102 protein-coding genes and 1 riboswitch (2 of these 103 running past the window's edge) are annotated in these 115,343 nt (G+C 57.7%); of the genes, 33 read left to right on the forward strand and 69 right to left on the reverse strand.

Annotated elements, in window-relative coordinates:
• The 11 genes from ACUTQW_RS19785 to gutQ all read left to right on the forward strand — a co-directional run.
• On the forward strand, positions 1 to 703 hold the end of the coding sequence (locus tag ACUTQW_RS19785; RefSeq protein ID WP_006327240.1) for a mannitol dehydrogenase family protein. Its footprint begins 782 nt before the window's first position; the window shows 703 of its 1,485 coding nt (coding positions 783–1,485); the start codon falls outside the window, past its left edge; its stop codon occupies positions 701 to 703.
• A complete protein-coding gene (locus ACUTQW_RS19790; RefSeq protein WP_166729156.1) occupies positions 703 to 2,034 on the forward strand; it encodes an MFS transporter in 1,332 nt (443 codons plus the stop codon). Before ACUTQW_RS19785 ends, ACUTQW_RS19790 begins: the two co-directional genes overlap by 1 nt.
• A 98-nt stretch (positions 2,035 to 2,132) precedes the next feature.
• The gene (locus ACUTQW_RS19795; protein WP_006327242.1) at positions 2,133 to 2,819 is read left to right on the forward strand and encodes a GntR family transcriptional regulator; all 687 of its coding nucleotides are present in this window, start codon (positions 2,133 to 2,135) and stop codon (positions 2,817 to 2,819) included.
• Positions 2,820 to 3,070: 251 nt separating this feature from the next.
• Positions 3,071 to 4,120, forward strand: coding sequence for a class I fructose-bisphosphate aldolase (gene fbaB, locus ACUTQW_RS19800; protein WP_004951977.1), 1,050 nt, complete (start codon positions 3,071 to 3,073; stop codon positions 4,118 to 4,120).
• 234 nt (positions 4,121 to 4,354) lie between these two features.
• Positions 4,355 to 4,903, forward strand: a complete 549-nt coding sequence (gene srlA / locus ACUTQW_RS19805) for a PTS glucitol/sorbitol transporter subunit IIC (RefSeq protein WP_004941528.1) — start codon at positions 4,355 to 4,357, stop codon at positions 4,901 to 4,903.
• A gap of 15 nt (positions 4,904 to 4,918) precedes the next feature.
• The gene (gene srlE / locus ACUTQW_RS19810; RefSeq protein ID WP_006327244.1) at positions 4,919 to 5,899 is read left to right on the forward strand and encodes a PTS glucitol/sorbitol transporter subunit IIB; all 981 of its coding nucleotides are present in this window, start codon (positions 4,919 to 4,921) and stop codon (positions 5,897 to 5,899) included.
• A gap of 23 nt (positions 5,900 to 5,922) precedes the next feature.
• Positions 5,923 to 6,285, forward strand: coding sequence for a PTS glucitol/sorbitol transporter subunit IIA (gene srlB / locus ACUTQW_RS19815; protein WP_004951982.1), 363 nt, complete (start codon positions 5,923 to 5,925; stop codon positions 6,283 to 6,285).
• Positions 6,286 to 6,295: 10 nt separating this feature from the next.
• Positions 6,296 to 7,075, forward strand: coding sequence for a sorbitol-6-phosphate dehydrogenase (gene srlD, locus ACUTQW_RS19820; RefSeq protein WP_020439580.1), 780 nt, complete (start codon positions 6,296 to 6,298; stop codon positions 7,073 to 7,075).
• Positions 7,076 to 7,120: 45 nt separating this feature from the next.
• Positions 7,121 to 7,477 carry a transcriptional regulator GutM gene (gutM, locus tag ACUTQW_RS19825; protein ID WP_004951985.1) on the forward strand — a complete coding sequence of 119 codons (357 nt, stop codon included), beginning with the start codon at positions 7,121 to 7,123 and terminating at the stop codon, positions 7,475 to 7,477.
• An 83-nt stretch (positions 7,478 to 7,560) separates the two neighbouring features.
• The gene (srlR, locus tag ACUTQW_RS19830) at positions 7,561 to 8,334 is read left to right on the forward strand and encodes a glucitol operon DNA-binding transcriptional repressor SrlR (protein ID WP_445654942.1); all 774 of its coding nucleotides are present in this window, start codon (positions 7,561 to 7,563) and stop codon (positions 8,332 to 8,334) included.
• Positions 8,327 to 9,298 (forward strand): arabinose-5-phosphate isomerase GutQ, encoded by a 972-nt coding sequence (gutQ, locus tag ACUTQW_RS19835; RefSeq protein ID WP_004951990.1) that lies wholly within the window; start codon positions 8,327 to 8,329, stop codon positions 9,296 to 9,298. Before srlR ends, gutQ begins: the two co-directional genes overlap by 8 nt.
• Before the next feature lie 46 nt (positions 9,299 to 9,344).
• On the opposite strand, the gene ACUTQW_RS19840 is transcribed toward gutQ, so the two are convergent.
• The 3 genes from ACUTQW_RS19840 to thiM all read right to left on the reverse strand — a co-directional run bounded on the left by ACUTQW_RS19840 (position 9,345) and on the right by thiM (position 11,481).
• Positions 9,345 to 9,803 carry an inhibitor of vertebrate lysozyme family protein gene (locus tag ACUTQW_RS19840; RefSeq protein WP_006327252.1) on the reverse strand — a complete coding sequence of 153 codons (459 nt, stop codon included), beginning with the start codon at positions 9,801 to 9,803 and terminating at the stop codon, positions 9,345 to 9,347.
• 86 nt (positions 9,804 to 9,889) lie between these two features.
• On the reverse strand, positions 9,890 to 10,690 hold the full coding sequence (gene thiD / locus ACUTQW_RS19845; RefSeq protein ID WP_006327254.1) for a bifunctional hydroxymethylpyrimidine kinase/phosphomethylpyrimidine kinase: 801 nt from the start codon (positions 10,688 to 10,690) through the stop codon (positions 9,890 to 9,892).
• Positions 10,687 to 11,481 (reverse strand): hydroxyethylthiazole kinase, encoded by a 795-nt coding sequence (thiM, locus tag ACUTQW_RS19850; RefSeq protein WP_006327256.1) that lies wholly within the window; start codon positions 11,479 to 11,481, stop codon positions 10,687 to 10,689. The genes thiD and thiM overlap by 4 nt, the downstream gene beginning before the upstream one ends.
• Positions 11,482 to 11,517: 36 nt before the next feature.
• Positions 11,518 to 11,609, reverse strand: a riboswitch (TPP riboswitch).
• A 68-nt stretch (positions 11,610 to 11,677) separates the two neighbouring features.
• Here thiM and ACUTQW_RS19855 point away from each other — a divergent pair.
• Positions 11,678 to 12,103 (forward strand): GNAT family N-acetyltransferase, encoded by a 426-nt coding sequence (locus tag ACUTQW_RS19855; protein WP_037433499.1) that lies wholly within the window; start codon positions 11,678 to 11,680, stop codon positions 12,101 to 12,103.
• 78 nt (positions 12,104 to 12,181) lie between these two features.
• On the opposite strand, the gene ACUTQW_RS19860 is transcribed toward ACUTQW_RS19855, so the two are convergent.
• Positions 12,182 to 13,432 (reverse strand): glycoside hydrolase family 68 protein, encoded by a 1,251-nt coding sequence (locus tag ACUTQW_RS19860; RefSeq protein ID WP_037433501.1) that lies wholly within the window; start codon positions 13,430 to 13,432, stop codon positions 12,182 to 12,184.
• Positions 13,433 to 13,778: 346 nt separating this feature from the next.
• On the opposite strand from ACUTQW_RS19860, the gene ACUTQW_RS19865 reads away from it, so the two are divergent.
• Positions 13,779 to 14,459 (forward strand): class I SAM-dependent methyltransferase, encoded by a 681-nt coding sequence (locus tag ACUTQW_RS19865; RefSeq protein WP_006327258.1) that lies wholly within the window; start codon positions 13,779 to 13,781, stop codon positions 14,457 to 14,459.
• On the opposite strand, the gene ACUTQW_RS19870 is transcribed toward ACUTQW_RS19865, so the two are convergent.
• Positions 14,436 to 15,677 carry an MFS transporter gene (locus tag ACUTQW_RS19870; protein ID WP_006327259.1) on the reverse strand — a complete coding sequence of 414 codons (1,242 nt, stop codon included), beginning with the start codon at positions 15,675 to 15,677 and terminating at the stop codon, positions 14,436 to 14,438. The two genes, ACUTQW_RS19865 and ACUTQW_RS19870, sit on opposite strands and share 24 nt — an antisense overlap.
• Positions 15,678 to 15,771: 94 nt before the next feature.
• Here ACUTQW_RS19870 and ACUTQW_RS19875 point away from each other — a divergent pair, with 94 nt between their 5' ends.
• Both ACUTQW_RS19875 and rluF read left to right on the forward strand, forming a co-directional pair.
• Entirely contained in the window at positions 15,772 to 16,215 is a 444-nt protein-coding gene (locus ACUTQW_RS19875) for a winged helix-turn-helix transcriptional regulator (RefSeq protein WP_445654943.1), read from the forward strand.
• Between the two features lie 281 nt (positions 16,216 to 16,496).
• Positions 16,497 to 17,225 carry a 23S rRNA pseudouridine(2604) synthase RluF gene (gene rluF / locus ACUTQW_RS19880; RefSeq protein ID WP_064799725.1) on the forward strand — a complete coding sequence of 243 codons (729 nt, stop codon included), beginning with the start codon at positions 16,497 to 16,499 and terminating at the stop codon, positions 17,223 to 17,225.
• Between the two features lie 102 nt (positions 17,226 to 17,327).
• On the opposite strand, the gene ACUTQW_RS19885 is transcribed toward rluF, so the two are convergent.
• Positions 17,328 to 20,372 (reverse strand): autotransporter outer membrane beta-barrel domain-containing protein, encoded by a 3,045-nt coding sequence (locus ACUTQW_RS19885; protein WP_445654944.1) that lies wholly within the window; start codon positions 20,370 to 20,372, stop codon positions 17,328 to 17,330.
• Positions 20,373 to 20,602: 230 nt separating this feature from the next.
• Positions 20,603 to 20,917, reverse strand: a complete 315-nt coding sequence (locus ACUTQW_RS19890) for a lipoprotein (protein ID WP_166729151.1) — start codon at positions 20,915 to 20,917, stop codon at positions 20,603 to 20,605.
• Positions 20,918 to 21,096: 179 nt separating this feature from the next.
• Between ACUTQW_RS19890 and ACUTQW_RS19895 the strand changes: the two genes are divergently transcribed.
• Positions 21,097 to 21,729 (forward strand): response regulator transcription factor, encoded by a 633-nt coding sequence (locus ACUTQW_RS19895; protein ID WP_004952029.1) that lies wholly within the window; start codon positions 21,097 to 21,099, stop codon positions 21,727 to 21,729.
• Entirely contained in the window at positions 21,726 to 23,507 is a 1,782-nt protein-coding gene (locus ACUTQW_RS19900) for an ATP-binding protein (RefSeq protein ID WP_440834920.1), read from the forward strand. The genes ACUTQW_RS19895 and ACUTQW_RS19900 overlap by 4 nt, the downstream gene beginning before the upstream one ends.
• A 39-nt stretch (positions 23,508 to 23,546) precedes the next feature.
• Here ACUTQW_RS19900 and ACUTQW_RS19905 read toward each other — a convergent pair whose 3' ends face one another.
• Positions 23,547 to 24,380, reverse strand: a complete 834-nt coding sequence (locus ACUTQW_RS19905) for an enoyl-CoA hydratase/isomerase family protein (protein WP_445654945.1) — start codon at positions 24,378 to 24,380, stop codon at positions 23,547 to 23,549.
• Between the two features lie 124 nt (positions 24,381 to 24,504).
• On the opposite strand from ACUTQW_RS19905, the gene ACUTQW_RS19910 reads away from it, so the two are divergent.
• Positions 24,505 to 24,879 (forward strand): winged helix-turn-helix transcriptional regulator, encoded by a 375-nt coding sequence (locus ACUTQW_RS19910; protein WP_445654946.1) that lies wholly within the window; start codon positions 24,505 to 24,507, stop codon positions 24,877 to 24,879.
• A gap of 331 nt (positions 24,880 to 25,210) precedes the next feature.
• Positions 25,211 to 25,486 (forward strand): nucleotidyltransferase domain-containing protein, encoded by a 276-nt coding sequence (locus ACUTQW_RS19915; protein WP_445654947.1) that lies wholly within the window; start codon positions 25,211 to 25,213, stop codon positions 25,484 to 25,486.
• Positions 25,487 to 25,611: 125 nt separating this feature from the next.
• Here the strand turns inward: ACUTQW_RS19915 and ACUTQW_RS19920 are convergent, their stop codons facing one another.
• Together ACUTQW_RS19920 and ACUTQW_RS19925 are read right to left on the reverse strand one after the other, a co-directional pair.
• Entirely contained in the window at positions 25,612 to 26,481 is an 870-nt protein-coding gene (locus tag ACUTQW_RS19920) for an ImmA/IrrE family metallo-endopeptidase (RefSeq protein WP_445654948.1), read from the reverse strand.
• Positions 26,482 to 26,494: 13 nt separating this feature from the next.
• Entirely contained in the window at positions 26,495 to 26,866 is a 372-nt protein-coding gene (locus tag ACUTQW_RS19925; protein WP_445654949.1) for a helix-turn-helix domain-containing protein, read from the reverse strand.
• A gap of 229 nt (positions 26,867 to 27,095) precedes the next feature.
• Between ACUTQW_RS19925 and ACUTQW_RS19930 the strand changes: the two genes are divergently transcribed.
• Genes ACUTQW_RS19930 through ACUTQW_RS19940 form a run of 3 tightly spaced genes read left to right on the forward strand, consistent with a single transcriptional unit; the run spans position 27,096 to position 29,464 of the window.
• Positions 27,096 to 27,845: a multiubiquitin domain-containing protein gene (locus ACUTQW_RS19930; protein ID WP_445654950.1), complete on the forward strand. Its 750-nt coding sequence runs from the start codon at positions 27,096 to 27,098 to the stop codon at positions 27,843 to 27,845.
• A complete protein-coding gene (locus tag ACUTQW_RS19935; protein WP_445654951.1) occupies positions 27,820 to 29,016 on the forward strand; it encodes a ThiF family adenylyltransferase in 1,197 nt (398 codons plus the stop codon). Before ACUTQW_RS19930 ends, ACUTQW_RS19935 begins: the two co-directional genes overlap by 26 nt.
• Positions 29,006 to 29,464, forward strand: coding sequence for a DUF6527 family protein (locus ACUTQW_RS19940; RefSeq protein ID WP_445654952.1), 459 nt, complete (start codon positions 29,006 to 29,008; stop codon positions 29,462 to 29,464). Before ACUTQW_RS19935 ends, ACUTQW_RS19940 begins: the two co-directional genes overlap by 11 nt.
• Positions 29,465 to 29,744: 280 nt before the next feature.
• Here ACUTQW_RS19940 and ACUTQW_RS19945 read toward each other — a convergent pair whose 3' ends face one another.
• From ACUTQW_RS19945 to guaB, 3 genes are all read right to left on the reverse strand, one after another.
• Positions 29,745 to 31,106 carry an anti-phage deoxyguanosine triphosphatase gene (locus ACUTQW_RS19945; RefSeq protein WP_445654953.1) on the reverse strand — a complete coding sequence of 454 codons (1,362 nt, stop codon included), beginning with the start codon at positions 31,104 to 31,106 and terminating at the stop codon, positions 29,745 to 29,747.
• 550 nt (positions 31,107 to 31,656) lie between these two features.
• Entirely contained in the window at positions 31,657 to 33,234 is a 1,578-nt protein-coding gene (gene guaA / locus ACUTQW_RS19950) for a glutamine-hydrolyzing GMP synthase (RefSeq protein WP_006327299.1), read from the reverse strand.
• 103 nt (positions 33,235 to 33,337) lie between these two features.
• The gene (gene guaB / locus ACUTQW_RS19955) at positions 33,338 to 34,801 is read right to left on the reverse strand and encodes an IMP dehydrogenase (protein ID WP_004952045.1); all 1,464 of its coding nucleotides are present in this window, start codon (positions 34,799 to 34,801) and stop codon (positions 33,338 to 33,340) included.
• Between the two features lie 170 nt (positions 34,802 to 34,971).
• Between guaB and xseA the strand changes: the two genes are divergently transcribed.
• Complete coding sequence (gene xseA, locus ACUTQW_RS19960) at positions 34,972 to 36,357, forward strand: exodeoxyribonuclease VII large subunit (protein ID WP_073440840.1); 1,386 nt, start codon at positions 34,972 to 34,974, stop codon at positions 36,355 to 36,357.
• A 9-nt stretch (positions 36,358 to 36,366) separates the two neighbouring features.
• Here the strand turns inward: xseA and ACUTQW_RS19965 are convergent, their stop codons facing one another.
• Entirely contained in the window at positions 36,367 to 38,733 is a 2,367-nt protein-coding gene (locus ACUTQW_RS19965; RefSeq protein WP_037433516.1) for a glycoside hydrolase family 31 protein, read from the reverse strand.
• Positions 38,734 to 38,752: 19 nt separating this feature from the next.
• Entirely contained in the window at positions 38,753 to 40,051 is a 1,299-nt protein-coding gene (locus ACUTQW_RS19970) for an MFS transporter (protein ID WP_122288992.1), read from the reverse strand.
• 365 nt (positions 40,052 to 40,416) lie between these two features.
• Between ACUTQW_RS19970 and ACUTQW_RS19975 the strand changes: the two genes are divergently transcribed.
• Genes ACUTQW_RS19975 through ACUTQW_RS19985 form a run of 3 tightly spaced genes read left to right on the forward strand, consistent with a single transcriptional unit; the run spans position 40,417 to position 42,926 of the window.
• Positions 40,417 to 41,499, forward strand: coding sequence for a LacI family DNA-binding transcriptional regulator (locus tag ACUTQW_RS19975; protein WP_004952051.1), 1,083 nt, complete (start codon positions 40,417 to 40,419; stop codon positions 41,497 to 41,499).
• 60 nt (positions 41,500 to 41,559) lie between these two features.
• On the forward strand, positions 41,560 to 42,585 hold the full coding sequence (locus ACUTQW_RS19980; protein ID WP_208904338.1) for a M4 family metallopeptidase: 1,026 nt from the start codon (positions 41,560 to 41,562) through the stop codon (positions 42,583 to 42,585).
• The gene (locus ACUTQW_RS19985; protein ID WP_004952056.1) at positions 42,585 to 42,926 is read left to right on the forward strand and encodes a protealysin inhibitor emfourin; all 342 of its coding nucleotides are present in this window, start codon (positions 42,585 to 42,587) and stop codon (positions 42,924 to 42,926) included. Before ACUTQW_RS19980 ends, ACUTQW_RS19985 begins: the two co-directional genes overlap by 1 nt.
• 4 nt (positions 42,927 to 42,930) lie before the next feature.
• Here ACUTQW_RS19985 and ACUTQW_RS19990 read toward each other — a convergent pair whose 3' ends face one another.
• From ACUTQW_RS19990 to trmJ, 24 genes are all read right to left on the reverse strand, one after another.
• On the reverse strand, positions 42,931 to 43,152 hold the full coding sequence (locus ACUTQW_RS19990) for a zinc ribbon domain-containing protein (RefSeq protein ID WP_062868286.1): 222 nt from the start codon (positions 43,150 to 43,152) through the stop codon (positions 42,931 to 42,933).
• Positions 43,153 to 43,171: 19 nt separating this feature from the next.
• On the reverse strand, positions 43,172 to 44,128 hold the full coding sequence (locus tag ACUTQW_RS19995; protein ID WP_004952059.1) for an AEC family transporter: 957 nt from the start codon (positions 44,126 to 44,128) through the stop codon (positions 43,172 to 43,174).
• A 97-nt stretch (positions 44,129 to 44,225) separates the two neighbouring features.
• Positions 44,226 to 45,707 (reverse strand): ribosome biogenesis GTPase Der, encoded by a 1,482-nt coding sequence (der, locus tag ACUTQW_RS20000; protein ID WP_004952062.1) that lies wholly within the window; start codon positions 45,705 to 45,707, stop codon positions 44,226 to 44,228.
• A gap of 133 nt (positions 45,708 to 45,840) precedes the next feature.
• Positions 45,841 to 47,022: an outer membrane protein assembly factor BamB gene (gene bamB, locus ACUTQW_RS20005; protein WP_004952064.1), complete on the reverse strand. Its 1,182-nt coding sequence runs from the start codon at positions 47,020 to 47,022 to the stop codon at positions 45,841 to 45,843.
• Positions 47,023 to 47,033: 11 nt separating this feature from the next.
• On the reverse strand, positions 47,034 to 47,654 hold the full coding sequence (locus ACUTQW_RS20010) for a YfgM family protein (protein WP_325986899.1): 621 nt from the start codon (positions 47,652 to 47,654) through the stop codon (positions 47,034 to 47,036).
• Positions 47,655 to 47,667: 13 nt separating this feature from the next.
• Entirely contained in the window at positions 47,668 to 48,942 is a 1,275-nt protein-coding gene (gene hisS / locus ACUTQW_RS20015) for a histidine--tRNA ligase (protein WP_004952068.1), read from the reverse strand.
• Positions 48,943 to 49,081: 139 nt separating this feature from the next.
• Positions 49,082 to 50,203: a flavodoxin-dependent (E)-4-hydroxy-3-methylbut-2-enyl-diphosphate synthase gene (gene ispG, locus ACUTQW_RS20020; RefSeq protein WP_004952070.1), complete on the reverse strand. Its 1,122-nt coding sequence runs from the start codon at positions 50,201 to 50,203 to the stop codon at positions 49,082 to 49,084.
• 46 nt (positions 50,204 to 50,249) lie between these two features.
• On the reverse strand, positions 50,250 to 51,233 hold the full coding sequence (rodZ, locus tag ACUTQW_RS20025) for a cytoskeleton protein RodZ (protein WP_006327316.1): 984 nt from the start codon (positions 51,231 to 51,233) through the stop codon (positions 50,250 to 50,252).
• Positions 51,223 to 51,969 (reverse strand): type IV pilus biogenesis/stability protein PilW, encoded by a 747-nt coding sequence (gene pilW / locus ACUTQW_RS20030; RefSeq protein ID WP_006327320.1) that lies wholly within the window; start codon positions 51,967 to 51,969, stop codon positions 51,223 to 51,225. Before pilW ends, rodZ begins: the two co-directional genes overlap by 11 nt.
• Positions 51,970 to 52,056: 87 nt before the next feature.
• The gene (locus ACUTQW_RS20035; protein ID WP_004952075.1) at positions 52,057 to 53,253 is read right to left on the reverse strand and encodes a bifunctional tRNA (adenosine(37)-C2)-methyltransferase TrmG/ribosomal RNA large subunit methyltransferase RlmN; all 1,197 of its coding nucleotides are present in this window, start codon (positions 53,251 to 53,253) and stop codon (positions 52,057 to 52,059) included.
• 279 nt (positions 53,254 to 53,532) lie between these two features.
• The gene (gene ndk, locus ACUTQW_RS20040; RefSeq protein ID WP_004952077.1) at positions 53,533 to 53,958 is read right to left on the reverse strand and encodes a nucleoside-diphosphate kinase; all 426 of its coding nucleotides are present in this window, start codon (positions 53,956 to 53,958) and stop codon (positions 53,533 to 53,535) included.
• Between the two features lie 182 nt (positions 53,959 to 54,140).
• Positions 54,141 to 56,465 carry a peptidoglycan glycosyltransferase PbpC gene (pbpC, locus tag ACUTQW_RS20045; RefSeq protein ID WP_445654954.1) on the reverse strand — a complete coding sequence of 775 codons (2,325 nt, stop codon included), beginning with the start codon at positions 56,463 to 56,465 and terminating at the stop codon, positions 54,141 to 54,143.
• Between the two features lie 61 nt (positions 56,466 to 56,526).
• Positions 56,527 to 61,518: an alpha-2-macroglobulin family protein gene (locus ACUTQW_RS20050; RefSeq protein ID WP_445654955.1), complete on the reverse strand. Its 4,992-nt coding sequence runs from the start codon at positions 61,516 to 61,518 to the stop codon at positions 56,527 to 56,529.
• Between the two features lie 265 nt (positions 61,519 to 61,783).
• Positions 61,784 to 62,614 (reverse strand): enhanced serine sensitivity protein SseB, encoded by an 831-nt coding sequence (gene sseB, locus ACUTQW_RS20055; RefSeq protein WP_004952083.1) that lies wholly within the window; start codon positions 62,612 to 62,614, stop codon positions 61,784 to 61,786.
• Positions 62,615 to 62,703: 89 nt separating this feature from the next.
• Entirely contained in the window at positions 62,704 to 63,999 is a 1,296-nt protein-coding gene (gene pepB, locus ACUTQW_RS20060; RefSeq protein WP_062868290.1) for an aminopeptidase PepB, read from the reverse strand.
• Between the two features lie 83 nt (positions 64,000 to 64,082).
• Positions 64,083 to 64,283 (reverse strand): Fe-S cluster assembly protein IscX, encoded by a 201-nt coding sequence (iscX, locus tag ACUTQW_RS20065; RefSeq protein ID WP_006327336.1) that lies wholly within the window; start codon positions 64,281 to 64,283, stop codon positions 64,083 to 64,085.
• 32 nt (positions 64,284 to 64,315) lie between these two features.
• On the reverse strand, positions 64,316 to 64,651 hold the full coding sequence (gene fdx / locus ACUTQW_RS20070; protein WP_004952086.1) for an ISC system 2Fe-2S type ferredoxin: 336 nt from the start codon (positions 64,649 to 64,651) through the stop codon (positions 64,316 to 64,318).
• A 2-nt stretch (positions 64,652 to 64,653) separates the two neighbouring features.
• Entirely contained in the window at positions 64,654 to 66,504 is a 1,851-nt protein-coding gene (hscA, locus tag ACUTQW_RS20075) for a Fe-S protein assembly chaperone HscA (protein ID WP_064799719.1), read from the reverse strand.
• A gap of 26 nt (positions 66,505 to 66,530) precedes the next feature.
• Positions 66,531 to 67,052, reverse strand: coding sequence for a co-chaperone HscB (gene hscB, locus ACUTQW_RS20080; RefSeq protein WP_004952088.1), 522 nt, complete (start codon positions 67,050 to 67,052; stop codon positions 66,531 to 66,533).
• Positions 67,053 to 67,115: 63 nt separating this feature from the next.
• Complete coding sequence (gene iscA / locus ACUTQW_RS20085) at positions 67,116 to 67,439, reverse strand: iron-sulfur cluster assembly protein IscA (protein ID WP_004952089.1); 324 nt, start codon at positions 67,437 to 67,439, stop codon at positions 67,116 to 67,118.
• Positions 67,440 to 67,564: 125 nt separating this feature from the next.
• On the reverse strand, positions 67,565 to 67,951 hold the full coding sequence (iscU, locus tag ACUTQW_RS20090; protein WP_004952090.1) for a Fe-S cluster assembly scaffold IscU: 387 nt from the start codon (positions 67,949 to 67,951) through the stop codon (positions 67,565 to 67,567).
• Between the two features lie 24 nt (positions 67,952 to 67,975).
• Complete coding sequence (locus tag ACUTQW_RS20095; protein ID WP_004952093.1) at positions 67,976 to 69,190, reverse strand: IscS subfamily cysteine desulfurase; 1,215 nt, start codon at positions 69,188 to 69,190, stop codon at positions 67,976 to 67,978.
• Positions 69,191 to 69,244: 54 nt separating this feature from the next.
• A complete protein-coding gene (iscR, locus tag ACUTQW_RS20100) occupies positions 69,245 to 69,739 on the reverse strand; it encodes a Fe-S cluster assembly transcriptional regulator IscR (RefSeq protein ID WP_004952096.1) in 495 nt (164 codons plus the stop codon).
• A gap of 194 nt (positions 69,740 to 69,933) precedes the next feature.
• The gene (gene trmJ, locus ACUTQW_RS20105) at positions 69,934 to 70,668 is read right to left on the reverse strand and encodes a tRNA (cytosine(32)/uridine(32)-2'-O)-methyltransferase TrmJ (RefSeq protein WP_004952097.1); all 735 of its coding nucleotides are present in this window, start codon (positions 70,666 to 70,668) and stop codon (positions 69,934 to 69,936) included.
• A gap of 119 nt (positions 70,669 to 70,787) precedes the next feature.
• Between trmJ and suhB the strand changes: the two genes are divergently transcribed.
• A complete protein-coding gene (suhB, locus tag ACUTQW_RS20110) occupies positions 70,788 to 71,591 on the forward strand; it encodes an inositol-1-monophosphatase (protein ID WP_004952100.1) in 804 nt (267 codons plus the stop codon).
• Between the two features lie 68 nt (positions 71,592 to 71,659).
• Here suhB and ACUTQW_RS20115 read toward each other — a convergent pair whose 3' ends face one another.
• Both ACUTQW_RS20115 and ACUTQW_RS20120 read right to left on the reverse strand, forming a co-directional pair.
• Positions 71,660 to 72,682, reverse strand: coding sequence for a nickel/cobalt transporter (locus ACUTQW_RS20115; protein ID WP_004952103.1), 1,023 nt, complete (start codon positions 72,680 to 72,682; stop codon positions 71,660 to 71,662).
• The gene (locus ACUTQW_RS20120; protein ID WP_373282272.1) at positions 72,673 to 73,308 is read right to left on the reverse strand and encodes a DUF1007 family protein; all 636 of its coding nucleotides are present in this window, start codon (positions 73,306 to 73,308) and stop codon (positions 72,673 to 72,675) included. The genes ACUTQW_RS20115 and ACUTQW_RS20120 overlap by 10 nt, the downstream gene beginning before the upstream one ends.
• A 178-nt stretch (positions 73,309 to 73,486) precedes the next feature.
• Between ACUTQW_RS20120 and csiE the strand changes: the two genes are divergently transcribed.
• Entirely contained in the window at positions 73,487 to 74,752 is a 1,266-nt protein-coding gene (gene csiE / locus ACUTQW_RS20125; protein WP_006327343.1) for a stationary phase inducible protein CsiE, read from the forward strand.
• Here the strand turns inward: csiE and ACUTQW_RS20130 are convergent.
• A complete protein-coding gene (locus tag ACUTQW_RS20130) occupies positions 74,749 to 75,900 on the reverse strand; it encodes a 3-phenylpropionate MFS transporter (RefSeq protein WP_020439612.1) in 1,152 nt (383 codons plus the stop codon). The two genes, csiE and ACUTQW_RS20130, sit on opposite strands and share 4 nt — an antisense overlap.
• A 155-nt stretch (positions 75,901 to 76,055) precedes the next feature.
• Positions 76,056 to 77,309 (reverse strand): serine hydroxymethyltransferase, encoded by a 1,254-nt coding sequence (gene glyA / locus ACUTQW_RS20135; RefSeq protein WP_004952110.1) that lies wholly within the window; start codon positions 77,307 to 77,309, stop codon positions 76,056 to 76,058.
• 374 nt (positions 77,310 to 77,683) lie between these two features.
• Here glyA and hmpA point away from each other — a divergent pair, with 374 nt between their 5' ends.
• Positions 77,684 to 78,874 carry an NO-inducible flavohemoprotein gene (hmpA, locus tag ACUTQW_RS20140; protein WP_166729131.1) on the forward strand — a complete coding sequence of 397 codons (1,191 nt, stop codon included), beginning with the start codon at positions 77,684 to 77,686 and terminating at the stop codon, positions 78,872 to 78,874.
• Positions 78,875 to 78,915: 41 nt separating this feature from the next.
• Here hmpA and ACUTQW_RS20145 read toward each other — a convergent pair whose 3' ends face one another.
• From ACUTQW_RS20145 to purL, 15 genes are all read right to left on the reverse strand, one after another.
• Positions 78,916 to 80,103, reverse strand: a complete 1,188-nt coding sequence (locus ACUTQW_RS20145) for a c-type cytochrome (RefSeq protein ID WP_166729130.1) — start codon at positions 80,101 to 80,103, stop codon at positions 78,916 to 78,918.
• A complete protein-coding gene (locus ACUTQW_RS20150) occupies positions 80,100 to 82,010 on the reverse strand; it encodes an NAD(P)-binding protein (protein ID WP_006327348.1) in 1,911 nt (636 codons plus the stop codon). Before ACUTQW_RS20150 ends, ACUTQW_RS20145 begins: the two co-directional genes overlap by 4 nt.
• A gap of 86 nt (positions 82,011 to 82,096) precedes the next feature.
• Complete coding sequence (gene patD / locus ACUTQW_RS20155; protein WP_235195941.1) at positions 82,097 to 83,521, reverse strand: aminobutyraldehyde dehydrogenase; 1,425 nt, start codon at positions 83,519 to 83,521, stop codon at positions 82,097 to 82,099.
• Positions 83,522 to 83,556: 35 nt separating this feature from the next.
• Positions 83,557 to 84,363, reverse strand: coding sequence for an ABC transporter permease (locus tag ACUTQW_RS20160; RefSeq protein ID WP_006327351.1), 807 nt, complete (start codon positions 84,361 to 84,363; stop codon positions 83,557 to 83,559).
• Positions 84,353 to 85,291 carry an ABC transporter permease gene (locus ACUTQW_RS20165; protein ID WP_373282276.1) on the reverse strand — a complete coding sequence of 313 codons (939 nt, stop codon included), beginning with the start codon at positions 85,289 to 85,291 and terminating at the stop codon, positions 84,353 to 84,355. The genes ACUTQW_RS20160 and ACUTQW_RS20165 overlap by 11 nt, the downstream gene beginning before the upstream one ends.
• Before the next feature lie 7 nt (positions 85,292 to 85,298).
• A complete protein-coding gene (locus ACUTQW_RS20170) occupies positions 85,299 to 86,327 on the reverse strand; it encodes an ABC transporter ATP-binding protein (RefSeq protein ID WP_004952122.1) in 1,029 nt (342 codons plus the stop codon).
• Between the two features lie 54 nt (positions 86,328 to 86,381).
• Positions 86,382 to 87,536, reverse strand: coding sequence for a putative ABC transporter substrate-binding protein YdcS (gene ydcS, locus ACUTQW_RS20175; protein WP_006327353.1), 1,155 nt, complete (start codon positions 87,534 to 87,536; stop codon positions 86,382 to 86,384).
• 73 nt (positions 87,537 to 87,609) lie between these two features.
• Positions 87,610 to 89,073 carry a gamma-aminobutyraldehyde dehydrogenase gene (locus ACUTQW_RS20180; RefSeq protein WP_004952126.1) on the reverse strand — a complete coding sequence of 488 codons (1,464 nt, stop codon included), beginning with the start codon at positions 89,071 to 89,073 and terminating at the stop codon, positions 87,610 to 87,612.
• A gap of 115 nt (positions 89,074 to 89,188) precedes the next feature.
• Entirely contained in the window at positions 89,189 to 90,112 is a 924-nt protein-coding gene (locus tag ACUTQW_RS20185) for a LysR substrate-binding domain-containing protein (RefSeq protein ID WP_004952128.1), read from the reverse strand.
• Between the two features lie 323 nt (positions 90,113 to 90,435).
• A complete protein-coding gene (gene glnB / locus ACUTQW_RS20190; protein WP_004847623.1) occupies positions 90,436 to 90,774 on the reverse strand; it encodes a nitrogen regulatory protein P-II in 339 nt (112 codons plus the stop codon).
• 13 nt (positions 90,775 to 90,787) lie between these two features.
• Complete coding sequence (locus ACUTQW_RS20195) at positions 90,788 to 92,410, reverse strand: NAD+ synthase (protein ID WP_004952129.1); 1,623 nt, start codon at positions 92,408 to 92,410, stop codon at positions 90,788 to 90,790.
• Between the two features lie 129 nt (positions 92,411 to 92,539).
• Entirely contained in the window at positions 92,540 to 93,877 is a 1,338-nt protein-coding gene (glrR, locus tag ACUTQW_RS20200) for a two-component system response regulator GlrR (RefSeq protein ID WP_004952130.1), read from the reverse strand.
• Positions 93,874 to 94,746 carry a two-component system QseEF-associated lipoprotein QseG gene (gene qseG / locus ACUTQW_RS20205; RefSeq protein ID WP_020439615.1) on the reverse strand — a complete coding sequence of 291 codons (873 nt, stop codon included), beginning with the start codon at positions 94,744 to 94,746 and terminating at the stop codon, positions 93,874 to 93,876. Before qseG ends, glrR begins: the two co-directional genes overlap by 4 nt.
• Before the next feature lie 3 nt (positions 94,747 to 94,749).
• Positions 94,750 to 96,186 carry a sensor histidine kinase gene (locus tag ACUTQW_RS20210; RefSeq protein WP_013814167.1) on the reverse strand — a complete coding sequence of 479 codons (1,437 nt, stop codon included), beginning with the start codon at positions 96,184 to 96,186 and terminating at the stop codon, positions 94,750 to 94,752.
• Positions 96,187 to 97,126: 940 nt separating this feature from the next.
• Positions 97,127 to 101,020, reverse strand: coding sequence for a phosphoribosylformylglycinamidine synthase (purL, locus tag ACUTQW_RS20215; protein ID WP_193378409.1), 3,894 nt, complete (start codon positions 101,018 to 101,020; stop codon positions 97,127 to 97,129).
• 275 nt (positions 101,021 to 101,295) lie between these two features.
• On the opposite strand from purL, the gene mltF reads away from it, so the two are divergent.
• On the forward strand, positions 101,296 to 102,756 hold the full coding sequence (gene mltF / locus ACUTQW_RS20220; RefSeq protein ID WP_006327373.1) for a membrane-bound lytic murein transglycosylase MltF: 1,461 nt from the start codon (positions 101,296 to 101,298) through the stop codon (positions 102,754 to 102,756).
• Here mltF and tadA read toward each other — a convergent pair whose 3' ends face one another.
• Complete coding sequence (gene tadA / locus ACUTQW_RS20225; protein ID WP_004952136.1) at positions 102,757 to 103,263, reverse strand: tRNA adenosine(34) deaminase TadA; 507 nt, start codon at positions 103,261 to 103,263, stop codon at positions 102,757 to 102,759. It lies immediately after the preceding gene.
• 183 nt (positions 103,264 to 103,446) lie between these two features.
• Between tadA and ACUTQW_RS20230 the strand changes: the two genes are divergently transcribed.
• The gene (locus ACUTQW_RS20230) at positions 103,447 to 104,499 is read left to right on the forward strand and encodes a hypothetical protein (RefSeq protein ID WP_037433537.1); all 1,053 of its coding nucleotides are present in this window, start codon (positions 103,447 to 103,449) and stop codon (positions 104,497 to 104,499) included.
• Positions 104,500 to 104,582: 83 nt separating this feature from the next.
• On the opposite strand, the gene yfhb is transcribed toward ACUTQW_RS20230, so the two are convergent.
• Genes yfhb through murQ form a run of 3 tightly spaced genes read right to left on the reverse strand, consistent with a single transcriptional unit; the run spans position 104,583 to position 107,523 of the window.
• The gene (gene yfhb, locus ACUTQW_RS20235; protein ID WP_004952141.1) at positions 104,583 to 105,239 is read right to left on the reverse strand and encodes a phosphatidylglycerophosphatase C; all 657 of its coding nucleotides are present in this window, start codon (positions 105,237 to 105,239) and stop codon (positions 104,583 to 104,585) included.
• Positions 105,240 to 105,242: 3 nt separating this feature from the next.
• On the reverse strand, positions 105,243 to 106,610 hold the full coding sequence (locus ACUTQW_RS20240; protein WP_445654956.1) for a PTS transporter subunit EIIC: 1,368 nt from the start codon (positions 106,608 to 106,610) through the stop codon (positions 105,243 to 105,245).
• A 19-nt stretch (positions 106,611 to 106,629) separates the two neighbouring features.
• Positions 106,630 to 107,523, reverse strand: a complete 894-nt coding sequence (murQ, locus tag ACUTQW_RS20245; protein ID WP_004952145.1) for an N-acetylmuramic acid 6-phosphate etherase — start codon at positions 107,521 to 107,523, stop codon at positions 106,630 to 106,632.
• A 435-nt stretch (positions 107,524 to 107,958) separates the two neighbouring features.
• Between murQ and ACUTQW_RS20250 the strand changes: the two genes are divergently transcribed.
• Together ACUTQW_RS20250 and ACUTQW_RS20255 are read left to right on the forward strand one after the other, a co-directional pair.
• Positions 107,959 to 108,807: a MurR/RpiR family transcriptional regulator gene (locus ACUTQW_RS20250; RefSeq protein WP_006327378.1), complete on the forward strand. Its 849-nt coding sequence runs from the start codon at positions 107,959 to 107,961 to the stop codon at positions 108,805 to 108,807.
• 53 nt (positions 108,808 to 108,860) lie between these two features.
• Positions 108,861 to 109,121, forward strand: coding sequence for a YfhL family 4Fe-4S dicluster ferredoxin (locus ACUTQW_RS20255; RefSeq protein ID WP_006327379.1), 261 nt, complete (start codon positions 108,861 to 108,863; stop codon positions 109,119 to 109,121).
• A 214-nt stretch (positions 109,122 to 109,335) separates the two neighbouring features.
• On the opposite strand, the gene acpS is transcribed toward ACUTQW_RS20255, so the two are convergent.
• The 7 genes from acpS to lepA form a co-directional block, all read right to left on the reverse strand.
• Positions 109,336 to 109,716 (reverse strand): holo-ACP synthase, encoded by a 381-nt coding sequence (gene acpS / locus ACUTQW_RS20260; RefSeq protein ID WP_006318461.1) that lies wholly within the window; start codon positions 109,714 to 109,716, stop codon positions 109,336 to 109,338.
• The gene (gene pdxJ / locus ACUTQW_RS20265) at positions 109,716 to 110,447 is read right to left on the reverse strand and encodes a pyridoxine 5'-phosphate synthase (RefSeq protein ID WP_004953580.1); all 732 of its coding nucleotides are present in this window, start codon (positions 110,445 to 110,447) and stop codon (positions 109,716 to 109,718) included. The genes acpS and pdxJ overlap by 1 nt, the downstream gene beginning before the upstream one ends.
• A 72-nt stretch (positions 110,448 to 110,519) precedes the next feature.
• A complete protein-coding gene (recO, locus tag ACUTQW_RS20270; RefSeq protein ID WP_004953582.1) occupies positions 110,520 to 111,251 on the reverse strand; it encodes a DNA repair protein RecO in 732 nt (243 codons plus the stop codon).
• Between the two features lie 8 nt (positions 111,252 to 111,259).
• Complete coding sequence (gene era, locus ACUTQW_RS20275) at positions 111,260 to 112,168, reverse strand: GTPase Era (RefSeq protein ID WP_004953584.1); 909 nt, start codon at positions 112,166 to 112,168, stop codon at positions 111,260 to 111,262.
• A complete protein-coding gene (gene rnc / locus ACUTQW_RS20280; protein WP_004953587.1) occupies positions 112,165 to 112,845 on the reverse strand; it encodes a ribonuclease III in 681 nt (226 codons plus the stop codon). The genes era and rnc overlap by 4 nt, the downstream gene beginning before the upstream one ends.
• A gap of 182 nt (positions 112,846 to 113,027) precedes the next feature.
• Positions 113,028 to 114,005 carry a signal peptidase I gene (gene lepB, locus ACUTQW_RS20285; RefSeq protein ID WP_006327380.1) on the reverse strand — a complete coding sequence of 326 codons (978 nt, stop codon included), beginning with the start codon at positions 114,003 to 114,005 and terminating at the stop codon, positions 113,028 to 113,030.
• A gap of 32 nt (positions 114,006 to 114,037) precedes the next feature.
• A protein-coding gene (gene lepA, locus ACUTQW_RS20290) for a translation elongation factor 4 (protein WP_004953591.1) crosses the window boundary here: on the reverse strand, positions 114,038 to 115,343 show its 3' portion. 494 nt of this gene lie beyond the right edge of the window; the window shows 1,306 of its 1,800 coding nt (coding positions 495–1,800); its start codon lies off the right edge, out of view; its stop codon occupies positions 114,038 to 114,040.

Raw genomic sequence — 115,343 nt, forward strand, 5'->3', positions numbered from 1 at the left:
GGTGATCGAAGACGACTTCCCGCAGGGCCGGCCTGAGTGGGAGCGAGCGGGCGCCGAGCTGGTCGGCGACGTGCTGCCGTACGAGGAAATGAAGTTGCGGATGCTGAACGGCAGCCACTCGTTCCTTGCTTATCTCGGCTATCTGGCCGGTTATCCGCACGTCAGCGACTGCATGCAAGATGAGGATTTTGTCCGCGCAGCGCGCCATTTAATGTTGGCGGAGCAAGCGCCGACGCTGCAGGTAAGCGGTGTCGATTTGGCGCGTTACGCCGACTCGCTGTTGCAGCGCTACCGTAACAGCGCGTTGAAACACCGCACCGGGCAAATCGCCATGGACGGCACGCAAAAATTGCCGCAGCGCCTGCTGGATCCCATTCGCCACCATCTGGCGCACGGCAGCCGTTTTGACGCCCTGGCATTGGCCGTGGCCGGTTGGATGCGCTATGTCGGCGGCCTGGATGAGCAGGGCCAACCGATAGAAATCAGCGATCCGTTGCGTGAATCTATTGCCGATTTGGTCAGCAACAGCCGCGAAGGCCCCGAACGTGTGCGGGCTCTGCTGCAGCTCGATACGGTATTTGGCCGCGATCTCCCCGACAGCTCGCCGTTCGTCAGCGCCGTGACCGATGCCTATATGGCTCTGTTGCAACATGGCGCCAAGGCCAGCGTTGCCGGGTTGTCCAAACACACCGGAGGCTTCTGATGTCCGCAACCACGCATGATACCATCGACAAGACCAACCAACCCCTATTGCGGCGTGTCGCCAGCGCGTCCGCGATAGGAACGGCGGCCGAGTACTATGACTTTTTCGCTTACGGCACCGCTGCAGTGCTGTTCTTTGGCCAACTTTTCTTCCCCAGTGCCGATCCGCTGATCAGCACGCTGGCGGCCTTCGCCACCTATGCGGTCGGTTTCCTCGCCCGCCCGCTGGGCGGCATCGTGTTCGGCCACATCGGCGATAAAGTCGGCCGTAAAAAAGCGCTGGTGATCACCATTCTGATCGTCGGTCTCGGCACCTTCTGCATCGGCCTACTGCCCACCTATGAGAAAATCGGTATCTGGGCACCCATAGCTTTGATCCTGATCCGCGTTCTGCAAGGTTTCGGCGTCGGCGGGGAGCAAGCGGGCGCGGTGCTGATGACGGCAGAATACTCACCGCCGCAACGCCGCGGCTTCTATGCCAGTTGGGTGCAGATTGGCGCGCCGGCCGGCTTCCTGCTGCCCTCGGGGCTGTTCGCTTTGCTGACGGCCCTGCTGTCGCCGGCGCAGATGCTGGACTGGGGCTGGCGCATCCCGTTCCTGCTCAGCCTGCTGTTGGTGATAGTCGGGCTGTTTATCCGCCTGAAGATCGACGAATCGCCGGTATTTAACCAAATTCGCGCTACCAAGGCGGTTGAGAGCCGGCCGGTGGTCGAAGTGGTCCGCACCTACCCTGGCCTGATCGGTAAAGGGGTATGTGCCAAACTGATTGAAGCCTGCGCCTTCGCCATGTTCACGGTGATCGTGCTGGCCTATGGCAAGGCCAACCATCTGAATGAAACCATTCTGCTAGAGGCGATGATCGTGGCGGTGCTGCTGGAAATTTTCGCCATTCCGCTGATGGGCCATCTTTCCGATCGACTAGGGAGAAAGCCGGTGTACATCGCCGGTGCGTTGCTGCAGGTGATCTGCATAGTGCCGTTCTTTATGGCGATCAATCTCGACAGCTACTGGGTCACTCAAATCGCCATGATTCTGGTGCTCACGCTCGGCCACAGCATGTGCTATGCCCCGCAGGCTTCCTTCTTCCCAGAGCTGTTCCCGGCCCGTATTCGCTGCAGTGGCATTGCACTGATCTGGCAAATCGGCTCGTTGATCGGCAGCGGCATCCTTGGGTTGCTGGCGGTGAAGATCCTGCAGATGACCGGCGGTCATTACTATGGCCTGGCAGGATACATGATGGTCCTGGGCGTGGTGTCGGCCATCGGCTTGTGCCTGATGCCTGAAACCGCACCACTAAGGCGGCGGCAGGAATATCAGGACTGGCATCATTGAATAGTCCTGTTTGGCGGGTGGATTTATCCACCCGCCGTCAAACGATAATCTGCTAGTATGGTGGCATCCGAATCCCAGCCAGATTACTGATAGTCGCCATGTCTGAATCCTACAGCCTCACCAACACCCTTCCGGTCAACCAGCAAATTTACCGTTTCCTGCGTAAAGACATTGTCGACTGCACCATTCCGCCCGGCACGCTGCTTTCCGAGAAAGAGATTTCCACCCGTTTTAGCGTTTCGCGCCAACCGGTGCGCGAGGCTTTCATCAAGCTGGCGGAGGCCGGGTTGGTGCAGATACTGCCGCAGCGCGGCACTTTCGTGATGAAGATTTCCGCCAAGCGGGTGGCCGACGGGCGCTTTATCCGCCAGGCGGTGGAGTGCGCGATCGTCCGCCGCGTGGCGCAGCGGATCACGCCGGAACAGCTGATGACGCTGGAGCACAATTTGCATCGCCAGGAACTGGCGGCGCAAAACCAACAGACGCGCGAGTTTTTGGCGCTGGACGATGAGTTCCACCAGTTGCTGACCCAGTTCGCCGACTGCCCCTTGGCCTGGGAAACCATCGAAACCATCAAGGCCACCATGGATCGGGTGCGTTTTCTCAGCCTGAGCGAGGTGTCGCCGCCGGAAAGCCTGATCCAGCAGCATTATCGGATCTTTGCCGCGCTCAAGGCGCAGGATGCGGACGCCGCCGAACGCGCCATTCATGAGCACCTGCAGGAGATGATCTACTCTATTACGCCGATCGCCCTGCAAAACACCGAGTGGTTCGATATCGAGTAATCAGCCAGTTACCGCGCCGGGGGCGATCGCCCTCGCGTATTTGCCCCTGCAAATGGAATTTCCTCTCAATCGCATCTATTGTTTCTCCTTGCCAAAGGAAATTCAGTAGTCTCGTTCTTACAGCTTTAATCACCGCTTTCTGCTATGCCGGTGACCCAATATCCCCTATGGCTTTCAAGTTGCAGCCAGGGCTTGAAAGACGACGGGGATGGCATTGCCGGTGTATAAGGGAGCTAAATCGGGAGTCAATCATGACTGATATCGCGCAGTTGTTAGGAAAGGAAGCGGAAGACCTGTTGCAACACCGCTGTACCACCATCCCTGCTGAGAATCTGTACCTGCCGGGCGCCGACTTTGTCGACCGGATAATGATCGATAACAACCGTCCCAATACCGTCCTTCGTTCCATGCAAACCCTGCTCAACCATGGCCGCCTGGCCGGCACCGGTTACCTGTCGATTCTGCCGGTCGATCAGGGCATTGAACACTCGGCCGGCGCTTCTTTCGCCGCCAACCCCTTGTATTTCGATCCGAAAAACATCGTCGAACTGGCAATCGAAGCCGGCTGTAACTGCGTCGCCTCCACCTACGGGGTGCTGGCGTCGGTATCACGCCGCTATGCCCACAAAATTCCGTTCCTGGTCAAACTGAACCATAACGAAACTCTGAGCTACCCGACCCAATACGACCAGACGCTGTACGCCAGCGTCGAGCAGGCTTTCAATATGGGGGCGGTCGCGGTCGGCGCAACCATTTACTTCGGCTCCGAGCAATCTCGCCGCCAGATCGAGGAGATCTCCGCCGCCTTCGAACGCGCGCACGAGTTGGGCATGGTCACCGTACTCTGGGCCTATCTGCGTAACCCGGCGTTCACCAAAGACGGCGTGGATTACCATTCCAGCGCCGATCTCACCGGCCAGGCCAACCATATTGCCGCCACCATCGGCGCCGATATCGTCAAGCAAAAAATGGCGGAAAACAACGGCGGCTACCGCGCAGTAAAATTCGGCTATACCGATGACCGCGTCTACAACAAGCTGACCACCGATCACCCGATAGATCTGGTGCGTTACCAGTTGGCCAACTGCTATATGGGCCGCGCGGGCTTGATCAACTCCGGCGGCGCCGCCGGTGAAAACGACCTGCAGGAATCGGTGCGCACCGCAGTCATCAACAAGCGTGCGGGTGGCATGGGCCTGATCCTGGGGCGCAAGGCGTTCAAGAAATCGATGAAAGAAGGCGTGGCGCTGATCAACGCCGTACAGGACACCTACCTGGACAAAAACGTCACCATCGCCTGACCCCTTTTCCTGCCCCCACAGCCCGGTACGCCGGGCTTTTTTGTGCCTGTCTTCCGCCAATACCTTCGTTTCACCCTTACCTTTCTTTCATTGTTAACTTTCACAATAAAATATTTATCTTTCAAGGTGTGATCTATTTAAAACAAATGAATCCATAAAGTGATTAGTGTAAGGCCCATGGCGACAGAGCCGCTTTTCGCTCCAGGCCATATCGTCCATCACAGGAGAGCAATAATGATTGAGCTAATCACCCACGGTGCCGAGTGGTTTATCGGCCTGTTTCAGAAAGGTGGTGAAGTGTTCGTCGGCATGGTGACCGGCATTTTACCTTTGTTAATCAGCCTGTTGGTCATTATGAATGCGCTGATCAAATTTGTAGGCCAGGAACGTATCGAACGATTGGCGCAGCGCTGTGCGGGCAACCCGGTATCGCGCTATCTGCTGCTGCCGCTGATCGGTACCTTTGTTTTCTGTAACCCGATGACCCTCAGTCTCGGGCGCTTTATGCCGGAGAAATACAAGCCCAGCTACTATGCGGCGGCGTCCTACAGCTGCCACTCGATGAACGGCCTGTTTCCGCACATCAACCCCGGCGAGCTGTTCGTTTACCTCGGTATCGCCAGCGGCCTGACGACGCTCGGCCTGCCGCTTGGGCCACTGGCGGTGAGCTATTTCCTGGTCGGGTTGTTCACCAATTTCTTCCGTGGCTGGGTAACCGACCTCACCACCAGTCTGTTCGAACGCAAGATGGGCATCCGCCTGGATCGCCAGGTGCAACTTTAATCCGTGGAGTGCAGCATGAGTGCTTATATCCGTATTGAGAAAGGCGCCAGCGGCTGGGGTGGCCCGTTGGAGATTGCTGTCGAACCCGGCAAGAAAGTGGTGTACATCACCGCCGGCACCCGCCCTTCGATCGTCGATCGGCTCAGCGAGCTGACCGGCTGGCCGGCAGTCGACGGCTTTAAAGAGGGCGAACCGCCGGCGGAAGAGATTGGCGTGATGGTGATCGACTGCGGCGGCACCCTGCGCTGCGGGTTATATCCGAAGCGCCGCATCCCGACGGTCAATATCCACGCCACCGGCCAGTCCGGCCCGCTGGCGCAGTTTATCCTCGAGGACATTTACGTCTCCGGCGTACGCGACAACAACATCAGCCTGGTGGCGTCGGCAGCCGATACGGCGCAAAAGGCCCCCGCCCCGCAGCCAAAAGGGCGGGATTACGACACCAGCAAAAAAATCACCGAACAGAGCGACGGCCTGCTGGCCAAGGTCGGTATGGGCATGGGCTCGGTGGTGGCGGTGTTCTTCCAGGCCGGGCGCGACACCATCGACACGGTGCTGAAAACCATCCTGCCGTTTATGGCGTTCGTCTCGGCGTTGATCGGCATCATCATGGCCTCGGGTCTGGGTGATTTTATCGCCCACGGCCTGACGCCGCTGGCCAGCAGCCCAATCGGTCTGGTGACGCTGGCGCTGATCTGTTCCTTCCCGCTGTTGTCGCCCTTCCTCGGCCCCGGTGCGGTGATCGCCCAGGTGATTGGCGTGCTGGTCGGGGTGCAGATCGGTCTCGGGCATATTCCGCCGCAGCTGGCGCTGCCCGCGCTGTTTGCGATTAACGCGCAGGCTGCCTGCGACTTTATTCCGGTCGGCCTGTCGCTGGCGGAGGCCAAACAGGACACCGTGCGGGTCGGCGTGCCGTCGGTACTGGTCGGGCGTTTCCTGACCGGCGCGCCAACGGTGCTGATCGCCTGGGCCGCTTCGGCCTTCATCTATCAATGACACTGTTTTGCAGGGAAAAGATCATGCACACCATTTTCCACACCACCATTACGCAGATTGGCGGCAGCGCCCGCGAGGCATTGCAGGATGACATGCTGATCACCTTCCGCGAAGGCGCGCCGGCGGACATTGAAGAGTTTTGCTTTATCCATCGGCACGGCGACACCGCCGGTGAACTGCAGGTCGGCGGCTGGATGGAACTGGCGGAGCAGCGCTATCCGATCACCGCCGTCGGCAGCGTCGCGACGCAAAACCTGCGTGAGCTGGGTCATGTCACCGTACGCTTCGACGGCGTAACCCAGGCCGAGTTTCCGGGGTCGATCCACGTTTCCGGCGCCACGCCGGCCGATATCCCGTTAGGCAGCACGCTGAAATTTATTGCATAAGGAGTAGACCATGTCTGAAGTAGCGGTAGTGATTGGCGGCGGCCAAACCTTAGGTGCGTTTTTATCCCACGGCCTGGCGCAGGCGGGTTACCGGGTCGCGGTAGCCGATTTGAACGCCGACAATGCCCGGCAGGTGGCGCAACAGATTAACCATGAGTTCGGTGCGGGCCGCGCCCAGGCTTTCCAGGCCGACGCCACCGACGAGCAGAGCGTCATTGCGCTGACGGCGGCGGTGGATCAGGCGTTCGGCCAGGCCAATCTGCTGGTTTACAGCGCCGGTATCGCCAAGGCGGCGCCGATCACCGATTTCCTGCTGGGGGATTTTGACCGCTCGTTGCAGGTCAATCTTGTCGGCTATTTTTTGTGCGCCCGCGAGTTTTCCCGCCTGATGATCCGCGACGGCGTAGCCGGGCGTATCATCCAGATCAACTCCAAATCCGGCAAGGTGGGCAGCAAACACAACTCCGGCTACAGCGCGGCCAAGTTCGGCGGCGTGGGGCTGACCCAGTCGTTGGCGCTCGATCTGGCGGAATACGGCATTACCGTGCATTCACTGATGCTCGGCAACCTGCTGAAGTCGCCGATGTTCCAGTCGCTGCTGCCGCAATACGCGCAAAAGCTGGGGATCGAGCCGGATCAGGTCGAAAAATATTACACCGACAAGGTGCCGTTGAAACGCGGCTGCGACTATCAGGACGTGCTGAACACCCTGCTGTTTTACGCCAGCGACAAAGCGTCTTACTGCACCGGCCAGTCGATTAACATCACCGGCGGCCAGGTGATGTTCTGATGTGATCGCCTCCCCCTCCACCCGGAGGGGGATTAAGGAGGCATTATGACTCAAGCATTGGTTATCTTCGCCGTACTGGCCTGGCTGCTGCAAATCGGCCTGGGCGGGTGGCAAATCCGCCATTTCAACCGCGCCTTCGATCGCCTGTGCCGGCAGGGCACCGTCGGCGTCGGGCGCTCCGGCGGCCGTTTTCGACCCCGGGTCGTGCTGGCGCTGGCTTTCGACGCCGAGCGGCGAGTGTGCGGCAGCCTGATGATGCGCGGCCTGACCATCTTCGCCCGGCCGCAGCCACTCACCCATTTGCACGGCCTGCATCAACAGGATTTGCGCCCGGATGTGATCTTCCCCGAGGATCGTGCATGCCGGACTGCACTATCGTTAGCGATTGCCCCTAAATCATGATATTTTCACATTAAAAGACATTACCTTTCATATTGAATTATTCGTTGAAGGGAAATGCTCACCTCTTGTGAACGGGAATCGCGATGAAACCAAAGCAGCGGCAGGCCGCTATCCTTGAATATCTGCAGCGGCATGGCAAAACGGCAGTGGACGCCCTGGCCGAGCATTTTTCCACTACCGGCACCACCATCCGCAAGGATCTCACCCTGCTGGAAGAGGAAGGCGAGGTGATCCGCACTTACGGCGGCGTGGTGCTCAGCCGCGACGACGGCGACCAGCCGATCGACCGTAAAACCCATATCAACAGCGAAAAGAAACGCCAAATCGCTTACGCCGCCATCAAGCTGATTAACGACGGCGACTCGTTGATTTTCGACGCCGGCAGCACGGTGCTGCAAATGGTCCCGCATCTGGCGCAGTTCAATAACATCACGGTGATGACCAATAGCCTGCATATCGTCAACGCGCTGGTGGAGCTGGACAACGACCAAACCATCCTGATGCCCGGCGGCACCTACCGCAAAAAATCGGCCTCGTTCCACGGCAGCCTGGCGGAGTCGGCGTTCCAGAAGTTCAGCTTCGACAAACTGTTTATTGGCGCGGACGGGGTCGATCTCAACGCCGGCGTCACCACCTTTAACGAGGTGCACAACGTCAGCAAGGCGATGTGCGAGGCTGCCAGCCGCATTATCCTGCTGGTGGATTCGTCGAAATTCGGCCGCAAAAGCCCGAACGTGGTGTGCGACCTGAGCGCCGTGGATACGCTGATCACCGATAAAAACATCAATCCGGATTACCTCGCCGCGCTGCAAGCGAAAGGCATCAATATCATTCTGGTAGGAGATTCCGATGAGTAACGCTACTGCCCTGCTGGCCTTTGCCCGCGAAACGCTGGAAATTGAGCTGACCGAAGCGCAGCGCCTGCTGGCGCGCCTGGACGACAATTTCGTCTGCGCCTGCGAACTGCTGTTGAACTGCCGGGGCAAGGCAGTGATTTCCGGCATCGGCAAATCCGGTCATATCGGCAAAAAAATTGCCGCCTCGCTGGCCAGCACCGGCACACCGTCGTTCTTCGTCCACCCTGCGGAAGCGCTGCACGGCGATCTCGGCATGATCGGCGCCGACGACGTGGTGGTGTTTATCTCCTATTCCGGCCGCGCCAAGGAACTGGATTTGATCCTGCCGCTGCTGGCGGAAAATAACATCCCGGTGATCGCCATTACCGGCGGCAAAGAGTCGCCGCTGGCGCTGGCCGCCGCCTGCGTGCTGGACATCAGCGTCGAACGTGAAGCCTGCCCGATGGGGCTGGCGCCCACCTCCAGCGCGGTCAATACGCTGATGATGGGCGACGCGCTGGCGATGGCATTGATGCGCCAACGCGGGTTCAACGCCGAAGACTTTGCCCGCTCCCATCCGGGCGGCAGCCTGGGGGCGCGCCTGTTGAACCGGGTACACCACCTGATGCGCACCGGCGATCGCCTGCCGCAGGTCAGTGAAAACGCCAACGTGATGGAAGCGATGCTCGAACTGAGCCGCACCGGGCTGGGGTTGGTACCGGTGTGCGATGCGCAGCAAAAAGTGGTGGGGGTGTTTACCGACGGCGACCTGCGCCGCTGGCTGGTAAAAGGCCATAGCCTGCAGGATGCGTTGGGCCAGGCGATTACCCGCCCCGGCTACCGTTTGCCGGAACAGTGGCGCGCCGGAGAAGCGCTGGAGGCATTGCACGAACAGCACATCAGCGCCGCGCCGGTGGTCAATCTGGATGGCGTGCTGGTGGGCGCGATCAACCTGCACGATCTGCATCAGGCCGGCATCGGCTGAGTGCGTGGCCTCAGGGCGCAGGCAATGAACTGCGCCCCAGGTCGTTTTATTTCCAGTCGGGATTGCTCTCGAACTGTTTTTTCAGCAGCGCCTTCATGTCTTCGTTCGGCTTGCCCAGCCATTGGTACTTGGCGTATTTCTTTGGATGATCGATCGCTTCCGGTTTGTTGGCGACCTCTACCCGCACGCCCCAGGCCTGGGATTTGTCTTCTTTAAACGCCACAATCAAAAAGTTGTTGGCGCAATCGTGCGGCTTGCACAGATTACCCACCAGGTAGTTCTGCCCCTTCCAGCTCAGGCTTTGCGCCGGAGTGGAAGTGCCCATCCCCTTGCGCGCCCAGCCCGGCAGGCGAGCCTGCCCCTTCACCATGTTCTGCCAGCTGGTTTGATAACCCGGCTGCTGGATCACGTCCGAGGTGGTGACAATCTGCTGGGCAACGCTGCCCGCACTGAGGCTGAGTAACGCGCCGAAGATGGCGCAGCGAAGTGCGTTTTGTCCTGTCATGGCCTTCTCCCTTGGTTAAATCCGCTCGTACCCGGCAAACGCCGGGCATGGATCCAGTCTGACCACAACAACGGCAAAAAGTTGAATCACCACCACGCGTGAAAATGATGCACCGGCCCGATGCCGTGCCCCACTTCCAGGGTATCTGCCTGCTGCAACGCCTTTTGCAGATAGTCCTTGGCGGCGGCGACCGTGCCGGCCCAGTCTTCATGGCGCGGGCGCAGCGCAGCCAGCGCGGCGGAGAGCGTGCAGCCGGTGCCGTGCGTATGACGAGTCGCTACGCGCGGTGCAGTGAAGCGCAGTTCCTGCTCTGCGCTGAACAACCAGTCCGGGCTTTCGTTTTCGCTGAGGTGGCCGCCCTTCATCAGCACCGCCTGGCACCCCATGGCCAGCAACGCCCGGCCCTGTTCGCGCATCTGGTGCTCATTTTCCGCCGGGGCGCACGCCAACAGAGCCGCCGCCTCCGGCAGGTTCGGCGTGATGATCGACACCTGCGGCAGCAGTTCGCGGCGGATAGACTCTACCGCCTCCGGCGCCAGCAAGGGATCGCCGCTTTTCGCCAGCATCACCGTGTCCAGCACCACGAACGGCGGCCGGTAATGCCGCAGGCGTTCGGCCACCGCCTGCACGATATCGGCGTTGGCCAGCATGCCGATCTTGGCGCTGTCGATGCGCACGTCGCTGAATACCGAATCCAACTGGGCGGCGACGAACGCCGGATCGATGTTATATACCGACTGCACGCCACGGGTATTTTGCGCCACCAGCGCGGTGATCACGGAAGTGCCGTAAGCCCCCAAGGCAGAAAAGGCTTTCAGATCGGCCTGGATGCCGGCGCCGCCGCTCGGATCGGTGCCGGCGATGGTCAAAGCGTTAATCCGTTTCATTGCAGCTCCTCCGCACGCAGTTGATACAGGGCGTCGAGGAACGCCGGGGTAAAGCTGCCCGGCCCCGCAGCCCGGTGCGTGGCCCGCTCGCCGCAAAGCGACATCACCCGGCAAGCGGTCGCGACGTTGTCCAGCCGATCGCCCGGCAGGCTGCAAAATGCCGCCACCACCGCCGAAAGCGCGCAACCTGTGCCCACCACCCGCGTCATCAGCGCATCGCCACCGGCGACCGCCCAGTCGCGCCGGCCATCGGTGATGTAATCCACCACGCCGGTTACCGCCACCACCGCGCCGCTGAGCTGCGCCAGTTCTCGTGCCGCCGGCAAAGCCGCCAGCGAGTCGTCGGTGCTGTCTACGCCGCGCCCGGCGCTCTGCCGGCCGCTCAGCGCCATAATTTCAGACGCGTTGCCCCGGATCGCCGCCGGCTTCTCGCCCAGCAAACGACGGGCAAAGGCGGTGCGGTACGCCAACCCGCCTACCGCCACCGGATCCAGCGTCCAGGGCGTTCCCGCCAAATTGGCGGCTTCTACCGCCGCCAGCATGGATTCGGCGCGCGAGGCATTGAGAGTACCGATATTGATTAACAGGGCACTCGCCATCTGGCTGAACTGCGCCGCTTCGGTCGGTTCCACCACCATCGCCGGGGAAGCGCCAAGCGCCAGCAATACGTTAGCCGTCAGCTCCTGCACCACTTCGTTGGTCAGGCAGTGAATCAGCGGGGGCTGTTGTTTGAATTGGGTCAGACAGGCCGCGGCGCGGGCGCCGGGTAAAGCATCAGGTCGAGCGAACATATTCCTCCCAACCGGCGTTCAAGAAGGCAGGTACCGGTTGGGGCACCGAGACTTCCCTACGCTGGCATAATCCAGATCAGGTAATACGGGTAAAATCTCAGCCCCTTGGGGCACCCCGAGTCAAGGAGGCCATTATTGGGGTTGCTGCCGGTGAGGTCAATCGCGCTATAGTGTCAAAAAATAAAAAGGAGCTGCCATGCAAATAAGACCCTACCGAGAAGCCGATCGTCCGTTCTTGCGCACCCTTTATCTGGCTGCGCGCAAGGCGGCGTTCACCTGGCGCGATACCGAAGATTACCGGCTGGAGGATTTCGACCGCTCGACGCTGGGCGAGGATATCTGGGTGGCGGAAGATCAGGGAAAACTGCTGGGATTCGTGTCGATTTATCGCCAGGATAACTTTATTCACAACCTGTATGTCGATCCTCACTTGCCGCCACGCGGCGTCGGCACGGCCCTGCTGCAAGCGGCGGAACGAACCTTTACCGCCATCGGCTCGCTGAAATGCCTGGTGAAAAACGAGAAGGCGCTGGCGTTTTACCATAAGCATGGCTGGCAAAAGATAACCACCGGCAACGACGGCGGCGAAGAATACTACCTGCTGCACTCGCCTAAAAAATAGCCTCATCCGCTGTGAGCCAAACCTGAAAAGGCCTGACATCGTCAGGCCTCTGGAGCGGCTCAGGCTACAAGCCGCAGGTTACCCTTGCAAAACGATATCCTGCATTGCAGGGATATAACCGTAATCATAGACCTCGCGTACAAAGGAACGGTCGCCTTCCAGCACAATCCGTACCGTTGGCGCCTCAGTTCCGCCGATACGGTAATCCTCGCCGACGGTCGGCACGCTGTCGATAAACGACGTCACCAAACCATTCGGCATCACGCAATGCGAATACGTCTGGAAAGGCTGTTCCGGCGGGTTACCCAGTACCAGACCTGAGGCGTTCATCGGCGTGTAAGGCCCGGTCAGACGATCGCTGACGAAACCGTACACCCCATCCGGCCCGGTCAGACCTTCGGCATAGGTGAATTTATGGCTGATGGTGAACAGGTAATACTTGCCGTCCTGGAACACATAGTGCGGACGTTCGGTCTGATCGTTGACACCCACCGCCGTGACCAGCGGCGGCAAAATCTCCCACTCTTCACCGCTGTGATCCTTCGCCACCGCCAGGCCGATGCAGCCCACCTGGAAACGTGCGCCGCCCACCGCTTCATGGCCCGGCGGCACCAGCCCCAACTCATCCGGGCCAACCACATGCGAACCGCGATCGCCGGCTACGTTGCCTTCGAACACCATATACAGCTTGCCATCCTGCGGATCGATAAACGGGCTTGGGTCACGGAAGTTCCAGTAGGCATTCTGCGCTTCGGTCTGGTAATACACCCCATCGGCCTCGAACAACGATTTCACCTCGTTGAAGTCCTGCAGTTGCACGCCGTCATCCGACGTCACAATGCGACCGCGCACTTTGGCAATGGTGGCACCCGGCGTCACGCAGGTGTAATACAGGTCGATGTCGCCTTCGTTATTCAACAGGATCGGGGTACCGGCCCATTCACGCGTCGTCGGTGAAACCCCTTCCGCCATCACCCGGCCGCCGAAGATCCAGTCTTTGCCGGTACGGGAATACCAGTAACACATGCGTGCACGGCCGTGGCGATCTTCCCAGTCACGCTTGATGTCGTAATTGCCATTGCCATCAATATACTGCGGGTCATGCGGATGGCGATCGGCGGTCAGCGTCAAAATCACTGACCAGCCGTTGACGGAGACCACGGTGCCATCCAGGGTGCGCAGCGGCATGGTGTCCCAGATGAACACGCTGTCGCTCATTACCGGAAAATCGGCGCTCACCAAAGGTTGCGTGGTGGTCGGATCCTTTTCGTTAACTTTCAGCGCCTCTGCTCGGGTCCAAATGGTCGGTTTGTAATTTACGTTTGTCATAATGATTTCCTCTTAGCAAGTAAGCTCCCCCATGCCGGGAACGACGGCGGCAGGAGCGGTGAGCGCGGCAAAATGTGACGCGCTGCGGCTGATGAGTGGCCGTGCCGCTATATTGCTAAATCGGTTTGGCTAATGCATGCGGTTAGGTTTGTGTGAGGCGCCAGACAAACCCTAAAGGTAAGAATGGCGAAATGAGTGGGATAAGAGAAAGAGGCAACCAAGTCAGCAGCTGTGAGCCGAGAACCTTTCAGCACTGCCCTGCGCCCATGCAACAATGCGAATGGATTTCATTTGCGTTAAAGATTATCCTCCGGTTTACCTCTTACAGGCTATTCAAGGAATGGACATGCAACATCAAACGGATACCCGTTTCCCGGACGCTGCGGCGGCAGACTACGATCGCCGTATTCTGACGCTGGTACCCGGCTATCAGTTCGCCCAGTCGCTGCTGACCGCCACCCTGGCACAGGCGTTACCGCCGCAAGCCCGGCTGCTGCTGGCCGGTTGCGGCACCGGCAACGAACTGATTGCGTTGGCGGGCATCGGCCCGCAATGGCTTTTCAGCGCCGTGGAACCTTCCGCCGGCATGCTGGCGGCTGCACGCACCAAAGCGGAAATGGCAGGCTGTGAACCACGGGTCACCTTCCACCAGCAACTGTTGGATCAGGCGCCGCAAACGCTGCACGACGCCGCCGTTTGTTCGCTGGTGCTGCACTTTATTGCCGATGACGGCGCCAAGCAGGCCTTCCTGCAACAGTTGGCCGCACGGTTGTCGCCAGGTGCGCCGCTGCTGCTGTTCGACTACCAGCCGGATGGCCTGCCGGTCAGCCACTATCAGCATTGGCTGCAAAGCGCCGGGCATTCCCTCGACGGCGCACGTGAGGTGATTGAACGCACCCGCAGCAACTGGCATCCGCTAGCGGCACAGCGCGCCCGATTGCTGCTGACGGAAAGCGGTTTTACCTCACCGCAGTTGCTGTGCGACGCGCTGGGTTTCCGGCTGTCATTGCTCTACCGCCGCGCCTGAGGCCGGCATGCCACGCAGCGTCAGCCACCAGAACAGCAAGGCCACCAGGCTGACGCCCGCCCCTAACCAACACACGCCGGGCCAACCCGCCACGGCGTAGACATGGGTGCTGGCAAAGGCACCCAGCCCGCTGCCCACGGCGTAAAACAGCATATAACAGCCCACCAACCGGCTGTGGGCCTGCGGGTGCGCGCTAAAAATCATGCTCTGGTTCAGCACATGAATCGCCTGCCCGGCCAGATCGAGCAGCACAATCCCGACCACCAGCCACCCCAGGCCGTACCCCAGCATGCCGAGCGGCAGCCAAGCCAGCACCAGCAACAGCAGGCAGACACCGCTCGCCACTTGCCCCAACCCGCGATCCGCCAGATGCCCGGCACGCACCGCCGCCAGCGCACCCACCGCCCCGACCAAACCGAAGGCGCCAATCACCGAATGTGAAAAATTGAACGGCGCCTGACTGAGCGGCAGCACCAGCGCGCTCCAGAAGATACTGAACGCGCCAAACATCAGCAGTGCCAGCATGCCGCGAATTTGCAGCGTGCGATCGCGCAGCAATAAAGCCAGCATCGAGTGCAGCAAGGCCGGATAACTGAGCGACGACGGCGGCGTGCGCGGCGTTGGCAACAGGCGCGACAACACCGGCAACAGGATCAACGTCACCGCAGCCGAGAAAAAATAGACCGCCCGCCAGCCGCCGATATCCGCCAGTGAGCCGGACAAGGTGCGCGCCAACAACAGGCCCAGCACCACCCCGCCTTGCGCCGCGCCCACTACCCGCCCGCGTTCATGCGGTGCCGCCAGGGTGGCGGCAAAGGCGACCAATCCCTGAGTCATGGCGGTGCCGAGCAGCCCCACCAACAGCATGCCCGCCAGCAATAGCACGCTGCTGTGCGCCCAACCCACCATGCACAGCGCGGCCATCAACAACAGTTGCTGTACCGCCAGCAGCCGGTGGCGATTAATCAGATCCCCCAGCGGCACCACCAGCAACAGAGCCAGCGCACAGCCAAGCTGGGTGGCGGTGATCACCATCCCCACCGACGCCAGGCTGATGTTGAAATCATGAGCGATCGCATCCAGCAGCGGTTGGGCGTAATACACGTTAGCCACGCTGAAAGCGCTGGCCCCGGCCAGCAGCAGCACCAGCGAAACGGGTAGCCGGCTGAGCGCACGGCTTTGCGGCGGACAGATCGGATCCAGCGTTTTGTCACTCATCGTTCACCCTTAAAGTGGTTTCATTATTAAACCCAATGAACTTTACGCGTAGAGGTTTTATAATGCAACCAGATATCATGAAGGGAACTGAGCCATGAAACGTAAAAGCCTGGAAGATGCACAGTGTCCGGTGGCACGTACGCTGGATGTGATCGGCGATTGGTGGTCGCTGCTGATCGTGCGCGACGCCTTTGACGGCATACGCCGCTTCAGCGAGTTTCAAAAAGGGTTGGGGATGGCGAAGAACATTCTCTCCACCCGCTTGCGCACGCTGGTGGCGCACGGGGTGTTGGAGATCGTGCCTGCCTCGGACGGCAGCGCCTATCAGGAATATATTCTCACCGACAAGGGCCGCGCCCTGTTTCCGGTGATCGTCGGCCTGCGCCAGTGGGGGGAAGATCATCTGTTTGCACCGGTCGAAGCGCACTCGCATCTGGTGGAAAGCGGCAGCGGCCAACCTATCCCGCGCATGACGCCGACCGGCCACGGCGGGCAGACTCTTACGCCGCTGAATACCCGAGTGGTGAAGGTGGAATGAGCATCAGCGTCGCCATGGGCTCCCACTGTTGGGAAAACCTGCCGAGGAAGGTCATCGTTGAACCTTGTACGCCTGAAATCAGAGTATCGGCATGCATAAAAAGCCATAAAGGGTCAGATATGACACTTTATGGTTTCCGGCAGAACAACGTGAAGCCGTGCTCAGGTACGTAGCAAGGAGAATAACCTTGCTTGGCGTGACCGAGCTTAAAACGACGTGAACGTGCCCCGGCCTTGCAACGTCCCCTGCGTAAGGTATAGTCCGCGTTTTACGGGGAAACCATGCTGACTCAATCATCCATTCGCCTTAACAAATACATTAGCGACAGCGGCATCTGTTCCCGTCGCCATGCCGATCGTCACATCAAGCTGGGCAACGTTTTTATCAACGACAGGCTGGCCGCCGTGGGCGCACAGGTATTTTTAGGGGACAGGGTGAGGGTTAACGGTCAGCAAATCGCGCCACGTAACGCGGATGATCTGGTGCTTATCGCGCTCAATAAGCCGGTTGGCGTCCTCACCAGCATGGGCAAGCACGAGCGGGATAACATCGGCGATTTCGTTAACCACAGCCAACGCACCTTCCCTATCGGCCGTCTGGATAAGGCCTCACAGGGGCTGATTTTTCTGACCAATCAGGGTGAACTGGTCAACAAGATCCTCCGCGCCGGCAATAATCACGAAAAAGAGTACCTGGTCACCGTAAACAAACCGCTGACCGATGCGTTTATTCAGGGTATGGGGGCGGGTGTGCCGATATTGGGTAAAGTGACCCATCCATGCCAGGTGGAGAAAGAAACCTCGCAGGTGTTTCGCATTACGCTGGTTCAGGGGCTTAACCGCCAGATTCGCCGCATGTGCAAATATTTCGGTTATGAAGTCACCAAGCTTGAGCGCGTACGCATCATGAACGTCGATCTCACCGGGCTGGCGCTGGGCGAGTGGCGGGATTTTACCGCTGATGAACGGCTCGAATTATTTAAGCTGATAGAGCACTCTTCGTCCGAATAGCCTTGCCTTGCGGCACAAGAGCGCCGAAGCTGAGATATCGCCAGGCAACATCCCGTTGCCCAGCGACATCTCGATACCACAAAGACCTAATTCCTCAACACATCAGAATGACCATTTGATGTTGGCATTGACCGCATTAACCTGAGTATCGGAACCGTATTGCCCCTGATAACCGACGGCCAGCGTGGTGGATCGCGACAGCTTCACGCTCACCCCGACATCAGCCACCATCAGATTGTCATCAACCGCCTGGCCCTGGGTGACAAAAGCGTCACTGCCGGCAAATGCCATGCGCGATGAGGTATTTTTATCGCCGTAGGCATGCTGCCAACCCAGTGAGCCGTAAAGGCTGACGTTTTTCGGCAGCTCTTTGGTTCCACGCACGCCCAATGTCGAATAGAACGTATTCATCGTTTCATTGCGGACGCTCAGCGCGGCGGCGCCGCCCTTTTCCTGGAAGTTATCGGTGTGCAGACGGATGTAGCTCAGATTGATAAAGGGCTCGACGTTCGCGTCCGGTTGACCAAAACGATAGCTCGCTTCGGTGAACGCCAGCAGCGAGTCGGCGTCGTAGTCCGCCTTGAGCCGATCCGAGAAATTGCCGAAATCAACGTTGCGCTCATTCTCAAGCCGATGCCAGGTGTAACCCAGCGCACCGCGCAAGGAGAAGGCATCCTGCTGCCCTGCGGCATACAGACCCAGGTGGTAATTGTCGCTGTCGGACTTGGAGCGGCGGCTATCAATATCGTAATCGCCGCGGCTATACCCAAAATATCCCCCAACGCGGACACTGTGGTCGGTGAGTTTACGATCGGCACCGATCAAGAAGCCGCTGGTGTTGCCATCCAGTTTCCCCACGTTGTCGTTACCGCTGTTTCTTGTCCAGGAGCCGAAGGTCTGCCCCCATACGCCGTTATTTTCGGCATTGGCCGGCTGAACCAGCGTCATCGCCAGCGGTGGAACGGGCAATGCATCATTATCAAACGCGCGCAGCATGCGCTGATTCAGGACGCTGAACACTTGGGTGCTGCCGGCGATTAGATTTGACTGAATGGAGGGATATACTTCACCAGACAGTTGATTGAATGCGTCGCGGGCTTCCGGCGCGTTCAACAACAGCAAGGAGTTGTATAAGGCCAATGAAGGGCCGCTCTGCGCCAACGTCGACAGGGCGCCGGCGGTATTCCACTGGTTGCCGGTTTGCGCCACCGTTTGGAAAATACCGGGCTTGCTGCCGCCTTCACCTGGGTTACCGCCTTCACCTGGGTTACCGCCTTCACCTGGGTTGCCGCCCTCGCCTGGATTACCGCCTTCGCCTGGATTACCGCCTTCACCTGGGTTGCCGCCTTCGCCTGGGTTACCGCCCTCGCCTGGGTTGCCGCCCTCGCCATCTTTTTGCGCAATCGTCAGATCCACGGCATTCGTACTCTGGTTGAGCGCCACGTCCAAAAATGCAGATTTTGAGATAGCCTCGGCAAACTTGCCGTCAATCCCGCCCTCCGAGGTTAAAATGCGGTAGCTTTGTCCTGTCTTATAACTGGTTTGCGGATCCAGCGCGGTAACCTGCACTTTGGCCTGCTCGCTGATGGTGGTTTTACCCGCTACGACCAGTTTGTCGCTGCTGCCGTCACCGGCGATATCGACGTCGTAGAAAGATTCACCGAGGAAATTCAGATAGCGTTTCAGCGTGAGCGTGCCGATATTGCCGTCGCCGGGGGAAATATGGCCACCGGACTGGATCTCGGTCTGGCCCAGGGTGCCGTTGCCGCCCAGCGTACCGCCGGATTTGATCGACGCGGCGCTGCTGTAACCCAGGCCATTGCTGACGTCAGAACCGGCCGTGGCGTTGAGGATCAAGGTGCCGCCGTTCTCGGCGCTCAGCGTCTGCACGTCGAAAGGACTGTCTTCTGGCTGCGTATTGATATCGCCGGCGATGATGATTTTGCCGCCCCGCGCGGTCACATTCGCCTTGAGCTGGGTCAGATCGCCGCTCAGCGTCGTGCGCCCGGCGGTATTGATAACCTCGCCTTCCCCCATCATCTTGTTGCGGAAGTCGTAGTTGTCGGAAGTATGGTTAAAGTAGACATAGCTGCCGAACAAGCCGCCCCGCAGGTTGACCGCCGTCTGGGCATCGATGGTGCCCGCGCCACCCGCCGCGCCGAGCGTGGGTTCGGTCAACCCGGTGCCGGTATCCATATTGCCGCGGCTGCCGATGATCAGCGCGCCTCTGTTCGAGCCGGAGCCGGTATCGCCCAACCGCAGTTCGTTTGCGCCGGCGGAAAACTCGCCGCCGTCAACGACCGACAGCACGCCGTTGCCGTAATCCCCCACGCTAACATGGCTCCCGCTGGTAAAGCGCGAGCCATTGCCGGCGATGTAGAGTTCGGCGGTTTTACGCGCGCCTGAGACGCCCGCCACCTCGGTGCTGCCGACGTTGACCGCACCGCCGTTCAGCACATCAAGATCACCGTAAAGCGTGAGCGCGCGGCCGACATGCCACTGCGAATTCGCCCCCGTAACCGTGGCTTTCGGGCTTAGCTTATCGGTCTCGCCGGGCCCGGAACCGTTGCCGATGCGCGCATCGAACGTGGTGTTCAGCACCGCGCCGTCTTCAATCGACAGAGTGGATCGGGCCCCCAGATCGGTGCCGACGCTGAGAAAATTGCTGACGACTCTGGAACCGGCGCCCGCCGCGACGAGATGGCTGTCGTAGCCGCGGCTGGAGCCGACGACGATCTCTTTCGCGCTGGCCAGCGCGCCATCTTCAACCCGCAATGTGCCTAGCCCCAGATTAATGTTGCCGTGCATGACGGATTGGTCATTGATGGCGTTCAATACCGCGTTCGGCCCTTTGACAGTGACCGAACTTTCATAAATTTGACCATTGGCGCGGGTGCCGATATTGATGTTATAGGCGTTGACTTCACCATTATCGATTAACAGGTTCCCGCCTTGATTACGACCGACGTAAACATTGCCCGCGTAGCTCAAAGGTTCCGTAATACGGGAGTCGCCATCAAAAATAGCATCATCGGCGCGCGCCATATCGGCGGGCCCAATCAATATCAATGGCGCGGAAAAAAGTGCAAGGTAAACTTTGGAAAGCGGTTTTCTTACCGCTAAGTGATGCGATGTTTGATCTTTCATGTTCTCTCTCCGGCCCAATTATCTTGATGCCATCAAAGTTATTATTTATATGAAAAACTCAATGCATTAGAGGATGCGTGGCGCGTTATTCACGAACACAGAGGGCGAGCACAGAGGGATTGTCATCGAGACGCCGGCTTATTGCCCCCCAGCGCCAATGCCCCGATGCCAAAATTATTGGGACTGCGGACCAGTCCTGATTGCCAACTCCGGCTCGCGCCTGAGGCGAATTATTTATGCGTGACGACTGGAGTACAGGTCGGTGCGCTCAGTGAGGGCGCCGAACCTAAAATGCCCGGCATCATCAGCGAGGAGCAGTCGAAAATGCGGCCTTTCTCGGTGGTGGCGCGGTAAGAAAGTTTTTGCCCGCCCAGGGCATCGGGTTGAGCGCCATTGACATTGGTCACGGTTATTTCATCGGATGAACCCAGGCCCAGCATTTTAGCCGTTTCCGCCTGCAACAAGGGTATTGCCTGATCGGTTTTCAACGTTGAACAGCCGGCCAGCAGTAAAGTAACGGCTAAAGCGATAAGTGGTTTTTTCATAAATTATCCTTTGTAACCAAACAGTTCAAAATACTGATTGGCTTTATGTTTTCTCTTATCCAAATCCTCGAATAATATATTTCCCTTTCCTAAACAAAAAAACCCTCCTAAAGTAGGGAGGGTTGATAATAACAAGTCATCGGAGCCAATCTGGTACGTTTACACGAAAGGAGAGATCTTTGGAGCAGGATTATGCACTGGTTGTCGATGACCATCCGTTGGTGGCAAGCGGCATTGCCAATTACCTGAATACGCATTGTCGTTTTAAACATGCCTATGTGGTAACCAACGAAACTCATTGTTATCGCCACATTCTGGAAAATGGCGCCCCACGCTTAATGGTCATCGACTTTTGGTTGTCCGAGGGGACGGCGTTGAAGTTACTCAAAGAGCTAAAAAACCAGTATTCTAAGATTCGTTTTTTGGTGGTCAGCGGCGATGAGAACAATGAAATATGGCAAAAGGTGCGTGATGCCGGCGGGCACGGATTTGTATTTAAAAACGAACCACCTGAATTATTCGCCGAAGCCGTTTCCGCACTGATGGAAAATAAAAAATGGTTCCCTTTGGAGCATGAGGAGTGTGTAAATAACGCTCACGGCCACCTGCAAAAATTCAATTTAACCCCACGGCAAATAGATGTATTAATCATGATGATGCGCGGCTTCCCCAATAAGCGAATAGCTGCGCAGCTGTCTATTTCCGAACCCACGGTGAAAGAGCACATCAGCAACATTCTCAAAAAAATAGGCGTAAACAGCCGGGTGGAAGCCATCACCCTGCTGCATGGCAGGCAGGATCATTTGCAATGAAATTACTTCAATCATTACAAAATGATGAGATCTCCCCACGCGCGCAGATCCGCCTGCTGGACAATACCTTCATGCGGTTGGTCTTCAGCTTTACCGCCGTGCCCTTTGTCGGTATTCCTTTCGCCATTTGGCTCTATTTGTTGGGGAAAGAACTCACGCCGATTATTGTCTGGATACTGATATATTTTCTCTGCGCATTGGCCATCAGATTATGGCATCGGCGTTATCGTCATGACACCCAGGAAAATAACGCCAGCGCAGTGATTAGCCGTTGGCTGCCGCGCATTAATAACGTCGCCTTCGTGCATGGTTTGGGTATTTCATCCTTATATTTAATCGCCCCAGAAAAAAACAGTTTCGATTTTTTCCTGTTATTAAACATCAGTATCGCGGCCATCGTCGCCGCCAACGCAACCCATCTGACGCCGGTCATCAGCACCTTTACGCGCTTTTTCTTCGCCTCCTGGGGCGTGCTTAATCTTGGCATTATCTGGCGACTGGGCGATGTCATGCCGATCGTGCTGATGCTCAATTTGCTTTATGGGTTCGCCATTTACCGGCACGCATTAACCTCGCATGCCTTTTTTATTCAGCAAGCCCTGCTCGAAGAAAAAAGCTCGCGCCTTGCGGAACAATTTCGGCAGGCCAAAGAAGAGGCGGAGCAAGCCTTGCTGGATAAAAATCAATTCTTGACCACCGCCAGCCATGATTTGCGCCAGCCGGTACACGCGATGGGTTTTCTGATCGAGGCGATCATCCATAAGAATCGCGACGCCACGCTGATACCTCAGCTGTTGGATCTGCAACAAAGCGTGCGATCAGTGCACCTGATGTTCAATTCGCTGCTCGATCTCAGCAAGATTGAGTCCGGCAACGTCAGTACGGCGACTACCCATGTGGACATCGGAAAGCTACTGGATTCCGTGATTACGCTGTTCCGCGAAGAGGCCAACAGCCGGGCATTATCATTGCGCACATGGCGGCCCAAACGGCGGGTTTGCGTGATGGGCGATCAATTGCTCATCCGGCAATCGCTGATCAACCTGATACAAAATGCGCTGCGTTATACGCAAGAAGGCGGCGTATTGATAGCGATCCGCCCTCGGGGCGAGGAATGCCTGATCGAAGTGTGGGACACCGGCGTCGGCATCGCCGATGAAGAGAAAGGTAAAATCTTTTCCCCCTATTATCGGCCCGAGCTGGCGTGGAAAATCGACAGCGCCGGCCATGGATTGGGGCTGGCGGTGGTGGCGCGCTGCGCCAAATTGATGAAGGTGAAATACGGCATGCGCTCCATCGAAGGCAAAGGATCGCGTTTCTGGATGCGCTTTGCCCTGTATGCCGGCGAAGAGCACCCGCCGGAAAGCGTTAACAGTTACGCCAACACCGGCGCCCCAACCCGCTATGAGTCATTAAGTGGCGCCTGCCTGGTGGTGGATGATGATCCGCTGGTGACCTCCGCCTGGGAGAGTTTGATGAGCACCTGGGGCATTACCGTGCGCTGTGCGGCTTCCGCAGAGGAGGCTTTTGCGATTATCGACGAAGGCTTCACGCCTTTCGCCGTGCTGTGCGACCAACGGCTCCGCTCCGGCGAGAGCGGCTTCGATATCTTGAAAGCGCTGTTTGAGCGCCTGCCGGATACCAGCGGCGCCATGGTCAGCGGGGAGTTCAACTCGCCGGTTCTGCAAGAGGCCGAGCAGGAAGGTTATCTGGTATTGAGAAAGCCGCTGGAGCCGGCGAAATTGCATGCTTTGTTGAGCCAGTGGGCGAGTAGTTAGCGAACACAGACTGGCCCCCGGCCCCACCGCCAAAACACCTTAAACGCCAAGCCCGCGCAGCAGGCCCTCGAGGTTGCGCTCCCCCTCTTTAGTCTGGGCGCCTGCCTTAAGCCCACCGCGAATCAGTTGCTCCGCTGCCGGGCGGGCAAACAAACCCGCCCAGGCTTCGTGCTCGCACTGAAAGCCCGCCCGCAGGTCCGGCGCGGGCATCGCCTGCTTGGCCGCTGCGATAACCCCGGCAGGCAATGCCGCGATGTTACGCGCTAGCCGATCGACGAACTCATCAAGCTCGGCGGCGGGTAATGCGCGATTAATCCAGCCGTAACGCTCTGCGGTTACCGCGTCGATAAGATCGGCGCCAAGGACCACTTCAAGCGCGCGGCCGCGCGTCATGCGGCTCGTCAGATATTGGGTCGCGCCGCCGCCGGGCGTAATGCCCATCAGGGCTTCGCACTGGGCAAGCCCCGCCCGCCCTTCCGCGGCGAAGGCCATGTCGGCTGCCGCAACGAATTCTGCGCCGCCGCCGCGCGCCAGCCCGGCCAACTTAACGAGGGTGACCTGCGGTTGGCTGCGCATCAGTTCGCCAAAAGCCTGGAACGGATTAAGCCCCTCCGGTGCGTTGCGCGCCAGTTCATCGAAGGCGTGCGGCTCATCGATCAGGGTCATATCAACATGCGCAATGAAGAACTCGGGATCCGCACTCTGGAAAACCAGCACGCGCGTATCCGGATCGTCGCGTACCGAGAGCAATAAACGACTAATTTCCGACATCAGTGCCACATCAAGCACGTTTACCGGCGGATTATCGATAGCGATCGTCAATACGCCGTGCGCGTGAGACAGCCTGAGCTTGCTGAAATCTGTATCTTTCATATCCATGTCCTTTTTGCCTGGGGATAGCGGTGCTGGATTTTCGCGCCGTTTGTCGAATGGTATACTTTGCATACCTGGCGTCAATTACGCACCTTAAGCATCCCAGGGATGCTGGAGAATACCTATGGACAAGACTGACCCGATCTACCGCGCAGACTGCCCGAGCCGCATCGTTCTCGACCAGATCGCCGACAAATGGTCAATGATGGTGCTGGAGGTGCTGCGTGAGCCGCAGCGCTTTAACGCCATCAAGCGCCGCCTGGATGGCGTCACTCAACGCGTACTGACCCAAACGCTGCGCAAACTGGAACGCAACGGCATGGTGAAACGCAAGGTGTTGGATGGGCGGGTGCTTGGCGTAGAGTATTCACTGACGCCGCTTGGCGAATCCTTGCAGGGGCCATTCTCGATACTGTTCAACTGGACGCTGGGAAATATGGAGGCGATTCAGGACTGCCAGCGCAGGTATGATGAGCATAACAACCAGATTGAAAATTGAGGCTGGCTACTGATAAGACATACCCTGCGCTCCATTGCAGGCAAGGATCGTATTTGGGGATGGGCTGTATCTTGTACATCGGCGAAAAAAACATGCCGGAGGGTGTTATCAGTGCCCGTTTCACCCCAGAAAGTGTGCCGTTTTCGCCGTTGGCCCAGCAGCACGGTGAGCCTGTTCTGACATCCGCTTTTGCCACAAAACTGCCAGTAATGGTGTTCTTTGGCTGTTATGTGCGATAAGCAGGCTTTATGGCATAATTAATTAACCATGAGAATTTCAAGCTCAAGCAGCTTATGATCCCGGAGAATAACTTCATAAAAAAGGAAAAAGGATGGCCGTCGATCGCAATGGCTACATTATCCAGCAAAAATGTAGTGAATTGCAGCCCACATTCTCACGCCTAGTTGCACACCTAGTCACAAAGCTAAGCCTCTGCTTTCCTGAGCTGATACATAGCCTGTATGTCTATGGCAGCATAGCTGAAGGCCGTGCAAAGATAGGGAAGTCAGATCTCGATGTGTCAATCAACGGGGAGCAGGTCAGCAGGTCAAGGCAGCTAAATAAGATAACCGCTAAGCGGATCTCTTATTCAAACATATTAACGTAGTTCACAGGCTATTAATTTTCCTGAATTATTTTTTGATTGAACAAGAACGCCTGAGAATCATTAACATGAGTATGTGGGCTTTTAGTCATCAGATTCTAAATAAGATGGTCATACTGGAAACATATTTATCGATATTTGGACCAGCCAGGATATCCTGAAAGTTCCTCAAGTAAATCATCGTCTTCACTGCGCGATTGCCGCTTCGCATTTGATGAAGGTTTAACGATCTCTTCAAAGAGAACGATGGATTGGGTCTGTTTCTTAGGTGCATAGTAAGTGGCTTCTTCATAGCAAGCGAAGCGGATTGCATTCTCACTTGCACTCCAATCCAAACCATCCAGTTCAGCAGTAATCACCCGGTCAGATGCCAATCCCATCGCTTTGGCTGCAGCAGAATTTCGGGGAAGATTAATTTTCCTTGTGATCCAAATTTTGGCCTCACGAAGTCCCCTGGACGTAATGGCGTACTGAACTATTCCCTCTTCAGCCACAATGAATGCCAGGTGGTCATTTGACGCTTGTGCGAAACGAGATGCAACACATGATCTTGAAGCCTGAAAAAATTCAGACAACATGGATAGATTTTCATGTGTGAAATCGCTCTGCGTTGCAAGGGGCTGGATCAGTTGCCAGGGTACAAGACACTCTGCTGCAAAAGTATCGCAAAGAACTTCTTCTATCGGCCTGCTTTTAAAACACTCTAATTCATCGGAAGGCACACTCCCCCCATGTACAGATGGCAATTTCAGAACATGGTGAGCGATTTCGTGAAGAATGGTAAACCGCTGTCTGTGGAGTCCGTCATTTTGATTAACGAAGATGTGCTTCTGGCCTCTTCTTTCAAAAGTGTTTCCCGCTTCTCCATCAGGTAAATCCTGCCTGGAAACTTTAAAACCTAATGACAAAGCGAGAGCATCAACGTCGATTGGAGCCTGTATGACACCCCACTCTTTGAGCAGCTTTCTTGCTGCACTAATTGCTTGCATTTCATCCATATGACGGCAGCTCTTACATCATTTGAATAAGCTCTATACGTTTCAGCCAGGCTTCTTCAGTGTCGGGACGTTCGCCTCTGAAACTCATCGTAGCGACGTCTTCAAAATCTTCCCAGGGAATGTCCAGACGGGAAAGCATGAGTGAATACAGGGCATTTTCGATGTTAACAGAGTTCGACAAGAGCTTAAAAATATTGCGTTCCCTTTCATTGAGTTCGAGGGCATGGCTCAACCGGTTAACAACGTCTTCAGAAGGCGCTACCCGGTCTCCTTTCTCGAGTCTCCATATATACGCATGGTCAAGGTCGCCAGACCTTTTTTCCAAGTCCCTGAAACTTAGTTGTTTCCTTTCACGCATGGTGGCGATAAAACCTGCCAGATCCATTTTTTACCTCAACTTCTTGCAATTTTAAAAAGACCAGGAGTAGACTGTTGCCTATGCAGACAACAGTGTTCGTTTCATGATTTTATCATAAACGGGTTTGGATTTATGTCCACTGCTGTCTGGATGGACAACGACCTGATGGTCTTTTTTTAGAACCAAGATGTTGTCTGTGTAGACAACGACAACATTACTTAAGTTGATGCCACTTGATCACATTAAGGACTGCCACATGACACAATTGAATGTTTTAGAGATTGAAGATGTAAACGCTGCTGTTTCAGCTGGCCGGCCGGTAAGAGATCATGGCCCCTACCAGATACTCATAGGCAATGAGGAGCTTCGGTTCCGTCCGATTGTCATCGAGGATCCAGTCCCGACAGGGGAACAGATCCTGAAGGCTGGAGATCTGCGACCAGTCGATGATTACCTGCTTTTCCAGTACCTGAATAACGGGATGCTGGAATCACTTAATCCAGGTGAAACCACAGACCTACGCAGCGCTGGCGTTGAAAAGTTTTTAGCGTTTAAAAGCGACCGTTCGTTTCGCTTCTTCATTAATGGCCAGGCCCAGGACTGGGGGGGAACGTGTATCAGTGGATTAACACTTAAGAAGCTCGCCGGTGTCAATGCTGAGCATAATGATGTCTATCTGGTCGTTGTTGGCAGAGAGGACGAACTTATCAAGGACCGGGACCTGTTTGATCTCACCCGTCCTGGTGTAGAGCATTTCGCCACAGCTGAAATCAATATCACGGTTTACGTGAACACCGTACCCAGAGTAGTCCATGTTCATTATCTCAGCTACTGGGACGTGGTGCGGCTGGAGTACCCTGATGCTGTCAGTGGCCCAAATTCACAATACACCGTGACCTACTCTAAAGGCCACGGGGATCCTTCACTCAAAAACTTAGTTGATGGTCAATGTGTTCAAACTAAACAGGGGATGCATATCAATGTCACACCAACTGATAAATCGTAGTCCCCAGTTGCTTCGTTTACGTAACGAAGGCTATAACCTCTGTGTAAATGGAGCCTATCTCTTGATAAAAGATATTCCCTATGTCAATGAGAAACGGGAAATTCAGAGTGGGGTTCTAATTTTACAACTTGCGTTGACCGCAGACATTGCGATGGTCCCCCCCGATCACACCGCTTATTTTACCGGAGATACCCCTTGTGATTCACAAGGGCTACCGCTAGTTTCCATCATCAACAACAGTGAAAAAAAGGAGCTGATGCCCGACCTCATCGCGCATCACTACTTTTCCGCTAAGCCTCGTTCCGGGGCTTACACTGATTATTATGAGAAAGTCACTTTATACGCTGCGATGCTGAGTGGTCATGCTCAGGTGATTGACCCGAATGTGACACCTCAAACATTTGCGCCAGTGGTCACTCTCGAAGAAGAAGAAAGTTCCTTTGTTTACACCGACACCGCTTCGTCACGCGCAGGGATTGCTGCACAAACAGAGAAGTTCAGAGGGCTTAAAATAGCTCTGGTGGGCTTAGGTGGTACAGGTGCATACATACTGGATCAGATCGCTAAAATGCCAGTAAAAGAAATCCACCTTTTCGATGGGGACACACTTCACCAACATAACGCTTTCCGTTATCCCGGCGCTGTGCCTTTCGCTACGCTTCTGCGGGCGTTAAAAAAAGTGGACTATCTACACGAAACCTACAGCCAGCTTCATCGGGGGATAATCAAACACCCCTGTATGATAACTGCTGAGAACGTCGAACAACTCAAGACATTTGATTATATTTTCCTAAGCGTAGACCGGGCAGATGTTCGTGCTCTCGTGGTTAAACATTTGCTGGGAACCTCTGCATCCATTATTGATGTTGGCATGGGCGTTCATGTCGTGAATGACACGCAGAAAATCTGGGGGGTATGCCGTGTAACGGCATTAACACAGGCACACCATGATCACAGTATACGGACATTGCCGCTAACAGATAATGCGGATGCCGATGCGTATCGTACAAATATTCAGATAGCGGATCTCAATGCATTGAACGCGATGCTTGCGATAGGAATGTGGAAACGGCTGTGTGGATTTTATGCGGACAACACAGACGCATTGCACTCCACGTATGTCACACACCTCAATGAGCTGGGAAACAGCGAGGCGAGAAATGCGGGTTAAAACCTTGTCCCACATATTTGTCGATAGTTTTCCGGAACACCTAAAGGCCGGAGAACTATATCTTGCGATGGAGTTTGCTACAGCCGTACATCTGTGTGCATGCGGTTGTGGACACAAAGTAATTACACCGTTCTCTCCAACAGACTGGAAAATGGTATTTGACGGTGAAACAATTTCCTTAAAACCGTCAATCGGTAACTGGACATTTCCATGTCGATCCCACTACTGGATAAGAAGCTCGGCGATTGTCTGGGCTGGAGATATGTCAGATGAACAAATAAAAAAAGGTCGTTTGCAGGATAAGAGTGCTAAGGCCCAACGTGAGCTTAATATGAATGATAATAAGCACATCATTCCAGAAGCAACTCGTCCCACTACATCAAACGATAGCCAAGTTACAAATTCCATGAGCATATTGCAGAAATTAAGGTCTTGGCTGGGTTTCTGATAATTCAAGTAAAAGGAGAGTGCCAAAAAGCCAGTCTTAATCATCTCAGGCAGTGGAGCCTGCCTGTATCACATTGAGATCTGACCTGCTCCCCATTGATTATTAATTGCTTTGCAGAAAATGGGAGTTGTCGGGGTTACTGGTGCTTAACGCCCAGAGGAGGACGTTTGCCGATTCTGCACGAACAAATTGAGAATGGGGGTGATTGGACATCACCCCTGACAGATGCCTGGGTTGCTGTTGATACGTAAATAGAGCTCAGGGCATCATCCTCGACACATCAGAGGTGGTCAAAAATAGATCCTTTACGTGGAATAAGGATTTTCTCATAAAACTTGGTCGCATAGTCATCCGTCATCCCGGAAACATAGTCACAAATGACTCGCATACCTGCCTGCTGGCCTAAGCTAATCTGCCGCTCGTAAACGTCTCTCGTTGAGGCAGGTAAAAACCGACACGGATCGCTAGCCAGCACACTGAACAGCTCGACAATCAACTTTTGTCCTTTGAATTCAAGTAGCTGTACATTTTCATGCTTAATCACTTTGTCCTTGACCAGCATGAAAATTTTCAACCGCAGTGCTTCGACTGCTTCCGGAAGGACCGCATCATATTTGAGCATGCCGCATTCGAATTCTGCATCCTTTGCATTGAGCTCAACGCTTGTGATCATCAGATGAACCAGCATGCCGATGCACTCTTTTCGCCTGTAACTTTCACCAAACAGGCTATCCGCGACAGATTCGCATGTTCCGGAGAATGTAATGCCGTGGCAGTCAGTAAATAGGTTTACATGTCCGCTGAAATGCTCCATCCACATCGCTCGTGTCACCATTCCGAGAGAAATAGCGTCCTCCAAATCGTGTAGCGAATACGAAATTTCATCGGCAAGATCCATGATGGTGGTATCGAGCGCCTTATAAGAAGCTGTTTTATGATCGGATTCGGTTTTACCGAGATTAATGGAAGTAAACAACTTCCGATCCTGTTTAGTAAATGGTGAGAGAGCAAATTCTACGATGTCTCTCTCTGAATCTAGGTAGCATTTTGGAGGTTTAAAATCAGATGACTTAAAGAGCCAGTTCGGTCCTCCGACAGGGACCTGACTACTGGCTTTTTTAACCATTAGGGCTGAGTAATTAACCGGATATTTTAGTACGCCCAGCAGAAGTCTGCGGGTAGGATCGAGGCCGTGTTCTTGGGTGTACTTATCTAGTTTCGAGAGAATACGCAACGTCTGACCATTTCCTTCAAAGCCACCGTAATTCAGCATACAGTAGTTAAGAGCTACTTCACCGCCGTGACCAAATGGGGGATGGCCAATATCATGCGCGAGGCATACTGCCTGCATCAGATCGTTATCTGGTAAAAACTGCTCTTCCTCTTTACCTTTATATTTGATTTTCAGCTTAGCAAGAAGACCTGAACCGATTTGTGCGACTTCCATTGAGTGGGTCAGCCGTGTGCGGTAGAAGTCACTTTCTCCCAGACCAAGAACCTGCGTTTTGGATTGCAAACGTCGGAAAGGAGACGAGTGGATTAACCGGGAAAGGTCGCGCTGAGCTTCAGATCGGATCTCTTCCTCTCGAGGATCATTGGAACCTCGTCTCTCATCCCAGACGTTTATTTTATTCTGAGTCATATTATTCCTTATGTTTTTGCTTTGTGCAGTGCGGCGTTCTGACATAACACTGCCACCCGACTGGATTTGTGCCGCTTAAAAATAAAGTGAATCGGAAGATTCACCTGGCTTTGCAGAACTCATTATTTATGACAGAGGCCCCTGAGGGGGTAATCCGTTCTTTGTCATTAGTGATTAAGCTCGGGAATTTAAAGCTAAGCCAGATCAAATTCAGACCAGGCTTATTCTGTTGTCAAGATAAACAATCAAAATAACTTATATTTTTCTGATCTACTCTTCAATAATAATGCAATGTGAACTTAACAACGTCCGCTTCTAGCACTGAACTGACATCCAAACCCAATCTTTCACAGGCCAACGAGAATGTCAGTTCAAATATAAGGCAACACAATCAAAGGTAAATACTCACAGCAATTTTAGCCGCTAAAATTTTCTTCTATCGCAATAATCAGTGCCAAAACTTGCCAATCACAAAAACAAAAAAACCCGCAATTACGCGGGTTTAGCTATGTTTATTGCCTGTCAGTACCAGCTATTGCCAGTCGCAGGTTTATTCCCACTCAATGGTAGCCGGTGGCTTGCCGCTGATGTCATAAACTACGCGGGAAATGCCGTCCACTTCGTTGATGATGCGGTTGGAGACGCGGCCGAGGAAGTCGTACGGCAGGTGCGCCCAATGCGCGGTCATAAAGTCGATGGTTTCCACTGCGCGCAGTGAAACAACCCAGTCGTATTTACGGCCGTCGCCCATCACGCCGACCGAACGCACCGGCAGGAATACGGTGAATGCCTGGCTGACCTTGTTGTACAGATCGGCTTTATGCAGCTCTTCGATGAAGATGGCGTCGGCACGGCGCAGCAGATCACAGTACTCTTTCTTCACTTCGCCCAGCACGCGCACGCCCAGACCTGGCCCCGGGAACGGGTGGCGGTACAGCATGTCGTACGGCAGGCCCAGCTCCAGGCCGATTTTGCGCACTTCGTCTTTGAACAGCTCTTTCAGCGGCTCTACCAGGCCCAGCTTCATCTCTTTCGGCAGGCCACCCACGTTGTGGTGCGACTTGATCACGTGCGCTTTGCCGGTGGCGGAAGCGGCGGACTCGATCACGTCCGGGTAGATGGTGCCTTGCGCCAGCCATTTCACTTCGTCTTGCTTGCAGGCTTCTTCGTCGAACACTTCAACGAATACGCGGCCGATGATCTTGCGCTTGGCTTCCGGCTCGTCAACGCCGGCCAGTGCGTCCAAGAAGCGGTTTTCCGCCGCGACGTGCACGATGTTCAGGCCGAAGTGGTCGCCGAACATCTCCAGCACCTGGTCGGCTTCGTTCAGGCGCAGCAGGCCGTTGTCCACAAACACGCAGGTCAGGCGTTTGCCGATGGCGCGGTGCAGCAGCATGGCGGTAACGGAAGAATCCACGCCGCCGGAAAGGCCGAGGATCACGTGATCTTCGCCCACTTGCTCGCGGATACGCTCAACCGCATCTTCGATGATGGTCGCAGGCGTCCACAGGGCTTCACACTGGCAGATATCCAGCACGAAACGCTCCAGCATGCGCTGGCCCTGGCGGGTATGGGTCACTTCCGGGTGGAACTGCACGCCGTAGAAGCGTTTTTCTTCGTTGGCCATAATGGCGAACGGGCAGGTATCGGTGCTGGCGACGGTCACGAAGTCTGAAGGAATTGCGGTCACTTTGTCGCCGTGGCTCATCCATACGTCCAGCAGCGGTTTGCCAGTGGAGCTGAGGGCGTCTTCGATGCCGCGAACCAGCGCGCTGTCGGTGGTCACTTCCACCTGCGCATAGCCGAACTCACGTTCGTTGGAACCCTGTACATGGCCACCCAGCTGCATCGCCATGGTCTGCATGCCGTAGCATACGCCCAGTACCGGCACACCGGCGGTGAACACGTATTCTGGCGCACGTGGGCTGTTATGTTCGGTGGTGCTCTCCGGGCCGCCGGAAAGGATGATGCCGCTTGGATTGAATTCGCGGATTTGCTCTTCGCTAACGTCCCAGGCCCACAGCTCGCAGTAAACGCCGATTTCGCGCACGCGGCGTGCTACCAGTTGAGTGTATTGCGAACCAAAATCCAGAATAAGGATGCGATGCTTATGGATATTATTTGTCATGTGAGGCGAATTCCAGCAACAGAGAAAAAGAGCGAAAAATAAGGTTTCGGGGCGAGGAGCCAAGCCCCCCGCCCCGGCCTCTCCCGCAGGAGAGGGTCAAGCATTAACCCATGCGGTAGTTCGGTGACTCTTTGGTGATGGTCACGTCATGCACGTGGCTTTCCTGTATGCCGGCGCCGCTGATGCGCACAAATTCAGCCTTGGTGCGCAGATCGTCGATGGTGGCGCAGCCGGTCAGGCCCATGCAAGAGCGCAGACCGCCCATTTGCTGGTGCACGATCGCTTTCAGCATGCCTTTGTAAGCCACGCGGCCTTCGATACCTTCCGGCACCAGTTTGTCGGCGGCGTTATCGGTTTGGAAGTAACGGTCGGAAGAGCCTTTGGACATGGCGCCCAGCGAGCCCATACCGCGGTAGGATTTGAACGAACGGCCCTGGTACAGCTCGATTTCGCCCGGTGATTCTTCGGTGCCCGCCAGCATGGAGCCGACCATTACGCAAGATGCGCCGGCCGCGATGGCTTTGGCGATGTCGCCGGAGAAGCGGATACCGCCGTCGGCGATAACCGGGATGCCGGTGCCTTCCAGCGCTTCAACCGCGTCGGCGATAGCGGTGATCTGCGGTACGCCCACGCCGGTCACGATGCGGGTGGTACAGATGGAGCCAGGGCCGATACCCACTTTCACCGCGCTCACGCCGGCGTCAGCCAGCGCTTTGGCGCCGGAGGCCGTAGCGACGTTGCCGCCAACGATCTGCAGATCCGGGTATTTGGCGCGGGTTTCGCGAATGCGCTGCAATACGCCTTCGGAGTGGCCGTGAGAGGAGTCGATCAGGAGTACGTCAACGCCTGCAGCGACCAGCGCGTCAACGCGCTCTTCGTTGCCGGCACCGGCGCCAACCGCAGCACCAACGCGCAGGCGGCCATGCTCGTCCTTACAGGCGTTTGGCTTGCGCTCCGCCTTCTGGAAGTCTTTTACGGTGATCATGCCCAGCAGATGGAAGTTGTCGTCCACCACCAGCGCTTTCTCAACGCGTTTTTCGTGCATTCTTTGCAGCACGACTTCACGCGCTTCACCCTCTTTCACCGTGACCAGGCGCTCTTTCGGCGTCATCACGGCGGTAACAGGCTGGTTCAGATCGGTCACGAAGCGCACGTCACGGCCGGTGATGATACCGACCAGTTCGTTCTCTTCGGTCACTACCGGGTAGCCGGCAAAGCCGTTACGCGCGGTCAGTTCTTTCACTTCTTTCAGCGTGGTGGAGGGGGTTACGGCTTGCGGGTCGGTAACTACGCCGCTTTCATGTTTTTTCACGCGGCGGACTTCTTCAGCCTGACGCTCGATGGACATGTTTTTGTGAATGAAGCCCAGGCCGCCTTCCTGCGCCAGCGCAATGGCCAGGCCGGCTTCGGTTACGGTATCCATGGCTGCGGACAGCATAGGGATATTCAGGCGGATAGTTTTGGTCAATTGGGTGCCGAGCTCAGCGGTATTAGGCAGAACCGTAGAGTGAGCTGGAACCAGGAGAACGTCGTCAAACGTTAGTGCTTCTTTCGCGATACGTAGCATGGGCAATATCTCACCAGAGTGGGCTGTGAAAAAGATAAAATATTGCCGCGGCATTATACAGAGCGTAATCGGTTGCCTCCAGCACTTTCTCACAAAAACTCTTGATTACCTTTTTCAGCCCTGTAGTATCGACCAATTAAGTGGTTGTTTTGGAATTTGATCTGGGTCACATGTCGCTACCTGTCTCGCCGTCTATTTTTACCGTAAGCCGCCTGAATCAGACGGTTCGACAGCTGCTGGAAATGGAAATGGGCCAGATTTGGCTCTCCGCCGAGATCTCCAACTTCTCTCAACCGGCTTCCGGCCACTGGTATTTCACGCTGAAAGACGACCGCGCGCAGGTGCGCTGTGCGATGTTCCGCAACAGCAACCGCCGCACCACCTTCCGCCCGCAAAACGGCCAGCAAGTGTTGGTTCGCGCCAGCATCACGCTGTATGAACCGCGCGGCGACTATCAGCTGATTGCCGAAAGCATGCAACCCGCCGGCGACGGCCTGCTGCAACAGCAATTCGATCAACTGAAACAACGTCTGAGCGCCGAAGGCCTGTTCGACCAACAGTTCAAGCAACCGCTGCCCAGCCCGGCCAAACGCGTCGGGGTGATCACCTCCGCCAGCGGCGCGGCGCTGCACGATGTGCTGCAAGTGCTGCAACGGCGCGATCCTTCGCTGCCCATCGTTATCTACCCGACCTCGGTGCAGGGCGCAGAAGCGCCATTGCAGATCGTGCGCGCCATCGAAACGGCCAACCGCCGCGACGAATGCGACGTGCTGATCGTCGGCCGTGGCGGCGGCTCGCTGGAAGACCTGTGGAGTTTTAACGACGAACGCGTAGCGCGGGCGATATTCGCCAGCCGCATTCCGATCGTCAGCGCCGTCGGCCATGAAACCGACGTCACCATTGCCGACTTTGTCGCCGACCTGCGTGCGCCAACCCCTTCCGCCGCCGCCGAACTGGTCAGCCGCAATCAGCTGGAGCTGCTGCGTCAGTTGCAATCCCAGCAGCAGCGGATGGAAATGGCGATGGATTACTATCTGGCCCAGCGCCAGCAGCAGTTCACCCGCATCAACCACCGTTTGCAACAGCAGCATCCGCACCTGCGCCTGGCGCGCCAGCAGACGCTGTTGTTCAAGCTGCAACGCCGGTTGGAAGACGGTATGCAAAATCAGCTGCGCCTGTCTTCACGCCGCAGCGATCGGGCGCAACAGCGTTTGGCGCAGGTACAGCCGCAGGCACGCATTCATCGCTACCAGCAACGCGTGCAGCAACAGGAATACCGTTTGCAGCAGGCGCTGGAGCGCCAACTCAACGCTTACCGCCAGCGTTTCGGCGTGGCCTGCAGCCAGCTCGAAGCGGTCAGCCCGTTGGCGACGCTGGCGCGCGGCTACAGCGTGACGCAAACCCCGCGCGGCGAAGTGCTGAAAACCACCAAACAGGCCCAGGTCGGCGAACTGCTGAAAACCCGCCTGCAGGATGGCTGGGTGGAAAGCGAAGTGAAAACCATCACTGTGGCCAAGAAGCCGCGCAAAAAGCGCGCGGCTGACGCGGCCGAATAGCGATTCCCGTTACCTCAGCGTAAAACTCTCGCCCGGCTCACCGTTGATCCACAGTTCCCGCGTTTCTCCGGCAGGCAGGCTGACCGTCAGCGTCCGCCATGCCGGTTTGAACTGCCCTTCGGTGGTGACGTTCAGCATGACGCGCCGATTATCGCTGTGCATCTCCCAGCGCAGCCACAGCGCGTTGCCCTGCTGCCAGCCATAACTTTCCCCGTCGTCTTCGAACAACAGCCCAGAAGCGCTGCCACAGCCTTTAAACGGGTACAGCTGCAACTCGCGCCGATCGTCGGCGGCAACGTCAACGTGCGCCAAGCGAGATGACAGCGGCAACGCCGCCCCGGCGCGCACCAACAGCGGCAAACGCTCCAGCGGCGCATCCAGCACCACCGTCTGGCCACCGCTGAACCACTGGCCGCTGTGGAAGCAGTACCAGCCTTCGCCGTTATCCGGCAGATAGACCGAACGCGCACGCTGCCCCTGCTCCACCACGCTGGCCACCAGCAAATCGCGGCCAATCATAAAGTCATCGGTCTCGTTCAGCGTGCGTTCGTCATGCTCGTGATCGAGGAAGGTCGGGCGCAGCATCGGCTCGTCGTCGGCGCTGGCCTGCCACAGCAGGGTGTAGAAATACGGCATCAGGCGATAGCGCAGGTTGATCGCCTCGCGGACGGCCGGCGTGGCGGCCGGATACATCCACGGCTCGTTAACCGTCGCGTCGTCATTCCAGGAGTGAATGGTGAAACGCGGGTGCATCACGCCGTTTTGCACCCAGCGCACCAGCAGTTCGGCGTCCGGTTTGTCGCCGGAAAAACCGCCGACGTCGTGCCCCAGGTTATACAACCCCGACAGGCTCATGCCCAAGCCCATGCGGATGTTGTAGCGCAGGGTTTGCCAGTTGGTGCGGTTGTCGCCGCTCCAGGTCTGCACGTAGCGCTGCATGCCGGCACAGCCGGAACGGGAGATCAGGTACGGCCGCAGGTCGGGCGCAAAGCGCTGCTGGGCTTCCATCGACGCGCGCATCATCAGCAACGGCATTACCGGGCGGATATGCTTGATGGCGATCGGCCGGCCAAAACCCTGGCAGCGCGCCTCCGCGTCCCACACTTCGTATTCGTTGTTGTCGTTCCAGGTTGAATCTATGCCCATCTCCAGCAGTTGCTGAGTAACGCCCTGCTGCCACCAGCGTACCGTCGCCGGATTGGTGAAATCGAGGTGCGAACCTTCGTCGTCCCAAAAACTGGAACGTTCCGGCTGGTCGCTTTCCGAATCGCGGATAAACAGCCCCTGCTCCGCCGCCTGTCGATACTGCGGATGATCCTGCAACAGGCAGGGTTTGATGTTGGCCGCCAGCTTCAGCCCGGCGGCGTGGAACGCCTGGCTCAGTAGCTTCGGCTCTGGCACCTTGTCGTAATTCCAGTTGAACACGTAGCGCTTGTTGCCGATCGAGGTATAACCCGAAGACAGCTGGAACGAATCGCAGGGAATATCGTGCTGCTTGCACAAGGCAATGAACTGTTGCAACTGCTGCTGGGCGTCCGGCGCGTCGGTGTAATGCATGGTCGAACCGCTGTACCCGAGGCTCCATTTCGGCCCGAAGTGGGTCTTGCCGGTGAGGCGCACAAAGGCTTTGGTCACGTCCAGCACCTGCGGCCCCAGGAACAGGTAATAATCGAGATCCCCCGCCTCGGCCTGATAACGGCGGTAGGCCAGATGGTAGTTGTCGATCTCGTTGCCCAAATCCAGCCAACAGCTGCTCAGGTTGTCGTAAAACAGCCCGAAACTGGCCTCTGCACCGCGGGTGATGGTAAAGGGCACATGTTTGTACAGCGGATCGGTGCTGGCGGCGTTGTAGCCCATCGCATCCAGATTGCGCATTTCAAAGCGGCGGCCGCTGCGCTCCAGATCGCCGGCCTTCTCGCCCAGGCCATAATAGCGCTCGCCGGCAAAGCGGCGCTGGTAGTGCGCCACGCCGTCACCCTGCGGATTGAGCAGATAGGCGCTGGTTGGCCGGTCGGCCGCCAGCGGCCGCCATTCACCGGCAGCGCTACGGTGCTCCCACTCCAGCCACAGCGGCTGATGTACGGTAACGCGCAGCGCGGCGCTGGTCACCACCAGCCGATCCTCATGCTGTTGCAGTTGATAACCCGGCAGGCTAAAACCGGCGACGCTCAGGCGATCGCGCCCTTCCCAGGGCACGTCGGCCTGCGGCGCAATGCTCCAGGTGCGGTCCAGCGCCAGCTCGCCGTTGCGTTTGATCAGCACGCGGAACAGGTTGTCTTCCAGCACGTACAGGCAGAACAGATGACGCTCGTCGACCAACAGCTCAATGCGATCGGCATATTCGCCTGCCAGCGTCCATTTTTTTAACGTTTTCATAGGTATCCAACTTAATTATTCAGTGTTTTTTACCGCCGCGCTCGGCGATCAAGGCAATCAGGAACAGGGCGCCGATCAGATCGAAGAAGCCCATGGCGATAAACAGCGGATTGAAGCCGACGGTGTCGGAAACCGCACCGATCAGCAGCGTAAACAGGAAGCTGGCGATCCAGGCACTGGAGCCGCGCATGCCGTTGACCGTCGCCATCTGGTTTTTATCGAACGACTCCACCACCAGCGCGCTGAGCATGCAGGAGATCACCTGGTGGCCGAAACCGCCGATCGAGATCAACGCGATCGCCACATAGGGATCTTTGGTGATCGCCACGAACGCCAGCGAAACCATCATGAAGGCGCCGGTGACCGAGCTGGCGACCACCGAGTTGACGCGGCTGCAGCCGAACCATTTGCGGTACAGGGTGGTGAGATAACCGCTGGCGACGCTGCCGATATCCGCCGCCAAAAACGGCAGCCAGGCAAACATGGCGATGTGCTTTAAATCCATGCCGCGTTCGGTGGCCAGGTACAGCGGCACCCAGAAGCTGAACACCGCCCAGGCCGGTTCGGCGAGAAAGGCCGGGATGGCGATGCCGTAGAACTTTTTGTTTTTACACAAGATTGCCAATGATTTTAAAAACGGCAGCCTCGGCAAGACCGGCTCGTTATCTTCGCGGATCAGATCCAGCTCTTTTTGGCTCAGGTTCGGGTGCTTTAACGGCTCGTGGTAGAACAGCCACCACAGCACCACCCAGATCAACCCCAGCGCGCCGGAGAACAAGAAGGCGCCCTGCCAGCCAAAAGAGATGTGGGCGATGACGATGATCGGCGGAGCCAGCATGGCACCGATAGAAAAACCTACGCCCGCCCAGCCGGCGGCAATCGGCCGTTCCTTTTTCGGGAACCAGTCGGAGATCGCCTTGGCGTTGCCCGGTGTGGCCGCCGCTTCCGCCCCGCCCATAAAGAAGCGCAGAATAGCCAACTGCACCCAGGTGCCCGCTCCAGCATGCAGCATACACACCACCGCCCAGATGCTGGCGCAGATCAAAAAGCCCACCTTCAGGCCGATAACATCGATCAGCCAGCCGCAGATCGGCTGAAATACCGTATAGGCCAGTTGGAATGACGCCACCACCCAAGAATATTGCTCGGTGGTCATGTTCAGGCTGGTTTTCAGCTCCGGCGCCAGGATACCCAGCGAGTTACGGGTGATGTAGTTGACCGTAACGCCGAGCAGAAACAGCGCCAGCATCCACCAACGCAGCGATTTAAACTTGCGGCGGCCGCTGTGCGCGACCGTCTGATTAATTTCAACACTCATCTGTCTTCTCTCCACGGCGGCTGCCCGGTGAAACAGCTCGCTTTTTGGTAGGGCACGTTTTGGTATCGAAGGTATGGGTTGCTAAAATTTGCGATGGTGATCACGAAAAACCACACGTAACGCTCACAACCACATGATTTATTTTCATTTTATTTATAATTCAGCCGGTAAATTGGACTGATAAGTCTATAAAATTGGTGTACCAATGCAGACTAGCCAGCCGGGAGCGTGAGCGAAACGTGGTTTTTTGCAAAAACTTTCATAGGCAGCCTAAAAGCTCGCCATAATGGCGACCCAAGCCAGACAGTACGCTGAAAAAACGCGGTGAAAATATTTTCACCGGCAAATTTGAAGGAGATCACAGAATGAACGGAAAGCTGAAAATACAGGAAATCGCCCGCCAAACAGGGCTGTCGATCAGCACCGTTTCACGCGTACTCGCGGGCAAGTCCAACACCAGCGCCGAGGCGCGCCACAAAGTATTGGCCTGCGCCCAACAGAACGGCATCTTGCAAGGCCTGTCCAACGGCCGGCTGATGCTGAACAACGTCATGGTGTTTGCCCCGCAGCGCGCCTTCGACGTGCGCACCGACATCTTTTATCACAAGGTGATCCAGGGGATCACCGCCGCGCTGGCGGAACATGAGGTGCGCATCCGCTATTGCGGGCTCGAAGAGCAACACAGCGACGGCGCGCTGTTCCTGGAAAAAATGAGCGATCCGCAGACCGAGGCGGCGCTGATTATCGGCATCGACGACGAGCACATTCACCAGTTGGCCGCCGATCTGCACAAGCCCTGCGTGCTGATCAACTGCACCGATCGCCAGATGCGGCTGGACAGCGTCTCCCCCGATCATCAATTGATCGGCGAGTTCTCCGCCAATTATCTGATCCAACAGGGCCACAGCCATATTCTGAACCTGCAATGCCTGCGCCGACACACCATGGAGCTGCGGCTGGCGGGTATCAGGCAGGCCTATGCGCAGCACAACATCGCCTTTGACGAAGGCCGCCATCTGGTTACCACCTCCGGCTTCGGCAGCGAAGAAGCCGAGCAGGCGTTGACCACCTTTATCAATCAGGTCGGCCAGCGTTCGCAACTGCCGACGGCTATTCTCGCCGGGGGCGACTATATGGCGGTCGGTGCGGTCAAGGCATTGAACAAACTGGGGCTGAACGTACCGACGGATATCTCGGTCATGAGCACCGACGGTTTCAATCTGGCGGAAATTCATGATGTGCCGCTCACCTCGGTGCATGTGCCGCGAGACGAACTGGGGCATGAGGCGATCCAACTGTTGCAGCGCCGGATGCTGCGCGCAGACGCGCCGCCGTGCAACCTGCTGCTGCACGGAAAACTGGCGGTACGCGCCTCGGTCAAGCGCATCAGCCCGCACAAGACCAGCCCGGCGGTCAGTACCCACGATCATCGTCTTTACGATGTCTGAACTACACTTAGTGGTGGAATATTGACTTATTGAGGGTAATTTTGCCTAAGGAGAGCCACCATGCCGACCCTGACCGCACGTTCAGTCATCCCCCCTTATATGCTTCGCAGGATTATTGAACACGGCAGCGTACCGCAGCGCGACTGCGCATTGCACACCCTGAACCACGTCCAAAGCCTGCTCGGCAACAAGCCGCTGCGTGCGCCCGGCGCGCAAACCGCCAGCGGCGGCGAAGTCATCCGCGATATCTACGACGCTCAAAACGGCACTCAGCTTCCCGGCAAGCAAGTGCGCAACGAGGGCCAGGCCAGCAACCATGACGTGGCGGTGGACGAAGCCTATGACTATCTCGGCGTAACCTACGATTTCTTCTGGCAGGCGTTTGAGCGCAACTCGCTGGACAACAAAGGCCTGCCGCTGACCGGCAGCGTCCACTACGGCCACGAGTATCAGAATGCCTTCTGGAATGGCCAGCAGATGGTATTCGGCGACGGTGACGGCGAGATCTTCAACCGTTTTACCATCGCTATCGATGTCGTCGGCCATGAACTGGCGCACGGCGTAACCGAAAGCGAAGCCGGGCTGATTTACTTCCAACAGGCCGGCGCGCTGAATGAGTCTATGTCTGACGTCTTCGGTTCCTTGGTCAAGCAGTTCCACCTTAGGCAAACCGCCGATAAGGCCGACTGGTTGATAGGTGCGGGCCTGCTGGCCAAGGGCATCAACGGCAAGGGCCTGCGCTCGATGTCTGCGCCCGGCACCGCCTACGACGATCCGCTGCTGGGTAAAGATCCGCAGCCGGCCAACATGAAGGATTACATTCAGACCAAAGAGGATAACGGTGGCGTGCACCTCAACTCAGGCATCCCCAACCGTGCCTTCTATCTGGCGGCCACCGCACTCGGCGGCTTCGCCTGGGAGAAAGCCGGCTACGTCTGGTATGACACGTTGTGCGACAAAGCGCTGCCGCAGGATGCCGACTTCGCCACTTTCGCCCGTACTACGGTAAAACATGCACAGCAACGTTTTGATCGCACCGTGGCGGACAAAGTGCAGCAAGCCTGGCATCAGGTGGGGGTGGAATAATGAAACCCTTGCCGTCGCTCAATCAGGACACGGTCATTGAGCTGGCGCGTGAAGGCGGCTTCGCCTTTATTCCCAAACTGGCAGGCCAGCGGCGCATTGCGCTGGCCGATATTACGCCGGAGCAACGCCAACGCCTGAGCCAGTTATTGAATCAAACGCTGCCCTACGCGCAGGAAGAGGGAAAACCGGGTTCCCCCGGCTGCGGCGACCAGCGCTACTTTCGCGTGCAAATCAGCTATTACAGCCAGAATCTGTGCAGCGAAATCGTCTTGCTGATCCCGGAAACCAGCGCGCCGCAGGCGCTGGTGGACTTGTGGAAAACCGGTCAGGTGGATGAGTGAACGCTTACAACGGCTGATAATCAAATAGCACGCGCTTTTTGGAGATCAGCCCGTGGCCGTTCTGACACAGGTAATCCACCGCGCCGCAGGCCTTCAGCTCCTGCAACGGTTGCCCGCAGTCCGGGCAATGGGCCAATTGCCGATAATCGCGTTCGCAGGCGGCGCAATGGTAGTGACCATTCACCCACTCCATCGTTTGATCGCATTGCGGACAGTGCGCTTCCATACTGACTCCTGAACCTGAATTAGATGACGCCCCACGAGCGCAAGAAGTAGATCCCCAGCGCGGTGGTAAAAAACGAACCGACGGTGGTGATGGCAATAATATTCGCCGCCAGCGTGGCGTTGCCGCCCATGGCGCGCGTCATGACATAGCTGCCCGAGGCGGTCGGCGTGGCTGAGAACAGGAAGATAATCCCCAGCGCCGCACCGTGAAAGCCCCACAGCCAGCCGCCCAGCGTCATCAGTACAGGCACCAGAAACAGCTTGGCCGAAGATGACAACGCGGCAACGTTGGATGAACGGAACATGGCGCGCAGATCCAGGCTTGCGCCGGTGCACAGCAACGCCAGCGGCAGCGACAACCCGGAGATATAACTGCCGGTCTGCCGGATCACCTGCGGGATTGCCAGGCCGGTTTGCGCGAACAGCAGCCCGCACACCAGGCCGATAATCAGCGGATTGGTGACAATACTGCGCAGCAGCGACAAACGGCTGATCTTCTTGCCATGCCCGCCCTGCAAGCTGCGCGTCAGGGTAATCACCGACAGCACGTTAAACAGGATCACCGTGACCGTCAGGTACAGCGAACCCAGCGCCACCCCTTCGTCGCCATACGCAGTCATGGCGTACGCCAGCCCGACAATGGCGGTATTGGCGCGGAACCCGCCCTGCACGAACACGCCCCGTTCACGCGGTTCCTTAACCAGCCAGACCGCCGCCACCTCCAGCAGCAGGAAAGTGGCGATGGTGCCGATCGCCCCGTAGAGGACCAACGGCAGGTTACCCAGCAGTTGCGGATGACTGGTGGCGATGCTGAAGAACAGCAGGCAGGGCAGCGCCAGATTGAACACCAACCGTGTGGCGCCATCAATAAAACGATCGTCCATCAGCCGCCAGTGGCGCAACAATACGCCCAACAGCATCATTAACAAATTAGGTACGGTGACGCTGAACGCAAAACTCCAGGTTTCCCAAGACATGGTGTTCCTTCAACTGACGGCGACAATATGCAGATAATAGAACGACTTCGGGGCAATAAAAAAGAGCGCGGTATGGCTACCGCGCTCTTTTTGAAGATTACTTGCTTTTCTTCAGGTGGCTCATCAGGCGTTTACGTTTACGCATCTGGTTCGGCGTCAGCAAGTTGCGTTTGCCGGCGAACGGGTTGTCACCCTCTTTGAACTGGATGCGGATTGGCGTACCCATGACCTTCAGTGAACGACGGAAGTAGTTCATCAGATAGCGTTTGTAAGAGTCGGCCAGATCGCTCACCTGGTTGCCGTGGATCACCACGATCGGTGGGTTGTAACCCCCGGCGTGAGCATATTTCAGCTTCACGCGGCGGCCGCGCACCAACGGCGGCTGGTGGTCTTCGGCAGCCATCTGCATGATTTTGGTCAGCATGGAGGTGTTCACACGACGGGTCGCACACTCGTAGGCTTCCAGCACCGATACGAACAGATTGCCAACGCCGCTGCCATGCAGGGCTGAAATAAAGTGAATGCGGGCGAAATCGACAAAGCCCAGACGCAGATCGAGCATCTCTTTCACGTGCTCGCGATCTTCTTCGCTCATGCCGTCCCACTTGTTGACCACAATCACCAGTGAGCGCCCACTATTGAGGATAAAGCCGAGCAGCGAGAGATCCTGATCGGAAATGCCTTCGCGCGCGTCAACCACCAACAGCACTACGTTGGCGTCTTCAATCGCCTGCAGGGTTTTGATTACCGAGAATTTTTCTACGGTTTCCGTCACCTTGCCGCGTTTGCGCACCCCGGCGGTATCAATCAGCACGTATTCGCGCTCGTCGCGTACCATCGGGATATAGATACTGTCGCGGGTAGTGCCCGGCATGTCGTACACCACCACACGCTCCTCGCCGAGGATACGGTTAGTCAGTGTGGACTTACCTACGTTAGGGCGGCCAACGATCGCCAGCTTGATCGGCAAATCTTGCGGGTTGAAGTCGTCTTCCGGCTCTTCATCCTCCGGGATTTCGTCTTCCTGCTCAGCCCAGTAAGCGGCGTTGGCCTCTTCTTCGGTCAGCTCGACTTCTTCGGGTTTTTCACCGACAAACGGCACCAGCACGTGCTCGATCAGTTGCGCTACGCCACGGCCGTGCGAAGCGGCAATCGCATGCACGTCACCCAGGCCCAGCGAGTAGAAATCGGCGGTGGCCATGTCCGGATCCATGCCGTCGGTTTTGTTGGCGACCAGGAAGGTGGCTTTCTGACGGTTGCGCAGATGCTGGGCAATGCCCTGATCGGCCGGCATCAGGCCGGCACGCGCGTCGACCATGAACAGCACGATGTCCGCTTCTTCAATCGCCAACAGCGACTGGCCGGCCATACGCGTTTCCACGCCGTCTTCGGTACCGTCGATGCCCCCGGTATCGACGATAATAAATTCATTACCCTCAACTTCGGCACGACCATACTTGCGGTCTCGCGTTAGCCCGGGGAAATCCGCCACCAGCGCATCGCGCGTATGTGTTAAACGGTTAAACAAGGTGGATTTACCCACATTCGGGCGCCCAACCAGCGCGACGACAGGTATCATTGTGAAGCCTCATTACTTAATAATCAATGCGTTACTGCACCATGGGTAGACACCAGAAGTGCAGCTTATAAAAATACGAAACGGCCCCTGAACACTCAGGAGCCGTTTGCAAACCGTGCGATGACCGGCAGCGTTAGCGGGTGAAAGCGTAAACTTTTCCGCCTCGGGCCTGAATAACCAGCTTATCGCCAGCCACCATCGGCGCAGACAGGAAGCCGGAGCTATCCACTTCCTGCTGGGCAACAAAACGGCCGTCCGTGGTGTTGATCCAGTGCAGGTAACCTTCGGAATCACCGGTCACCAGATAACCATTATACATCACCGGCGGGGTCAGGTTGCGGTGCAGCAGATCGCTTTGCGTCCACACTGTTACGCCACCTTCGGTGCTCAGCGCTACCACGCGATCGTTCTGATCGATCAGGTAGATGCGGCCCGCGTCCACGATGAAGTCGTTCACGGAACCCAGTTCACGCTTCCACATGATCTGGCCGGAACGCAGATCCAACGCCGTCAGGTTGCCATTGTAACCTAATGCGTAGACAACGCCTTCAACAATCACCGGCGTCGTGTCCACATCGTTCAGGCGATCGATCTCGGTCGCGCCGCTCGGCTGGGAAATACGCTGTTGCCAGATCAACTGGCCCTGCTGCATCAGCACTGCGCTGACGCGGCCGTTATCACCGCCGACAATCGCCGCGCCGAAGGCAACGGCCGGAGCAGACTCACCGCGCAGTGACAGCGATGGCATGTCCAGGTTAACCGTCCACTTCACCGCGCCATCCGATTCGTTCAGCGCCTGCAGCAAACCGTTGGAGGTATGAATCAGCACCATGCCGTCGCTGATGACCGGGCGAGAAATCGCTTCGCCGGCCACCTTGGTCTGCCACGCCACTTTACCGTCTGCGGTATTCAGCGCGTAAACCACCGCCTTTTCACTGCCGACGTAAACTTTATCGCCCGCGACCGCCAGGCCGCCCGACAGCAATGCCGGCAGGTTGCTGGAGAAGAAGCCGGTTTTCTCGGAAAGATCGACCTTCCACTTTTCGTCACCGCTGTCGGCGTCCAACGCTTTCACGATACCGTGACGGTCGGCAGCATACAGTGTGCTGTCCTGGAAAGCGGGACGCAGGTGAGAATAAAACTCACCGATACCGTCACCTACCGAGGTGCTCCACGCCTTGTTCGGCGTGAACTGATTTTCAACTTTTGGCAGCGGCGACATGGTAACCACGTCTTCTTCACTGTTAAACAGCGAGCAACCACTCAGCAAGGCGACGGAAACCAGTCCGACCAAGAGTGTTTTACGCAATTGCATGGGAATTCCCCTTAGCTGGACAAGTTATTCAATTTCATGCGCAGCAAAACCTGCAGCGCCTGAGAAGCGTTGGACTCAATGCCTTTGCTGTAAGCCTCACGCGCACCTTTGGTGTCGCCTTTGGCCAGCAACGCGTCACCGCGTGCATCTTGCGCCATCGCCGCCCAACCTTCGCCTTTCACGCCATCCAGCGTTTTCAGCGCTTCATCCAGCTTTTTCTCCTGCAACTGGACACGCGCCAGACGCAGGCTAACCATCGCCAACAGGTTATCGTCTTTGGTCTGGCCCTGAGCCAGCACCAGCTGTTGCTCTGCCTTGGCAAAATCATTCTGCTCGACAAAGTGTTTCGCCAACTCCAGCGAGGCCAGTACGCCATAGCTATTGCTGTTGGTCTTGGCAAACGCCTCCGCAGCGGACACGTCGTCCGGCTTACCGGCAGCCAGACGATCGCTGGCTTCCTGGTAGGATTGGGACGCAGCCATCATGTTGGAGTTTTGGTGGTTCTGCCAGAAACGCCAGCCGACCAGGGCACCAATTCCGAGCACCACCCCCACCGCCAGCGCTTTGCCGTTTTCGGCAAAGAACCGACGCACGGCGTCGACTTGTTCGTTTTCAGTGGTATAGACTTCCACGGTGTCCTTCTCCTTAACCTAACATCGTTGCCAGACGCACTGCGACTTCGCTTTGCGCCAGCGTTTCTTGTTCACCACTGCGCAGGTCCTTAACCACCACCTGCTGTGCCGCGACTTCGTTCTCACCGAGGATCAAAGCGACGCGCGCGCCCCATTTGTCCGCACGGGTGATCTGTTTCTTAAAGTTGCCGCCGCCGTAGTTGGTCATTAATTTCAGCTGTGGTGCTGCATCGCGCACGTTTTCTGCCAACTGCATCGCCGCGCTTTGGGCGCCTGCACCGGAGGAGATAACGTACACGTCAATGGTCGCCGGGGCTTTGAAATCCGGATTAACTTCCTGAACCAGCAATACCAGACGCTCCAGGCCCATCGCGAAACCGACCGCCGGCGTCGCACGCCCGCCCAGTTGCTCGACCAAGCCATCGTAACGGCCGCCTGCACACACCGTACCCTGAGCGCCCAGACTGGTGGTCACCCATTCGAATACCGTACGGTTGTAATAGTCCAGACCGCGCACCAGGCGTTCATTGATGGTATATGGGATACCTGCCTGAGACAAAAGTTCACACAGGCCGTCGAAGTGGGCTTTGGATTCTTCATCCAGATACTCGGACAGGCGCGGTGCGTCGTTCAGCAAGGCCTGAACTTCCGGATTTTTGGAGTCCAGTACGCGCAGCGGGTTACTGTACATGCGGCGTTTGCAATCTTCGTCCAGCGTGTCTTTATGCTGTTCCAGGAACGCCACCAGGGCATCGCGGTAGTTGGCGCGCGCTTCCAGAGAACCGATTGAATTCAGCTCCAGATTCACGTGCTCGGAAATGCCCAGCGCTTTCCACCAGCGGGCGGTCAGCAGGATAAGTTCGGCGTCGATGTCCGGGCCTTGCAGGCCGAACACTTCCACACCCAGCTGATTGAACTGGCGATAGCGGCCTTTTTGCGGACGCTCATAGCGGAACATCGGGCCGATGTACCACAGACGCTGTTCCTGATTGTACAGCAGACCATGTTCGATGCCGGCGCGAACGCAGCCAGCCGTCCCTTCCGGACGCAGCGTCAGGCTTTCGCCGTTGCGATCCTCGAAGGTATACATCTCTTTTTCCACGACGTCGGTCACTTCGCCGATCGCGCGTTTGAATAACGGGGTCTGCTCTACAATCGGCAACCGGATTTCGCTGTAACCGTAGCTGCCCAGCACCTGCTTCAGTGTGCCTTCAATACGCTGCCATAATGCCGTATCTTCCGGCAGGTAGTCGTTCATGCCGCGAATGGCTTGAATGTTCTTTGCCACGTGATTTCTCTGTCCGTTGTCTATAAAAATGAACCCGATTATAGGGACTTTGCCGCCCCGTATTCAACGCGGGTGCCGCTTTCTGCCTCCCGGGTTCATAAACAAGCGGGCTAATCAGCCCGCCATGTAGCGATAACGCTTATTTTTCCAGCAGATTGACCGAGATGCGATTGCTTTCATCCATCATCGACGCCTTGGCGCGAATCTTCGCCTCCAGTTGGTCAATCATCTGCTCGTTGTCAAAACGCTCTTTCTGACGCACGCCGTCTTCGTAAAAACCGCTCTTGTTATGGCCACCGGTCACGCCCAGCGTGGAAACCAGCGCTTCGCCCGGCCCGTTGACCACACAACCGATAATCGAGATGTCCATCGGCGTGATGATGTCTTCCAGGCGTTGTTCAAGCGCGTTCACCGTACCTATCACGTCAAACTCCTGACGCGAACAGGTCGGGCAGGCGATGAAGTTAATGCCGCGCGCGCGAATGCGCAGCGATTTCAGAATATCGAAACCGACTTTCACTTCTTCCACCGGATCGGCCGCCAGCGAAATACGCAGGGTATCGCCGATGCCTTCCGACAGCAGCAACCCCAGGCCAATCGCCGATTTCACCGAACCGCTGCGCATGCCGCCGGCTTCGGTGATGCCCAAATGCAGCGGTTGATCGATACGCGCGGCCAACAGGCGATAAGATTGCACCGCCAGGAATACGTCGGAGGCTTTGACGCTGACCTTGAACTGATCGAAGTTGAGGCGATCGAGGATATCAACATGGCGCATCGCCGATTCGAGCAGCGCTTCCGGCGTAGGTTCGCCGTATTTTTCCTGAATGTCTTTTTCCAGCGAGCCGCCGTTCACCCCAATACGAATCGGGATGTTTTTATCGCGCGCGCAGTCCACGACGGAGCGGATACGCGATTCGTTGCCGATATTGCCCGGATTGATACGCAGGCAATCCACGCCGTACTCGGCAACCTGCAACGCAATGCGGTAATCGAAGTGGATATCGGCGACCAGCGGCACGTTAACCTGCTGCTTGATCAGCTTGAACGCCTCGGCGGCGTCCATGGTGGGAACTGAAACGCGGACGATATCTACGCCCACGCGCTCCAGCGCTTTGATCTGATTAACCGTTGCTTCAACATCGGTGGTACGGGTGTTGGTCATCGACTGCACGGCAATCGGCGCGCCATCACCAATAGGCACCTTGCCGACGTAAATTCGCGTTGATTTTCGACGGTTGATGGGCGCTTGGTTATGCATTACTTACTCTCCATTGTTGCTCTGGCTTCAGACAATGGCCGCGCAATTACTGCGCGGCAACGGTCAGACGAGCAACACGGTTTGATTTAACAAACCGGCTTAAATCCACCGGCTTACCTTGATATTGAATCTGTACTGCGGCCGGTGCGCCAATAGTCAGTTTATACGGCGCGGTGCCTGCCAGGTTCAGCTTGCCGCCGCTCTTTTGGGTGCCGCTGAACAACGTCTTGCCGCTGGCGTCGCTTACCTGCAACCAACAGTCGGAGGAGAAGTTCATCACCAGCGCGTTAGGATCTTCGGCCGGTGCAGCCAGGCCCGCTTCGCCGGTCGGCAGCGGGGCTTGCGCCGTCGGAGCCGCAGGCGTGGTCTCTGGGAGCGGAGCTTGGCTTGGCGAAACCACCGCAGGTTGCTGCGCGGTTTCACTGCCGGTTGCGGCCGGAGCCGGTGCTGCCTGTTGCGCAGGCGCAACGCCGGTATCTACCGGCGTTGAACCATTGTCAGCCAAAGGCGCGCTGTTGTCGGCATTGCTGTCGGTCAACGGCACGGATTGGCCTTCATTGTTTTGCGAAAGCTGGGCGGAAGATTGATCGGCCATGGTGGCGATCTCATCCTGCTGCGCCTTGTGGTTTTGCCACCACCAGGCGCCGGTCAGACCGACTACCACGAAAACAATCAGCCAGGTGAAGCTCATCAGCCAGCCGTCGCGTTTTTTGCGACGCTTGCCTAACGAGAAGCTCTGCATGGGCGCGACTTTTGCCACCTTCAGCGGAGCCTGCTTGGCCAACATCGGCAGCAGCTCATCTTCCGGCAAACGCACCAGCTTGGCGTAGGAACGGATATAACCACGCACGAAGGTCGAAGCAAGGTCTGCGGAGAGATTGTCTTCTTCTATGTCGCGCACGGTAGACATTTTGAGGCACAGGCGTTCTGCAACGGCCTGTTGACTCAACCCGAGTTCTTCACGGGCTTGACGCAGACGTTGGCCTGTCGTCATGGATACGGTTTTATCTTGGGAGGCTTCAGTATTCATTAGCTAAGAACTGCTGGTACTGTTTGGATTGTGGAAAACTTCGCGCTAGCTGCTTGCCATAACGTTGAACGCTATCCTGGCGGCCTGCTAACGCGGCGAAACGAATCTGTAACCATAAGCTGTCGGCACTGGCCGGCAGAACATGTTGATAACTATCCAATAAAAGTTGCGACTGAGCGCGCTTCCCTTCTCCAAATTGCTTTTCTGCCTCCACCAAAAGTGGAGTGCCTTTGTCCGGATCGACCTTCAGGGCGCGCGTTAACAAGGTGCGCGCTTCATCGTTCTGTCCGGCCTTGAGAAAACAGTAACCTGCGTTTTCCAGGCTGTCGGCAACCTGACCATAATCCGGTGCCAGTGCCGCGGCGCTAAACTGCTGTTGTGCCGGTACATACTGCCCTAAACTGCAGAGAAACGCACCGTAATTATTCAGCACGGTGCCATTGTTTGGCGCAAGTTTGAGCGCCTGCTGATAACGTTGTTCAGCCGCGCCATTTTCGCCAATCCGCTGCTCGTAAAGCGCCATGCCCAATTGGGTACGGTAATCCTGTGGGGCAGCGTCCGCCGCTTTTTCCAGATTCTGCCGCGCGGCGTTCAAATCGCCCTGCTTGAGATATTCCAGCCCCAGTTGCAAACGCGTCTGGCCCGCTTCAGGTTGCGCGTCTTTTTCCGGTGACGAACCGGAACAGCCGGCCAGTAAACCGGCCGCCAGCACCATGCCCCACAGATTCAGCTTCATGCCCGCATTCATTTCCTTATCTGATGTCATCTTGGTGTCTATTCACATAACAGACTGTTAGATAACAAAAAAATCATGCTATAGGATTCAGACCGCACGCACGTTGATAGGTTCCCCGGCCATTTTCTTTTTCAGGGTACGCTTGGTACGGTCGATCACTTCACCTGCCAATTGCCCGCAGGCGGCATCGATATCATCACCACGGGTTTTACGAACAATAGTCGTAAAGCCGTATTCCATCAACACTTTGGAAAAACGATCCACGCGGCTGTTGGAGCTGCGGCCATACGGCGCCCCCGGGAACGGGTTCCATGGGATCAGGTTGATCTTGCATGGCGTGTCTTTCAGAACCTCCGCCAGCTGGTGCGCATCGTCGGTACTGTCGTTGATATGATCCAGCATCACGTACTCAACCGTAACCCGGCCCTGATTGGCGTTGGATTTCTCCAGGTAGCGGCGTACCGCAGCCAGGAAGGTCTCGATATTGTATTTGCGGTTGATCGGCACGATTTCATCGCGGATCTTGTCGTTCGGCGCGTGCAGCGAGATCGCCAGCGCAACGTCAATCATATCGCCCAATTTGTCCAGCGCAGGCACAACGCCGGAAGTAGACAGGGTAACGCGGCGTTTGGACAAGCCGAAGCCGAAGTCGTCCAGCATGATTTCCATCGCCGGCACGACGTTGTTCAGGTTGAGCAGCGGCTCCCCCATGCCCATCATCACCACGTTGGTGATCGGGCGTTCGCCGGTGACTTTCAGTGCGCCGATGATTTTCGCCGCGCGCCACACCTGGCCGATGATTTCCGACACGCGCAGGTTGCGGTTAAAGCCCTGCTGAGCGGTCGAACAGAATTTGCACTCCAGCGCACAACCCACCTGGGATGACACGCACAGGGTCGCGCGATCGCCGTCCGGAATGAACACGGTTTCGACCTGCTGATCGCCTACTGTGATCGCCCATTTAATGGTGCCGTCGGCTGAACGCTGTTCTTCTGCCACTTCCGGCGCGCGAATTTCGGCGACGCTCTGCAGTTTGTTGCGCAGCACCTTGTTGATATCGGTCATCTGCTCAAAATCATCGCAGCAATAGTGGTATATCCACTTCATGACCTGATCGGCGCGGAAAGGTTTTTCGCCCATTTTGGCGAAGAACTCACGCATTTGCTGACGGTTCAAATCCAGCAGGTTAATTTTGGCCGCAGCCGGGGTTTCCGCGTTAACGGATTGAGTAGTCAGCGAATTATTTTCAGACACGATGTGCTCGGACGTGATGGGTTCTAACATGATGATCTCTGGCCTCGTTGTTACACGTTATGGCGCTAAAGAATGGAAAGTAAGTGTGCGTTTAAATCGCACTGAAAAACGCGCCCCTGACAAGACGACTCATCAGGGGCGCGGCATTGTACAAATTTTAGTAGCGGGTTGCCACGACTGAAAGGCATTCAGGGCATTTTTATTGTTTCAGCCGGTGAATGCTCATCGAGCCTCTGCAACCCACAACACAGAATACCTTATGGATTTCAAGTTGCAGCCAACATGCTGCGGCTTGAAAGACAGCCGGTATTAGCGTGGGCAGATTTCGCTTTCGTTGAAGAAGTAAGCGATTTCGCGCTGGGCAGATTCTACTGCGTCAGAACCGTGCACGGCGTTGGCCGTGAAGCTGTCAGCGTAGTCTGCACGCAGGGTGCCTGCCAGTGCGTTGTCCGGGTTGGTTGCGCCCATGATGTCACGGTTGCGCTGTACTGCGTTTTCAGCTTCCAGAACCTGAACCACGATTGGGCCTGAAGTCATGAACTCAACCAGACCGTCGAAGAATGGGCGGCCTTTGTGCTCAGCGTAGAAGCCTTCGGCTTGTTCGCGAGTCAGACGCAGCATTTTGGATGCGATGATTTTGAAACCGGCACGCTCGAAACGAGCGTAGATTGCGCCGATGTCGTTATTGGCTACAGCATTTGGTTTGATAATGGAAAAGGTACGTTCTACGGTCATGATGGCCTCTATATGGCTTCCAAAACTGACCGGTCTGCAATTAAACGCGTGCCGGCCTTCTTAAGTGGCGCAGATTATATGTGCGCCGTTAACGCTTGCCTACGGGAAAATCAACATTTCATTAAAAATTATTATCTTCATTCTTCACTGTGCGCCCTGCGGGCCGAAGGTGAAAAACCGGCTTAATCGAGGCTAAAACCGCGTAGCGCCACCTGACCACTCTCATCCAGCAGGCTGAGCTGGTAGCGGCCCGGCTGCGTCAGCGTCTGCAACAGCGACTCCCCTTCCCCCACCAACTGGCCGTTCAGGAACCACCAGCGCTGCCCGCTGCCTCCCTGGGCGCTAACCCGCAAATCAAGCGCATTTTTACCCGGCAAGCGACGCAGTATCGCGCCGTCGCGTACGCCCAGCATCAGCAGCGGCGGCGCCTCCTGTTGTTGCAAGGGCGGGCACAGCGGATCGACGGCCGGCAAACGTTGGGTGCGGCGTTCCGCCGGCGGCAACCACGGTTCCAGCGGCGTTGGCCACAGCGCCAAACGATGCGCCACCGCCCCCGGGCAATCCGCCGCCACGCGCAGCCCGCGAGCGTTCAGCCACACCAGGGGTTGGCTACCCAACGCGCTTTCCTGGCCCGGTGCAGACAGCGTCGGCGGCAGGGTTCCGTCGAGGATCCAGCTCAGGCGCCGCTGGCGACAGTTACTGTCCCCGGCGGCAAGCGGCTGCCCACCGGGCCAGCAGATCTCCGCGCGGCTGACGCTCGCCGGGCGCGGATCGGTCGGGATCCCTTGCCCGCGCTGGCGCAAAGAAGTCAGCAGCAAATTATTGACCTGGTTTAGCAACGGTACCGCCGTGGCGAAACCGAACTGCCCGGCCACCGGCGTGCCGTCCGGTCGCCCAACCCATATGCCCAGCGTGTAACGGGCGTTAACGCCAATCGCCCAGGCGTCGCGGTAGCCGTAACTGGTGCCGGTTTTCCACGCCAGCGGTACGCTGGCAGGCAGCACGTCATCCGGTAACGGGCGCGCTTCTCCCGCCAATATGCGCCGCACAATCCAGGCTGCGCCCGGCGACAGCAACTGGCGATCGTAAAGCCCTTGCCGAGGCGTAAAACGCAGCGGTGCCACTTTGCCTTGCCGGGCCAATGCGCTGAACCCGGCGACCAACTGATCCAAGCGCGCGCCGGCTCCGCCCAGAATCAACGCCAGGCTCGGTTCGGCGTGGGCCGGCAGCCGCAGCTCCACGCCTACGTTGCGTAAATTCGCGGCAAAACGTTTTGGACCGTAAGCCTCCAGCAACTGCACCGCCGGCAGATTGAGCGAGCGCGCCAGTGCCTCGCTGGCGCTGACCGGACCGTGAAAGCCGGTATCAAAATTGCCGGGCCGGTAATCGCCGAAGCGACGCGGCACATCCTGCAACAGCGATTCAGCGTGGATTAGCCCATCGTCCAGCGCCAGCCCATACAAAAAGGGTTTGAGCGTCGATCCCGGCGAACGCCATGCCGCCACCATATCAACATGACCAAAACGGCCGTTGTCATTAAAATCCAACGAACCCAGGTAGGCGCGCACCTTCATGTTGGTGTGATCGACCACCAGCACGCCAACCGAGGTTTTTTCCGGCAGCTGGCTCTTCCAGCCGCGCGCCAGTTCTTCAAGCCGTCGCTGTAACGTGGCGTCCAGCGTGGTCGTTACGACCTGGCTGCGGTTACCCTGCGTCATGCGCCGTGCCAGCAACGGCGCTAGCTGCGGCACCTGACGCGGCGCCAGCCACAAGGCTTCCTGACGAATTTCATTCACCTGCCGCGCCGGCCAAACGCGGTAATGCGCCAGCCGCTCCAGCACCTTGTCCCGTGCGGCCTGCGCCCGTTCCGGATAACGATCCGGCCGCAAACGGCTTGGCGCTTGCGGCAATACCGCCAGCAAGGCCGCTTCTCCACGCGTGAGTGCCGAAGGCGGTTTGCCCAGATAGGTCCAGCTTGCCGCGCCAATCCCCTGCAACGTGCCGCCATAGGGCGCCCGGTTAAGGTAGATTTCGAGGATTTGATCCTTAGATAAATGCCATTCCAGCTGTGCGGTACGCCACACCTGCCGTAATTTGCCGGCCAGCGTGCGCGGATGGGGATCGATAAGGCGCGCCACCTGCATCGACAGCGTACTGCCGCCGGAAACAATCTGCCCATTGCGCAGGTCCTGCCAGGCGGCGCGAGCCAGCGACAACGGGTTGATACCGGGGTGCCGATAAAACCAGCGGTCCTCATAGGTCAGCAACGCTTGCAGATAATAGGGCGACACCTGCTGCAACGTCACCGGATAACGCCACACGCCGTCGCCGTCGGCATAGCGCCACAGCGGCGTGCCGTCTTCCGCCACCACCACTCGGGCCATCTCGGCATCTTTCAGCGGCAACGGCCACAGCCGGTCCGCCAGCCACAGCAAAGCGGGCGGCAGTAAAATCACCAGCAGCCAAATTAACCCGCGGCGACGCAAATGGGCGAGGAAGAGAGTCATAAGGAAAACATCGCTCCCTTGCCCCGCCACCGGCTAAACCTCCGGGGCGGGACAGGGTAGGTCATCGGGCAATCTCAAGTCGCGGCGGCGTAGCGCCCAACGCACGCCAGGCAGGCACATACATCGACTCAACCTGCGGCGCCGGCACCAGATAGGCGCCCGGCGTCACCGCCCGCGCCAGATACAGCAGCGTGGTATGACGGTAGCCGTCGATATTCACCGCCGCCACGTAGCGATCGTCGCGGAACTCCTGGTGCTTGATATCGGCCTGCTGCATGTCCTGCAACAGTTCGGTCACGCTGCTGGCGCTTTCGCCCAGGCTGGCGCTGCTGTCCCCCAGATTCTGGTTTTCCAGCTCCAGACCGGCCGGCAGCAGATCGACGACCAGCGCGTCCGGCACCGCGTTATCGGCCCAGACATCCAGATGCACCAGAATCAGCTGTCCGCTTTTCAACTGGGTCAGATCCACAGGTTTGCCGTCCAATCCCAGGAATTCACGGCGAATGTTCAGCACGTTGCTCTGCGGCTGCGGCGCCTGTTCAGGGTAACCGACCAGATCGGCGCGGCTGTACAGCGTACCGCTGCCGGTATTGGTGAATTGCAGCCCCGCGACCACCTGCTCGGCGGACAAGCTTTGCGTCAGAGCCTGGCTGCCGGACAGCGTCTTGCCCTGTGCCATTTGCGCCTGCCACGGCGTTTCGGCACTGCCGATCAGGTTACGCGCCGCCAGGAACAGGGCATTGCTCTCCTGCGTGGACAGATAACGCTCGCCGTTAAGCCGCTCGGACAGCGACAGCAAGCGCTGGTCGCGTACCGCCGGCAGCAGATTATTTTCGGTCAGCAGCGCCAGGATCATCGCATCGTCACGCAGCGGGCTGCCGTAATCTTCCAGCCAATAATCCTTGGCGTTGCGTTGTGTCGCCAACCCTTGTTCGATCGCCTGATTGGCGCGCGGCATATCCCCCATCAGCTTCAGCGCGACGCCAAGCTGCACCAGCGGCAAGCCTGAGCGAGCGTCGGCACGGCGTTCATACAGCTGCCGCAGTGCGCCAAGCGGCGCCTGCTGTTGACGCGCCAGCACCAATCCGGCATAGGCCTGCACCGCAAAGCGGGTGTGATCAGGGAACGGGGTATAGGCGACGTCGATCTGGTTGCGGTCCTGTAAATAGCGCTGCAGGCGGTTATTGGCCGCGGTCAATGCATCGGCCGGAACGCTGTAATTCTGCTCGCTGGCGCGGAACAGGAAGTCTGTGGCGTAGGCGGTCAACCAGAACTCTTCCTGGCTGTCGCGGTTCCACAGGCCAAAGCCGCCGTTAAAGCGCTGCATGCTGAGCAAGTGCTCAATGCCGGCATCGATGCTGCTGCGGCGGTTTTCATCACTGCCGGTTTTGATGCCCAATGCGCTCAGTTGCGCCCGGTTGGTATACAGCGACGGATAAAGCCCGCTGGTCGTTTGTTCCAGGCAACCGTACGGATAGGCGTAAAGCTCGCTGATATAACGCGCCAGATTAATCGGCGGTCTGCTGGTTAACAGCCATTGCCCCTCCAGGGTTGTCGGCACCAGGCCGGCGGCGGCATCGGCCGGCAGGCTCCAGCTTTCACCGGCGCGGATCACGCTGGCGAACTGGCGGGTCTGCGCCGGGTAAGCCGGCCGCACGCCAATCTTCCAAGTATGCTGATAATCTTTCAACGTTTCACCCGGCAGCGTCAGGCCGCTGACACTCAGCGCCACCTCACCCTGGCCAAAGCCTACCAGCGCCTGCACCGGTATCTGCAGCGTAGTGCGTTCGCCGTTTGCCAGGCTGACCTGTTGTTCGCCCGCACCTTGCAGCGCCACCAATCCGCTGGCGGCCAATTTCACCGTCAGCGTCTGCGGCTGGCCGGACAGATTGCTGACGTCCAATGCCAACTGGGTGCTGTCGCCCCCGGCCAGGAAACGCGGCGTCGCCAGCTCTGCCACCACCGGTGCGGCGACCAGGGTTTTGGCCTCCGCCTTGCCGAAGTCTTCGTCGCTCCACGCTTGCGCCATCAGCCGCAGTTCGCCGTTGAAATCCGGAATGGCGATCTGGATCTCGCCCTCGCCCTTGGCGTCCAGCTTAACCGGCTGCGCCTGTTGGGCCACGATGGTCACCGTGGTAATAGGTTTTTTACCGCCGCGCGACAACGCATCTTCTTCGTCGCCGTCACCGCCGTAACGCAGGTTGGCCAGGCGCCCTTTCCCCTCAATCAACTGACCGTAGACATCGTACTGATCGGCGCTGTAGCGCTTGCGGCCAAAGAATGCCTGATACGGGTCCGGCGTCGCGTAGTCGGTTATATTGAGAATGCCGCTGTCCACGGCGGAGAGCAGTACGTTGATTTGCTGCGGCGGTTTGCCCTCGCTATGGGCCGCCTTGACCTTCACCGTCAGCGTCTGATTCGGTCGCATGCGCTGCGGCGCCTCCAGCGTTAACGCCAGCTTGCGCCCTTCATCCACCAGCGGCAGATGCAACAGACCCACCGCCCGCTTCGGCGTCGATTGCTGCTGTTTGTCACCAGGGCGGATCACCAGCGCGCTGAGATACAGATCGTGGCGCTTCCACTCCTGGTTAATCGGCACCTCGACATCGGCACCACCGGCCGGCACCTCCAGTTCCTGCCACCACAACGGGCCATCGCTGGATTCCACCAGCAAATACCCCTTGCCGGCGGCCGGCGCTTCAATATGCAGTTTTACTTTTTCGCCCGGCTTATAGGCCGGCTTGTCCAGCTTCAGCTTCACCTGGTCCGGCCGCACCGCGCCGCTGCCGTTGGTGTTGTCTTGCCAGCTGTAACCTGCCCAGAATCGCAGGCTGGTGATCAGGTTGCTCTGCGGATCCACCACTTCAATGCGATACGCGCCCCATTCCACCGGGAAACTCACCTTGGCGCTGCCGTTGGCGGCAATATCCAAAGTCTGTTCCGCCAGCGGCAGATCTTTCTTGTCATACAGCGACTGCCAGCCTTCCCCTTCCGACCATTGCCAGTAATAGTCGCGGCGCTCACGCACCAGCCGGGCCTTCAGCCCGCTGGCCGCCAGCTTCTCCCCGGCGGCATTGGCGTAAACGATATCAAAGCCGGCCTGGGTGTTTTCATCCACGACCGGTTGAGCCTGATAGCTGTCGCTGCGGTAGTCATAAATCTGTTGTTTGTTGAACAGCGGCCGAATGCCGGGCAGCGCATCGGCAGGCCAGATCGCCTGTTCGGCGCGACGCGTTACCGGGCGGCCGCCGGACTCCAGCAGGCTGGCCTGCAGGATCGCTTTCAACGGGGATTTCACCTCGGCCCAACTGCTGTCTACCGCCACCTGCGCCTTGCCCGCACTGTCCAGCGCCTGATCGAACTCGTCCATATTGCGCGACAGGCTTTCTTCCGTCACCGAGCCAAATTCATAACCCGGCAGGCTGCTGACCGCCTCACGCTGGGGCCGCAGGAACACCTGTCCTTGCAGGCGATTGCCGGAAGCCGGCGCACCGTACAGATAGCGGCCAGTGACGTCAAACACCAGTTGCGCGTCGGGTTGCAGCGGGGTTTTCTGTGCGGTGATGTCGAGCGCCATGCGCTCCGGCAGGAAATCCTCAACCTTGAAGCCGTAAAGCCGCGGCTGGTTGTCCCCCAGATTAAAGCGCAGCGACCAGTTGCCGGTCGGCCCGCCCTCGGGGATTTGATATTGGTATTGATACAAGCCGTCCTGCGGCTGCCAGACAAAGCTACGTGCCACCTGATCGTCCGGCTTGACGATATCCACCTTCACCGGTTGGGCCGGCAGCGGCTTGCCGTCGGCATCGCGCAGCAAAGCGTTGACGATCAGCGTTTCACCCGGCCGGTACAGATCGCGCGGGCCAAAGGCGAAGAACTGTTTGCTGTAGCCTTCCGGCCCAGCGATATCAAACTCGGCCAGATCCAGCGCCGGCGTCGAGAGATCTATCATGCTGGTTTGGCCCTGTTGGGTAGCCAGCAACAAGCGCGCCTTGCTGTTTTTCGCCAGTTGAGCGTGCCCTTGCTTATCGGTCGTGCCCTGGGCCAGGGTTTGGCCTTTTTCATCCAGCAGGCGCAGCTCAACCGCGCTTAGCGCCGCGCCGCCTTCCAACCCCTGGGTAAAGATATCCAGACGATCGTGGTAGCTGTGCAGCGAAACGCCGATATCGCTGAGAGTGAACAAGGTCGCCGGATTGGTGTAACCGTAATGACCGGCCTGCTGCATCACCGCCAAATAAACGCCGGGCTGCTGCAATGCCTCTATGCCGTTCAGTGGCAACAGCAGGCGTTCGCGGGTATTGCGTTGCGGGTTGAGATCGAAACGGCCGCTGTAGACCAGGTCGGCCATTTTCAACAGCTCCTCCGACTCCCAGCTGGAAAGCGCGTTGCGATATTCCCAGTTGGCCAGGAACGCCGGTAAGGCATCGGCCTTCACCCGAAAGAAGTTAACGTCCACGTTGTCGACGTTCAGCGCCATCACCGGTAACCCCTGCGCCAATTTGGTCGGCAGCAGCGAGCCTTTGCCGGCAAAGCCGACGCTGGGTTTGATATCGCGGGTGGCGAGGGTTTGTTGCTGTTGTTGGCCCAGTTCGGCGCCGTTGACCGCTTTCAGGCCGCCTTCAACGGTCAGCACCAGCTTGCGGTTGGGTTGCAGATGACGCAGCCGCAGCTCCATCAGGTTATCCGACAGCTCCCAGGCACCGTCGATTTTACCGCTGACGCTGTCGACCAGGTGCACCCGCGCGGCGAAATCCTGATTCGGATCCAGCGGCAAAGAAAACGTCAGCACCATAGCGCTGGCGCCATCGAGTTGCAGTTCGGAAGCATCCAGCAACGCCAGCGGCTTGCCTGCGTCGCGTTTCGCCAGCACCGCCAGTGCGGCGGCATCCGGCCGTTTCGCCTGGGTGGCGCTGCTCGTCGCCCCATCGGCTTGCGCCACGGCTGTTTTTTGACCGCCATCATCACAGGCGGCCAGCAGCAGCAAGCCCCCCGCCAATGCGATCCCCTGACAAAATTTCTTGCCTGACGCGAATGCCCCTGAACGGCATGGTTTCATCGTTTAACTCCCTGGCAGCCTTTGCGCGGCTCGTCGGCGCAATATCCGGATATGGATGAATAATAGCAGCGCTGCTCCCCAAGCCGTGAAACATTTCAATCTGTGTCGAGCGTAATGGCGAAGCGCTATGCAAAGAACTGTTACGCCGATCACACTGCGTAACGTTACTGGTCACCATTAGCATTATTTGTTTTTAAAACAACATGATAGATAGAAAACCGAGCGCTACCGGCGGGCTGCGCGCCGCACGGTAGCAAAAGAAGGGTTACTGCGTTTTGTCAGTGGAAGGAATGATGTTACGCAACCAGCTGCCCCAGCGGCGCTGATAGAAAGGTTGAGTATGGGTGATCAGATAATGGCTGACCCCACGCTCTTTTTCCGACACCAGACAAAAATCCACCGGTTCGTCGTTGGGTGCCGTTTCGCTGGCCACGCTGCCGGCTTCGTTGATCAAGGCTTCGATATCGCCTTGATCGCCATCCACTTCCAGCCCCACCAGCAGGTTAGGCTTTTCATCCACCGCCTGATCATGCATCAGCGCCAGAAACGCGCGGCGTACCGGTTTGCGCTGGCTGAACAGCGTGGTCAACGCATCCACCATCGCCGACGGATATTCCTCCGGCTGGCCCAGCAGGATCTGGGTATCCTTGTCGACATAGCGTTCCGCAGGCTTGGCTACACCGCCGGTAGCCAGCAGCATCGCGACTTCCTCGGGGTAGAACTCTTTGCCGTACTCGGCTTTCGGATTAAGGAACAGATCCGCGCCTTCGGTAATCTCGAACAATACCCGCGCCGGCATGGCGATAAACGGCTGTTCATCTTCGACGGCTTTCTGCAACGCCTCCAGCGAGGAGAAGAACGGAATGATGCTGCCGCCGTCCTGTTTTTCCCAGTGCTGGATATTCACCGGAGTATCGGCATTCAGCGTAATGTCGCCGTCCTGCTGCACCTGATCGCTGTCGCCGAGAATCAATACCGTGGCATCGAGCAACTCGCGGAAAAACGCCGGGCGATGGGCCGGCTCCGTCACCGCCAGCTTCAGCAGACGTTCAAGCTCGTTCTCGCCCGGGGCGGCATCGTGATGATGGGAACTCATGGCAAACTCCAGCAATTAAATAACGGGGCCCAGCATGCTGGGCCCCGAGGATAAACCATATTCTACCGCCCGCCGCTGCGGGCTTTCAATTATTTGGCTTTGCTCAGCAGCAGATTGGCCAGAGTCCGCACGCCCAGACCGGTCGCGCCGGCAGACCACTGATCGACCGCGCCTTTGCGGTAGGTCGCGGAACAGTCGATGTGCAACCAGCCTTGCTGATAGTTTTTCACGAAATGCGACAGGAAGGCGGCCGCGGTGCTGGCGCCGGCGGTGTAAGCCGGGCCGGCCACGTTGTTCAGCTCGGCAAAATTGGACGGCAATTGGCTGCGGTGGAACTCGGCCAGCGGCAGGCGCCAGAAAGGTTCTTGCTCCGCAGCCGCGCTGGTCAACAGTTCCTGCGCCAGCGCATCGTCAAAGCTGAACAGCGCATGGTAATCGTTACCTACCGCCGTTTTCGCCGCGCCGGTCAGGGTGGCGCAGTCGATAATCAGCTCGGGGTTTTGCTCGGACGCGTCAATCAGGCCATCAGCCAGCACCAAACGCCCTTCCGCATCGGTATTCATCACCTCAACGGTTTTGCCGTTGCGATAGCGAATGATGTCGCCCAGTTTGAAGGCATTGCCGCTGACCATGTTGTCGGCACAGCACAGGAACAGCTTAACGCGCTGCTTCAGGCCGCGAGCGGCAGCCAGCGCCAGTGCGCCGGTAATGGTGGCTGCACCGCCCATGTCGGACTTCATCGAGTCCATAAAGGCACTTTGTTTCAGGCTGTAGCCGCCGGTGTCAAAAGTGATGCCTTTCCCCACCAGGCAAGCGAATACCGGTGCATCCGGGTTGCCGGTCGGGTTGAAATCCAACGCCAGCAGCACAGGGGAACGGTCGGAACCGCGGCCCACGGTGTGAAGGCCGGCGTAGTTTTGCTCGCGCAGATCTTCACCCTTGGTGATGCGGTAACTGACGGCATCGCAGCCGACATCACACAGCAGATCGACGGCGCGGGTGGCCAGTTGTTCCGGCCCCAGATCTTCTGCCGGCATATTGATGGTGTCGCGTACCCAGTCAACAATCTTCAGGCGCTGTTCCAGCTCTTTACGGTCGGCTTCCGGCAGTTCTGCCCACTCGACGCTGCGTTTGCCTTTCGGCCCACGGAACCCCTGCCAGAATGCCCAGCTGTTTTCCAGATCCCAGCCTTCACCGGCCAGCTTCACTTTTTTGATGCCCTGACCGTCGATTTTACGCGCGGCGCGCTGAACGCTGCCCAGCTTGTCGTTGCCGGTCAGGTGAATGGTCATCCCTTCCGCATTGGTGCTCAGCAACGCTTTCTCGCCCCAGCGAGCGTCCGCAGGTTGGTGCGACAGCGTTACCAGCATAATTTCAGTTGTCATAGCCTTCTCACTCCGGATTATTCTTTTATTAATCTTGTCGGATACAAAATAAACGGGCCGCCCAAGGCAGCCCGTTACGCTATTTACTCCGCTTCATCTAACCAGACCAGCAGAATCGCTTCCAGTATTTTTTCGTTGGAAGCCTGAGGATCATCGTCGAACTCTTCGAGATCGCAAATCCACTGATGCATGTCGGTAAAGCGTACGGTTTTCGGATCGGTATCCGGGTATTGGTCGTACAGGGCTTCGCCGATTTCACGGCTGTCGGTCCACTTCAGTCCCATTATGATCTCCAGCTCTGCGCCGCGACTAGCAATTAATGCTCACGCGCATGGTTAACGGTATAACGCGGCATTTCTACCACCAGGTCTTCATCGGCGACCAGAGCCTGGCAGCTCAGGCGGCTTTCCGGCTCCAGACCCCAGGCCTTGTCCAGCATGTCGTCTTCCAGCTCGCTGCTCTCTTCAAGCGAATCAAAGCCTTCGCGCACGATGCAGTGGCAAGTGGTACAGGCGCAGGATTTCTCGCAGGCGTGTTCGATTTCAATCCCGTTGCGCAGGGCAACGTTAAGGATCGATTCGCCTTGCTCGGCTTCCAGTACTGCCCCCTCCGGGCACAGATCTTGATGGGGCAGGAAAACAATTTTAGGCATGATTAAACCTCATCCACAGAATGGCCAGCCAGCGCGCGGCGAATGGAAGCATCCATACGGCGCGCGGCAAAATCTTGCGTTTGTGCATCTAATGTTTTAATTGCGGCTTCAATGGCGGCAGGATCGGTGCCCTGCGTCGCCTGTTGCAGGCCTTCCACCGCAGCGGCGATCGCCGTACTTTCAGCTTCGCTCAGCAAGGCGGCATCGCTGGCCAGGGCGCCCTGCAGGCTTTCCAGCACCCGCGATGCCTCTACCCGCTGTTCCGCCAGCATGCGCGCGCCAACGTCGCTGTGCGCATTGGCCATCGAGTCTTTGATCATGTCGGCGATCTCGCCGTCGGACAGGCCATAAGACGGCTTCACCTGGATCGAAGCCTCAACGCCGGTGGATTTCTCCATCGCCGTGACGCTCAGCAGGCCGTCCGCGTCCACCTGGAAGGTGACGCGAATATGTGCGCCCCCGGCAGGCATGGGCGGTAAACCGCGCAGCGAGAAGCGCGCCAATGAGCGGCAATCCTGCACCAGCTCACGTTCACCCTGCAACACGTGGATCATCATCGCGCTCTGGCCGTCTTTAAAGGTGGTGAATTCCTGCGCGCGCGCCACCGGAATGGTGGTGTTGCGCGGGATCACTTTCTCGACCAGACCGCCCATGGTTTCCAGCCCGAGCGACAGCGGGATCACGTCCAGCAACAGCATGTCGCTGTCCGGCTTGTTACCCACCAGGATATCGGCCTGGATCGCCGCGCCGATGGCGACCACTTTGTCCGGATCGATAGACGTCAGCGGCGTACGGCCAAAAAAGGCTCCCACCTGCTCACGCACCAGCGGCACGCGAGTGGAGCCGCCCACCATCACCACTTCAAGCACCTCTTCCGCGCTGACACCGGCGTCTTTCAGCGCGCGGCGGCAGGCCATCAGGGTGCGTTTAACCAGTGGCGCTATCAGCGCATCGAACTGCGCGCGGGTCACTTCGCCTTGCCAGTTGGCCACGTCGATGCTGACGCTGTCGGCATCGCTCAACGCAATTTTGGCGGCGATAGCCGCATCCAATAACTGGCGCTGGAGGCCATGATCGCTGCGATCGGCCACGCCGGCCCGCTCGCGCAGCCAGTCGGCCAGCAGGTGGTCAAAGTCATCACCGCCCAGCGCAGAATCCCCGCCGGTGGCCAGCACTTCAAACACCCCACGGCTCAGGCGCAGAATGGAAATATCGAAGGTTCCGCCGCCCAGATCATAAACCGCAATGGTGCCTTCCTGACCAGAATCCAGGCCATAGGCAATCGCCGCGGCGGTCGGTTCGTTCAGCAGGCGCAGCACATGCAGGCCGGCCAGACGAGCAGCGTCTTTGGTGCCCTGGCGCTGTGCATCGTCAAAATAAGCGGGTACGGTGATCACGACACCGTCGAGCTCCCCTTCCAGCGCCGTTTGCGCGCGAGCGGAAAGTGCCCTGAGGATGTCGGCGGAAACGCCTACCGGATTAACCAGACCGGCTGCGGTGACAATCATCGGCAGGCCGTTATCGCTGGGCTGGAATTGGTACGGCAGGTTCGGGTAACGCTGCTGAACGTCGGCCAGCGAGCGGCCCATCATGCGTTTGATCGAGCTGATGGTATTGGCCGGATCCTGCGCCGCTTGCTGGCGCGCTTCCCAACCTACGCGCAACCCGTCAGTCTGATAGTGCACCACCGAAGGCAATAAATCGCGCCCCTGCGCGTCGGCCAGGGTTTCCGCCTGCCCACTGCGTACCGTGGCGACCAGAGAATTGGTGGTGCCTAAATCAATACCGGCAGCCAGACGGCGCTGGTGCGGTGCGGCGCTGAGGCCAGGCTCGCTAATTTGTAATAAGGCCATATTGAAGCTTCCACAATCAGAATGTATTACTCAAAACCCAGCAGTTTTTCTTCGAGTTGTTCAACCTGTTGCTGGAGTTTGTCCAAAAAGCGCAGCTTACGCACGGTGTCGGCGGCTTCGGACCACTGCTGGCTATCCAACTGCTGTACCATCAGCGCGCTGCGCTGTTTGACCGTCTCGTTCACCCGCGCGCCAAAATCGGCCAGCAGGCTTTCTGCATCCGCTTTGCGTTCAATGGCATCGAGCTCTTCACGCAGTTCCAACTGTTCCATCAGGAACGCGGTATCGCGCACAGTGTGCTGCTCATTACCCAAATCAAAACCGTGCAAAGATAGCATATACTCCGCGCGTTTTAATGGGTGCTTCAGCGTTTGGTAGGCTTCATTAATGGTCGCCGCCTGCTGCAACGCCATCAGGCGTTCGCGTTCTGGCTGGAGGGCATTGCGATCGGGATGGAATTGGCGCTGCAAATCCTGATAGCGAGAGGCAAGCAGGCCGCCGTCCACGGAATAGCGAACTGGCAGCCCGAATAAAGTAAAATAATCCATAGCGTGCTCTGGGCGTTATCGGATGGAGTTCCCCCGCAGCACGCGGGGGAGCACGATGGGCTGTCAGACGTTGAAGCTTTCGCCGCAGCCGCACTCGCTCGAGACATTGGGGTTGTTGAACTTGAAGCCTTCGTTCAGGCCTTCCTTAACGAAATCAAGCTCGGTGCCGTCAAGGTAGACCAGGCTCTTGCCGTCGATGATCACCTTGACGCCTTTGTTTTCAAAAACGATGTCGTCATCGTTCATTTCGTCAACAAATTCCAGCACATAAGCCATCCCGGAGCAGCCGGAGGTTCTTACCCCCAGACGCAAACCCAGACCTTTGCCGCGGTTATTCATAAAAGCCTGAACACGCTGCGCAGCGCTGTCGCTCATGGTAATTGACATCACAACCTCACACTCAATATCCCCAACCTCTTGCAAAACCGGTGTTGGGGAGCAAACCGGTGTAGGGGGCGAATATCTTCGCCCCGATCAACGCAGGCGCAATATACAGCGCCCCTACACAAAAACTACTTGGCGCTGTGCTTGCTCTTGTAGTCGGCGATCGCTGCTTTGATGGCATCTTCAGCCAGAATAGAGCAGTGAATTTTAACCGGCGGCAATTCCAGTTCTTCGGCGATCTGAGTGTTTTTGATCGCTTCGGCCTGATCAAGAGACTTGCCTTTCATCCATTCGGTCACCAGCGAACTGGAGGCGATGGCGGAACCGCAGCCGTAAGTCTTGAAGCGGGCGTCTTCGATGATGCCTTCATTGTTGACTTTGATCTGCAGTTTCATCACGTCGCCACAGGCCGGTGCCCCCACCATGCCGCTACCGACGGTAGGATCTTCGTTGTCAAACGAGCCCACGTTACGTGGGTTTTCATAATGATCGATTACTTTTTCGCTGTAAGCCATGACCTTGCTCCTGAATCCTGAGAATTAATGATGTGCCCATTCGATGCTGTTGATATCCACGCCCTGTTTGAACATGTCCCACAGCGGAGACAGGTCGCGCAGGCGGCCGATGGATTTACGCACCAGTTGAATGGTGTAATCGATCTCTTCTTCCGTGGTAAAACGCCCCAGAGAGAAACGGATCGAGCTATGCGCCAACTCGTCGGTCATCCCCAGCGCGCGCAGCACGTAGGAGGGTTCAAGGCTAGCGGAGGTACAGGCGGAACCTGAAGAGACGGCCAGGTCTTTCAGCGCCATGATCAGCGATTCGCCCTCAACGTAGTTGAAGCTGACGTTGAGAATGTTCGGAACGCCGTGTTCCAGATCGCCGTTCAGATACACTTCTTCCATATCTTTCACGCCGTTCCACAGACGATCGCGCAGCGTACGCAGGCGCGCCATTTCCGTCGCCATTTCTTCTTTGGCGATACGGTAGGCTTCGCCCATACCGGCGATCTGGTGCACTGGCAGGGTGCCGGAACGCATACCGCGCTCGTGACCGCCGCCGTGGACCTGGGCTTCGATGCGAATACGCGGTTTACGACGCACGTACAGCGCGCCAATGCCTTTCGGACCATAGATTTTGTGGCCGGAGAACGACATCAGATCGACTTTCAGCTTGCTCAGATCGATAGGCAATTTGCCCACGCTCTGGGTAGCGTCAACGTGGTAAATGATACCGCGCGCACGGCACATTTCGCCGATAGCTTCGATATCCTGCACCACGCCGATTTCATTGTTCACGTGCATGATCGATACCAGAATGGTGTCTTCACGCATGGCGGCTTCGAGATCCTGCAGACTGATAATTCCGTTGCTCTGCGGCGCCAGGTAGGTCACTTCAAACCCTTCACGCTCGAGCTGACGACAGGTGTCCAGCACGGCTTTGTGTTCGGTTTTGCTGGTGATGATGTGCTTGCCTTTCTTTTGATAGAAATTGGCCGCACCTTTAATCGCCAGGTTGTCGGATTCGGTCGCTCCGGAAGTGAACACGATTTCACGCGGGTCAGCGCCAACCAGTTCAGCAATTTGGTTACGGGCGATATCTACCGCCTCTTCCGCCTGCCACCCAAAGCGGTGGGAACGGGAAGCCGGGTTACCGAAAGTCCCGTCCAGGGTCAAAAACTGCATCATTTTCTCGGCAACGCGCGGGTCAACCGGCGTCGTTGCTGAGTAATCGAGATAAATCGGTAATTTCATTGCTCTTGTGCTCCGTACATCACTTCCAAAAACTAAAAAAATATCGCCAGCTGCTTATGCGCGCAGATTAACGTTGATAGTTTCTTGCGGACGACCGTTGGCCGTGCGACGGGTATCGTTGTTCTGACGGTCCGCCACCACCAGCACTTCCTGGTTGTTCACCAGTTCTGCCAGCGTAATGTTGTTCAGGAACCCGCTGATGCGCTCGCTCAGATCGCGCCACAGGGTATGAGTCAGACAGCGATCGCCACCCTGACAGCCTTCTTTACCCTGGCAACGGGTTGCATCTACCGATTCATCGACGGCAGTGATGACAGCGCCAACGGCGATCTCACTTGCCTCTTTCCCCAGCAGATAACCACCGCCCGGCCCACGCACGCTGGCCACCAGGCCATTTTTACGCAGACGGGAGAATAGTTGTTCCAGATAAGAGAGCGAAATCCCTTGGCGCTCAGAAATATCCGCCAGAGGAACGGGCCCTTCCTGGGAGTGCAATGCCACGTCAAGCATAGCGGTTACGGCATAACGGCCTTTGGATGTCAGTCTCATAGCTAAATGGTTACCTGTTGGTGAAACATGGCCGAAATTCTGACATTCCCGAGTAAATCAGTCAACTATTTAACCTAGTAATTTACTCAAGTATTAGCACATTTCGTCCTGAGCTATATCAAATGCATATAAAATACATGTTATAACCATTGGATAACTAATACTATTATTACCGGCCGTTACGCCACATCAAATTAATTACCTTGATGTTTATCCTGTTTCTCTATCGACGTCAGCATGCCACGCAAGATATTCAGCTCCTGAGCTTCCGGCCGCGCTCGGGTGAATAAACGGCGCAATCTGCTCATTACCTGCCCCGGATGTGCCGGGCGGATAAAGCCGCTGTGCTGCAGCGTTTGTTCCAGGTGCTGATAGAAACGTTCGAGATCGTCCACCAGAGGATAAGGCGTTTCTTCCAACTGCGGCACCCCCACTTGCTGGCGATCGAGATAAGCCACGCGCACTTCATAAGCCAGGATTTGCACCGCCATCGCCAGGTTCAACGAGCTGTAATCCGGGTTGGCGGGAATGGCGACGTGATAATGGCACTTTTGCAGTTCATCGTTGGTCAGGCCAACGCGTTCGCGACCGAACACCAGCGCAACCGGCGCGTGCTCGCCTTCGTGCACGGCACGTACGCCGCATTCGCGCGGTTCCAGCATCGGCCACGGCAAAGTGCGCGAACGCGCGCTGGTACCGACCACCAGGCTACAGCCGGCGATAGCGTCATCAAGGGTGTCAACGATAGTGGCGTTGCCGATCACGTCGCTGGCGCCTGCGGCCAGGGCAATCGCCTGCGAATCGGGTTTTATCAGCGGGTTAACCAGATAAAGGTTGGTTAACCCCATGGTTTTCATGGCTCGTGCGGTCGAGCCCATGTTACCGGTATGGGAGGTTTCTACCAGAACAATGCGGATGTTGTGCAGCATACAAACTCTGAGCGTAGCGGAAAATCACAGCATCTTAACACAGCCGTAGGCATTTTGCCGAACAGCTGCTATACTTCGCGCCGTTTCCTGTTCTTTAACATCCTAGTTGGAAGATACCCATGCATCCGATGCTGACTATCGCCGTGCGCGCTGCGCGCAAGGCCGGTAACCTGATTGCCAAAAACTACGAAACCCCGGACGCTGTAGAAGCGAGCCAGAAAGGGACCAATGACTTTGTCACTAACGTCGATCGCGATGCAGAGCATCTGATCATCGACGTGATCCGCAAGTCTTATCCGCAACATACTATTGTTACCGAAGAACGCGGTGAGCTGGTCGGCGAAGATCAGGATGTACAATGGGTGATCGATCCACTGGATGGCACCTCAAACTTCATTAAACGTTTCCCACACTTCTCCGTTTCCATCGCCGTACGCATCAAAGGCCGTACAGAAGTGGCTGTGGTTTACGATCCAATGCGCAACGAACTCTTTACCGCTACCCGCGGCCAAGGCGCACAGCTCAACGGCTACCGCCTGCGCGGCACCAATGCCAAAGATCTGGATGGCACCATCCTGGCGACCGGCTTCCCGTTCAAGGTTAAACAGCACGCAACCCCTTACATCAACGTGGTTGGCAAACTGTTCACTCAGTGTGCAGACTTCCGTCGCACCGGCTCCGCCGCGCTGGACCTGGCCTATGTGGCCGCCGGCCGCGTTGACGGTTTCTTCGAGATTGGCCTGAAGCCGTGGGACTTTGCTGCCGGCGAACTGCTGGTGCGCGAGTCTGGTGGCCTGGTGACCGACTTTGTTGGCGGCCATAACCACTTCAGCTCCGGCAACGTGGTTGCAGGCAACCCGCGCGTAGTGAAAGCCATGCTTTCTACCATGCGTGAAGAACTGAGCGAAGCGCTGAAGCGTTAATATCGCGAAGTGAGTGAATGAATAAAGAAAAAGCGCTGCAATTTATTGCAGCGCTTTTTTTATGCCGGTCAGCGGGAGAAAGGCCGGATACCACCACCGAACTCCGGCTGAGCGCTGGCATACAGCAGCAATCCGGCGAACAGCAGAATCAAGCCACCGGCCAATGCCAGCGATCCCCAGGCAACGGCGCTCCAGGCGGCCGGCGCGCGCGAACGGCTGAGGCGCACCGCCAACCGGCGGCTGTAATGCACCAGCAAGGCCAACAATGAAATGGTCAGCGACGTGCCAAACGCCATCGCCAACGCCGAAACCACGCCCCAGGCGAATACGCCAATCACCTTGGAAAACAGCAGCACCAGTATCGCCCCCGAGCAGGGGCGCATGCCCATCGCCAGCACGATGGCGGTTTGCGTGCGCCAGTCACTGCCCGCCTGCAATTCGCTGTCGCTCGGCAAATGGCGATGCCCGCAACCACAATGCTCGCTGTGAACGTGATCCGCCGGCAAAGGTTGCAGGCTGTTGATACGCAGCGCCGGTGACGGGCGCAGCGCTTTCACCGCGTAATACAGGCGTTTCAGCGCCCGCCAGCTCAGCAGCACGCCAAGCAGCATGACCAAAATAAAACTGCCCTTCTCCAACCAGAAACTGCTCTGATGCAGTTGGCGGGAGGATAATTGCAGTACCACCAGCATCAGCGTCACCAACGCGATAGCCACCAGCCCTTGAACCAGCGAGGCGGCAAAGGTCAGTTTCAGGCTGCTTTTCAGCCGCGCCGGGTGGGTGGCCAGATAAGTGGCAATCACCACCTTGCCGTGACCGGGGCCAAGTGCATGCAGCACGCCATAGCTCAGGCTAAACAGCATCAACGCCAGCCCGGCCTGCTGGGGGGCGGCTTTTACCTGCTGCAACAGGCCGGCCAGTTGTTGATGCAGCCCCTTCTGCCACACCACGCTTTGCATCAGCAGTTGCGGCCAATAGTGCCACGCCACCTGCGCGGCCAACGCCAGCAACAGCGCAAACAGCAGCAGCGGCCACAGGCTGAAGGCCCAGTGCCGCTTACGCGCGGCGTTCTGGCTAAGGTTTATTGACATTGCAAAGTGACCCGCTGCGCGAACTGTTGCCCCAGCGCCATATCTTCGCTGGGTGCATCGTTCTTATCGAGGGACAATGCGTAAGCCTGCAAGGAGGAATCCGGCTTCGGCGTCATCAGGCTGAACTTGCATTGCGGCGCCATTTCCGGCGGCAGATGCAGCGCCGTTTGGTCTTTGTAAGTCATATCGACAAAATAGGTGGGATCGTAGGTGGAGATCTCAAACGGCTTGCCTGCCAGCGGCTGCGGCTCGGCCAGCGGCAACACAAACTCCAGCACCGCCTGGTGCCCCTGGCGCGACAAATGGTATTCGGTCGGCAGATTCAGGTATTTCACCGGCTTGCCGTCGCGATACACGTCGGTGAAATAGTGCTGACCTAGCACGTTGGCCATCACTTCCGCCGCCAGCTTTTTCCACACTTCCGAGTCGCTTTTCGCGTTCTGCGCATCGTACAGCAGATCCGCCGAGGTGATTTCATCCATTACCCAAACCATTTTCAAGCCGACCAGTTTTTGATCTTTCGCCACAAAGGTGGTGTTCATATCAATAAAGCTGTGCGGGTGTGCGACGACGCCGGCGCTGAATAACGCGAAAAAACCGGCCACAATAAAACGTAACTTCATCATCAAACGATACTCATTATTGTTATAAAGTAACATCAACCAACCTTCAACCGCCGTTAATCGGCACAATAATTGTGACGAAAGTGGTAAGCCGAAATAAAACCGGGCGCCGCAGCCCCGCCGCCGCATAGCCTTTTGCTATGCTTATTCATAATTTAAACGTTACGCACCAGAAGGTGATATGAGCCTGGACACTGACCCTGTGCCTGAGCTCTCCGGTCAACAACGGCGCTGCCATCTGTTACTGATGCTGTATGCGCCGGTGCCCGCAGTACAACTGGAGACTATCAGCCAAATCAACGGCGTCGACCACCCTACTGCCCGGCAAGATATAGCCGAGGTTGCCAGTGAAATCCAGCGTTTCCACCATCTGGAGCTCGTCGGCAATTCCGACGAAGGCTACCGGCTCAAGGGAAGCGCGCTCAACCAACGCCTCTGCCTGCTCCACTGGTTGCGCAGAGCCCTGCGCTGCAGCCCGGAGTTTGTCGACCAGCATTTTGCCCCCTGGCTGCACCAGGCGTTGGCGGTAAACGCCGATCCGTCGCCGCAGTTGGAAAGTTACATCAGCAGTTGTGAACCGCTGCTCAACCAGCCCCTCGATCAGCGCGATCGCCAATTTCTGCAGTATTATCTGTGTTACTGCGCCTGGGAAACCCAGCGCCAGCGGCACCCGCTATTCACCGCCACCCAGCGCACCTGGCTGCATCAGAAACCAGAGCATCAGGCGGCCAGCTTGCTTCATCAATCGCTGAATCAGCTTTTCGCCCTGCAACCCGAGACCAGCGAAAGCGATTTTCTGGTGCTGATGTTCACCATGCTGAAAAACCATAGCTACCACAGCAACGACTCGGAGGAAGATCTGCGCTTAATGAGAGCGATTGAAAACATGGTCGAGCGCTTCCAGCAGATTTCCGGCATGACCTTCAGCAGTAAAGAGGATTTGATCAGCCAGCTGTTCGCCCATCTGGCGCCTGCGGTCGAGCGCTGTCATTTTGACATCGGCATTGACAATATGCTGCTCGAGGAAGTGTTACGCATGTACCCGCGCCTGATGCGCACCACCAAGGAAGCGCTGGCACCGCTCGAACAGGAATATGAAATTCGTTTTTCCAGCGAGGAAGCGGGGTTGGTGGCCATCAGTTTCGGCGCCTGGCTGATGCAGGGTAATGCGCTGCAGGAAAAACAGGTGTTGTTATTGACGCTGGACAACCCGCAGTTGGAAGAGGAAGTGGAATATCAGATCCGCGAATTAACGCTGTTGCCATTAAATATCAAGTATCTGCCGCTGCGCGATTACCTGCGCTCCGGCGCGCCGCAGGGTATCACGCTGGTGATCAGCCCTTATGCGGCGGTACACAGTGAACCGCAACCGCCGCTGATTTATACCGAATTGCCGTTAGAACGCCAGCAGCGCAAAGCCATCCGCGCGCTGCTGGAAACGACTTAACGGTTGCCGCTGACCGCAACGGCCGGCGGGCGGATAAACAGCGCCGGCAACGCCACCGCCGCCATCACCCAGAATACCCCGCCCTGCAGATGTTCAAACAGGAAGCCGGCAATCACCGTCATAATCGCAATGCCGCCCCCCATCGCCAGCGCCGAGTAAATCGCCTGCAACCGGATCACCTCCGGCCCTTTGCGTGCAGCGATAAAACGCATCGCCGCCAGATGGCAAACGGTAAAGGTGCCGCAATGCAGGATCTGGATCACCAGCAGCCAACCCAGTTCGGTGCTGTAAGCCATCAGGCTCCAGCGCAGCACCCCGCAGCAGGCGGAAAGCAACAGCAGATTGCGCGCATTCCAGCGGCGGAACAGGACATTGCTGCTGGCGAAAATAATGACTTCCGCCACCACGCCCAGCGACCACAGATAACCAATCGTCGAAGCCGAGTAGCCGGCTTCCTGCCAGTAGATAGAGCCAAAGCTGTAATAGCCGGCATGCGCACCCTGCAACAACGTGACGCACAACAGGAAACGCCAGACCGGCCCTTCCTTGAGCATTTCGCGCAGTGAGCGGTCTGGCCCGCTTTGGGTACGCGTCTCCCCTTGCGGCATCACGCTCGGTTTCAGCATCATGCCCAGCAGCATCGCCAGCACGCTGGCGATCAGGCTATAGAGAATGGCGGTATGGCCCCAAACCGACACCATTTGCCCAGTCAGCGCAGAACCGATCACGAACGCCAGCGAGCCCCACAGCCTGACTCGACCGTAGTCCATGGTGATTTGTTTTTGCCAGGTGGCGGCCAACGCGTCGGTCAGCGGTACCAACGGCGAGAAGAACAGGTTGAAGCCGGCAATCACCAGCATCAGCCAACCCCAGCCGTTGCCGAAACAAAAACCGACGGCGAAGGCCAACGTCAGCAACGCCAGCAGGCGAAGTGCCGTCACCAGATGGGAAGGATCTTTAACCCGGGGAGCAATCAGCAAACTGCCGAGGAAACGCGCCACCAAACCGGCACCGAGCAACAGACCTATGGTTTCAGGCGCTATGCCTTCGCCTTTCAGCCAAACGCCCCAAAACGGTAAGAAGATGCCATAAGAAAAGAAGTAGGTGAAATAACTGAGAGCGAGCCAACGCGTTGATTGCAGAACCATGATCCCTCCGGTGTGTAGGCGATACTTTGACAGAGCTCACACTCACGAGCAACATTCATCCACGATCAAGGGGATAGAGTGCCAAGCAGTTCACAGTTTGCCGGTAACAGGCATAAAAAAACCCGCCGAAGCGGGTTTTTAAAGAGAAAGCAGAATTATGCGTAGACCGGCAGGCGGGCGCAGATATCCAGCACTTTCTTCTTGGTGCGTTCGATGGTGGCTTCATCGTTGATGTTGTCCAGCACGTCGCAGATCCAACCGGCCAACTCAGTCACTTCAGCGGTTTTGAAGCCGCGACGGGTCACAGCCGGCGTACCGATACGAATGCCAGAGGTAACGAACGGGCTCTTAGGATCGTTTGGCACGCTGTTTTTGTTCACGGTGATGTTGGCGCGGCCCAGGGCGGCGTCAGCTTCTTTACCGGTCAGGTTTTTGTCAACCAGGTCCAGCAGGAACAGGTGGTTATGAGTACCGCCGGAAACCACTTTGTAGCCGCGCTCCAGGAACACCTTCACCATCGCTTTGGCGTTATCGGCAACTTGCTGCTGGTAAACCTTGAATTCAGGCTCCATCGCTTCTTTCAGCGCCACCGCTTTACCGGCGATCACGTGCATCAGCGGGCCGCCCTGGCCGCCAGGGAATACGGCGGAGTTCAGCTTCTTGTACAGATCTTCATCACCGCCCTTCGCCAGGATCAGGCCGCCACGCGGGCCCGCCAGGGTTTTGTGGGTGGTGGTGGTAACGATGTGCGCGTGCGGAACCGGGTTCGGATAAACGCCGGCGGCGATCAGGCCCGCAACGTGCGCCATATCAACGAACAGGTAAGCGCCGATGCTGTCGGCGATTTCACGCATTTTTGCCCAGTCAACCAGACCGGAGAAGGCCGAGAAGCCGCCGATGATCATTTTTGGTTTGTGGGTCTGCGCTTGCTTGGCCAGATCGTCGTAGTCGATTTCGCCTTTGTCGTTGATGCCGTAAGGCACCACGTTGTACAGCTTGCCGGACAGGTTGACCGGCGAACCGTGGGTCAGGTGGCCACCGTGCGCCAGGTTCATGCCCAGAATGGTGTCGCCCGGCTGCAGCAGCGCGGTGTAGACGGCGAAGTTAGCCTGGGAGCCGGAGTGCGGCTGAACGTTGGCATAATCTGCGCCAAACAGCTCTTTAGCACGATCGATGGCCAGTTGCTCAACGATATCCACATATTCGCAGCCGCCGTAATAACGCTTGCCCGGATAGCCTTCAGCGTATTTGTTGGTCAACTGGGAACCCTGAGCCTGCATTACGCGCGGGCTGGTGTAGTTCTCAGACGCAATCAGTTCAATGTGCTCTTCCTGACGCACGACTTCTTGCTCCATTGCACGCCACAGTTCGGCATCGTAATCAGCAATGTTCATTTCACGCTTTAACATCCGGCATCTCCTGACTTAAATCGGCTAACTAAAAAATCACCAAATAACTACCCGGTTGGGTTCTGGGCAACAGTGTAAACTGTTTTCCCCTACTGAGGATAGGTCTTGACAGAGGTTTTTACGCAAACGATTGGCATAAGGCGCTGCAAGGCTTTGATCCTATATATCACGCCATCCGGCAACGGACTTTTACTCATGCTGAGGATGCGGTTTTTTCATGTTCTGTGAGCGAGATCGACGCTTAACAACGCCGCAACAAAAATAAGGGTATTTACAGCCCCGGCGGAAATCGCTAGTATTTGCGCAAACATAAAGATGCATTTAATATGCAACTTTTTAAATATACCAATAATTGAAGCCAAAGGAGCGCTACCATGCTGGATAGCCAAACCATCGCCACCGTAAAATCCACAATCCCCTTGCTGGCCGCGACCGGGCCTAAACTGACCGCCCATTTCTACGATCGCATGTTCGAACACAATCCTGAGTTGAAAGATGTTTTCAACATGAATAACCAGCGCAACGGCGATCAACGCCAGGCGTTGTTCGATGCGATCTGCGCCTATGCCGCCAATATCGAAAATCTGGCGGCGTTGCTGCCGGCGGTAGAGCGTATTGCCCAAAAGCACACCAGCCTGAATATCCAGCCAGAGCAGTATCAAATTGTCGGCGGCCACCTGTTGGCGACGCTGGACGAAATGTTCAGCCCAGGCCAGGAAGTGCTGGATGCCTGGGGCAAGGCCTACGGCGTATTGGCGAACGTATTCATCCAGCGTGAAGGCCAGATTTATCAGGAAAGTGAAGACGCGAATGGCGGCTGGCGCGAACGGCGCGCTTTCCGCATTGTCAAAAAGCAGCCGCAAAGCGACGTGATTTGCAGCTTCGTGCTGGCGCCGGTGGACGGTGGCCGCGTGATTGACTTCAAGCCGGGGCAATATCTGGCGGTCTATATCAATCACGACAGCATGGAAAATCAGGAAATCCGCCAATACTCACTGACCACTGCGCCTAACGGCGAATACTACCGCATCGCGGTGAAGCGTGAAGATCAAGGTAAGGTCTCGAATTTCCTGCATCAGCAGGCCAAAGAGGGCGATGTACTTTATCTGGCGCCGCCGCACGGGGATTTCTTCCTTGACGTGCAGCCAACCACCCCGGTAGCCCTGATCTCCGCCGGCGTAGGCCAAACGCCCATGCTCGGTATGCTCAATACCCTGCACGACAGCCAACATCAGGCGAACGTGCACTGGTTGCACGCAGCGGAAAACGGCAGCGTTCACGCCTTCGCAGATGAAGTGGCGGATATCGCCGGCCGCATGCCAAACCTGAGCAGTCACGTCTGGTACCGCGAGCCGGGCACCGACGACGTGGAAGGCCGCGATTATCAGAGCCGCGGGTTGATGAACCTCAGCGCACTGCGCGAAACGCTCGGCGAGCCACAGATGCATTACTACTTCTGCGGCCCGGTGCCGTTTATGCAGCATGTCGGCAAACAACTGCTGGAAATGGGCGTGAACGCCGAGAACATCCATTACGAATGCTTCGGCCCGCATAAGGTACTGTAATCAAACGGGGCGCGGTCTGTGAACAGCACCGCGCCCCGCCGTTATTTCTCCGCCAGCTTACGCGCCTCCTGCACCTGCTGCGCCGTTACCACCCCAGCCTGATTGCCCCAACTTCCGCGTAAGTAACTCATCAGATCGGCTGCCTGCCGGTCATTCAATGCCCAGCCGTAACCTGGCATGGCGATCGCGGTAGCCTGTTGAGTGATCGGCGTTTGCGCCCCTTCCAACAAGACTCGCAGCGCCGTCAGCGGATTGTCCGCCGTCACCGTCGCGTTGCCCGCCAATGCCGGAATGGTGTTGTCACTGCCCTCGCCTTTATTGCCGTGGCAGGTTGAACAGTACATTGCATAGGTGCGCTGCCCGGCCTGTTGACTGCCGGCCACCGGGGCAACGGCTTTCTCGGCCGGAGGTTTTTCCGCCGCCAGGCTGTGCAGATAAGTGGCAATGGCGTTCAGATCGCCATCGGTAAGATATTGCGTACTGTGGGTGACCACCTCGCTCATCGGCCCGGCCACCGCAGCATGTCGGCTGCGGCCGGTTTTCAACAGTGCCGCCACCTCTTCCTGCGACATACCGCGCAGGTTAGACGCGTACCAACCGTCCAGCTCGGCCCCGCTCAGGAAAGCCGGTTCCTTGCTGTCCAGCCCCTTTTCCTGCATTGCCCAGCCGCGCGGCGTATGGCAACTGCCGCAGTGGCCCGCGCCCTGCACCAGATAAGCGCCACGGTTCCACTCGGCGCTCTGCCCGCTGTCCGGCCGATATTGGGCATCGTCATGGAACAGCTGATTCCAAACCGCCAGCGGCCAACGCATCGACAACGGCCAACTGATATCGCTGGCGCGGTTGGCGGCGTTCTGCGCCGGCACTTCCTGCATCAGATAATCGTACAGCGCGCGCATATCCGCCGCATTCATCTTGGCGTAAGAGGTATAGGGCATCGCCGGATACAGGCGATGGCCATCTTTGGCGATGCCCTGGCGCATGGCGCGGTCAAACTCGTCAAAAGAATAGGCGCCGATGCCGTGCTGCTTATCCGGCGTGATATTGGTGGCGTAAATAGCGCCCAGCGGCGTCGGGAACTTCATGCCGCCGGCCAGCAAGGCGCCGCCCGGCGCGGTATGGCAGGCGGTGCAGTCACCGGCCTTGGCCACGTATTCCCCGGCCGACATCGCCTGAGCCGAACCGCCCGCCGCCAGCAAGGTCAGCAGATACCATGAACGTAGACTCATGCTCCCTCCTTGACGGCCGCCTGGCCGAAGGCCAGTTCATTGACCGCGCGCCATGCCTGATCGATTGCCGAGTTGGCGTACGGGCTCCAGTCCGAATCCGAGTTGGCTATGACAATCTTGCCTATCGGCTTACGCGCCGTCTCAATGATTTTTTTCGCCTCCTCTTCATCATCAAACAGCCCATTGAGGAAGTAGGAATAGCCGTGCGACCAGCGGTTAACGGTGATCGCCTGAATATCGCGCTGATGGTCGAAACCGGCGGAACCCAGCATGCCCTGCAACTGTTCGCGGATCATCTGCTCATGCACCTCAAACGGTGTGCCCAGCAGCAAGGCGCGGCCTTTGCGCGACTGTTCGCGGGGGCTAAGCCCGCTGCCCGCCAGCGTCGGCACATACACCATATGCAGGCCAATCGGCTGATTCGGGTCGCGAGGATGTTCATAACCGCCCATGCTCACCGGATAATCCAGCTTCACGCGGCAATAAGGCGCGGTCGGCGAATACACTTCATGCACACCCAGCTTGATAAACGGCTGCCAGTTGCGGATCACCACTTTGCTGTACACCAGCGGTGATTTCACGTTCTGCTTCAGCGCCTCTTGCTGCTCATGCGACATTTCCGGCACCAGATACGGGATCATCATGTTGTAACCGGCCATCACCACCTGCCCGGCGCGCACCTTGGTCATTTTCTCGCCGGTCATATAGGTCACTTCAACCTTGTCGCCGACGTTCGCCGCGTGCAAGCCGGTACTGTTCAGGCGCAGTTTTACCGGCGATTCCGGCCGATCGAGCCGACTGTAGTCGAACTTCGCCAGCACGATGTCGTTCATATCCTTGCCGCCCGGCGCCACCGCCGGGATCAGATGACGCACCATCAGGCGCGCCAGCGTGGCGTTGCCATCCGGGAAGTGGAACACGTAAGGATCGTCGAGATCCGCCTGCGACTCCTCATCCAGCGGCGGCAAATTCATGCCGTTCAGGCCGGGCAGATCGCAGATGCGCGCATCGCTGCACGAAGTGGCGTCGATACCCACCGCCTGGAAATCGCTGGTGGTCTGCTGGAAATAACGGATAGCCATTTCGCTCAGACCGACCTTTTCACGCAGGAACTGGGTATAACTGTGCTTGTCGAGCCATTCGCTCTTTTGTTCCTGAGTCAGGTCAGGCAGATAATCCTTGTCCACCGTGTGCAGCACGATCAGCGCCTGTCGGTCACTTTCCGGCAGTGGGAAATCGCCGATAAAGGCTTCGTAGGAGCGGCCATTAAGCCGATCACGCGGAATATCATCCGCCACCATACGCCCCGGATCGCCATTCACCACTTTGTCGACGCCGAAGTTTTTACGATCGAAATAGACGCCGCGGCTCAGGTTCAGATCCGGGTAGAAGGTTTTATCGAACGCCTTTTCCAGGTTGTCGATGCTGACGCCGAGTTTTTGCAGCAGCCCCATCGCCACCGGGCTGAAGTTCGAGCGTGGTGATTGCAGCGACTCACTGCCGCCATAGCCGAGAATAGTGCCGTTTTCGCTGCTGAATTCATTACGCTTGGCGTGGCCGCCAAAGTCATCGTGGTTGTCGATCAGCAAAATACGCTGCTGTGTGCCCTTCATCTGCTGCCAGAAGCAGGCGGCGGCCAGCCCGCTGATGCCCGCACCGACCACGATCAGGTCAAACTCTTCCGTAGCGGGTACGCTGCCGAAATCGAATGCCTTACCGTCGCGCCCCAGTTGGTGCGCGTGCTCGAACGAGCCCGGATGGTTACCGCGCAGCCCGGTCAGCGCTGGCGGATAATACAGGGTTTGATTGGCGGTTTGCGGGGACGCGCGCAGAATTTGCAGCGGCGTCAGCCCGGCGGCGATGGTGATCGCCACCCCGTTGAGAAAATCGCGTCGGGTGATTCCCATATTAGCTTCCTTTCAATTCTTATTATCAATCAGACCGGTCAACACCGGCCTGAAGGTGCGCTATTGTGCGGGTAAACACAGCAAAATCAATGTTTAAACATCACATGCCGGATCGCGGTGTAGTCCTCCAACCCGTACATCGACATATCTTTGCCGTAGCCCGACAGCTTCTGGCCGCCGTGCGGCATTTCGCTCACCAGCATGAAATGGGTATTCACCCAGGTGCAGCCGTATTGCAGGCGGGCGCTCAACCGATGCGCACGGCCCACGTCACGGGTCCACAACGACGATGCCAGCCCGTAGTTGGACTCATTGGCCCAGGCCAGCACCTGCGCCTCATCGTCAAACTCGGTGATAGTGACTACCGGGCCGAACACCTCCCGCTGCACGATTTCATCGTCCTGCCGCGTACCGGCCAGCAGCGTCGGCTGGAAATAGTAGCCGGGGCCGCTAACCCGCTCACCGCCGGTCACCACCTGCACATGCGGCAACGCCTTCGCCCGCTCGACAAACCCCGCCACCCGCTCCAGATGCTGGGCGGTGATTAGCGGGCCAAGCTCGCTGCTTTCGTTCTCCGGCGGCCCTATTTTCAGGCTGGCGACCGCCTCGCCCAGCCGCTTCACCAGTTCGGGGTAAATGCCTTTCTGGGCATAAATGCGGCAGGCGGCGGTGCAGTCCTGGCCGGCGTTGTAAAAACCAAAGCTGCGGATGCCTTCTACCACCTGTTGCAGGTCGGCATCATCAAACACCAGCACCGGCGCCTTGCCCCCCAGCTCCATATGGGTACGCTTAATGCCCGGCGCGGTATGCGCGATAATGTGTTCCCCGGTAGCAACCGAACCGGTGAGCGACACCATTCGTACCTTGTCATGGCCGGTCAGCCGATCGCCGACCCCGGCCCCCTGGCCGAACAGCACGTTAAGCACGCCCGGCGGGAACAGCCCGGCGGCCAGTTCGGCCAGCTTAAAGGTGGTCAGCGGGGTCTGTTCCGACGGTTTAATCACCACGCAATTGCCCGCCGCCAGCGCCGGGGCCAACTTCCACGCCGCCATCATCAGCGGGTAGTTCCAGGGTGCAATCGAGGCCACCACGCCCAGGGGATCGCGGCGGATCATCGAGGTATGCCCGGCCAGATACTCGCCGGCCGCCAGCCCGCTCAGGCAGCGGCTGGCACCGGCGAAGAAGCGGAATACGTCGGCCACTGCCGGCAGTTCGTCGTTCAGCACGCAGTGATAAGGTTTGCCGCAGTTGAGCGATTCCAGCCGGGCAAAGGTTTCCGCGTGGCTATCGATCAGATTCGCCAGCTTCAGCAGGCAGTCGGCACGCTCTTTCGGCGTGGTCTGCCCCCATTCGGCAAAGGCGGCGTCGGCCGCCAGCACCGCCTGATCCACCTGCTCCAGGCTGGCTTGCGCTACCTGCAAGATCACCTCTCCGGTCGCCGGGTTATACACCGGCAGCGACGTCCCCTGGCCGGTAACCAGTTGACCGTTAATCAGCAGTTGGCTTTGCATAGGGTTATCCTTTTGTAAGATGTCTGGTTAGGAAATTATTTGCCGCTGCCGGCGACGCTTTCGCCGCCTTTAGTCAGGTAATAGGCCCCCAAAATCGGGATCATGGTCAGCAACATCACCGATAACGCCACCACGTTGGTGATCGGCACGTCGCGCGGGCGGCCGAGCTGGTTTAGCAACCACAGCGGCAACGTGCGCTCATGCCCGGCGGTGAAGGTGGTGACAATGATTTCGTCAAACGACAGCGCGAACGCCAGCATGCCGCCGGCCAGCAGCGCCGACCCCAGGTTGGGTAAAATCACGTAACGGAAGGTTTGCCAACCGTCGGCGCCCAAATCCATGGACGCCTCGATCAGGCTGTAAGAGGTGCGGCGGAAACGGGCAATCACGTTATTGAACACGATCACCACGCAGAAGGTGGCATGACCGATGACGATGGTCAGCACCCCCGGCTCGATATTCAGCGCCTTGAACGCCGCCAGCAGCGCCAGACCGGTGACGATGCCCGGCAGCGCGATCGGCAACAGCAGCAGCAGCGAAATGCTGTCCTTGCCGAAGAAATCACGCCGATACAGCGCCGCTGCCGCCAGGGTGCCCAGCACCAGCGCCACGGCGGTCGCCAGCGCGGCTATTTGCGCCGAAAGCAGCATCGCATCGAGGATATCCTGCCTGCCGGCGGCTACGCTGAACCAATGCAGCGTAAACCCCTTTGGCGGGAAGCTGAACGCAGCATCCTCGGTGTTGAAGGCATAGATGGCGATAATCGCCAACGGGAAATGCAGGAAGATCAAACCGCCCCAGGCGGCCAACTTCAGCCCTAACGGCGCGCGTTCAGAGTGCATCGAAGGCCCCCAGACGTTTCACAATGGAAAGATAAATCGCGATCAGTACGATCGGCACCAGGGTAAAGGCCGCCGCCATCGGCATATTCCCGATCGCCCCCTGTTGGGCGTACACCATGCTGCCGATAAAGTAACCCGGCGGCCCCACCAGCTGCGGCACGATGAAGTCCCCCAGCGTCAGCGAGAAAGTGAATATCGACCCGGCAGCAATGCCCGGCACCGCCAGCGGCAGGATCACGTAACGGAAAGTCTGCGCCGGGCGCGCGCCCAGATCCGCCGAGGCGTGCAACAGCGAAGGCGGCAAACGCTCCAGCGCGGCCTGGATCGGCAAAATCATGAACGGCAACCAGATATACACGAACACCAGAAAACGCCCCAGCCCGGAGGTCGACAGAGTGTTGCCCCCTACGCCCGGCACGCTCAGGATTGCCGCCAGTACCGGTTCCAACCCGAGGTGTTGCAGGAACCACTGGGCTACGCCATCTTTAGCCAGCAACAGCGTCCAGGCGTAGGCCTTGACGATATAACTGGCCCACATCGGCATCATCACCGCAATGTAGAAGAACGCTTTGACGCGGCCGCTGGTGTAGCGCGCCATATAATAGGCAATCGGGAACGCCAGCACCGCGCTGGCCAGCGACACCAGCACCGCCATCGTCAGGGTGCGCAGGATGATGTCGTAGTTGGCCGGGTTGAACAGCGCCCGCAGGTTGTCGAAGGTCAGATCCGGCGTCACCGTCATGGTGAAGTCGTCGAAGGTGTAGAACCCTTGCCACAGCAGCGTCAACAGCGAACCGAGATACACCGCGCCAAACCACAGCAGCGGCGGCACCAACAGCAGCAACAGATACAGCGTCGGGCGGCGATAGAACCAGGTCGACAGAGCGCGCAGAGTACCGCGGCGCGGCGCGGGAAAGTCGATGCTCATATCCATCTCACCTTTCCTCCAGCAGCGGCACCATCGCCTCACGCGACCAGCAGGCGGTGACCGGCTGCCCGATCAAACGCTGCTGCCCGCCGGCATGCCACTGGGGATTTGCCTGGCTGACCAGCAGTTTTTCGCCGCTGCTCAGCGCGATTTCATAACGCGTTGCCGCGCCCTGATAATGGATCTCCTGCAACCTGCCCTGCACCTGGATTTCATCCGGTGCCGCACCGGCCTGATCCGCCAGGCGGATATGCTCCGGGCGAATCGAGAAGGTGGCGGTCTGGCCAAGCAACCGCTGCGCCAGTTCGCTGCGCACCACGTTGGAGGTGCCGACAAACTCGGCGACGAACGGTGTCCTCGGCCGCATATACAGCTCACGCGGCGCATCGACCTGCTCGATTCGGCCATTGTTGAACACCGCCACGCGATCGGACATCGACAGCGCTTCGCTCTGATCGTGGGTGACGAAAATAAAGGTGATGCCCAACTGGCGCTGCAACTTTTTCAGTTCGCCCTGCATCTGTTCACGCAGTTTGAGATCCAGCGCGCCGAGCGGTTCATCCAGCAACAACACCCGTGGCCGGTTGACCAAGGCTCGGGCCAACGCAACGCGCTGCCGCTGGCCACCCGAAAGGTGCGCCGGTTTGCGTTCGGCCACAAACCCCAACGCCACACTGTCCAGCGCCTCCTGCGCACGCGCCAGCCGTTCGCGTTTGGCGACGCCTTTGACCATCAACCCGTAAGCGACGTTTTCCAGCACCGACATGTGCGGGAACAGCGCGTAATCCTGGAACACGGTATTCACGTCACGCTGATAGGGCGGCAGGTTGGCGGCCTCTTGCCCGTGTATGCGGATCGAGCCGGCGCTCAGTTGCTCAAAACCGGCGATCAGCCGCAGGCAAGTGGTTTTCCCCGAGCCGGAAGGCCCGAGCATGGAGAAAAATTCTCCGTCCTGGATCTCGATAGACACCCGGTCTACGGCGCGAACATCGCCGAAGGTCCGCGAAACATCGATAAATTGCACGGCAATGGTCATGATGTACGCTCCACACTGATGCTGTTTGGGCGCAGCGAGCTGCGCCCCCGTTCGTTAGCGGCCACCCATGATGGCGATATAGTCCTGAGTCCAGCGGCTGTACGGCACGAACTTGCCGCCCTGCGCCTGCGGCGTTTTCCAGAAGGCGATCTTGTCGAACTGATTAAACCCGTTGGTTTCACAGCCCTTCTCGCCCAGCAGCGCGCTGGCCTTGCAGCCCGCCGGGGAGGCCGGCACTGAACCGAACCAGGCGGCCACGTCGCCCTGCACCTTCGGCTCCAGCGACCAGTTCATCCACTGATAGGCGCAATTCGGGTGTTTGGCGTCGGCATGCAGCATGGTGGTATCCGCCCAGCCGGTAACCCCTTCTTTAGGGAAGACCGTGGCGATCGGCTGGCCCTCGCCTTTCAGGGCGTTGGCCTGATATGGCCAGGCGCTGGAAGCAACCACGCCTTCATTTTTGAAATCGCTCATCTGTACCGAAGTATCGTGCCAGTAGCGGTGGATCAACGCGTGTTGAGTACGCAACAGCTTCAACGCCGCCTGATACTGCTCTTCATTAAGCTGATACGGATCGCTGATGCCAAGTTGCGGCTGAGTGGCCTTCAGGAACAGCGCCGCATCGGCGATATAAATCGGCCCGTCGTAAGCTTGCACCCGGCCCTGATTGGTTTTGCCGTCCGGCAGATTCTGTTGCTGGAACACCACGCCCCAGCTGTCCGGCGGCGCCGGGAAGGTTTTGGTGTTGTACATCAGCAGGTTTGGCCCCCACTGATACGGCGTGCCGTAAGTTTTGCCGTCCACTGTGTACCAGGCGCCGTTCAGCAGGCGCGGGTCGATGCTTTTCCAGTTGGGGATCAGCGCGGTATTGATCGGTTGTACCCGCTTGCCGAGGATCAATCGCAGTGAGGCGTCGCCGGACGCGGTGACCAGATCGTAACCGCCCTTGGCCATCAGGCTGACCATTTCGTCGGAGGTTGCGGCGGTTTTCACATTCACCGCGCAGCTGGTTTGTTTCTCAAACTGGGTGACCCAGTCATAGTTTTTGTCGGACTGGCCGCGCTCGATGTAACCGGGCCAGGCGATGATATCCAGCCGTCCTTCGCCTTTACCGAGCGCCTGCGGCAACTCGGCCGCCTGGGCCAAGCCGCAAAGCACGGTGATACAGAGCGCGGAGAGCGTGGTGGTGACTGCGGTAGTTTTTCCCATCGTAATTACCCCTGTGTTGCGTATCTGTGTGCGGCAGGGAACGGCTGCCGCGGTTTTTTGCTTTATGAAACCGCTAGAAGCTGGCTTTGAATTTCGCCATTACGTGTCTTACAACGCTGTAATCCTGCAGCGAATCGCTGGAAAGATCCTTACCGTAGCCGGAACGCTTCAGGCCGCCGTGCGGCATCTCGCTCGCCAGGGTGAAATGGGTGTTGATCCAGGTGCTGCCGTATTGCAGATGAGCTGCGATATGCAGCGCCTTGTCGATATTCTGCGTCCATACCGATGAGGCCAGCCCGTATTCGGAATCGTTGGCCCAGTTCACCGCCTGCTCCAGATGGTCAAAGCGGGTTACGCTCACGACCGGGCCAAACACTTCGCGCTGAACGATCTCATCGCTTTGCAGGCAACCGGCCAGCAGCGTTGGCTGGTAGTAAAACCCCGGGCCGGAGTGCGCGGCGGCACCGGTGATCAATTCGATATGCGGCTGGCTAAGCGCCCGCTCGACAAAACTGGCGACGCGATCGCGCTGACGGCTGCTGATCAGCGGGCCGATTTCGTTGTCTTCATCGCGCTTGCGGGCAAAGCGCAGGCTGGCGACAGCTTCACCCAACGCGTCCACCAGCTTCGGGTAAATCCCCGCCTGCGCGTAGATACGACAGGCGGCGGTGCAATCCTGGCCGGCGTTGTAATAGCCGTAGGTGCGGATGCTGCTGACCACTTCGTCGAGATCGGCATCGTCACAGACAATCACCGGCGCTTTACCGCCCAGTTCCAGATGCGTGCGTTTGACGCTTTTTGCCGCCGCCTGCAGAATTTTTTGCCCGGTCACGATGTCGCCGGTCACCGATACCAGCCGAACCTGCGGGTGGCCGACCAAATGGCTGCCGACGCCCTCCCCGCCGCCGTACAGAACGTTCAGCACCCCCGGCGGCAGGATCTCCTGCAATGCAGGCACCAGCGCCAAAATGCTCAACGGGGTATGTTCGGAAGGTTTGAATACCACGGTGTTGCCCGCGGCCAGCGCCGGGGCGATTTTCCATGCCGCCATCATCAGCGGATAATTCCACGGCGCAATCGAGGCCACCACGCCGATCGGATCGCGGCGGATCATTGAGGTGTGCCCTTCGATATATTCGCCGGCTAGCTGCCCCTGCTGGGTACGTACTGCGCCGGCAAAAAAGCGGAAAACGTCGATGGCTGCCGGGAGATCGTCACTGCGCGCCTGGTGCAGCGGCTTGCCGCAGTTAAGCGCTTCCAACCCGGCCAAATACTCGGCCTGCCGCTCGATGGCGTCGGCGATACGTAACAAAATAGAAGCTCGGTAAGCCGGGGTGGTACGCGACCATTGACCAAAAGCCTGTTGTGCAGCCTTGACCGCGCTGCCGACCTGCGCCGATGAAGCCTCGGTAATCGAAACCAGCGTTTCGCCATTGGCGGGATTAACGATGCACTCTTGCTGGCCTTCGCCTTCGACCGACTCACCGTTAATAAATTGCTGACAGGTCAAGCCTGTAAGGAAATGCACATCTGTCATTGCCTGCTGCCCCTGAGTGACGAAAACGTTAACCAAATGTGAATAAGTTAGTTTTAATCAGACTATGCGAGCATCAGGCAGCCAACAAATTCTAAATACTGAAGGCCGCGTTCGATTAAATCGAATGCTTCAGGCCGGCGGCATGCATATTGCCATTCTCACGCGCGATGGTAAGAAACGGCGTGACCAGTTCCGGCCGCGCGCTGCCCCGCCGCCACGCCAGGCCGATATCCAGCGGCTCCAGCAGATCCGCCAGCTTGCGCGCCTCAATCATATTGCCTTCCAGCGACCAGGCGCGATACGCCATGTCCGGCTGGATGGAAACCCCCATCCCCGCCGCCACCAGGCTGCGCACCGCTTCGGTCGAGGCGGTTTTCATGGCGATCTCCGGCTTCAGCCCGGCGCGCGCCCAGATGCGCCGCGCATGCACGTCCATTTCGTCGGCGTTAAGCTGGATCAGCGGTTGCTTTGCCACGTCTGCCAGGCTGATGCTTTCGTGCTCCAGCAACGGATGCAGCGGTGGCAACCACAGGCGATACGGTGAATGCATCAGCACTTCGGTTTGCAGCGCATCGCGGTCTTCGATATTCGACAAGATCAGCACACCGATATCGATCTCCCCGCTCACCAGCAGGTGCTCAATATAGGGACGCTCATCTTCTATCACCTGAATGGTGACGTTGGGATAGGCCGATTTAAACCGCTTCAGCAGTTCCACCAAAAAGTAGCCCGCCACCAGGCTGGTGACGCCAATGGTCAGTTTGCCGGTCAGGCTTTCGGTGCCGAGTTGCAGGCTGCGCTTGGCGTTATCCACCGTGGCAAGGATCAGGTAAGACTGGCGCAGGAACTGATGGCCCTGATGCGTCAGGTTCATGCCCTTGGCGTGGCGATCAAACAGCCGCACGCCAATGTCGGTTTCCAATTGCTGGATGGCCAGCGTCAGCGAAGACTGTGAAACGAACACCGCCTGGGCGGCGGCGGAGATCGAACCGGTTTCCGCCACGGCGATAAAGTGGCGGATTTGGCGCAGCGTCATCATCCCCATCACCTTTCAAGCCACTGCGTTGTTGTCTGCATACGCTTACAACCACTTACGTGAGAAAGATCCTAGGGAGGCGCGCCCTTGCCGCCTGGCCGCAACTTGACATTCATGGGGGATCGCCTTAATCAAGACAGTTGAGTTGAGTGTAGATCCCGTGAGGAAAGCGATCGAAAAAACTATCAAAAACGCGATAGCCTTCGCTTTTTTAGAATGCTTATGGCGGAAATGACTGAGAGATAAAGCCTTGGGACGTTTTTAGCGGGGGTAAGAAGCCGAGCACCGGCCAGGCTCAAGCCGGCGGTGCTCGGTAGAGGATCGCATTAAATCGCTTCTTCGTCCTGTTCGCCGGTACGAATACGCACCACGCGCGCCACGTCGAAGACGAAGATTTTACCGTCGCCAATTTTACCGGTTTGCGCAGTCTGCATGATGGTTTCCACGCAGGTGTCGACGATATCGTCGGCCACGACAATCTCAATTTTCACCTTCGGCAGAAAATCGACCATGTACTCCGCGCCACGGTACAGCTCGGTGTGGCCTTTCTGGCGGCCAAAGCCTTTCACTTCGGTCACGGTCATACCGGTAATGCCGACTTCGGCCAAGGCCTCGCGGACGTCATCCAGTTTGAACGGCTTGATAATCGCGTCAATTTTTTTCATCTTCTTTCCTTAATTACCAATTTTTGCGGCCAAAGCCGGATGTGATTGGGTAGCGGCGGTCTTTGCCGAAATTGCGGGCGGTAATACGCGGCCCGACGGCGGCCTGACGCCGCTTGTATTCGTTGATATCCACCAGGCGGATAACCTTGCGCACGATCGCCTCGTCGAAGCCTTCGGCCACCAGATCGGCAACCGACTTATCGCGTTCGACGTAACCTTCCAGAATCGCATCCAGAATGTCGTACGGCGGCAGGCTGTCCTGATCGACCTGATCCGGCGCCAGCTCGGCGGACGGAGGACGATCGATAACGCGCTGCGGGATCACATAAGAGACGGTATTGCGGTATTCGGACAGTTTGAACACCAGCGTTTTCGGCACGTCTTTCAGTACGTCAAAGCCACCGGCCATATCACCATACAGCGTGGCGTAGCCTACGGCCATCTCGCTTTTGTTACCGGTGGTCAGCACGATGCTGCGGCGCTTGTTGGACAATGCCATCAGCACCACGCCGCGGCAGCGCGCCTGCAGGTTTTCTTCGGTGGTATCGCGTTCGGTACCGGCAAACATCGGCGTCAGCTGGCCCATAAAGGCGTCGAACATCGGCTCGATGGAGACGATATCGAACTCGACGCCGAGAATTTCAGCTTCTTCCTTGGCGTCGGCGATGCTGATATCCGCGGTGTAGCGGAACGGCATCATCAGCGCCTGCACCTTGTCTTTACCCAGGGCATCAACGGCAATCGCCAGGGTCAGCGCCGAGTCGATACCGCCGGACAGCCCCAACACCGCGCCCTTGAAGCCGTTTTTGGTCACGTAATCGCGCACCGCCAGCACCAGCGCTTCATAAACCTGCGCCAGCTGCGGCAACTCGGCGGCCGGTGCGGTCATTGGCACCACGTCCAGCTCGTTGAACCTCAACAGCGTCACCTGCTCGGCAAACGCCGCCAGGCGGTGGGTCATGTTGCCGGCCGCGTCGAACACCTTCGAGCAACCGTCAAAAATCAATTCATCCTGCCCGCCGATCTGGTTCAGATACACCAGCGGCAGATGGGTGCGCTGGCAATGGCCGGCCATCAGCGTCTTGCGGATATACGGCTTCTCGCGATTGTACGGCGAGGCGTTGATCGACAAAATCATTTCGGCGCCGGCGGCCTTGGCGGCATCAACCGGCTCCGGGAACCACAGGTCTTCGCAAATCAGCAGGCCCAGACGGTAGCCTTTCAGGTTCACCACGCAGGTTTCGTTGCCGGCGTGGAAGTAGCGTTTCTCATCGAAGACGCCGTAGTTCGGCAGCTGTTGCTTGAAATAGCGCGCCAACAGTTGCCCTTCAGAGAACAGCGACAACGCGTTATACAGCTTGTCGCCTTCGCGCCACGGGTGGCCGACCAGGATCGCCACATCGGTGGACGCCTGCTGCAGGCGATGAAGCTGCGCGTCGCAACGTTGGTAGAAATCGTCGCGATACAGCAGGTCTTCCGGCGGGTAACCGGACAGCGCCAGCTCGGTGAACATGACCAGATCGGCTCCCGCCTTCTGCTGCTCTTGCACGGTTTGCAACATGCGTTCGGTGTTGCCTTCAATGTCACCGACCAGCAAATTCAGCTGGGCCAATGCGATGGAAAGTGATCTGCTCATTGTTTAGGATCCTGCTTAATACGTTCCATGGTTCTCTACGCCCGGTCATGCCACGACAAAGAGAACGGAGTGTAAATCATTCCGCCACGTTTGTTGAGAACCTGCGCGCGCAGGCCATGGCGGAAAATATCATTCTTTAAAATCGTTGGCGTCCAGCTCGTGGCGCGACAGCAATTTATAAAACTCGGTACGGTTGCGGCCCGCCATGCGTGCGGCCTGGGTTACGTTACCCTTGGTGATCTGCAACAGCTTGCGCAGATAGTGCAACTCAAACTGATTGCGCGCCTCGACGAAGGTCGGCAACGCGGTATTTTCCCCTTCCAGCGCCTGCTCCACCAGCGCTTCGCTGATCACCGGCGCAGACGTCAGCGCCACGCACTGCTCGATCACGTTCACCAGTTGACGCACGTTGCCCGGCCAGGTGGCGGTCATCAGGCGCTTCATGGCGTCGGAAGAGAAGCTGCGGACAAACGGCTTGTGACGCTTGGCGGATTCACGCAGCAGATGGTTGGCCAGCAGCGGGATATCTTCAGCCCGTTCATTCAGCGCAGGGATCTTCAGGTTCACCACGTTCAGGCGGTAGTAGAGATCTTCGCGGAACTCGTTTTTCGCCATCGCCTTTTGCAGGTCACGGTGGGTGGCGGAAATAATGCGCACGTCAATGTCCAGATCGCGGTTGCTGCCCAGCGGGCGCACCTTGCGCTCCTGCAGCACGCGCAGCAGTTTAACCTGCAACGACAGCGGCATATCGCCGATCTCATCGAGGAACAGCGTGCCGCCCGCCGCCGCCTGGAACAGCCCTTCACGGCTGCTGACCGCACCGGTAAACGCCCCTTTGGCGTGACCGAACAGCTCAGACTCCAGCAGTTGTTCCGGCAAGGCGCCGCAGTTAATGGCGATAAACGCCTTTTTACCGCGCGGGCTGGCACCGTGGATCGCCTGGGCCAACACTTCTTTACCGGTGCCGCTGTGGCCATTGATCAGCACGCTGACGTCGGACTGCGCCACCATTTTCGCCTGCTCCAGCAGGCGCAGCATAATCGGGCTGCGGGTGACGATATCTTCGCGCCAGCTGTCGTCACCGGCCGGCAGCGAAAGCGACAGCGCTTCATCTATGGCCTTGTACAGCGCATCGCGATCCACAGGTTTGGTGAGGAAACTGAACACGCCCTGCTGGGTGGCGGCTACCGCATCCGGGATCGAACCATGGGCGGTAAGGATGATGACCGGCATGCCAGGCTGGTGCTTTTGAATTTCGGCAAACAGCGCCATGCCGTCCATTTCGTCCATCCGCAGATCGCTGATCACCAGATCAATCTGTTCGCGCCCCAACAGGCGCAGCGCTTCCTGGCCGCTTTCGGCGGTGGTGACATGAAAACCTTCGCTGGTCAGGCGCATACCCAGCAGCTTGAGCAAGCTGGGATCGTCGTCAACCAATAACAGATTGGCCGGTTTGCGTGCTGTCATCGCGCGTGAGACTCCTTGTTAGCGGGGGGCGGCGCGTAGGTATCTTCCGGGTCCACCGGCAGGGCGGTGCCCTTTTCCGGTTCGGCTTCCGGCTCTGCGGCCTTGGCCGACGCGGCATTTTTATCTGCGGCGTCGGTTTTTTGCTGTGTCGCGCCGTTATCCGGGATTTCGCCCTGTAACTGCTTGCGCGAGGAGAGCTGACGTTCGATATCGGTCAGATTCTCCAGTTTGCGCGAAGTATCCTGTAACTGGGCCTGCAAGCGGATCTGGCCCTGGCGCAGCGCATCTATCTGGCTGTCCGAGCTTTCCTGCAGGTGCTGATAGCGCGCCTTTTCGTCGAACAAGGTGATCTGCAGAACCTGCTGCTGGCGCCACAGTTGCAGCAACGGGCGCAAGGAGCTTGGGAACGCCAGGCGGTAACTGTTCAGACGATCGACCATCTGGCGGCGTTCGCCCGACGTCGGCTCGGCGCTGCCCAACAGAATACTTTGCTTGAAAATACCGTCCCAGCTGTCGCCAGGCAGGGTTTTCGCCAGCGAGCGCGCCTGGGTCGATCCTACGCGATCGGCGCAATCCATCGCGCGCAGCCAGTAAAGTGAATTATTCAACGCGTCTTTGTCGTCGAGCTGCCACAGGGTATCGCAGGCTGCGATGCGGTAATCCACCACTTTGGTGTCCGGGATCGCTTCTTGCTGCTGCTGACTCAGGCCGCTGCTGACCGCACGATCGACGCAGCCTGCCAGCAAAAACGGCACGCAAAGAACGCTGCCTAAAAAGGAAAGACGACGCTTGCCGAGTGGCGCGCTCTGCGTGGCACGCGGTGAACGTTCGGTCTGCAATAGACGAAGGCGTTTAGACCATGTGTACATTATTTATTCATTCTCGGCGGTTAATGGCAATTCAATGCGGAAGCAGACGTCTGCGCCGGCGACTTCGACCAGCTGCAATTCACCGCGCATCCGGCGGATACAATCCTGAGCGATGCTCAACCCCAGACCGCTTCCTTTTACCGCCCCTTTTCGCTGGTGGCTACCCTGGAAAAAAGGCTCAAAAATCATGGTTTGCTCGGCCTCGGGGATTGGCGTGCCGCTGTTGGCGACATCAATCTGCACCCGTTGCCCAACCTGACGGCTGCGAATCCAAATGTTACCGGATTCCTTGCCGTAGTGCACCGCATTGGAGTAGAGATTATCCAGCACGCGCATTAAAAGCGTAGGCTCTGCCCAGCAGATTTCCGCATCCAATGTGATCTCGGTGCGGATCATTTTCGCCCTGGCCGGCAAACTGTGCGCGGCGACCACCAACTCGACCATATCGCGCAGCTCAACATTCTCATGCTCCGCCGGGCCATCGGCCAGTTTACGGTTGTAATCCAGCAACTGCTCTATCAGCAGTTGCAGGTGGCGGCTGCTGTTATCGAGAATAGTCACGACTTCTTTCTGATCGGAGGTCAGCGGGCCGGCCACTTCGTCTGCCAACAGTTCCGTCCCCTCGCGCATGCTGGCCAACGGCGTCTTCAATTCATGCGAGATATGGCGCAGGAACTCATGCCGCTGCGACTCCAGCCACGCCAGGCGCTCACTCAGCCAGATGATGCGTTGCGCCAACGAACGCAGCTCACGCGGGCCTTTAAACGACTCGGTGCTGCCCAGCGCTCGCCCCTCCCCCAGACGGTTGATCATGCGCTCCACCGCTTTCACCGGGCCGATAATCATGCGGGTGAAGAGCACCACCAGCAACACGCTGACCAGAAACAGCATCAGCGCCTGCCAGCCGAAAAACTGGCCGCGTTCGGCAATCGCCTGCTGTAACTGCTGGCCGCGCGAGAACACTACGGCGCGCGTAGCTTGCACCATCTCGGCGTTGGAACGCGAGAAAGACTCCAGCAGCGTCGATGCCTGTTTGTCCGGCCCGCTGCTCTGGCATTTAATCGCAGCGAGCTGGGTCAGCAGGCTGCGCAACGTTTGATAATAGCGTTCATCCGGCAGGATCGGCGCATGGGCGTCCAGCATCTGCGAATACTGCTTACGTTGATTTTGGTACAGCCGTTCCAGGGTGGGATCGACCAGCACGCAATACTGACGGTAGCTGCGCTCCATCTCCAGCGCCACGCTGGTCATCGCCTCGCTGCGCCGCGCATCCACCAGCGTGGTGCGGTTGATATCCGCCGCCTGCGCGCTGAGATGATCCAGGCTTTGATAAGCCTGATAAGCCAGCACCAGCAGCGGCAGCAGCACCAGCAGAAACGCCATCAGGACCAGCTGACGCAGCGAGCGGGGGAATAAACGCCATCTTTTCAACGAAATCATCTCATTGTCTCTCATCTGCTTCGATGCTAACCGAGTCACCGGTGAGAAAAAAGCCCGGCGGGCGATTATCCTGCCAAGGCAGCCTATAACGGGGGATTAAACGCAAAAAAAAGCACCGGCCATCAGGCTCGGTGCTGTCGTTAAAAGATAAAAATTCCGCTCGCCAAATACAGTACAAACCAAGGCCAATGAAACCCGCGGCAAAGCATGAGTAAAAAGATTTTTTGGGTAGCCTTGGCATTTGAGGGTATCGATGGCGATACAGGCCTGATGTCGGCGTAAGCGCTGCTTCGAGAATTGACGCTGGGGCAAAACTGCCCCATCGCAAGAAATTGTGGATGCCCTTGAATCTCGTCCCCAGGGTGATGTAGCACAAGGCTGGCATCGAACAGGACGAATAGCATCCATAAGTATCCGGGATTGATGAACACTCATCACAGTTGGATACAGGCGGTGCCTCACTCCACGTGTCGCCCGATGCTTGATAAAGCCGCTTGCGCGTCTGTTATCGGTTTGGTTGGACGATAGGCACCATTTCTTTGGCATCATTCGGAGGCTTATGAGGCAAACTTCCGTCTAAATACGGGGCCGTCATAAAAAGTTGAATGAGCAACTGGGGAGAATAATGCACTTTACGTGCCAACTTTTCAAGTTATTTATTAACACATTGAATATATTAAAAAATAAATAAAAACATAGTCTATAAGCTCAAATTAACCTGCCATAGGTCGATTAAAAAATCACCACCCTGTCGCCAAAAACCGACAGCTTAAGCCAATTAATTTTTCACCATTATAAATCAATGAGTTAAGTGTCTCTTTTTAGAGACATGAAAAAGGTTCTCTGTCGCAAAATGCAGACAACGGCAAACCGGCACCGGCGCAATAAGTAAAAAGGGACGCAATCTCTTGCGCCCCTTTCGTTACCGCGTGGTAACCGCTTAGCCCAATTGCTTGCGGGCGTTGCGGAACATGCGCATCCACGGGCTGTCTTCGCCCCACTCTTCCGGATGCCATGAGTTGCTCACGGTACGGAATACACGTTCCGGGTGCGGCATCATCACCGTCGCACGGCCGTTGCTGCTGGTCACTGCGGTGATGCCGTTTGGCGAACCGTTAGGGTTGGCTGGATAGGTTTCCGTTACCTGACCGGCATTGTCCACAAAGCGCAATGCCACCAGACCACTGCTTTCCAACGCCGCCAGATGCGCTGCATCGCGCACTTCAACGTGCCCTTCACCGTGGGATACGGCGATCGGCATGCGTGAACCGGTCATGCCTTGCATGAACAGCGACGGGCTGGCCGCCACTTCCACCAGGCTGAAACGCGCTTCAAAACGATCCGACAGGTTGCGTACGAAACGTGGCCAGTGTTCGGCACCCGGGATCAGATCGCGTAGGTTCGACATCATCTGACAACCGTTGCACACACCCAATGCCAGGGTTTGCGGACGGTGGAAGAAGGATTCGAATTCGTCACGAACGCGGTCGTTGAACAGAATCGACTTCGCCCAGCCTTCGCCGGCACCCAGTACGTCGCCGTATGAGAAACCGCCACAGGCAACCAACGTATGGAAGTCTTGCAGATCGCGACGCCCTTCCAGCAGATCGCTCATATGAACGTCTACCGCATCGAAGCCGGCGCGGTGGAAGGCTGCCGCCATCTCAACGTGGGAGTTGACGCCCTGCTCGCGCAGCACCGCCACTTTAGGGCGTGCGCCCTTGGCGATGTAAGGCGCGGCAATGTCTTCTTCCGGCGCAAAGGTCAGCTTGACGTTCAGGCCCGGGTCACGGTCGTCCTGCTTGGCCTGGTGCTCCTGATCGGCGCATTCCGGGTTATCGCGCAGGCGTTGCATCTGCCAGGTGGTTTCCGCCCACCAGGTGCGCAAGGTCGCGCGGCTTTGGCTGTACAGCGCTTTGTCGCCCTGAGTAATGACAAAGCGATCGCCGGCCTGCACGCTGCCGATGTGGTGCACATTGTCCGTCAGGCCGTGTTGAGCAAAGACCTGTTGCACCGCTTCAAGCCGGTCGGCCGTGACCTGAATCACCGCGCCCAGCTCTTCGTTGAACAACGCTGCCAGCGCATCGTCGCCCAGCCCTTTGATATCCACGTTCACGCCGCAGTGACCGGCAAACGCCATTTCCGCCAGCGTGACCAGCAGGCCACCGTCGGAACGGTCGTGGTATGCCAGCAGCGCGCGATCGGCCACCAGTTGCTGCATGGCGTTGAAGAAGCCTGCCAGCTGTTCTACATTGCGCACGTCGGCCGGTTTGTCGCCCAGTTGGCGGTAAACCTGCGCCAATGCGGTTGCGCCCAGTGCGTTGTGGCCGTTGCCCAGGTCGATCAGCAACAGCGCACTCTCGCCCTTATCGGTACGCAACTGCGGCGTCACTGTGTGGCGAACGTCTTCCACGCGGGCAAAGCCGGTGATCACCAGCGACAGCGGCGAGGTCATTTCGCGCTGCTCTTCGCCTTCCTGCCAGCGGGTTTTCATCGACATCGAGTCTTTGCCCACCGGAATGGTGATGCCCAGCGCCGGGCAAAGCTCTTCGCCCACCGCTTTCACCGCTGCATACAGGCCGGCGTCTTCACCCGGGTGGCCGGCTGCCGCCATCCAGTTAGCGGAAAGCTTCACGCGCTTGAGCGAACCGATTTCGGTCGCGGCCAGGTTGGTCAGCGCTTCCCCTACCGCCAGGCGGCCGGAAGCGGCGAAGTCCAACAAGGCAACCGGCGCACGTTCGCCGATCGACATCGCTTCACCGTAGTAACTGTCCAGGCTGGCGGTGGTCACCGCGCAGTCGGCTACCGGGATCTGCCACGGGCCAACCATCTGGTCACGGGCTACCATGCCGGTTACGGTGCGGTCGCCGATAGTGATCAGGAAGGTTTTCTCTGCCACCGCCGGCAAATGCAGAACGCGTTTTACCGCATCCTCCAGGGTGATGTTCGCACGTTGGATCGGCTCGCCTTTGGCCTGCAGACTGCTCACGTCACGCGTCATTTTCGGCGTTTTGCCCAGCAGCACGTCCAGCGGCATATCGATCGGTTGATTGTCGAAATGGTTGTCGTTCAGCGTCAAATGCAGTTCTTCGGTGGCTTCGCCGATCACCGCATAAGGTGCGCGCTCACGGCGGCAAATTTCGTCAAACTGCGCCATCTGCGCCGGCGCAATCGCCATCACATAGCGTTCCTGCGATTCGTTGCACCACACTTCCAGCGGGCTCATGCCCGGCTCGTCGTTAAGGATGTCGCGCAGTTCGAAACGGCCACCGCGGCCACCGTCGCTGACCAGTTCCGGCATGGCGTTAGACAAGCCGCCGGCGCCTACGTCGTGGATAAACAGAATCGGGTTTTGTTCGCCCAACTGCCAGCAGCGGTCGATCACTTCCTGACAGCGGCGTTCCATTTCCGGGTTGTCGCGTTGTACCGAGGCGAAATCCAGATCGGCATCGGACTGACCGGACGCCATGGAAGAAGCCGCACCGCCGCCCAGGCCGATATTCATCGCCGGGCCGCCGAGCACCACCAGCTTGGCGCCCACGGTGATTTCGCCCTTCTGCACGTGATCGGCGCGGATGTTGCCGATACCGCCCGCCAGCATGATGGGCTTGTGGTAGCCGCGCAGTTCGACGCCGTTGTGGCTGTTGACCTGCTCTTCATAGGTACGGAAATAGCCGACCAGCGCAGGACGGCCGAATTCGTTGTTGAACGCCGCGCCGCCCAATGGGCCTTCGGTCATGATATCCAGTGCGGTCACGATGCGATCCGGTTTGCCGAAGTCCTGTTCCCACGGCTGTTCGAAACCGGGAATACGCAGGTTGGAAACCGAGAAGCCCACCAGACCCGCCTTGGGCTTGGCCCCGCGGCCGGTGGCGCCTTCGTCGCGGATCTCGCCGCCGGAACCGGTAGCGGCACCCGGCCATGGGGAGATCGCCGTCGGGTGGTTATGGGTTTCCACCTTCATCAGGATATGCGCGTCTTCCTGATGGTAGTCATACTGGCCGTTTTCCGGCGCAGCAAAGAAACGGCCAACCTGAGAGCCTTCCATGACCGCCGCGTTGTCTTTATAAGCAGAGAGTACGTAATCCGGCGTCTGCTCGAAGGTGTTTTTGATCATTTTGAACAGCGACTTAGGTTGCTGTTCGCCGTCGATGATCCAGTCGGCGTTGAAAATCTTGTGGCGGCAGTGCTCGGAGTTGGCCTGCGCGAACATATAGAGTTCGATATCCGTCGGGTTGCGCCCCAGACCGGTAAAGGCATTCAGCAGATAGTCGATTTCATCCTGCGCCAGCGCCAGCCCCAGCTTGAGGTTGGCCTGTTCCAGCGCGCTGCGACCTTCGCCCAGCACGTCCACCGCCTGGTACGGCGCCGGCTGATGCTGAGCAAAAAGCTGTTCTGCCTGCTGCAGTTCGCCGAATACCGTTTCCATCATGCGATCGTGCAGCAACGCGGCAAGCTGTTGCCACTGCGCTTCGGTCAGCGTCGGCGCCTTGACGTAAAACGCCAGGCCGCGCTCCAGCCGCACCACTTGCTTCAAACCGCAGTTGTGGGCGATATCGCTGGCTTTGGAAGACCAGGGGGAAATGGTACCCGGACGCGGCGTCACCAACAGCAGGCGGCCTTCAGGGGCATGTTCGGCGAGAGAGGGGCCGTACTTGAGCAGGCGCGTGAGCTTGCCATGTTCTTCGGCACTCAGCGGTGCATTAACATCGGCAAAGTGGACGTATTCGGCGTAGATATCACTGACCGGAAGTTGAGCGTCCTGACAGCGGGACAGCAGTTTGGTAATACGAAAAGCCGACAAAGCGGGCGAACCACGCAGTATTTCCATAATCAAAGTTCTCTCGTCTTCGAAGCAACTGACTTCAGCACTTCTTTGGGCGCAACAGGGGAAAACGCGCGCCATTATAGAGAATCTACGCCGCCGACGAAACCGTTTGCGCAGCTATTATTGATAAAAGCTGTTCGCCCCCTCGAATTGTCATAACGTGTCAATAAAGTTGCACGCTGGCGTTTTGTTGCGCAAAATGCTCCCGCACTGGTGATTTAACCATAAGAAAAGACTGACCATAGGTCACCGGCGCACCCGTGCCACCACTGGATAACTATTTGAAACGCCTAAAAATAAACTACATTCTCATCGGTGTTGTTACCTTGCTTCTGGCGCTCGCCCTGTGGCCCAATATTGCCTGGCGCGGCGGCCAGGGTGGGCAGCTCGAAGAGATCAAATCCCGTCGCGAGCTGCGTATCAGTACGCTGAACACGCCTCTAACCTATTTCACCACCAAGCAGGGGCCGGGTGGGCTCGACTACGAGCTGGCGAAACGCTTCGCCAATTACCTGGGCGTGAAGCTGGTGGTGATCCCGCACAACAATATCAATGACCTGTTTGACGATCTGGACGATGACGACGCCGATCTGCTGGCCGCCGGCCTGATCTACAACCAGGATCGCCTCAGCCGCGCACGCACCGGCCCGGCCTATTATTCCGTTTCCCAGCAGTTGGTCTATCGTCTGGGCACCCCACGGCCAAAAACCTTTGCCGATATTAAAGGCAAGCTGGCGGTCGCTTCCGGTTCCGCGCACGTCAGCACGCTGAAACAGCTTAAGCAAAGTAAATTCCCGGACCTCAGTTGGGAAGCCTCCAGCGATCTGACTTCAAAAGAGCTGCTGGAACAGGTGGCCGACGGCAAACTGGACTATACCCTGGGCGACTCTGTGACTATCGCCCTGCTTCAGCGCATCCACCCGCAACTGGCGGTTGCGTTCGACGTCACCGATGAAGAGCCGGTCACCTGGTATCTGAAACGCGGCAACGACGATAGCCTGTATGCGGCGATGCTGGATTTCTATAGCCAGATGGTGGACGACGGCACGCTGGCGCGGCTGGAAGAGAAGTATCTCGGCCACGTCGGCAGTTTCGATTACGTCGATACCAGAACCTTCCTGTCGGCCATCGACTCGGTGCTGCCGACCTTCCGCTCGCTGTTTGAAAAATACGCCAATGAGATCGACTGGAAATTGCTGGCGGCCATCGCCTATCAGGAATCGCACTGGAACCCGCAGGCAACTTCGCCCACCGGCGTGCGCGGCCTGATGATGCTGACGCGGGCCACCGCCGACGGCCTGGGGGTCAACGATCGTCTGGATCCCGAGGAAAGCATTCAGGGCGGCGCACTTTACCTGCAGAGGTTAATGGCCAAGGTGCCCGACAGCGTGCCGGAAGACGAACGCATCTGGTTCTCGCTGGCGGCGTACAACATGGGCTGGGGCCATATGCTCGACGCCCGCAAGCTGACCAAAATGCAAAAAGGCAACCCGGACAGTTGGGTGGACGTCAAACAGCGCCTGCCGATGCTCAGCCAAAAACGTTATTACCCGCAGCTGACCTACGGCTATGCGCGCGGACGCGAAGCTTATAACTACGTGGAAAACATTCGCCGCTATCAGGTCAGCCTGGTCGGCTATCTGCAAGAAAAAGAGAGGAAGGCGGCGCAGGAAGCGGCCGAACAGGAAGCGCTGGGGAAAGGCTATCCGGTCGTTATGCCGGAACTGGCGCTTAACCACTAATTACTCCGGCTTATCCGCCGCACGTTGCGCCAGCTTAAGCGCTTTTTTCTGCTCGCGGCGCAGGCGGAAAAAGTTGCTCAGCGTCGCGGCGCATTCGTCCGCCAGCACGCCTGAAGCGATCTCTACCTGATGGTTCATGCCGGGATGGCGCAAAATATCCACCAGCGACCCTGCCGCACCGGTTTTCACATCGGCCGCGCCGTACACCAGCCGACGAATGCGGCTGTGAACCATTGCGCCGGCGCACATCACGCACGGCTCCAGGGTGACATACAACGTGGCGTTCAACAGGCGATAGTTCTGTAACACCGCTCCGCCCTGCCGCAGCGCCATGATCTCCGCATGCGCGGTGGGATCGTGGCGGCCAATCGGCCGGTTCCAGCCTTCGCCAATCACCTGATTGTCCAGCACCAGCAGCGCACCCACCGGCACCTCGCCCTCTTCCTGAGCACGCTGGGCAAGCAGCAACGCCTGGCGCATCCAGTATTCATCGTTATATTCAGTCATCGCATAATTCCTCGTGCGCTTTTGCGGCGGGCATTATACACAGTAGGTGCGCTGCATGCTGCGCCCGCGTTAACCGGGGTGAATATATTCTCCCCTGCCGGCCGGGTGCGGAGCCGAGCGCTGCGGCTTGAAATGCAACGGGTATATACTGAACGAATAGCGATGTTATCAGGGATAAGAAACATGAAATTCAGCAAGAAGAACGCCGCCGTGGTACGCAAAGCCCTGAACGGCTGGGTCGGCGAAGGCGCGCTGACGGTGCAACAGCAAGAGCTGTTGTTGCAGCATGTGGAAGTACAGCCTTTCGACTGGCGGCGGCTGGCGCGTTATGCGTTTCTCGCCGCACTGGCCTCGCTGGTCATTGCCATCACCAGCCTGTTCGCCGACAGCGATCTGTTGGACTGGCTGAGCGGCTTGTTCCGCTTCGATGCCCCGGTTCGCATGGCGATGGCCGGCATACTAGCCGCGCTGGCCTACACCTGGGCCTTGCGCCGTCGTCGCCGTCATCCGGAAAAACGCTACGGTAATGAGGCCGCGCTGTTCATTGCCGTGCTCTTCACCGCCTGCGCACTGTGGCAAATGGGCGTCTGGCTGGACAACGGCAGTGGCCGGGTTTCATTGCTGTTGATGTTCGCCGCTCTGCTTTACGGCGTGATTGGCTGGTTCAGCCGCTCCGGATTGGTCTGGTGGTTTGCCCTGCTGTCGCTCGGCAACGCCTTCGGCGCCGAAACCGGTTACCTGTCCGGCTGGGGCGCTTACTGGCTGGGCATGAGCTTCCCGATTCGCTTTATCGCCTTCGGCGCAGCCCTGATCGCCGCAGCCTTGCTGCTGCAACCGCTGCTTGCACGGCGTGGGCTGGAGCGGGTTTCGCTGGCGATGGGGCTGCTGTATTTGTTTATCGCCCTGTGGCTGCTGTCGATCTTCGGCAATTACGGCGATCTTGACAGCTGGTATAGCGTGCGCCAGATCGAACTGTTCCACTGGAGCCTGCTGTTCGGCATCGCCGCCGCAGTGGTCATCTGGCTGGGGCTGAAACGCGATGACGCCATGCTGCGCGGATTCGGTCTGACCTTCCTGTGCATCAACCTTTATACCCGCTTCTTCGAGTTTTTCTGGGACAGCATGCCCAAGGCGATTTTCTTTGTGGTGCTCGGTCTGAGCCTGTGGGCGCTGGGGCACTATGCGGAGAAAATATGGCAGTTGGGACGCAAGCCGCACGATCTGGCCGATGATTAAGGCGTTATGGCTGCCGTCTTTCACGCTGCAATTGGAAAACCCGAGGGGATCTAAACGGCAAAGGGCGGAAATCCGCCCTTTGCTTACTCCAACTGCTGCAACTCACCCAGCTTGCTGACCCGCCAACGGTGCTCGCAGAAATACAGTAGCGGATTATCCTGCTTGCTGTCACTGTACCCGCTGTACAACCTGAGCGGCGCGCCGAGACGCTGCTCCAGTTGCATCACTTTCTGGACGCCAAGACAGCGCATAGTCAACACCCAGCCGCCGTAACTGCGCACAATGCGGCTGCCGACCAGGCGCACCCGCGACAGGAAAGCGGAGTCCCGATAAACCTGCTCCACCAGCCGTTCCGGAGAACCGGTGATCAGCCACACCTGCGCATCGTGCACATCGAGGTACTGACGCAGACGCATTTGCACCACCGGAAACGCGGTCACCTTATTGCGGAAATAGCTGACGAACTGCTGTTCCAGCGCCTTTAACCTGGCCTCCGAACGGCCAAAGGTGATCGACCACAGCAAGACGCTCATCGGCCAGCGCGCAGCGCGCCCCATCATCAACATCGCCAGCCCGACCACCGGCAACAGCGGCACCACCAACAGCAGATTAAGCGGCAGGTGACGCAGCAAGAAACGCAAGAAACTGCCGAACATGTCTTCCTGATGCAGCGTACCGTCCAGATCAAAGAACACCACGCGGCGGCCTTCCACGGCCTCCTGGTTCTGTTTCTCGCTCAAACGTTACTCCTCAGGATCGTTGAATCCCATTATCCAGGTGAAAATAAATCCAGCCACAATCGTAATCACCATACCGGCCAGATACAACATCACCTTACCCGAGACAATGGTCAGCGCCAAAGGCAAACCTGAAATACCGAAGGTAATCACCGTCGCCACTTTCCAGTAGCTGATCAGTGCGCCCCCCACCGCGCCGCCGAGGCAGGCGGCAATAAAAGGCTTGCCCAGCGGCAAAGTCACACCGAAAATCAGCGGTTCGCCAATGCCGAGAATACCGACCGGCAGCGCCCCTTTGATCACCTTTTTCAGGCGCGCGTTGCGGGTTTTCATTAATACCGCCAATGCAGCCCCCACTTGCCCCACTCCCGCCATCGCCAGGATCGGCAGCAGCGGGTTGGAGCCGTGCGCCTGCACCAGCTCGACATGTATCGGCACCAACCCCTGATGCAGACCGGACAGCACCAGCGGCAGGAACAACCCGGACAGTACCGCGCCCACCAGCAATCCGCCCTTGTCGATCGCCAGATTGGCGCCGTGAGCGATGGCGTCCGATATATAGCCGCCGAGCGGTTGCAAAATCATAATCGCCAGCGACGCGGTCACCAACGTGGTCAACAGCGGATTGAGGATAAGCTCGATAGACTCCGGCAGCAGGTTGCGCAGACGTTTTTCCACCCAACACATCAGCGCCACCACCAGCAGCACCGCAATCACCCCGCCGCGCCCCGGCTGCAACGCCTCGCCGAACAAAGTAATCTGCGCCAGCGCCGGGCTGGAGAGAATGCCGGCCATTACGCCGCCCATCGCCTGTGAACCGCCAAACACCCGGGCGGCGTTGACTCCCACCAAAATGTTCATGATGGCGAATACCGCGCTGCCGAAAATCGCCAGCAGCCCGAGCACGTTGGGGTAGTTGACCGCCAGTTCGCCGGCGATGTCGGGCCGCTTCAGCAAGTTGATGATGCCGGTAATCAGACCCGAAGCGATGAACGCCGGTATCAGCGGGATAAAGACATCGGCCAGCTTTTTCAGTGCGCCGCTCATCGGGGCTGCGTATTTCTGCTTGGCCTGCACCTTGGTACGAGCGATATCATCACCGCCCGCCAACGCGGCGGGAGCACCCTTGAGCAGCGAACGCATGGCGTCCACCACCTTGGCGGCGGCGCCCGGACCGACAATAAACTGATGCTGATCGCCCTGTTTGATATAGCCCTTAACGCCCGGCAACTGCTTGAGCGCCGGTAAATCCAGGCGCAGTTCGTCGCGGACCTCGACGCGAACCCGCGTCATGCAGTTCTCCAACCTGAGGATATTCCCCTCGCCGCCAACCCCCGCCAGTATCTGTGTTGCCAGTGCCGTTGTTTTGTCCATCGCCCGCCCCAAGTGTGGTTTAACGCGTCAATGCCGCACGCAAATAGCCGTCGTGCTGCTGCAAGCGACGCTGCGCTTCTTCAGCGCCAATACCGGCCAGAATCATCAGAATCGCCGGTTTGACTTCAAAACCGGTCTGCGTCAGCGCTGCCTCAGCCTGGCTGCGTTCGGCGCCGGTGGCTTCCACGACGATGCGGCAGGCGCGATCCACCAGTTTTACGTTAGTGGCTTTCACGTCCACCATCAGGTTCTGATATACCTTGCCCAGTTTGACCATCGCGCCGGTCGACAGCATGTTCAACACCAGTTTTTGCGCGGTGCCGGATTTCATGCGCGTCGAGCCGGTCAACGCCTCCGGCCCCACTACCGGTGAAATCGCCACCTGCGCTTCATGGGCAATGGGTGAATCCGGATTACAGGAAATCGCCGCCGTCGGGCATCCCAACCGACGCGCGTAGCGCAAGGCGCCGATCACATAAGGCGTACGCCCGGATGCCGCCAGCCCCACCACCATGTCGGTGGCCGTCAGCGTCAGCGCTTGCAAATCGGCCTCTCCCAGGGCTGCATCATCTTCTGCGCCTTCTACCGCCTTCAGCAGCGCGCCCGGCCCGCCGGCTATCAGCCCAACGACCCTGCCATGCGGCACGCCGAAGGTGGGCGGGCATTCGGAGGCGTCAAGCACGCCAAGACGGCCGCTGGTACCCGCCCCCAGATAAATCAACCGGCCGCCGGCCTTCAACGCCGCCGCCGCCAGATCCACCGCCTCCGCGATGGCCGGGAGCACTTTTTCAATCGCTTCCGGCACCTTGCGGTCTTCCCGGTTAAAGCAGCTCACCATCTCCAGCGTCGACATTTCATCCAGCCCCATGGTGGCTGGGTTACGGGTTTCAGATACCAATGCGCCTAAGTTCATTTGTTTACCTTTGAATTTTTAATTCCAAACATAAAAACATTATTTGAATATTTTATTCATTAAAGCGAGCACTATTTGCTATTTTAAAGACGAGCTCACAAAAAATTTTCACTGCGCGTTTTCGCCGCCGGCGTGGCAGAATACCCGCTGGTTTCCAGGGAAATACGGGTTGCGCCCCATAGTTGCACGCGAGCACCGCTGGCGGTCATGTGAGCGCGCAACCAGGCACGAGTCGTGAGGTTTGGTGGGCCAAATAAGCGGCTCGTAACACCGATGCGCGTTCAAATGGCCCCAGCCCTTCGGGTCGCGCCCCAAAAGCCCGCACTCTGTGTTGTCGGGTTTAAACATAGGGTCCGCTATGCTTTGCACCCTCCGCCTTGATTACGGACTTTTGGGTCTGCGACGGTGCCACGATCAATTATGGGACACAACCTTATGAGTACCCTTCTTCGCATTCGTCAGATGTATCCAACGCTGGCTCAAAACGACCGCAAACTGGCGGATTTCCTGCTGCATAATGCTCAGCAGGCGCGCCATCTCAGCTCGCAAAAGCTGGCCCAGTTGGCGGGAGTCAGTCAGTCGAGCGTGGTGAAATTTGCTCAGAAGATGGGCTACAAAGGCTTTCCTGCATTGAAGCTGGCGCTGAGCGAAACCCTGGCCCAGCCGCAGGCCGAGCCGGCGATCACCGTGCATAACCGGATCCTCAGCAGCGATGCGCTGAAAACGGTCGGCGAAAAGCTGTTGGTGGAAAAGCAGTCCGCGTTGCGCGCCACGCTGGATATCAATAGCGAAGAGCGTCTGCATCAGGCGCTGGATATGCTGCGTCAGGCGCGAAGGATCATTTTGGTGGGGATCGGCGCTTCCGGGTTGGTCGCCAAGGATTTCTCCTACAAGCTGCTGAAAATTGGCGTGATGGCGATAGCAGAGCCGGATATGCACGTCCAACTGGCGGCAGTACAGGCACTGGACAAGCGGGATTTGCTGCTGGCGATCTCATTCAGCGGGGAACGGCGGGAAATCAACCTGGCGGCTGAGGAAGCCCGCCTGGCCGGGGCCAAGGTGCTGGCGCTGACCAGTTTCTCGCCGAACGGGCTGCAGCAACGCGCCGATCACTGCCTGTATACCATCGCAGAGGAACCCAACACCCGCAGCGCCGCCATTTCCTCCAGCACCGCTCAGTTCGCCCTCACCGACCTGCTGTTCATGGCCTTGATTCAGCACGATCTCGATCATGCCCGCGACCGTATCAAACACAGCGAACAGTTAGTGAAAAAACTGGTTTAGACGTTATAATCCGCGCTGCGCAAAATACCCCTATTAACGATGAGAGATAAACCATGGCCCTGCTAATCACACGCAAATGCATCAACTGCGATATGTGCGAGCCGGAATGCCCGAATCAGGCCATTTCGATGGGGGAGGATATCTACCGGATCGACACCGATCGCTGCACCGAGTGCGTTGGCCATTACGATATCCCAACCTGCCAGCAGGTATGCCCGATCGATAACACCATTATCGTTAACCCGCAGCACAGTGAAAGCAACGAACAGCTGTGGGACAAGTTTGTGATGCTGCATCACGCCGATCGGCTGTAACCGCTACCTTCCGATCGACAAGGGCGCCAACAGGCGCCCTCAGACGGCTGACAAAACCCGTTATTAGGGAGAGCGTGCCGAAGGGGTCGTAACGGCCTTGGCCGTCGGAGCGCCCCTCGGTGCGCTAGGCCCGGGTATCTCGAACTCAAAGACAACTTTGTCATCAACCTCAGGGCGCCAACAGGCGCCCTTTTGTTTTACGGCCGATACCGCCTTAGCCTTCAATAATTACCGTAGCACAGGCATAACGGCGTTCATCCGCCAGCGAGACGTGGATGGCGGTAACGCCCATCTCCTGCGCCAACTCCGCAGCGCGAGCATGCAGGCGAATGTTCGGCTTGCCGAGACCGTCATTGAACACTTCAAACTGATTAAATGCCAGCCCGTTACGGATGCCGGTACCGAAAGCCTTGGCGGCTGCTTCTTTCACCGCGAAGCGCTTGGCGAGAAAACGTACCGGCTGCTGATGCTGCTGATACACCTCCCACTCGGCCGCGCTCAGCACACGGCGTGCCAGGCGATCGCCGCTGCGCTCCACCACGGCTTCGATGCGCGCCATTTCAACGATGTCGGTACCCAGCCCCAGTACGGCCATTAGCGACGCGCTTCCCGCATCAGCAATTTCATGTCGGCAACCGCTGCCGGCAACCCACTCATTACTGCCTGGCCGATAATGGCGTGCCCGATATTCAGTTCATACATCTCTGGCAACGCAGCTATCGGTTGAACATTATGGTAAGTCAGGCCATGACCGGCATTGACCTTCAGGCCCTTGCCGGCGGCATAGGTAGCCGCGACCGCAATACGATGCAGCTCGGCCTTCACCGCCAGCTCGCCTGTGGCTTCGGCATAGGCGCCGGTATGGATTTCAATGTAGGGCGCGCCAACCGCCACCGCCGCATCAATCTGGCGATGATCCGGGTCGATAAACAACGACACCAGAATGCCGGCCTGCGCCAGGCGCTCCACCGCCACGGCCATTTTGTCCTGTTGCCCGGCAACGTCCAGCCCACCCTCGGTGGTGACCTCTTCACGTTTTTCCGGCACCAGACAACAAAACTGCGGCTTCAATTCAATGGCGATATCCAACATTTCGTCGGTCACGGCCATTTCAAGATTCATGCGCGTCTGGATGGTTTGACGCAGAATACGCACGTCGCGATCGGTGATGTGGCGGCGGTCTTCACGCAGGTGCACGGTAATCCCGTCAGCCCCCGCCTGTTCGGCGATAAATGCCGCCTGAACCGGATCCGGATATTGGGTTCCGCGCGCGTTACGTAACGTGGCGATGTGATCGATATTAACGCCCAGCAGCAAATCAGCCATGACAACCCTCTAAAAACGATTTTCAGTGCCAGCAGTTTACACGCGGGCGCAGGGCCGCAAAAGGGGAAAAGGTCAGGCGTCGTCGACCGGCGTATCCGGCTGCTTGCGGACGAACTGACGAAACAGTTCGCGGCTCTTCAGCGGTTTGCCGCCCAGGTAGGGTTTCAGCGCCATGCGGGTGAAGCGTTTGGCGGCACGCAAGGTTTGCGCATCGGGGAACTGACGCTCTGCCAGCGCACGCAGCTCGCGGCCGGTAAAGCTGTAATGGTCCACCACCAGGCTGGCGATAAAGCCTTTTTCCTCGCGGTAACGGTAGGTCATGCCATCGTCCACCGGCTGGCCGCTGCCGGCGCAGTGCAGGAAATCAAGGCCATAGCCCAGGTGATTCAGCAGTGCGAGCTCAAACTGACGAAGCGCCTGCTCCGGGGAAATATCTTCCGCCGCCAGCGCCTGCAGACATTGCAGATAGTCGAAGAATAATACCGAGTAGTTGGCTTCCTGCTCCAGCACCCGCGACAACAGTTCGTTCACGTACAGGCCGCTGTACAGCATCATGCCGCTGAGAGGTAAACCGAGAGAAACCGCTTCGGCGTTACGCAGCGTTTTCACTTCGCCACGGCCGCCCCAGCGCACCAGCAGGGGAGTAAAGGGTTGCAGACAACCCTTTAGATTGGAGCGGCGGCTGCGCGCGCCTTTTGCCAGCAAGCGCACCCGCCCATGACCTTCCGTGAACATGTCCAGCATCAGGCTGGTTTCACTGTACGGTCGCCCATGCAGGACGAAAGCGCGCTCCCAGCCGTCCATTGGAGAAGTTACTTCAGGTCGTCGGTATAGCCCAGGCTACGCAGCGCACGTTCGTCGTCCGCCCAGCCCGATTTCACTTTCACCCACAGTTCCAGATGCACTTTGGTTTCAAACATCTGTTCCATGTCGTGGCGAGCTTCGATACCGATCGTTTTGATCTTCGAACCTTTGTTGCCGATGACCATTTTCTTCTGGCCTTCGCGCTCGACCAGAATCAACCCGTGCACGTTGTAACCACCGCGCTCGTTCGGCACAAACTGTTCGATCTCGACCGTAACCGAGTAAGGCAGCTCTTCACCCAGGAAACGCATCAGCTTTTCACGGATGATTTCCGACGCCATAAAGCGCTGGGAGCGGTCGGTGATGTAATCGTCCGGGAAGTGGTGTTCCGCTTCCGGCAGCAACTTGCGCGCGATAGCGGCGATAGTGTCCACATTCATGCCTTTTTCGGCAGAAATTGGCACCACGTCGAGGAAATTCATCTGCTGGCTCAAGAACGCAATGTGCGGCAACAGCTTGGATTTGTCGGTAACGTTGTCGACCTTGTTGATCGCCAGCAGGACCGGGCATTTCAGACTGCGCAGCTTGTTGACCACCATTTCATCGTCGGCAGTCCAGTTAGTGCCTTCTACCACGAAGATCACCAGCTCTACGTCGCCGATTGAGCTGCTGGCCGCGCGGTTCATCAAACGGTTGATGGCGCGTTTTTCTTCGATATGCAGACCCGGGGTGTCGACGTAGATAGCCTGATAGGCGCCATCGGTGTCGATACCCATAATGCGGTGACGGGTCGTCTGCGGTTTACGCGAGGTGATGGAGACCTTTTGCCCCAGCAGTTGGTTGAGCAACGTGGATTTGCCCACGTTGGGACGACCGACTATCGCAATAAAACCACAGTATTGTTTTTCTTCGCTCATTCAAGCTCCAGCTTTTTCAACGCTTGTTCCGCTGCTGCCTGTTCGGCTTTACGGCGGCTTGAGCCGGTACCCACTACAGGTTCGCTCAAACCACTCACCTGGCAGTGGATAGTAAACTCCTGATCGTGCGCCTCACCGCGAACCTGCACCACCAGATAAGAAGGCAACGGCAGATGACGACCTTGTAAAAACTCCTGCAAGCGGGTTTTCGGGTCTTTCTGCTTATCACCGGGGCTGATCTCGTCCAACCGGCTACGATACCAGTCCAAAATCAGTCGTTCGACGTTTTGGATATCGCTATCCAGGAACACGCCGCCAATTAATGCCTCCACCGTATCCGCCAGGATTGATTCGCGGCGGAATCCACCACTTTTCAACTCACCCGGCCCGAGGCGCAGACATTCACCCAGGTCGAACTCGCGCGCCATCTCTGCCAGCGTATTGCCGCGCACCAGCGTGGCACGCATGCGGCTCATATCGCCCTCGTCTACGCGAGGAAAACGATGGTAGAGCGCATTGGCGATGACAAAACTAAGAATAGAGTCACCCAGAAACTCAAGACGTTCATTGTGTTTACTGCTGGCGCTACGGTGAGTCAACGCTTGCAGTAAGAGCTCCTGCTGTTGAAAAGTGTAGCCCAGCTTCCGCTGCAGCCTGTTTATTACGATGGGGTTCATGAGTTACCAATAGATCAAGAATGCGTCAAAAACTTGCAGCATACGGAACAGGCCTGCTTCGCCGAAAGCCAATCCAAAGCTGTTTCGTTTGCAGTGGCTCCCAACAGGGAGCCAACTTTTTATCGCTCGAGGAGGTATTCTACAACGAGTGGAAATATAATGCTGCGTTTATAAGCGCGCGGTTAATGAATTCCACCAATACGGCTAAACCTTACGCCGGTTGGCCATTCACCTTCCTGCTTTTCAAAACTCATCCAGATAGCCGTGGCTTTACCCACCAGGTTTTTCTCCGGTACGAAGCCCCAATAACGGCTGTCGGCGCTGTTGTCGCGGTTATCACCCATCATGAAGTAATGCCCCGCCGGCACAACCCATTCCGCCAGTTGCTTACCCGGCTGCTGGTAGTAAGCGCCCACCTGATCCTGCGTGCCCGGCACGGTCAGAATATGGTGAGAGACAGTGCCCAGCGTTTCCTGGCGCTCGCGCAGGCGAATACCGCCCTGCGGCACGTTATCGCTCAATGGGATCTGGTAGAAACCGTTGCTGGCTTCGCCCATGCCGCTGCGGCTGAACATCTGTACAAAATCGCTTGGTTGCGCATCGTTGTATGTCACCGCCAGTGCGGTATCGCAAGACTGGCCGTTATTACAGGATGGTTGAACGGTCACGCGTTTATTAACCGGATCGTAAGTCACCCGGTCACCCGGCAGACCGACAACGCGCTTGATATAATCCAACTTCGGATCCAGCGGATATTTAAATACCGCAATATCGCCGCGCTTTGGATGACCGGTTTCAATTAGCGTGGTCTGGGTAATCGGATCTTTAATGCCGTAGGCATATTTCTCCACCAGAATAAAATCGCCAATCAACAACGTTGGCATCATTGAACCTGATGGGATCTGGAAAGGTTCGTAAATAAACGAACGCACCACAAACACCAGCAGCAATACCGGGAAAACCGACGCGCCGGTTTCGATCCAACCTGGCTGCTTCGCCACTTTCGCCAGCGTTTTATCGTCTACGGCGCCCGTAGCCTGTGCATTCACCGCCGCAATCTTCTGCCGGCGGGCCGGCGCCCATTTGAAGCGCTCAAAAGCCCAGATGATCCCGGTAACCAATGTGGCTATGGCCAGGATCAAGGCAAACATATTCGCCATGCAAACTCCCTAATTACGCGACCTTATCGCGGTTACTTGCTGTCTTTGCCCACGTGCAGAATGGCCAGGAACGCTTCTTGCGGCAACTCAACGTTACCGACCTGCTTCATGCGTTTCTTACCGTCCTTCTGTTTCTGCAACAGCTTCTTCTTACGGCTGACGTCACCGCCATAGCATTTAGCCAGAACGTTTTTACGCAACTGCTTCACCGTAGAACGCGCGATGATATGGGTGCCGATCGCGGCCTGAATGGCGATATCGAATTGCTGACGCGGAATAAGCTCTTTCATCTTCTCCACCAGTTCACGACCACGGTACTGCGAGTTGTCGCGGTGGGTGATCAACGCCAGCGCATCCACGCGCTCGTTGTTGATCAGCACGTCGACACGCACCATGTCAGACGTCTGGAAGCGTTTGAAGTTGTAATCCAACGACGCGTAACCGCGAGAGGTGGATTTCAAACGGTCGAAGAAGTCGAGTACCACTTCCGCCATCGGGATTTCGTAGGTCAGCGCGACCTGGTTGCCGTGGTAGACCATGTTGGTCTGTACACCGCGTTTTTCGATACACAGCGTGATTACGTTGCCCAGGAATTCCTGCGGCATCAGCATGTGACACTCGGCGATCGGCTCGCGCAGCTCCATGATATTGTTCAGCGGCGGCAGCTTGGATGGGCTGTCGACGTAAATGGTTTCTTTGCCGGTGGTTTCAACTTCATAAACTACCGTTGGAGCGGTGGTAATCAGCTCCAGATCGTATTCACGCTCCAGACGCTCCTGGATGATCTCCATGTGCAGCAGGCCGAGGAAACCACAGCGGAAGCCGAAGCCCAGCGCGGTGGAGCTCTCTGGCTCATAGAACAGGGAAGCGTCGTTCAGGCTCAGTTTGCCCAACGCGTCGCGGAAGGCTTCATAATCGTCCGAGCTGATCGGGAACAGGCCTGCGTAAACCTGCGGCTTCACTTTTTTGAAGCCTGGCAGCGCTTTGTCTGCCGGTTGACGAGCCAACGTCAGGGTATCGCCCACCGGCGCACCCAAGATGTCTTTAATGGCGCAAACCAGCCAGCCTACTTCACCGCAGTTCAGCACGTCGCGATCGACACGTTTCGGGGTAAAGATCCCGAGGCGATCGGCGTTATAAGTCTGGCCGGTGCTCATCACCTTGATCTTGTCGCCCTTGCGCATCGTGCCGTTCTTGACTCGCACCAGGGAAACTACGCCCAGATAGTTGTCGAACCAGGAGTCGATGATCAAGGCCTGCAACGGCGCCTCAGGATCGCCTTCCGGCGGTGGGATGTCGCGCACCAGGCGTTCGAGAACTTCCGGCACGCCGACGCCG

It is taken from the genome of Serratia sp. TSA_7 (genome assembly GCF_052692135.1).

Coding starts and splice junctions, on each gene's coding strand:
- ACUTQW_RS19790 (WP_166729156.1), top strand. CDS start 703: ATGTCCGCAACCACGCATGATACCATCGACAAGACCAACCAACCCCTA.
- ACUTQW_RS19795 (WP_006327242.1), top strand. CDS start 2,133: ATGTCTGAATCCTACAGCCTCACCAACACCCTTCCGGTCAACCAGCAA.
- fbaB (WP_004951977.1), top strand. CDS start 3,071: ATGACTGATATCGCGCAGTTGTTAGGAAAGGAAGCGGAAGACCTGTTG.
- srlA (WP_004941528.1), top strand. CDS start 4,355: ATGATTGAGCTAATCACCCACGGTGCCGAGTGGTTTATCGGCCTGTTT.
- srlE (WP_006327244.1), top strand. CDS start 4,919: ATGAGTGCTTATATCCGTATTGAGAAAGGCGCCAGCGGCTGGGGTGGC.
- srlB (WP_004951982.1), top strand. CDS start 5,923: ATGCACACCATTTTCCACACCACCATTACGCAGATTGGCGGCAGCGCC.
- srlD (WP_020439580.1), top strand. CDS start 6,296: ATGTCTGAAGTAGCGGTAGTGATTGGCGGCGGCCAAACCTTAGGTGCG.
- gutM (WP_004951985.1), top strand. CDS start 7,121: ATGACTCAAGCATTGGTTATCTTCGCCGTACTGGCCTGGCTGCTGCAA.
- srlR (WP_445654942.1), top strand. CDS start 7,561: ATGAAACCAAAGCAGCGGCAGGCCGCTATCCTTGAATATCTGCAGCGG.
- gutQ (WP_004951990.1), top strand. CDS start 8,327: ATGAGTAACGCTACTGCCCTGCTGGCCTTTGCCCGCGAAACGCTGGAA.
- ACUTQW_RS19840 (WP_006327252.1), bottom strand. CDS start 9,803: ATGACAGGACAAAACGCACTTCGCTGCGCCATCTTCGGCGCGTTACTC.
- thiD (WP_006327254.1), bottom strand. CDS start 10,690: ATGAAACGGATTAACGCTTTGACCATCGCCGGCACCGATCCGAGCGGC.
- thiM (WP_006327256.1), bottom strand. CDS start 11,481: ATGTTCGCTCGACCTGATGCTTTACCCGGCGCCCGCGCCGCGGCCTGT.
- ACUTQW_RS19855 (WP_037433499.1), top strand. CDS start 11,678: ATGCAAATAAGACCCTACCGAGAAGCCGATCGTCCGTTCTTGCGCACC.
- ACUTQW_RS19860 (WP_037433501.1), bottom strand. CDS start 13,432: ATGACAAACGTAAATTACAAACCGACCATTTGGACCCGAGCAGAGGCG.
- ACUTQW_RS19865 (WP_006327258.1), top strand. CDS start 13,779: ATGCAACATCAAACGGATACCCGTTTCCCGGACGCTGCGGCGGCAGAC.
- ACUTQW_RS19870 (WP_006327259.1), bottom strand. CDS start 15,677: ATGAGTGACAAAACGCTGGATCCGATCTGTCCGCCGCAAAGCCGTGCG.
- ACUTQW_RS19875 (WP_445654943.1), top strand. CDS start 15,772: ATGAAACGTAAAAGCCTGGAAGATGCACAGTGTCCGGTGGCACGTACG.
- rluF (WP_064799725.1), top strand. CDS start 16,497: ATGCTGACTCAATCATCCATTCGCCTTAACAAATACATTAGCGACAGC.
- ACUTQW_RS19885 (WP_445654944.1), bottom strand. CDS start 20,372: ATGAAAGATCAAACATCGCATCACTTAGCGGTAAGAAAACCGCTTTCC.
- ACUTQW_RS19890 (WP_166729151.1), bottom strand. CDS start 20,917: ATGAAAAAACCACTTATCGCTTTAGCCGTTACTTTACTGCTGGCCGGC.
- ACUTQW_RS19900 (WP_440834920.1), top strand. CDS start 21,726: ATGAAATTACTTCAATCATTACAAAATGATGAGATCTCCCCACGCGCG.
- ACUTQW_RS19905 (WP_445654945.1), bottom strand. CDS start 24,380: ATGAAAGATACAGATTTCAGCAAGCTCAGGCTGTCTCACGCGCACGGC.
- ACUTQW_RS19910 (WP_445654946.1), top strand. CDS start 24,505: ATGGACAAGACTGACCCGATCTACCGCGCAGACTGCCCGAGCCGCATC.
- ACUTQW_RS19915 (WP_445654947.1), top strand. CDS start 25,211: ATGGCCGTCGATCGCAATGGCTACATTATCCAGCAAAAATGTAGTGAA.
- ACUTQW_RS19920 (WP_445654948.1), bottom strand. CDS start 26,481: ATGGATGAAATGCAAGCAATTAGTGCAGCAAGAAAGCTGCTCAAAGAG.
- ACUTQW_RS19925 (WP_445654949.1), bottom strand. CDS start 26,866: ATGGATCTGGCAGGTTTTATCGCCACCATGCGTGAAAGGAAACAACTA.
- ACUTQW_RS19930 (WP_445654950.1), top strand. CDS start 27,096: ATGACACAATTGAATGTTTTAGAGATTGAAGATGTAAACGCTGCTGTT.
- ACUTQW_RS19935 (WP_445654951.1), top strand. CDS start 27,820: ATGTCACACCAACTGATAAATCGTAGTCCCCAGTTGCTTCGTTTACGT.
- ACUTQW_RS19940 (WP_445654952.1), top strand. CDS start 29,006: ATGCGGGTTAAAACCTTGTCCCACATATTTGTCGATAGTTTTCCGGAA.
- ACUTQW_RS19945 (WP_445654953.1), bottom strand. CDS start 31,106: ATGACTCAGAATAAAATAAACGTCTGGGATGAGAGACGAGGTTCCAAT.
- guaA (WP_006327299.1), bottom strand. CDS start 33,234: ATGACAAATAATATCCATAAGCATCGCATCCTTATTCTGGATTTTGGT.
- guaB (WP_004952045.1), bottom strand. CDS start 34,801: ATGCTACGTATCGCGAAAGAAGCACTAACGTTTGACGACGTTCTCCTG.
- xseA (WP_073440840.1), top strand. CDS start 34,972: ATGTCGCTACCTGTCTCGCCGTCTATTTTTACCGTAAGCCGCCTGAAT.
- ACUTQW_RS19965 (WP_037433516.1), bottom strand. CDS start 38,733: ATGAAAACGTTAAAAAAATGGACGCTGGCAGGCGAATATGCCGATCGC.
- ACUTQW_RS19970 (WP_122288992.1), bottom strand. CDS start 40,051: ATGAGTGTTGAAATTAATCAGACGGTCGCGCACAGCGGCCGCCGCAAG.
- ACUTQW_RS19975 (WP_004952051.1), top strand. CDS start 40,417: ATGAACGGAAAGCTGAAAATACAGGAAATCGCCCGCCAAACAGGGCTG.
- ACUTQW_RS19980 (WP_208904338.1), top strand. CDS start 41,560: ATGCCGACCCTGACCGCACGTTCAGTCATCCCCCCTTATATGCTTCGC.
- ACUTQW_RS19985 (WP_004952056.1), top strand. CDS start 42,585: ATGAAACCCTTGCCGTCGCTCAATCAGGACACGGTCATTGAGCTGGCG.
- ACUTQW_RS19990 (WP_062868286.1), bottom strand. CDS start 43,152: ATGGAAGCGCACTGTCCGCAATGCGATCAAACGATGGAGTGGGTGAAT.
- ACUTQW_RS19995 (WP_004952059.1), bottom strand. CDS start 44,128: ATGTCTTGGGAAACCTGGAGTTTTGCGTTCAGCGTCACCGTACCTAAT.
- der (WP_004952062.1), bottom strand. CDS start 45,707: ATGATACCTGTCGTCGCGCTGGTTGGGCGCCCGAATGTGGGTAAATCC.
- bamB (WP_004952064.1), bottom strand. CDS start 47,022: ATGCAATTGCGTAAAACACTCTTGGTCGGACTGGTTTCCGTCGCCTTG.
- ispG (WP_004952070.1), bottom strand. CDS start 50,203: ATGCATAACCAAGCGCCCATCAACCGTCGAAAATCAACGCGAATTTAC.
- rodZ (WP_006327316.1), bottom strand. CDS start 51,233: ATGAATACTGAAGCCTCCCAAGATAAAACCGTATCCATGACGACAGGC.
- pilW (WP_006327320.1), bottom strand. CDS start 51,969: ATGAAGCTGAATCTGTGGGGCATGGTGCTGGCGGCCGGTTTACTGGCC.
- ACUTQW_RS20035 (WP_004952075.1), bottom strand. CDS start 53,253: ATGTTAGAACCCATCACGTCCGAGCACATCGTGTCTGAAAATAATTCG.
- ndk (WP_004952077.1), bottom strand. CDS start 53,958: ATGACCGTAGAACGTACCTTTTCCATTATCAAACCAAATGCTGTAGCC.
- pbpC (WP_445654954.1), bottom strand. CDS start 56,465: ATGACTCTCTTCCTCGCCCATTTGCGTCGCCGCGGGTTAATTTGGCTG.
- ACUTQW_RS20050 (WP_445654955.1), bottom strand. CDS start 61,518: ATGAAACCATGCCGTTCAGGGGCATTCGCGTCAGGCAAGAAATTTTGT.
- sseB (WP_004952083.1), bottom strand. CDS start 62,614: ATGAGTTCCCATCATCACGATGCCGCCCCGGGCGAGAACGAGCTTGAA.
- pepB (WP_062868290.1), bottom strand. CDS start 63,999: ATGACAACTGAAATTATGCTGGTAACGCTGTCGCACCAACCTGCGGAC.
- iscX (WP_006327336.1), bottom strand. CDS start 64,283: ATGGGACTGAAGTGGACCGACAGCCGTGAAATCGGCGAAGCCCTGTAC.
- fdx (WP_004952086.1), bottom strand. CDS start 64,651: ATGCCTAAAATTGTTTTCCTGCCCCATCAAGATCTGTGCCCGGAGGGG.
- hscA (WP_064799719.1), bottom strand. CDS start 66,504: ATGGCCTTATTACAAATTAGCGAGCCTGGCCTCAGCGCCGCACCGCAC.
- hscB (WP_004952088.1), bottom strand. CDS start 67,052: ATGGATTATTTTACTTTATTCGGGCTGCCAGTTCGCTATTCCGTGGAC.
- iscA (WP_004952089.1), bottom strand. CDS start 67,439: ATGTCAATTACCATGAGCGACAGCGCTGCGCAGCGTGTTCAGGCTTTT.
- iscU (WP_004952090.1), bottom strand. CDS start 67,951: ATGGCTTACAGCGAAAAAGTAATCGATCATTATGAAAACCCACGTAAC.
- ACUTQW_RS20095 (WP_004952093.1), bottom strand. CDS start 69,190: ATGAAATTACCGATTTATCTCGATTACTCAGCAACGACGCCGGTTGAC.
- iscR (WP_004952096.1), bottom strand. CDS start 69,739: ATGAGACTGACATCCAAAGGCCGTTATGCCGTAACCGCTATGCTTGAC.
- trmJ (WP_004952097.1), bottom strand. CDS start 70,668: ATGCTGCACAACATCCGCATTGTTCTGGTAGAAACCTCCCATACCGGT.
- suhB (WP_004952100.1), top strand. CDS start 70,788: ATGCATCCGATGCTGACTATCGCCGTGCGCGCTGCGCGCAAGGCCGGT.
- ACUTQW_RS20115 (WP_004952103.1), bottom strand. CDS start 72,682: ATGTCAATAAACCTTAGCCAGAACGCCGCGCGTAAGCGGCACTGGGCC.
- ACUTQW_RS20120 (WP_373282272.1), bottom strand. CDS start 73,308: ATGATGAAGTTACGTTTTATTGTGGCCGGTTTTTTCGCGTTATTCAGC.
- csiE (WP_006327343.1), top strand. CDS start 73,487: ATGAGCCTGGACACTGACCCTGTGCCTGAGCTCTCCGGTCAACAACGG.
- ACUTQW_RS20130 (WP_020439612.1), bottom strand. CDS start 75,900: ATGGTTCTGCAATCAACGCGTTGGCTCGCTCTCAGTTATTTCACCTAC.
- glyA (WP_004952110.1), bottom strand. CDS start 77,309: ATGTTAAAGCGTGAAATGAACATTGCTGATTACGATGCCGAACTGTGG.
- hmpA (WP_166729131.1), top strand. CDS start 77,684: ATGCTGGATAGCCAAACCATCGCCACCGTAAAATCCACAATCCCCTTG.
- ACUTQW_RS20145 (WP_166729130.1), bottom strand. CDS start 80,103: ATGAGTCTACGTTCATGGTATCTGCTGACCTTGCTGGCGGCGGGCGGT.
- ACUTQW_RS20150 (WP_006327348.1), bottom strand. CDS start 82,010: ATGGGAATCACCCGACGCGATTTTCTCAACGGGGTGGCGATCACCATC.
- patD (WP_235195941.1), bottom strand. CDS start 83,521: ATGCAAAGCCAACTGCTGATTAACGGTCAACTGGTTACCGGCCAGGGG.
- ACUTQW_RS20160 (WP_006327351.1), bottom strand. CDS start 84,363: ATGCACTCTGAACGCGCGCCGTTAGGGCTGAAGTTGGCCGCCTGGGGC.
- ACUTQW_RS20165 (WP_373282276.1), bottom strand. CDS start 85,291: ATGAGCATCGACTTTCCCGCGCCGCGCCGCGGTACTCTGCGCGCTCTG.
- ACUTQW_RS20170 (WP_004952122.1), bottom strand. CDS start 86,327: ATGACCATTGCCGTGCAATTTATCGATGTTTCGCGGACCTTCGGCGAT.
- ydcS (WP_006327353.1), bottom strand. CDS start 87,536: ATGGGAAAAACTACCGCAGTCACCACCACGCTCTCCGCGCTCTGTATC.
- ACUTQW_RS20180 (WP_004952126.1), bottom strand. CDS start 89,073: ATGACAGATGTGCATTTCCTTACAGGCTTGACCTGTCAGCAATTTATT.
- ACUTQW_RS20185 (WP_004952128.1), bottom strand. CDS start 90,112: ATGATGACGCTGCGCCAAATCCGCCACTTTATCGCCGTGGCGGAAACC.
- glnB (WP_004847623.1), bottom strand. CDS start 90,774: ATGAAAAAAATTGACGCGATTATCAAGCCGTTCAAACTGGATGACGTC.
- ACUTQW_RS20195 (WP_004952129.1), bottom strand. CDS start 92,410: ATGAGCAGATCACTTTCCATCGCATTGGCCCAGCTGAATTTGCTGGTC.
- glrR (WP_004952130.1), bottom strand. CDS start 93,877: ATGACAGCACGCAAACCGGCCAATCTGTTATTGGTTGACGACGATCCC.
- qseG (WP_020439615.1), bottom strand. CDS start 94,746: ATGTACACATGGTCTAAACGCCTTCGTCTATTGCAGACCGAACGTTCA.
- ACUTQW_RS20210 (WP_013814167.1), bottom strand. CDS start 96,186: ATGATTTCGTTGAAAAGATGGCGTTTATTCCCCCGCTCGCTGCGTCAG.
- tadA (WP_004952136.1), bottom strand. CDS start 103,263: ATGACTGAATATAACGATGAATACTGGATGCGCCAGGCGTTGCTGCTT.
- ACUTQW_RS20230 (WP_037433537.1), top strand. CDS start 103,447: ATGAAATTCAGCAAGAAGAACGCCGCCGTGGTACGCAAAGCCCTGAAC.
- ACUTQW_RS20240 (WP_445654956.1), bottom strand. CDS start 106,610: ATGGACAAAACAACGGCACTGGCAACACAGATACTGGCGGGGGTTGGC.
- murQ (WP_004952145.1), bottom strand. CDS start 107,523: ATGAACTTAGGCGCATTGGTATCTGAAACCCGTAACCCAGCCACCATG.
- ACUTQW_RS20250 (WP_006327378.1), top strand. CDS start 107,959: ATGAGTACCCTTCTTCGCATTCGTCAGATGTATCCAACGCTGGCTCAA.
- ACUTQW_RS20255 (WP_006327379.1), top strand. CDS start 108,861: ATGGCCCTGCTAATCACACGCAAATGCATCAACTGCGATATGTGCGAG.
- acpS (WP_006318461.1), bottom strand. CDS start 109,716: ATGGCCGTACTGGGGCTGGGTACCGACATCGTTGAAATGGCGCGCATC.
- pdxJ (WP_004953580.1), bottom strand. CDS start 110,447: ATGGCTGATTTGCTGCTGGGCGTTAATATCGATCACATCGCCACGTTA.
- recO (WP_004953582.1), bottom strand. CDS start 111,251: ATGGACGGCTGGGAGCGCGCTTTCGTCCTGCATGGGCGACCGTACAGT.
- era (WP_004953584.1), bottom strand. CDS start 112,168: ATGAGCGAAGAAAAACAATACTGTGGTTTTATTGCGATAGTCGGTCGT.
- rnc (WP_004953587.1), bottom strand. CDS start 112,845: ATGAACCCCATCGTAATAAACAGGCTGCAGCGGAAGCTGGGCTACACT.
- lepB (WP_006327380.1), bottom strand. CDS start 114,005: ATGGCGAATATGTTTGCCTTGATCCTGGCCATAGCCACATTGGTTACC.